Here is a 115,343-nt window from a genome sequence, read left to right on the forward strand (position 1 = left end):
CAAGTTCGTGTCCGGTTTCCTCCGCGCTGCCTGCATAAAGTTCGCACAGACCGCCGACCACCGCGCTCATGTCAAACGGCGCAAGACCCGAACGATCACCGCGGCGGCTCTTGCTCGAGGCAATATCGAGGAGCGATTCAAGTGTTTGCACCAGACGCTTAATCTCGGCGCGCGCTTCGACAAGCCGCTGCGCAACGCGCGGCGCGGGCGCTGCCTCCAGAGCTTTCAGCAAGCGGTTATCAAGATGCGATAGCGGCGTGCGCATTTCATGGGCAAGCTGCTCTGATGTTTCCTTATATGCCTCCATCAGCCCGCGTTGGCGGACAAGAGCGGACGCGCTGTGACCTGCAAGCTCGTCGATCTCGTCGCCGCCTCTACCTTGCGCAAGTTCGCTTTCCTTACCCGGATCGCGAAACGCCAGATTGATCCGTCCAATGCGCTGTTGAAGCCCCAGCGCAGCCATGCGGCCAAGCAATGCGACGAGCGCCACGAATGCGCCGCCTCCAAGGATAAAGGCAATCGCGATATTTGTGAGCACTGCATCATCGGCATCCATCCGGCGCGCCACCAGTAAGCGCAGGTCCGGATCCAATTGCACCGCACGCGCAAATCCGCGCGAGTTTTCACCAATAGAGATATCGCCTGTTTCCGACACCATGGGATCAAGCAAAGGCCACTGAGCAATGTCCCCAGCAATTCGCTCTCCCTCATTATTGGCAAGAAGGTAATGCGGCGTGCTCCCCTCAGACGGGGTCAAGGCGATCCGGTCCGCAATTCGTTGGCGCAGTTCATCAAGGCCGCTTGTCGTATAAATGTCGACCAGCCCTGCGATATCGACATCCACCTCTTTGGCTGCGCCGTCGTTAAGGGTAGAGACAACGGTTTGATGGGTCACAAACCACAGCGCAAAGACGAGCACCAACGACAAACCTATCGCCGCAAGCACAATCTGCGAGAATATTGAACGGCGCGCCTCTTTGGTCATTTACCTTCAAGGATACGATATCCAGAGCCCCAGATGGTTTCTAACGCAGGCGCATCAAAGCCTTCTTCAAGCTTGCGCCGTAAACGGCCAATATTGACGTCGACCACATTGGTTTGCGGGTCAAAATCTATGTTCCAAACATCATGCAAAAGCATCTCGCGCGTGACCGTCTCGCCCGCGTTTTCCATGAAATAGCGGAACAGGTCGAACTCTTTGGGACTGAGCGGGAGGTGTTGGTTATCACGAAACGCTGTGCGCGCCTTTAAGTGGCACTCGAACGCACCGTAGATGATAACCGCCTGATGCTCCTGTCCAGCCGAGCGCCGATGAAGCGCACGCAGACGCGCCATCAATTCATCGGGCTCGTAAGGTTTCGCCATATAATCATCGGCGCCTGCATCAAGGCCATCTGCCCGGTCCGAACTTCTGCCCAGTGCGCTGAGCATCAAAATGGGCGTGCCAATCCCGCTTTCACGAAGGCGTTTTGTGATCGTAAGACCGTCAATATCGCCCAGCATCCTATCGAGGATGATAACGTCAAACGCTTCCATCCCGGCTCTGAGGAGAGCGGCGCTGCCATGCTCTTCCCAGACGAGAACATCCCCGCTTGCGGATGCCAATTCGCTGACCGCAGCGGCGGTGCGCTGGTCGTCTTCGACGTACAAAATCCTAAGAGGCGCTTTTGCCATTGCGGTGTCCCGGCCCCCATTCCGGTCCAAGTCGGCCCCCATCAGGCCAGAAGCTGGAATTGAAAATGCCATTGCCGGGCCTTTGCTGCAAGCGATAGGTGGAAGTTGCGCGGGATGAGGCGGGCCAAGGTAGGCGATACATAGACAAAACCCTGTCCTGCACCGCCCACCCCTCGGGTCGCCTCTTAAGCTGGATCAATCGAGCGCTTCGACGCTTACCCAGCCTTTGGTTCCAAAATTGTCTTCAACCTCGACGAAAAGGCCCTCGCGTTTGCCCGTCGGGGTAAGCGTCGTGCCTGGCTCTAGGCCGCGAAGCGCTTCGGCCTCACCCATGGGCATCGCCATCATGGACGTGGCAGTGTTCACCGTTGCGATACTGCTTGCACTGGCCGCTGGCGCTGCTGCGCGCGGGACCGATGCGATTACGGACTCTTGATCCACCACCTCGTTGAACGCGAGGACGAAGGCTTCGACCAATTGCTTGCCCTTGCGGCTGTGACGGTAACCAACTTGCTCAGCGCGCACGCTCCACGGGGAAGCGTTCCGGAAGCTCAAAGAGCTGCGTTTGACAGTTGCCGATCCGGTCACAATCGTTTGCCCTGTGGCAGGTGAAAGCAGCTTGATCCCTGCTGCCACACGCTTTTTCTTGCCGCCAAACATGTTGAACATGCCCATGACTGCGCCTGCACCCGGCACCCGTCCCAGAACCTGTCCTGCCGCGCCTGAGCGCACCAGCCCTTCGACCGCTGCTGTTTTCGCGATTTCGATGGATTGATCGACTTCTTCGCTGGAGCCAGCGATCACATTCATCAGAAAGTCTGCTGGCTGTCCGCTAGCTGAGGAATGAGGCGTAAAGCAGCCCGAATCGATTGCCAGCGTGTTGATCAACTCGCGCGGTGAACCAAGGTCAAATTCGGCCCAGCCTTGCGTGTCTCCGTCAACAATCGCGATGGTGCCGATGCTTTCTTCGCAAGTGACAAGCTGAACATCGTCGTCTGCCTTTGCGGGAGTGGGCAGGCTGAGTGCAGTTATTGCGGCGATACTGGCCATTGCTGGAAGTAGGTTTTTCATTGCATTTTCCCCTTGCTTTGATGCTTTGAGGTTGTGCCGATGTTACGCAGAGCGGACCACACACAGCTCCTGTCAGACGTGTGACAATCGCTGTTAGGATTGTGCGTCCGCCCGCCCCGAGCGCTAGGCCCCAGTCTATGTGCCGGTCTATGTACCGGTCTATGTCCCGCTCAGCGCCTTGCTTCATCGCTCCAGCTAATCATGCCGCCCATCATGGCTTGCGCCTCGGCGATGGCCTGCGTTCGCGGGGCCGATTGGACGGCGCCCGCAGAACGCTTGGTGCCCGGCGCCAGAAGTTCGACTCCAAGACCGGCTCCAAGATCGGCTCCAAGATCGGCAGGGGCCGCCGTGGACGTTGCCGAACTGGTCCAGCGCGACCAATCGGTGGACGCAGCATTCTTCACAATCGAAGAAGCAGCGCCCTCCTGCCCGAATATCGCGAGGCCTGATGCCGTCACAACGCCTGCGGTGTTGGTGTCGGTCACATTCATCGCCAGAGCCGCATAGGCTGCATTGTCACCATAAAGCGTGCCGCTGATATTGACGAAACAGCTCGGCGTGCAGGTATCGCCTGTCGACGTGACCGTGCCCGATGTGTTGGTGAACGCGCCGCCAAAAGTGAAACCTGCGCTGCCAGAGACGAGGTTTATTTCGCTGCTCCCCGGATTGGCCGCTCCCCCATTGGTGGACACTGCCCAGCTTCGCCCGCCTACTTCCATGGCGAGGTCGTAGCCAACGCGGTTGACCGAACCAAAGGCGATGGCAAGATCCCCCGTTAGGCTTCCAGTGGCCGAGCCAGCATTGTCTGTCGCGGATGTGCCGCCGATGAGTTCGTAAGCAATCGTTCCGCCTGGAAGGCTTGTTGTCACTTCGCCCGTCATCACATGATAGCCGCCATTAGGGCCAATCACGCTGTCAATATTGCCGAGCAATCCCCGCGCCTCGACGGTCCCGTTGGTCCAGCGCGCCCATGCGACTTGTTCAAGATCGGTTGCCTCGACAACATCGGTATCGTTGCTTGAAACTGTGCCCAGTACGGATGAGAGCCCTGTGACCTCGCCATCGACGAAATCTGCCGACCCACCAAATCCTGCGGCGAGCGAACCGTTTAGGTAAGTGTAATAGACTTGACCGTCGCGCGTCCCAGTAAAGCCGGTTCCGGTGCCGCCTCCAGAACTGCCGTCATCGCCGCCGGTATCACCGATTGCATCGAAAATGGCTGCCCCGCGGATCGACGTAAAATCAACGCCGCCGTCCCTGAAAATCGAGCCGCTATAGGTCACGCCAAATTGGCTAAAGTCCTCTTTCGAGAAGTTGCCCCTAAGAAGGAAGCTACCCGCGCGGTCGTCACTTGACGAGCCGTTCAGCGAGAAGGCAAAGTCTCCACCTGATCCGATATCAAAATCAACACCGGCGCCATCAATGCCCCCCGGCGTGGCCAAACTGACATCGAAATCGCTAAAGCCAATCGTCGCATCGACAGCGGCTTGGTAATCGAAGTTCGCAAAATCAAAGAGGATTGCGATTTGCCCGTCAAATGAGCCGGGTGCGATCAGTCCGCCCGCCACTGTTGGCGACGTCGCCGCGGTCACATCGAACACCACTCGCCCGTCTGGTAAGGTCGAAGCCTCGGTAAAGCGTTCGGTTATGAAATAGTGGAAGCCTTCATTCGCACCGACGGTGAATTCAACGGGCACGCCTGTGATGAAGCTGGTGTAAGTGCCTTCGGTCCAACGGCCGATCAGGACGTTCTCATCTCCGCTTACTTCAACATTCGATGCGGTTCCGCGCACTATGTAAGGGTCGCCGGCAAGGTTAATTGCATCAAGACCGCCAGCCTCGGTGATATCTGCGCTGAAGAGCACTTGGCTTCGCTGCACGAAAAGGCCCAAACCCGTGCCTGCGAGATTGATGGCCGCCCCATCGAAACCGCCCGTATAGACAAGCGCCGGGCTCCCGCCCTGCCCCGGCTCGCCGCCAGAGCCGCCGCCCATTCCGGGCAATCCATCAAACAGATCAGGGTCGTTGCCCGCGAGGAGGAAGTTGAAATACTCCGCGAAAAACGCGTTGAGATCGCCAAACCCAGCAAGCCCGCCTTGAGCAGCGGTTAGCGCTGCCAGATACGCCTCAATCGTTGCTTGATCCAGAACGGTGTATTCGCTCGGCAAATTGCCCGCCTCAAGGAATGCGAAGTACTCGTTCAAGGCCGCAACATAATCGAGGTAGATCGGAAGCCCCGCAAATGCGTCTGCATCACCCCCGCCATTGAGAAACGCGAAATAGGCCGACAAAAGCGGCGCATTGTCACCCAGCAGATCGCTCACCTGACCTGATTGTTCGACCGCGTTAAAAAACTCTCGCAGCTCAGCAAGCTCGGTCTCGGTAAAATCTGATGGCAGGCCATTTGCTGCTAGAAACGCCGCATAGGCGTTTAGCGATGCTGCGAATGCCGGGAAATCAGGCGGCACCGGAAGCCCCGCAAAATTGTCCGGGTTTCCGCCGCCCGATAGAAACGCGAAATAATCCTGATAGAACATTGCCTGATCGCCGAGGAACCCTTGCGTGGCGCCAGCCGCTTCAAGCTCTGCAATATAGCGTGCGATCACCTCTTGCGAGAGAGGCTGATAGGCCGATGGAATGCCGCCATTTTCAAGAAACTCGAAATAGGCAGCCAGGTCCGTTTGATAGCCTGCAAAAATATTGGAAGGCAGGCCAGCGAAAGCATCCACTTCGCCGCCAGATCTCAGAAAAGCGAGATAGTCAGAATAAAATTGAGCCTGATCGCCGAGCAGCGCCGTCAAAAGGCCGGTGTTGGAGAGCGTCTCCAAATAGGCGCGCACAGTCGCCTGATCGAGCTGCGTGAAATCGCTTGGCCGCTGGCCGCTTGCAAGGAAGGCGAAGTAATCAGACAGAGCCAATTGGAATTGGCTTGCAAAGTCGATCCCGCCATTGGCGAGGAAGGCCGTAACCAAGGCCTGATCCGCATCGCTCAGCTGGACCAAAAGACCGCTCTGCTGAAGAAACGCGATGGATTGCGCTAGCGCCTCTTGGCTTGCTCCGGTGAAATCGGCCGGAATGCCGCCGCTTCGAAGAAATGCGAAATAGGCGCTGGTCAAGTCCTTGAAGGACGAGGCGAACAGATCGCGGTTCTGTCCGCTCGCAAGGAAAGCGAGATAGGCATCAGCGAGCGCACGGTCGTGCGTGCTAAGCGCTGAAATCGCGCCTGTGCGGGAGGCAAACGCAAGATATGCGTCAATATCGGCCGCCCCGGCAACACCGCTATCAAAGCCGCTTGGCACGCCTCCTGCGCGGATCAGCTCAAGGTATCCCAAAGTGAAACCAGCATATTGGGTGAGGAATTCTGCCCCTGATGCACCGCTGGCAAGGAAAGCCAGATAAGTCCGAATAATATCCGCTTGTGCAGCGTTAAACGGGGTCCCGCCAAAACTGCTCTCAAGTTCGGCAGCGCTGGCAATCAGAAGCGCAAGATCGCCGCTTGGGAAACGGTCGATGGTGGGATTTGCAACCGCTGCCTCGACCCGGCGGCCCGCCTCGACAATATCGGAAGACGCGCCTGCGACGGCCAAGCCATCACCGAGCGTCACGGGAATGCCGTTGAGCGCCGCATTCACCGGCCCTGCATCACCGCCGATAGCGACAACGCCGCCCGGTGCTGGCGAAGCACCTGGCTGCTTAATAGCGGCATTTGCAATAGTGCGCTCAGGCGCTTCGCCCGCCTTCGCCTCCCACATCTGTCCCTCGCGGTATGGTTTTCGGCGCTTGCCATCGGTGCTGACCCGCACGACGCCTGTGAGCGTGTGGCCCGAAGAAGTGCCATCGCTGGCCACCGAAAAACTGGCAGATGAGCCGGTGCCCACGATCTGTCCTGCAACCCCGCCCGGCATACGAATATCAACCCGCGCGCGCGGTGCCCCGGTGACTGTGATCGACCCTTTGTGAAGATCAATCGAGCCGTCTTCATTGATGGTGTATTCAGCGCCCTCGCTGATCGAGATAACCGCGCCCGATGTGAGTTTTATCTGAGTAATACCAGAGGTTTGGGCTGCGCGCTGGCCGGGCTGAACGTCAACGCCTGAGCTTGGGAAGATGACCGTGTTTGCAAACACTGGCGAGCTGAGCGCCAGGCTTGAGGCACCGATCAAAAGAACCCGCAAAGAGCGCGATGAAGTTGAGTGAATGGAAGTCATTGCAAATACTCCAGAAGATAAGCGGATCAAAACTCGAAGCGCGCGCCAAGCGACACGGTCCAGCGGTCAAAATCAAACAGAGCGATGTTGCTCCAATTGCGGGTGTAAGCGGCGGTGGGCTGGAGAAAGAGCTTGTCCAGAACGGCCACCTTCAGGCCAGCGCGAACATCAAAGCGTTCGTCGCTTCGCTTTGTCAGGAACAGCGGGTCCGCGTCACCATAACGGCGCAGATCAAACGCTGCCCCACCAATGATCGCGACACGCTTTGCAACGGGCACTTCGGCGCCCGCGTTCACGCTGGCAAAACCGAAACTTTGGGCATCGCCTGCTTCTCGGCGTGTTTCTTCTTTGCCCCCGCTCACGTTGACAACGAAGTTCTTGCCGACATAGCCAACGCCTGCGGCAAAACGGTCCGCATCGCGCAGAGGATCGTTGTCGAAGTCGAGCCGGTTGTACTGCGCTGAAATGGTCAGCGCGCGGCCATTTGAAAGCGGCTTTGTGTATTGGGCGATCGCACCATAACTGGTACGAAACCCATCGTTATCGAGCCAGAATCTCTGCACCTGCCCCGAGAGCGAAATCACATCGCGATTGGCAAAAGTGTGCGCGTAACCCGCTGTAGCTGTGAGTAAGGCTTGATCGAAGGCGCTGTTGTCAAAATTATCGCGCCAATTGCCCAAAGCCGATGCAAACAAACGATCCTGCCGCCCAATTGCTGTGACGCCGGATATGCCTGCGCTGACCTCGTAAAACCCGTCTTCCTGGGCAATAGCATTTTCACCAAGCTGCCCTGCACCAAGGAAGCTGAAAAGCGGGATGACGATTGTATCGAGCGCGGTCGCAGAATTGATGTTGCTATCATATCCGGCGCGCGCTTCGGCAAAGCCGCTGATATCCGAACCGCCGCCTGCGATCTGTTTATCAAACTGACGCACGAACCCTGTGAAACGTTGGCGCACAGGATCAGGCAGTGTGGGATCATCAACCACCGTTGCAAATTGCTCGCGCGCGGTGTCGATATCGCCTGCCAGTGCGTAGGCCCGCGCAAGCTCGGCCCGCGCCGCTGCATTGTTTGGTTGGACGCTCAGCACGCGCTGAAACGCGATGATCGCATCTCCAATTCGGCCAGCGTCAAGCGCCGCTATTCCCAATTGATAATCGAACTGCGGATCGCCGGCGCGATCTTCAATCTGCGCGTTGAGCGCCTCGAACGGACTGCCTTCAGTTTGAGCTGGGCCTTGGGCCTGCGCAGCAATTGATATGGATGCAGCAAGCGCACCTACGCCAAGCAGAGCCGCATTTACGCAGCTTCGAAAAATCGATTTCATGATATTTGCCCCTAATCACCCTTGTGCGGTCCTGAGTAAGAACCTTGCAGGTGCCGTGATGGAGCGGGCGCGTTGGCAAGTCCGCTGACAAGCCATGTTAGCCTTGTGACAATTGCTGTTAGCCGGGTCTACCCAGGCCTCTTGCATGGCAAAATTGAGCTATTCTGTCCGCAGCGCTTCGATGGGTGAAAGGCGCGAGGCGCGGATGGCTGGATAGCTGCCAAAGACCAATCCCAAGGCAGCCGAGAAGATTAGCGCCCCGAGCGCCACCCCGAAACCAATGGGCACAGGAAAATCTGCGTAGGCGGTCAATGCCGTGCCCGCCAGCCAAGCCAGCACAAGCCCCACCGCACCGCCAAGCACGCACAGCACAGCGGCTTCGACGAGGAACTGGTTGCGAATATCGCTGCCCCTTGCGCCCAATGCCATGCGAAGCCCGATCTCGCGGGTTCTCTCAGTGACGCTCACCAACATAATGTTCATGATGCCAATGCCTCCCACCAAAAGTGAGATTGAGGCAATCGCCACCAATACCGCTTGAAGAATGCCTGTGATGAACTGGCTTTCTTCCATAAATTCCTGCGTCGTACGCACCCGGAACGGGTTAATCTCTCCATCGCGCACCCGGTAGCGGTCGCGCATGAGATTGGTGATATCGGCCTTGCCTTGGACGAGAGATGCGCCTTCCTCAAACCCGGCAAAGGCAAGGTTCAGATCGTCAGGTCCGGGCAACATATCGCCGACAAATCGCTGGCGCATGGTAGAGATCGGCAACACCACTGTGTCGTCATTGTCCGTGCCAAAGGTCGATCCCTTCTCTTCTAAAAGACCAATGACCTGAAACGGAACGCCGTCCACCCGGACGGTCTCTCCAACAGGGTCAAAACCGCCAAACAATGTCTCTGCAGTGGTCCGCCCCAAAACGAGCACACGCGCTGCTGAACGCACGTCAGCATCGCTGATATAGCGCCCCCTGTTGGCGGGGTGATTGGTGATGACACCGTAGCCGGGCGTAGTCCCCAAAGCGCTAGTGGTGGCGCTCGCACCTGAGGTTACCAAATCGAGCGAGGTGCGCAGCTGCGGCGCTGTTGCGATGACGCCGGGAACCTCGCGTTCAATGGCTCGCAAATCGCGGCTGGTCAGACGTCCTCTGTCGAATGAGCGCCTGCCTCCCTCATTATCCGGCTCCGGCACAATAATAGCCATATTGGAACCAAAGCTGTTGATGGACTGCATCACTGATTCCTGCGCGCCATTGCCCACTGCCACGGCCAAAGTGACCGCGAAAACGCCAATCAGCACGCCTAGCATGGTCAGGATCGAACGCATCAAATTGGTGCGAAGCGCAGTCAAGGCAATCGCGACGTTGACGCTCCAGCTTGCAAAGAAATTGGCGCGTCTTGATGTACCGGGTGCGCTCATGATGCGGCGCCTGCTGCAACAAGGCGGTTTTGAACCTGCCTGTCTTCGATCACCTTTCCATCGCGAAATTCGATCCGGCGCTTTGCATGGTCGGCAATTTCATCCTCGTGAGTGACAACAATGACCGTGATACCACTGGCATTGAGGCCTTCAAAGATAGCCATGATCTCTTCGCTGGTGCGCGTATCAAGCGCGCCTGTCGGTTCATCTGCAAGAAGCACAAGAGGCTCTGTGACTAGCGCGCGCGCAATCGCAACGCGTTGCTGTTGGCCGCCAGATAGTTTGGCCGGCGTGTTAAGCAGCCGCTCACCCAATCCCATGTCGATTAGCTTGCCGGTGGCGCGCCTGCGCCGTTCCTCTTTGTCGATCCCGGCATAGATCAACGGGACGGCCACATTGTCGATAGACGAAGTGCGAGCGAGCAGGTTGAACTGCTGAAAAACAAACCCGATCTTCTCATTTCGCAATTGCGCCAGATCATCGCTCGACATGCTCGCGGTCGCAGTTCCGTCGATTAAAATTTGGCCCGAAGACGGCACATCGAGGCAGCCGATCATATTCATGAACGTCGACTTGCCTGAGCCGCTCGTACCCATAATCGCAACATATTCGCCGCGTTCGATAGACAGGGAAACGCCGTTCACCGCATGAATAATTTCGCCGCCAAGGTTGTAGGATTTGACCAGTTCGCGCGTTTCGATGAGCGGACGATCATTGCGGGCCGGGGGAGTTGCAGGAGCAGCCATAACTTGCTTTACGAACCCTCGCCTGCGTCTTCGCCTCTCAATGATCGAGACCGCACAAGCACCGCCTCGCCCGCCTCAAGGCCGCCTGTGACTTCTACATAGTCCTCGCCTTCAAGGCCGGTTTGGACCGGGTGCTTGGTTGGAGCGTACGGATCTTCCCCGGGCTTCCAGACAAAGGTCTGCTTTGAGGCGGGATCTTCGCCTTCCTCTGCCTCCTGCCCTTCATTTCCGCTGCCTCTATCCTCCTCGCGCGGCAGAAACCGTGTCGCTGCCACGGGCACGCGCAAAACGTCTTTTTTGAGCCTGTGATAATCTCGACATTGGCCGTCATCCCGGTGAGCAGGCGGCCATCCGAATTGTCGACATCAAGGATCACCAGATAGCTGACCGCATTCCCGTTTTGCGTCGCGGACTGGCGGATCTGCTGTACTTTGGCTTCAAACTCGGCCTCTGGGTAGGAATCCACCGTAAAGCGCACTTTCTGATCCTCGCCCACTTGCCCAATATCTGCCTCATCAACCGATGCCTCGACTTGCATGCGGCTCGTGTCTGCGGCGATGGTGAAGAGGTTCGGCGTTTGGAAGTTTGCAGCCACAGTGGTCCCGGGATCCACAAGCTTGTCAATCACTACGCCGCCTGTAGGCGCAATGATGCGGGTGCGCGAAAGATCAAGCCTAGCCGATTCGAGCTCGGCGATACTCTGAGCAATCTGTGCGCGAGCTGACTGGGCCTGAGCCTGCGCAGTGCTCAAGTTCGCTTTGGCAGCGACAAGAGCATTCTCCGCCTGATCAAGCCCAGCAGCTGAGACGAAACCTTTCTCGGCCAGCTCCTTGCGCCTTGCAAATTCGCGGGTCTGCACTTCAACATCTGTGCGCGAGCGCACCATTGACGCCTCGGCTTGCGCAAGGCTTGCACGGGCAAGATCAACTTGGGCGCGGGCCTGTGTCACCCTGGCCCGCGGGCGGGTTGCGTCGATCTCGGCTAGCAATTGCCCTGCGGCAACGGGCGAATTGAAGTCCACGTAAACAGCGGTTATCTGGCCGGAGACTTCTGCGCCGACGTTGATCGTGTTTAGAGCGCGCAAAGTGCCGCTCGCAGATACAACGCGGGCGACTTCGCCCGTTGTCACATCTTGCGAGACATATTCATAGGATCGTCCGCCAGATGAAAGGATGCCCCACAAAATCAGGATAGCGACAAGCGCAACCACCCCGGAGATAACAGGATGCCGTTTAATCCAATCAATCAATCGCTTCACGTTTTCCCGCCCCGTTTGATCCCTCGCGCCCGCCATACAAGAATTGGCGGGGCAAGCGAGATCAAATCAAGTCGTTTGCCGAACCCTGTCGTTCGGCTGCCGAAATTTGCGCAAGAAATACTGCCAATTGCCCGTCTTACTCACGGTGATTTGGCCAATCGGTCAAATGCAATCAACCGCTTTAGTAAGACGGGCATCTGCTTTAAGGGGATCATGTTGGGTCCATCGCTTGGCGCTGCATCAGGGTCCTGATGGGTTTCCACGAAGAGCCCCGCCACCCCCACCGCCAGCGCAGCGCGCGCAAGATGGGGCACGAACTCGCGCTGACCGCCCGAGCTTGAACCTAGCCCGCCTGGCTGCTGCACCGAATGGGTTGCGTCAAAAATCACGGGATATCCGGTCTGTGCCATGATCGGAAGAGAGCGCATGTCGTTCACAAGCGTGTTGTAGCCAAAGCTGCTTCCCCTCTCACACAGCATGATATTTTCATTCCCAGTGCTCGCGATTTTTGCTGCGACATTTTTCATGTCCCATGGCGCCAAAAACTGGCCCTTCTTTACATTGACCGCGCGGCCCGTTCTGCCAGCCGCAACAAGCAAATCCGTTTGGCGGCAAAGGAAAGCAGGGATTTGCAGCACATCGACAACTTGCGCCGCCGCTTCGCATTGCGCCGCCTCATGCACATCTGTGATAAGCGCGCAGCCAAACTTGGAACGCACCTCGGCAAACACATCAAGAGCCTTAGCCATGCCAATTCCGCGCGGTGCATCCCAAGACGTTCGGTTGCCTTTGTCAAAAGAGGCCTTGAAGACAAGGCCGATGCCGAGGCTTTGGCACATCTCGCTTAGGGCGCTGGCCATTTCCATAGTGTGATCGCGGCTCTCCATCGCACACGGCCCAGCGATAAGGATCACGGGCTTGTCATTGGCGACTTTCAATGGCCCGATATGAAGCTCTTTCGCCTGCGTCATTTCAAAAAGCTCCAAACCGGTTGAGCAGCTGAGATGCGCTGACACCGCGCGCTGCGTTCAGCCGAATATGCGCCTCGTTTGAAAGCACCTCCCAAGCTCGCTCTTCGACAGCGCTCCAATGCTTACGCGGAACCACGACAACACCGTCTTCATCGGCAAAAACCACATCATCGTTGCAGATTGCAACATCGCCCATGGTGATGGGTTTGTTCATGGCTTTAACGGTGCCTTCAAACTTTATATCATTGCAGTGGCTCGCGTGCGCATAGACCGGGAAACCTAAGCGCCGGACGTCCTGTGTATCCCGCGTCACACCGTCGATTACAGCGCCCACCGCGCCCGCGCGCACCGCAAGATTGGCATTCAAGTCACCGAAATAGGCTCTTTCAGGCACCCCATTTGCAACCATGATCACATCGCCCTGCCGAACAAAGTCGTAGGACTTTAGTGCGCTGTAAATGCCTTTCCACGCGTCCCCATCACTGGGCCCTACCGGCTCAAGCTCAAGGGTTTTAGCGCGCCCCATGAAATTTCCGCCGGTTGTGGGTTTCAGATGCGCTGGGAGAACGGCTGATATTTCCATTTCCTTGCAGATATCGGCAAGGACGGTGGAAGTTAGATGCCCCTGTACGGCGCGAAACCGATTGGCTTCCTCGGCCCTTTGTCCTGCCGCGATAGCCTCTGCCAAAGCAAAATCGCTGGGTGTGTTGATGTCCACTTGCTCAGCCGGATCAAGCTCGAACAGGATCGGCGCCTTGCCAAACCTGCGCTTTGGAAGCGAACCATCAGCGGGCCGTTTCACAATATAGAGGCTCATCGCTTCTACAGTCGTCTCGGGCAGATTGACGCTGTTGGGTATGCGCCCAGCACCGTCCGCATACAAGGGCGTATGCCCCTCCCAGCAATATTGCTTTACCCGCGAGACCCCGACAAGACTGTCTGCGTCAGGGCTCGCGAAAAGAGCGTTGATCGCCCGCGTCACCGTGTCGGCAGTGATGAAGGGCGCGGTGCAAAGCAGCTGGACCCAAGCATCGGCACCGGGCCGCTGAGCGCATTGCCAAGCGAACATTTCGTGACCGTCGGCGGCATTGCTGGCAAGGCGTTGCGGGCGAGGCAGCCACGTCACGGCGAGATCATCGGCGAGGGCTGCAAGACCCTCATCTTCGCTATCAAGACAAACCTCGCCAATCGCTGGGCAGTCGAGAGCCTGCCGCAGCTTCCGTTTAAACAGATGCTCCCCATCAAGAATTGCCCGGTTCTTGCCCGGCATTCTTTCGCTGTCTCCCTTGGCGGGAATGAAGGCTACGATGTTCATCAGCTAGCCCAGCATATCTTGAATATGGAGCATGCCTTCAAGATAACCATCATCGTCTATGACCGGCATCACCAACCAGGCAGAAGCCGACTTTCTGCGGCCCTCAAGCACTTCACCCAGCCTTGCGCCAACACTGACTGTGCGGGGATTGCTGTGCATTACTGCCCCGGCGCTTACGCCCGCAATATCACCGTTCTTTTGGATCGCTCTGCGAACATCGCCGTCAACAACGAGCCCTAGCAAGCGGTCCCTTTCATCTATGACACAGGCTGCGCCCATGCGTTTGGCCGACATCACCGTGAGCAACTCCAACAAAGGTGCATCGGCGTGCACTTTAGGCAGATCGTCCCCTTGCCGCATCAAGCTTGCGATCGGGATCATCTGGCGCCCCAGAAGACCAGCGGGATGGTGGCTGAGGAAATGTTCGCGGGTGAAGCCTCGCGATTGGCTGACGGCAATTGCCAGCGCGTCACCTATTGCCAGTTGAAGCGTTGTGGTCGCGGTGGGCGCAAGGCCCATTGTCCCCGCTTCAGCAGCGACTTCGGCAAGGATCAGGTGATCGGCGGCGCGGGCAAGAGGCGATGCGCTGTTTCCGACAATCGCGATCAATGTGCACCGCCGCGCCCGCAATGATGGCAAGAGGCGGTTGATCTCTTGAGTGGTGCCGCTATTTGAAAAAGCCAGAACGACGCAACCGGCTTGAATTGCTCCCAAATCGCCATGCGCGGCTTCGGCTGCGTTGAGGAAGAAGGCGGCGGTATCAAGGCTTGAAAAAGTAGCAGCAACCTTGGCGGCGATATGGCCGGACTTTCCAATTCCGGTGAGGATAATTGGCCGGTTTTGCCGCGCCAAAACTGCAATGACCTCAGCGATTTCTGCGTGAGAGGTGTTGCACAAGAAATGCGACAAGGCATCGCGCTCGCCTGCGATTGCGGCGTAGAAATCGCCTGTCCCATTGTCCTGCTGCGACGTTGATATGGCGGCCAAAGCGGTCATGCAGCCAACTCCTCGCACCCGCCCCACCTTGAGGCAAACACCGCAATATTTTGCTCCCAGCGCACAGGGTCCACCGGATTGGTAATCCGCTTGATGAGCTGCGCGCTATCGAGATCGGGATCTTCCAGCCAAATGAGGTTGTTGGCCGCATGAAATGCAAGCCATACAAGTGCAGTATTTGTGTCTGGCGGCGACGCGCAGCCCGCTACGACATCAGTTATCAAGGCCTCCCAATCGCCATACGCATTGAGCCATGAGCCCGTTTGGAAACGTGTCCTTCTGACAATCGGTGTCCCGTAAAAGGCAGCAAGAGAGAAACATTTGGAATCGCCCAGGAACACACCATCAGCCGCCTTAATCAGCTGAGCCGTGGCCGAATGCCCGGACGGTGTCTTGCTTGGCAGCAGCCGAACCTGTTCACCTGCCCCTCGCACAACATCCTTTAGCGCCGTGTTGTCGGCATAAAGTTCATTCAGGGGATGGTTGGTCAATGCCAATGCGGCGCGGCCGTCAATCGCCCTTATCGCCTCTTCGACTAAGCTCGCATTCGCGGCAGCGCCAACACGGTGCTGGATGAAGAAGTTTTCCGGATGCTCATATTCAAGTGGGAGGCAGAGGGTGGGCCGATCATTAGGCAGGCCAGACCAATCGCGAAACGCCGCTTGCTCATCGGGCGCGGGCACAACCGAGCGCGAAAATGCTTCCCAATACGGGTCCATCAATTGAAGCAGCGCTGCCTCTTCTTCATCTGTGATTGATGGCAAGAGCCCATGATCAAAGGGAGATTTCGTAAAGTGAATTGCGCTCACTGGTAAGGGTATCGGGTCCGCCCCGCCTTCGGTGATATGTCGCACCGTTCCCCGAAACGCAGAAACGGTCGCCAAATCAGCGGAGCGGCAGAGGATCAGGTCAGGGTCCAGCTCGTTCACGAATTCGGCGATTTGATCGCGCTGCAAAGCCTGGGTGCGCATGGAGGGATGATCTTTGTCCGTGACAATATGCCAAATGAGCTGCGGCAAATGCGCACAAACGTCACATTCGCGCTGGCTAACGCCTGTCCCCTGCCAAGACACAGGAGCCAGAATACGCAGCTCATTGCCGCTCGACAGTTTTTCCAAAAGTGGCACGATAATGCGCTCAAACCACCATGGGGTGACGTTTGGGAGATAGAGTAAAATGCGCATGTGACGCCCCAGCGTTTTGCATGAGCTTGCGAAGAGAAGAGCGCTCATGATTTACATGCGTGTTAAGCGGGCCGGGTAAGAATGGGTTAACCATGACACCTGTGATTACTGCTTAGATCGCTCGCGCATTGGACTGCTTACAGCCAGCATTTGCAGCGCGGCGGCCGAACCTACCGCAAGTGCGCGATAAAACGGGCGATCAAGGATGGACCTGACGCGGGATTTGGTGATCAAAGGTCGAGCAAATTGCGGCGATAGCGAAAGCCGCAATAGGCGGCGGCACAATTCACCGGCCACGAACCGGGACGCCTCCCAGTCCTGGTTCAAAGTTATGCCCGCGATGGCTCACCCATTTAAGGTCACTCAGTCACGGAGTACCACTTGGGCCGCTCAACTGGCCCCTCAACTGATAGCGACAAGATTGTCGTCTGAATTGCGATCAACATATTTGTTGTACGGATCAACACCAACCCAAGCCGGCTTGACCTTTGTGACAACCTTGATCTCTTGAGTTCCAGATTTGATCGCACGCCGCTTCATGAACAAGACGTTCGCCTTGTCGAATTCGCCCGCTCCGGGGCGCTCGGTGAACAGGCCAACCTCAATCTGGTCGCTTAGTTCAGCCTCGGACTCATTGCCCTCCCCATCGGCATAAGCTTTGGAAGCGGCAATCGTGATTGTCGTCTCGAACGTGCCATCGCCAAGCTTTCTCACCTCGGCTCCTTCAGCCTTAAGGTCGTAAATGGTGATCCTTTGAAGCAAATCGCGGACCAACCCGCGCTCTTCCTCATTGCGGGCGAGCGAGAAGAAACCGCCAACCAGATCTTCCGAATTGGCATATGGTTCGCTCTTGAACCGGAACTTGTCGAGAAGCCCCGCCAGCATGGCATTGACGCGGTCCTCACCAAGCCGGTCTTGCAAGAGATACATGACCACCGAACCTTTGCGGTAATGGATATACCCCTGATTTTCGACGCGCTCCATCGGCAGTTCTTCAAGAGCTTCAGAACCGCGAGCCGACAGGTATGTATCAAGCTCAAACTTCAGAAACCGGCGCATATCATCTTCGCCGTACAGGTCCTTCATCACCATCAGCGCTGAATATTGCGCCAAAGTCTCGACCAACATGGTGCCGCCTTGCTGGTCAGCGGAAATAAGCTGGTGCGCCCAATATTGGTGCGCTGCTTCGTGCGCTGTGATGTAGGTGACATAGTCGATCTCACCCGGATCCGCGAGATTCGCAAGGAACCCGATATCTTCTGAATAAGGCATTGTGCCTGCAAACGCCTGAGCAAAGCTGGCGTAACCGGGAAATTCGATGATTCGGGCGTAGTCGAACTGATAGGGCCCGAAATTGGCGCGGTAATATTTGAACGATGCATCCATCGCATCAATCATGCGCTCTGCATTATAGGGGTGCTTTGGGTCGTAGTAGACTTGGAGATTCACCCCATCTGCATCGCGCTCCATGATATCATATCGTGCCGATTGGATTGAGAGAAAGCTCAATATGGGAGCTGTCGATTGAAAGCGCGCAATCCGGCGATCGCCCTCCACCACATCGGACACCCGCTTGCCCGGTGCTATAGGCACTTGGTCAGCGGAGGTGGAAAGAGTGATCTCAGAATTCACCCAATCTGCGCCCACGTAATTGTCCAGATGCTCATGCTTATCTTCGAGCTTTGCAGGACGCAGTTCAGGTTCAAGATCATACTTGCGGCGGGTTGCACGGTCGGTGAGCAAGCCTTGCTCATTCATACCGATTTGAGGGGCAAATTCCGCATTGTTGAGGAATGTGCCGTTTTTAACGAGCCTCGTATCGTAGCCCCTAGCGCTCATCGCTTTGTGCCAGCGCTGCGTTTTGAAGGTCAGAGTGGTGGTCTCATCGGGCGCCAAGGGCGTGTCGAAACGATAAATGCGGTGCTGATAGGTTTCATCGTTTTTATCTAACGTCGCTCCCGTCACTTTGGCATCGACCAATTTCGTTTCTGCGTCGAACAGCCTTACATGCAGTGTCTCAACCGGTTCGCCTGTGTTGTTGACCAAGGTGTATGCGCCTGATGCTTCCATTCGGCGTTCGGACGGGAAGAGATCAATTGCCATTTTGATGTCGGTCAAAGTAGGCTGTTTGAGATCAGCGTATTGGAGATACTCTTTTTCGTAATCGGCAAGGAGCTCCTCTTGCTGGTCGTTGGTCCGATATGTGTTCTCAACATTCATCTGATTGTAGAGGAACGCGCCGGTTCCAATGGAAGTGAGAATGCCGGCTAGGCCAAGCGCGCCAGCAACCGACACTGCGCGGCGCGGCAAAGCTTTGATCCGCGGCAAGAGGCGGGTCTCAGTCCCGCGCCGCCACAAGAGGTGGGCAAGAACCGCCATGACCAAGGCTATGCCGCCAAAATAAAGCCGCATCCACCAACTGAGCACGCCCCCTTGAGAATTGCCATTCATATCAGAAAGCGCGGTGAACTGGGGTTCGCCATAAAGAATGAGCGGGTGACCAAGTCCAATGCCATTAAAGGTCGCAGTCGCTACAAAATAGAGCAGCATCAGCCCCCAACCGATGTATTTGTTGGGGCTCAAAGCCTGAACAAAGACCGAGAGTATGGCGATCATAAGAAGATCAACCGTCACCGGAAGCACATACCAGCCAAGGTATTTCTCGATCTCAAAATTGAAGTAACCTCTGCTTGCCTGAACAGCGATGGCTGCGAACATTGAAACCAGCAAGGTTGCAAAAAGGACGAAAGTCACCGCGATCGTCTTAGGCACCATATAGGCCCACCCGGGCAATGAAGTGCTGTCGATGATCTCGTGGAACTTGCGGTCGCGGTCGCGCCAGACCAACTCTCCGCCATAGTAGATTGCGATGATCAATGGGATGATGACAAAGGAGCCCTGAACCACCTCAATGATCGAGAATGTCGCGGGAATGCGCGGGGTGCCATATGTTTCTGTTCCAAAGATCAAAGAGGCCAGGCAATTCACTAGGCCAAGCGCCAAGAGCACCGGGAACGCCGGACTACGCACAACCTGAGAGATCTCAAACCGCGTCGTTTTGAGCAAACGTGCAAAGCCCGCTTTTTCGGGATGCGTTTGAGGGAGAACCGCAACCGTTTGAGGTTGGGCTTTCGCCAGCTTAGCAGCCTGCTTTTCAAGCTTGCGCGCTTTACGCGAGGTAATGCCGCGCTCTGCAAAGCTGAACCGCGACAAAGCAAAGACCAGCGCAATCGCCCCAAAGCCAATCGCGCCTGCCCGGTTTGCCAGCATCGTGCCGGTCATTTCAGGCAATCGGCTATTGAGTTCTGCGGCTGTCCAATAGCGTGTCTCAACTCCAACCGCAGCGCGCCCTAGGGGTTCAAAGAGGGCGGCGATTTCGCGGTATTCCGGCTCTCCGCCGACAACGCCAAGGAACACAAAATAAAGCACCAAAAAGCCGACGACAGCCACATAGGTGTACATCATCGAACGCGTGACAGTAGCCACCGCGAAGAAGACGGCGCTCAGCAAAAATACATTGGGGACAGAGAAGAAGGTGAAGCTACCCAGATAATCTGCCCACCTGTTTGGCCCCAGCGTTTCCGGGTCAAGCCACGGCATCAAGGAACCCAAAAAGATCGCAAGCGGAATGGCCGCAAAGGCTATCAAAGCCACGCCAAATGCCCCTGTAAACCGTCCGATCAAGTACGAGAATTTCGTTACCTGCGTGGAACGGACCATGGGCCCAAAACCGCTATCATCATCGCGCACAACCACATTGGCGACAAAAGCCGTGGTCACAAACATGAAGAACAGGCTCATGATCTGCTGAACCTCTAGGATTGCAGAGGGGCTGTTCACATTAACATTGCCCCCGCCGCCGATCTGCACCTGCTCAATCACAACTGACGCAAAAGTCAGCAGGAAGAATATGGCAGTCGACGCCCAGAAAACGGGATTGCGTAGCTGATAACGCAGCTCAAAAAGCGCGATTGATCCGAACATGGGTATCCTCCCGGCTTTAAGCTGCTTGCGCGGCGTCAGAGGCCCCGCGGCGTGAGGCAGCTAGGGTTGAGAAATACACATCCTCAAGCCCGCCATCGACACTTGCAAAACCATCGCCCGGATCATGGTCGCATAGAATATGAATGATCGTCTCGCCCGCAAACAACCGGGTCGAGATGACCTCATACATATTGCGATAACCCTCAAGCTCACCGCGCTCGATAGTCTTAGCCCAGATCGTGCCTTGAGCCCTCGTCATGAGTTCTCTGGGCGCGCCTTCGAGTTTGATCGAACCATTCACCAAAACCGCCATCGCAGGGCAAAGGTCGGCCACATCCTCAACAATGTGAGTGGATAGGATCACAACCGCATTCTCACCAATCTCAGCAAGCAGGTTGAGGAAGCGATTACGTTCTTCTGGATCAAGGCCTGCGGTTGGCTCATCGACAATGATCAAGTCCGGGTTGCCAATCAAAGCCTGCGCGATGCCGAAGCGCTGACGCATACCGCCTGAAAAACCCGCAATCGCTTTCTTGCGCACATCCCACAGGTTCACCTGATTGAGCAGAGTTTCGACCGTATCCTTACGAGCGCCGCGTGCGCTGATGCCTTTGAGCACCGCCATATGATCGAGCATGTCATAAGCGGACACGCGCGGGTAAACGCCAAAATCCTGAGGCAAATAGCCCAGCCGCTTACGAAGGTCTTCTGGCTCAGCCAGAATGTCGAGCCCGTCAAAAGTGATCTCGCCCGAACTTGGCGTCTGCAAGGTCGCAACTGTGCGCATCAGCGTCGATTTACCCGCGCCGTTGGGACCAAGGAGCCCAAACATGCCCTTGGGGATCGTCAAAGTCACATCATCAAGCGCCCGTACACCGTTGCCATAGACGTGGCTGACATTCTTCAAATCGAGCATGATTTTAGACCCCTCATCACATCCGAGCAGGCTAAAGGGGTGTATTGTAGGTGTAAAGCACCAGTTGTTACTGCTCCACCAAGAGCCGATTTTCATCGACCAAGGGTCATCAAGCTAGCGAATGCGTGATGGTGCAATCAGAACCGCATTCGCGATCAGCAAATCGAGCCCGTCAAGATAGGCCCGCGTCGATGGATCGTGGGCAAATCCGATCGTCAAACCGCGCCCTGACCTTTGCGCCATCATGTAAGGTTTAAACGCAAGCTGGCGGCGGTTTTCATCCCAGACATAGCCGCTTTCGATGAGCGCATCTGGCGCAGCAAACCGCATGACATTGGTGCCATTGGCCCGGTCGAGCGGAGTGAAGACGGTCGAACCACTGGCAAGCACCACCGCGCCAGTGTCGTAGCCTGCTGAGAGGAAATGCTCGGTATCGGCAACTGTGTTGAGCAACGCGCCCGGCAGCGTGTCAGGCAATGCCTCTTGATTGGCAATCGCCTCGCGGTATTCTTCCTCGCTGGCGATTGCGCTACCTGGGGCGAGTGACTCTGCATCGCCGCTCTCGTCGCTCGCTGAAAGGCCAAGAGCCGCCTCGCGCTGGACCGACAAAAGCGGATCATCGCCGGACGCGAAAGAGCCGATGGAATTGCCAATGGCGACAAGAACACCGCCATTAGCTACAAAACTGCGAAGGTTTCTGATGCCGCCTGAACCCATCGCAGAACGCGGTGATCCATTGGGGACCAGAACCACGTCGTAATTGGACAGGTCTGCACGGCCAAAGCGATTGGTGCGGATTGGGACAACGGGCAAGCCAAGACGCTGCTCAAGAACGAAACGCAGGGCCCCTGCGCTCAATTGAGAAACACCGTCATCCCAAGCAATTGCCACTTTGGGAAGCGTCAGACGAACAAACGCCGAGCTACCCAGGTTAGGACCGTCTTCGACCCAGCTGTCAGCGATACCCACTGTTTCAGCGCCAATATCGCCCGCGAGGGTAAGAAGCCGCTCCATCTTCTCAGGCGTGTTCATTGCGACCGGAAACAGGACCGTGCCTCTCGGGAAAGTGCGGCCATCTTTGGTGAAGGCTTCATCGCTTGAGCGGGCCTCAATTCCCTCACGCAGGGCCGATGTCACAAGCTGGGCCTGGCCGCTGTCGCTCCACGGGACGGCGACGGCATAATTGGCTGAGCCGCTTGTTACAGGTGCGATTGGCTGCGTGCCAGTGATCGGCTGGCCAGAAATCGCTCGGTTGCAAACATCCACTTTCACGCCGGACATTGCGCCAACGGACCACGCCGTCACATCGTACAATTCATGCGCCAAATCCTGGCTGCGGCGTTTCTCCTGCTCGAGAATAAACTCACGGGGGAGCGCTGTGTCTTTGTCGAGAAGGCTGCGAACAAGCTTTCCGGCAGGCTGTGCCTGCGCCACCGCGAGATAGCCGCTGGGATACGGGCGCCCGCAAACGCTAACCGGACCATCGCGGCGCACTACCTCAATGCCTTGTGCGGCCAATCTGCGCCCTAGGCTTTCTGCGTTCCACCGCTGGCCTGCTAGGTCGATCACATACGATCCGCTGCCCGTTGCACCATTCGCGTTAGAGCGCCGATATTGCGCGTAATCACCAAGAAACCGGTCAGCGTTTAAGGCCACGGCTTCGGCGGTTGAAAGGCTTGCGATAAAGTGATTGCGCACTGTCGTTGCATAGGGAAGCACCGTTCCATCGCGCCGGTCCCAGATAAGACCGCGCGCTGATCCCTGTTCGTAGGTCATGCCAATCGCGCCCTGATGCGCGTTCCAGGTGTCGCCATAACCGGGATAGAACAGGTCGAAGATTTCGCGGGTGAAATACGGTTCGCCGATCCGGTCAAAATGGCGCGCATTGTTGCGCCCAATCAGCTCGTAAAGCGATAATTGCTCGGGGGTGATATTGGGGTTCACCGGGTCAGCGGCGGGCGCAAAGAAGTAAGTCTCATCCCCGCCCATCTCATGGATATCAGCGACGACCACCGGGTTCCATTCTTGCAGCGCGGCAACCTTTCCGCGCGTCTCAGGCTGGCTGAGCGTGAACCAATCCCGGTTGAGGTCGAACATGTAGTGATTGACCCGCCCGCTCGGCCAAGTTTCATCATGCTCGGCTGCTTGCCTGTCACCGATCGGCGTCATTCCCAGAGCGCCCCGGAAATGGCTCACAAAGCGCGCGCGGCCATCGGGGTTCTGGATAGGATCGAGGACCACCACGCTTTGCGACATAATCTGCTGAACACGCGGATCATCCGTGGCCGCGAGCAGGTGATAGGCCATCATGATCGCTGCATCGGTCGAGGCGATTTCATTACCGTGCACCGAATAGGCAAGCCACGTCACAGGCAGCGCATTGCCATCGCTCGCGCGGCCCGCCGCGATATTCGCCATGTCAGCTTGCACCGTGTCGATGCGCGCCATGTTTTCCGGCGCAGTGAGCACAAGATAGTGCAGCGGCCGCCCTTGCCAGCTGGTCGCATACTCAATCATGCGCACGCGGTCTGGCGCTGCTTGTGCGAGCGCTTTGAGATAGCGCACGGTTTCTTCGGGATTGGTAATCCGTTTACCCGGAGGGTGGCCAATAACCTGCTCTAGTGTCGGGATGGCTGGGTCGAATTGCGCCTCGACATATGACTGCGCGAGAGCAGCACTATGCGCCCCAGCAAGAGCGGTCAAAGCAGCTAGAGCGGCGAACCAGCGCCCAAAGGTCTTGATCATCATCTCTGCCGTCTTACCCGTAACATCGGCAAGCGCAAGGGGACGCTAGGGTTAAGCCTTTGTGTGCTCTTCGCGCGCAATTTCATGGAGCCAATCAGCGTGGCGCGGCGCTGTTTTGGTCTCGCTCCACTCGTCCAGCATCATCGGCGCAACCCGCTTGAGTTCGGCGTATTGCTCGTCAGTGCCAATATCTGCGGCGAGTTCCACGCGGTGACCATTGGGGTCGAAGAAGTAGATCGACTTGAAGATGCCGTGGTGCGTGGGCCCGAGCACGTCGATGCCCTCGCCTTCGATATGCGCCTTGGCGGCGAGCAGTTCTTTCTCAGAACCCACGCGGAAAGCGAAGTGCTGTACCCATGCGGGCGTGTTTTCATCGCGGCCCATTTCGGGCTGATTGGGAAGCTCGAAGAAGGCGAGGATGTTGCCATTTCCTGCGTCGAGAAAAACGTGCATGTACGGGTCATACGCGCCGGTTGAGGGCACATGATCCTCGGCAAAGGCGTTGGTGTATTCCATACCGAGCACACGGGAATACCACTCGACGGTTTCCTTGGCGTCTTTGCAGCGCAGCGCTGTGTGATGGACGCCGCCTAGTTTGACGGGATGGGTCCCAGAAGCACTCACTGCGCAGGTTCCTCTGCCACGTTCAGCACGCCGCGCGCGACTTGGTCACGTTCGATGCTCTCAAACAGGGCTTTGAAGTTGCCCTCGCCAAAGCCGTCCTTGTAATCGCCCACACGCTGGATGAACTCGAAGAATACAGGCCCAATGCGCGGTTCTGCGAAGATTTGGAGGAGGAGACGAGGGCTCCCGCCTTCTGTGGTGCCATCAAGTAGGATGCCGCGTGATTTCAGTTCGGCCTCATCGCGGCCATGGCCGGGAAGGCGCTCCGACAGCATTGCGTAATACGTCTCAGGCGGGGCGGTCATGAACGGCACGTCGAGCTTCTTGAGGCGGTCCCATGCCTCCACAATATCGTCGCAGATGAGCGCGATGTGCTGGATGCCTTCACCATTGTATTCGCGAAGGTACTCCTCGATCTGACCCTTACCGTTCTCGCCCTCTTCATTCAGCGGAATGCGGATCTTGCCGTCGGGGGCAGTGAGCGCTTTGGAGGTGAGGCCGGTGTATTCGCCTTTGATGTCGAAATAGCGGATCTCTTGGAAGTTGAAGAGCTTCTCATAAAAGTCCGCCCAATAGGCCATGCGCCCGCCATAGACGTTGTGAGTGAGGTGGTCGATCAGCTGAAAGCCGCAGCCCTCTGGGTGCTTGTCGGCGCCGGGCAGATACTCAAAATCGATGTCATAGATCGACAGGCCCTCGCCCTCTTCGCTCGCATAGCGATCAACGAAGTAGAGGATCGAGCCGCCGATCCCGCGAATGGCCGGAATGCTGAGCTCCATCGGGCCGGGCGCGTTGGCAACAGGCTCTGCGCCTTGTTCGAGGACGTGGGCATAAGCCTTGGCCGCATCGCGCACGCGGAAGGCCATGCCGCAGGCACCGGGGCCGTGTTCGCGCGCGAAATACCACGCAGCAGACTTCGGCTCATAGTTCACCACCAGGTTGATCCCGCCTTGACGCCACAGCGCCACATCCTTTGAGCGGTGGTTGGCGATGTGGGTAAAGCCCATGCTTTCGAAAACCGGCTCCAGCATGCCTTTCTCAGGCGCGGAAAACTCGACGAACTCAAAGCCGTCGAGGCCAGCGGGGTTTTCGAACAAATCGCCGGGGTGGATGGTCATGGCTCTTACCTTTAGTTGATGAAACACTGCCGCAGCGGGGAATCAATGAAATATAGTTTCGTTTGAAACTATCTAGTCCAACATGGCCCGTTTGTCAAAGGACACCTGCTCCACAACCGCATTGAACGCCTCGCCCTTTGCGTGCAGGATCGCGCCCGAGAGGTGAGAGACATGATCAAGACCAAGGGGATCAACCACATCGCGCTTGTCTGCCGCGATATGGCGGAGACGGCGGCGTTCTATGAGAAGGTGCTGCAAATGCCGCTGTTCAAGACGGTGGAGCTGCCGGATGGAGGCCAGCACTTCTTCTTCGATTGCGGCGGCGGCAATGCGGTGGCGTTCTTCTGGTGGGCCGATGGACCGCCCTCAGCCCCCGGCATTGCCTCGGTAAAATCCTTCCCACTCGATTCAAAAACCGCCGTTGGCTCGATGAACCACCTCGCCTTCGATATGGAAGAAAGCGAGCTTGAGGCAGCGCTTGACCGGCTGCAAGAAGCAGGGGTTAAGCACACCCATGCCGTCATCAATCACGATGATAGCAAAATGGGCATGAGCGCAGATTTGCACGAAGGCGTCTTTGTGCGCAGCGTCTATTTCACCGATCCCAATGGTATCATGCTGGAGTTTGCTGCGACCACCAAGGCGTTCGGACCCGAAGATATCGCGCACAAGCCCGCGACCGCCGCCGACCGATTGGAGGCCTAAACAATGCCCAGACTAAGAGAGATTCCAAAAGCAGAAGCAGACCCCTCAATCCTTCCGCTTTACCACTTGCTATTTGGCGATAAAGACCCGGTTGCAGAGCCCGGCACAGCCACCGGCACGCCGGGTGATTGGTGGACGGTCTTTGCCAATTCGCCTGAAACGCTGGCGGATGCGGCTAAAAGTTTCGCTTACTACCGCTCGCCAAGCCGCAAACTTGATCCCACTTTGCGCGAGCTGGGGCAAACCTGGGCAGGCTGGGCGACCGGAAGCCAGTTCGTTTTCTCACAGCATTGCAAATCGCTTCGCGGGCTTGCCTATCCCGAAGAGAAGATCGAGGCCATCCCCACTTGGCAAACCGCCACTTGCTACACCGCGAAAGAGCGGCTTGTGCTGGCCTATGCTGACAGGCTTGTCGTGCACCAAGGGCGCGTACCCGACGCGCTGTTCGGCGCACTCAAAGCCGAGTTTACGGACGAAGAGATCTTGGAACTTACCTACGTCACAAGCCTCTATCTGATGCACGCCGTAATGAGCCGCGCTTTGCGCACAGAATTTGACGACCGCGATGATCCCATCGTGGAAGTGGCAGCGCCCGAGGGCTTTGATGCACTCGATTTCCTAGGCGGTAATCGGGGGCGTTAGCCCCTCACCCCTTCAGGGGGAGGTTGGGAGGGGGGCAGCGAGAGAAGTGAGCTCCGAGCCCCCTCACCCAGCCCTTCCCCGCCGGGGAGGTGAGAGTCGTTAATTGACCCGCCCGATATTGCGGCCCTTATCGTCGCGCGTCACCGAAAGCTTCGCGCCAAATGGCAGGCCGCCTTCGAACAGCGCTGCGGTTGCCTCATGGCTTAGATCCGCATTGCCCGCGACCCGCTCTCCATCAGGATTGCGCCCGATAAAGACAGCCACGTCGCCCTTTTTGTTGCGGTTGATCGTGTAGGTTTCGACCACTGCCTCGGCATAGTCGCCCTTGCACACGGGAACTCCATTGGCGGCCTTTTCAAGCTGTGCCACGCGCGCAGATACGTCTGACCAATCGGCAGGCTCGGCCGAGTAAATTCCGGTTGAAAATTTGCTCATCCATCCGCCATTGGCACCGACCAAAGCGGTTTTGCCGGGCGCTGCACGCACACGCGCCACCGCTTCGGCAATCGCGTGGGCTGAATAATTATTTCCAGCACCGCCAAAGAACGGCAATCCGCCTGTCAGCGTCAGCCCTCGGCTGTCATCCACGGCTAGGCCAAAATGGTCGCATTGGTTGAAGACGGGGATCGCAAAGCAGGAATAGAAATCAATGATATCGACATCATCAAAGCTCTTACCTGCCATCGAAAGCGCCGCCTCGACACTGGCAATAGAGGCAGGATTGCTCTCAAGCTCAGGCCGTTTGATAAGCTTTAGCTCGCTTGCCGAAGTGATGGAGTGGATGTGCACCCATTTGTCTTGCGGAACGCCAAGCTCGCGCGCCTTCGCAGCGCTCGCCACGATGATCGCAGCGGCTTGGTTTACTTGGTCGCGCGCCACGGTCATGCGGGTGTAGGGTTCGGCCACAATCCGGTTGCGTGCCGTGACCGTCGCCAGTTCCTCAGCGCTGCGTTCAACAGGCGCTGCGGAGTGCGGATTGCTTGCCGCGACCCGCGTAAAGGGTTCAAACAGCTCGCCGATTTTAAGACGGTATTCCTCAAGCGAAAGGCCAAGTTTTGCCCGCCGCGCATTTTCCGCCAGCGCATAAAGCGGGATGGCCCCGGTCGCGCCGTGGGCGAACAGTTCCATCTCCATCAGATCTTCAACGCCAAGCCCGCGATCTTCAAAAGCCCCGCCGTGAGTTTCCGACCAATCGGGCGCTTCGCCCTTGGCCGCTAGCGCAAGCGCGGTGGAGATCGCCTCTGCCCCGACAATCGCAGCGCAGTGGCTGCGCCCTTCGGCAATATCGGCGGCAAATTCGCCCAGCATCTGCTGATTGGTTTGCCCGCCCGTGGGGGAGAGGATCAGCCGTTCAGGCGATGCCCCCACCCGCGAGGCGAAGGCCGCCGGGATATTGTCAGGTGCACCAAAAGGCGGCTTTCGATCTGCACGAGACATTTCGAACGCGCGGATGACAGCAAGAGTGTCGATGGCGCTCGCAACCTCTTCATCCCTGCTATCAGCGCCGCTATCAGCAATCGCGTCAGCCAGCGCCCGGCCGCCCAAATCCGCATAAGAAAGGGGCGTGTAATCCGGGTCAGTGACTTTGTGCGAAAACTGGCCGACGCCGATAATGACCGGCGTGTTGTCAGCGATCATTGAAATGCGCCTCTAGTCTACGAAGTCTTCGACACGCTCAACGATGATCGCGGGCGCCATACCGCCCGCTGCACACATGGTGACAAGGCCATAGCGACCCTCTCGGCGCTCAAGCTCATCAACGATGGTGCCGATTAGGATCGAACCGGTAGCACCGATCGGGTGACCCAAAGCGATAGAACCGCCGTTCACATTCACCTTGTCCCAGCCAAGATCCAAATCTTTCATGAACTTGGCAGTGACGACTGCGAAGGCCTCGTTGATTTCGAACAGGTCGATATCATCGGTGGTAAGACCCGCCTTTTCGAGCACTTTCTTGGCTGCCGGAACCGGCGCGTTCAGCATGAGTGTTGGGCAATCGCCTTGGTTGGCGGTTGCAACAATGCGGGCGCGTGGTTTTAGGCCATTGGCTTCGCAATATTCCTTGGAACAAACCAGCACAGCAGCAGCGCCGTCAACAACGCCTGATGAGTTGCCCGGACCGTGGAAGTGCTTGACCTCTACATCGGGGTATTTCTGATTGATCATGCCAACAAAGGTTGGCTTGCCTTCGCCCATCGACATGCCGGCCATTTTTTCAAATGACGCAGGCAATCCGCCAAGGATTTCCATGGTCGTGCCGGGCTTTGGAAACTCTTCCTTGTCGAGAATGACATTGCCGTCATCATCGAGCACCGGGACGATGGACTTATCAAAGCGACCTTCTTCGATTGCGCGCGCGGCATTCTCTTGGCTTTTGAACGCGACCATATCGAGCTCTTCGCGGGTGAAGCCTTCGATAGTGGCAATCGCATCGCCGCAAATGCCTTGCTGCGTTTGAGGATGAGTTTTGGCGAGGCGTTCATTGCCGCTGCCCATGCCAAGCGGCATGATGCCCGCTTGCATCTTTTCCTGCATCATCGAGGAGGTCAGGCTCATCATTTCGGTGCCGCCTGCAACAACGCAGTCTTCCATACCGCTCATGATAAGCGCGGCTGCGAGGTTGACGCTGGTGATGCCGCCGCCGCAGAAACGGTCAAGCGTCATGCCAGAAGAGGTCACATCATAGCCCGCATCAAGCGCCGCCATGCGGCCCATGTCGCCGCCTTGCTTGCCTTCTTGTGAAGAGGTTGACCAAATCACATCGCCAACCGTTGCGGTGTCGAGGCTATTGCGTTCTGCAATCGCTTTGAGACAGGTCGCGGCGAGATGCTGTGGGTGTTCGCCTGCGAGCGCGCCTTTGCCAACTTTGCCAATTCCGCGCGGGGTGCGCACTGCGTCGACGATGTATGCTTCGGCCATGGTATCTCTCTTCCCTAGAATTCGTTTTTATTGAAAATGCGGTTGACGGGTGCGTAAAGCGTCTGCACTTCAGACACAAGAATTGAGTTTTAATTTGAAATCTCAAAAGTGATAGGGAGAGCTCACGATGAGCGAGGAAGTTCTGACACAGGTTGAAGACGGCGTGTTGATCGTCACGATCAACCGTCCAGAGGCGAAAAACGCCATGACCAAGGCAGCGGCTGAAGGGATTGCGGCAGCCATGGACCGCCTCGATGCTGAAGACGATCTGCGCGTTGGCATTCTGACGGGCGCTGGCGGAACTTTCTGCTCGGGCATGGACCTTAAAGGCTTCCTTCGCGGCGAAACACCCAGCGTTGAAGGACGCGGATTTGGCGGCGTTGTCCAGGCTCCCCCTTCCAAGCCTTTGATCGCAGCGGTTGAAGGTTACGCGCTTGCTGGCGGGCTAGAGCTGATGATTGCGTGCGATCTTGTGGTCGCCAATTCAGGCTCGAAATTCGGCATTCCCGAAGTGAAGCGCGGACTTGTCGCAGCAGCCGGCGGGGTGATGATGCTGCCTGACCAAATCCCAGAGCGGATTGCGATGGAACTATCGCTCACCGGCGATTTCATTGATGCGTCCCGCGCTTATGAGCTTGGCCTTATCAACACGGTAACCGAGGGTTCTGCACTCGAAGGCGCAAAAGCGCTCGCAGCCAAGATTGCCGCCAATGGTCCGCTCGCTGTGCGTGTGTCAAAGCAGATCATCAAAGAATCGCGCGCATGGGCGATGGAAGATCGCTACACCAATCAAGGCAAGCTTATCGCGCCTGTGTTTGTGTCAGAAGACGCCCGCGAAGGCGCAGCCGCATTTGCAGAGAAGCGCGCTCCCAATTGGAAGGGCAAGTGATTTGACGTCGGGGACCGTACTTGATGGACGCCCCTTCGTAACTCGCTTTACGATTTTAGGAGAGAGACATGCCCGTCATCGACGTGCCCCAGCCTGAGTTTATGGAAGACGAAGAGATTTCGATCTTCGCAGACGCGGTAGGCAAATTTTATCAGCAACACGCCCCGCAAAAGCGCGTTCAGACATGGCGCGACAATGGCCAGGTTGAGCGCGAGTTCTGGAACGAAGCAGGCGCCGCCGGGCTCCTCGGCGTTTCGGTTCCCGAAGCATATGGCGGCCACGGCGGCGACTTTCGCCACGATATGGTCGTGATTGACCAACAGGCGAAACACGATGTCGATGGCTTTGCGGCAAGCCTGCACAATACCATCATCCTGCCCTATCTGGTGCGGCACGGCACCGAAGAGCAAAAGCAGAAATACCTGCCAAAGCTCGTCACCGGCGAGCTGGTCAGCGCGATTGCCATGACTGAGCCGGGCGTAGGCTCTGACCTTCAATCGATCACCACTACGGCGCTGAAAGACGGCAATGGCTACCGGATCAATGGGTCCAAAACCTATATCTCTAACGGTCAGACCGCTGACTTCATCGTGGTTGTCGCAAAGACCGACCCGAACGAGCGCGCCAAGGGTATCTCCTTGATGCTGCTTGAAACGGAAGGGGCCGAAGGGTTCGAACGCGGCAAGAAACTCGACAAAATCGGGCTTGATGCAGCCGACACCTCTGAATTGTTCTTCGACAATGTGTTTGTGCCTGCTGAAAACGTCCTTGGCGGGGTGGAAGGCAAAGGTTTCTACCAGCTGATGGGCGAGCTTCCGCAGGAACGCCTCGTGATCGCCATGGGCGCGTGCACCGGCATCGAAAAAGCGCTCGACACAACAGTCGAGTATGTGAAATCGCGCAAGGCCTTTGGTCAGACCATCTGGGACTTCCAGAACACCCAGTTCGTTCTGGCCGATCTAAAAGCGCGCGGGACAGCGGCGCGGGTGTTCGTCAATGATTGCATCGCAAGGCTGCTGAAAGGCGAGCTTGATGTGGCAACCGCCTCGATGGCCAAATATTGGTGCACTGAGCTGCAAGGCGAGGTCGTCGACAAATGTCTGCAACTGCACGGCGGTGCTGGCTACATCAACGAATACCCCATCGCCAAAATGTACCGCGATAGCCGCATCACGCGCATCTTTGGCGGGTCTAATGAAGTGATGAAGATGTTGATCGCGCGCAGTATGTAGGCTGACCCATCGCAGACATTAAAAAAGGCCGCTCGGGAAACCGGGCGGCCTTTTTGTTTAACGTCAAAAAAAGGGTGACCCGGCTGCCCGGATCACCCTCTTCGTAATTGGTATGGAACGCTTAGAACTTCGTCCGGATCGTCGCGCCATAGGTGCGAGGCTCAAGCGTGAAGCTGGAGCGTGCATTGATCGCGCCGGTCCCGCGAAGAACATTGTTAAACGTCACGCCCCGTGTGACCTCATCGGTCAAGTTTAGGACGTAAAATTCAAGCGAAATGCGTTCATCAAAGGTGCGAATACCAGCGCGCAGATTGATCTTGATGTTCGAATCCTGAACATCGGCCACAATCAGCGGCGCCGCATCTATCGCAGCCTGCGTTTCAGCGACGGTTGCCCCTTGTGCTGGCGGGACGATTGCCTGTGTCGATGTCCGCTCATCTGACACGAACCGGACTTGCCCTCCGGCGAAGAACTCAAGTGTGTCGCTGAGTTCGGTTTCATACAGAGCCCCGGCAATCGCCGTAATTTCTGCCGCATTGGTGAGGTCATTGCCGCACAGCGACAGAACCGTCACGCTGGTCTGGTCGCCTGCGCAATCATCAGGATAACGCGCATCGAGGATCGTTGCGCCAAGGTTGAAGGTCCAATTGTCGCTCGGGCGAACGACGCTTTCAATTTCCACACCCGTTGTGAGCGCTTCGGGCACGTTAAACGATTGGAACGCTGCCCCGGTGAATTCCAGAACCTGGAAGTTTGTAAACTCCTGATGGAAACCAGCGAGGTTCAAAGTCACCGCGTCATCAAGCAAACGCGCTTTGAGACCGATTTCATATGCATCGACTTCCTCAGAAAGGAAGGTGGGATCTGCGCCCAGAACACCTGCGGTTGTATCAAGGTTGATACCGCCCGCCTTAATACCGTGCGTAAAGCTTGCATAAGAGCTGATATCGGGCGTGATTTCGTAACCCAATTTAAGGGTGTAGATAAGCTCGTCATCATCGAAATCGGCCTGGAATGTCTGAGGCAGGGGCAGAACCGCTGACGCTGGAACATCGGCCGGGGCAGTGAAGCCAAAACACCCGGTTCCCAATGCGAGCGGTGCAAGCGGACCCAAAGCTCCTGGAATAGACCCATCGAGGAAGCCAGGAATAAGGGCGTTGCAAACGTTATTGGTGTTCGCGACCTGATTAAACCCGCCCGATTTGCTTTCATCGGTGTAACGAAGGCCAGCTGTAAATTCGAGGCCATCGGTTATCTCGAAAGTGTTATGCGTAAAGATCGACCAGCTCTCCGCTTCCTGCGTGAACTGATTTGTGCTGAACGATCCATTCGGGTCAAAGCCGGTAAGCGCGGTAAGAGGATTGGCCCCCAGTGTTCCGAGCGTTGCACCGCCTGAAAGCCCTGCAAACAATGCGCCGATATACTCGCCGTAGTCTTCTGCGAGGATAAACGAGTTGTTCGCCTCGATTTGTTCGTCCGAATAATAGCCGCCAACGAGCCAGTTCAAACGGCCATCAAGCGCTTCACCTTGAAAACGCAGTTCGGCGGTGAAGGTCTCGATCTCGGTCAGCAGTTCGACGTTGAATACATCGGCCGCAGAAAAGTCCGAATCGTAAAACTCTTCCGCATCAAATTCGCGGTAGGACGCAATGAAGATCGCCTCCGCGTTGTCACCAATCGGGTGTTCGAACTCTCCAAGAATGCCCCAGTTATCGACGTCTGCCCTTGGGGCGAAATTTGCGGCCACGGCACGGTCTTGGGCCGCTTCATCAAATCCTTCCTGGTCGAATGGTGTGGTCGCAAAGTTGCCCAAAGGCTGACCACCGTTCCCCGGAAGGCCGACTGCCGCGTAAAACGGAGCGATTGGCGTTTCAAAAACCTGCGTGGCGACGCCTGCGCTCGATTGGTTGTTCGAGTAGTCACCGATGATCCGGCCTCTAAAGCCGCTATCGGTTTCCCAACCGACCTGACCACGAACAAGATAGCGGTCAATGTCATTGGTATCGTCGAACTCAGTGCCGGTTGCATCGACGACGGCAATTGCGCCATCACGCTCACGGTAAGCTCCGGTGAGGCGCACCGCGAGCGTATCCTCCACCAGCGGCAAGTTGACTGCCCCTTGAAGGGCAATCTCGTCAAACCGGCCATATGTGGCATTTGCAAACCCGCTGAATTCCCCCAGGTCGGGGCGAACAGTCGTAATATTCAACGCGCCTGCCGAGGTGTTGCGTCCAAACAAAGTGCCCTGCGGCCCGCGCAAAACCTCAACCCGTTCGATATCGACAAACTCGCCAAGGGCAACGCCGGGACGCGATTGATACGCGCCATCAATGAAAATGCCGACGGCAGACTCAAACCCGATGTTGTTAGAGGTCGTGCCGACACCGCGCACACGAAGCACCACAGAACCCGCCGCGGTTTGTGCAGTCGTACTGGAGAAGCTTGGCGCAACCGCGGTGACGTCGCGGATCTCGTTCACACCTTGGCGTTCAAGCTGGGCCGGGCCCACCGCGGTCACCGCCAGCGGAATGTCTTGCACATCTTGTGCACGGCGCGTTGCCGTCACAATGATTACATTATCTTCGGGTGTTTGAAGTTCCTCAGCCGCTTGCTCTGCATCTTGCGCCAGTGCTGGGGCGGTGAATGCGCTGCATGCCATAAGGCCTGCAGCGTAAGTTGCGAACTTACGCGTCATATTCTCTCTCCACATCCGTCCGAACTGGTGCTCGCACGGTTCTGTTGGAGAGACTATCAGGGCTTTCGCCAGTGCCAAGCCTTTTGAGCCAGTTACTGCGGCAGTGGTGTAATTATGCCACAAATTTCATCGCATCGCAGTATGTGCCCTGCCTTGTGCAAAGGTAGCCAGTAGTGCTTCGAAGAAGAGGCGGCTTTAAAGCCCAACTCGCACTCCGAGCCACACGGTTCTTGGCACGCCCAAGTCAATTGCACCGCCAGAATTGCGGGTCACGATTTTTTCGTCGAACACGTTTTCGGCCCTTGCAACTACCGATATTCTATCGCTGAGCGGGACGCTTGCAAAAAGATCCAGCGTAGTTGCCGCAGGCAGACTGTCGGTCTCCTGGTCGTCTTCAAACTGCGCGCTCACATGGCGCAGTGTGCCCGCAAGACGAGCGCCCCGCGAAGGCTCCCACGCGAGCGTCGCGGAGGCCGAAAACTCTGGGGTTTGCGGCGGGCGATTGCCATCGAGCGCGACCGAGGCATCCTGACCGTCAATGGTCGCATCGGTATAAGCAAGCGAGGCATCAAGGCTCAACATTCCCATTTCGGCGGCAAATGCGCCTTCGATCCCCTGCGCATCAATCGCTGGCAAGTTCTGGCGTTGCCGCAGATTGGGCTCGAGTGTGACGTTGGCAATTGCGTTCTTCACTCGGTTGTCGAATGCAGTAATCGAGAATGACGCATTGCTGGATGGCCGCCAGTCGGCGCCAACCTCAAACCCTACGAGCCGTTCGTTCTCGAGCGCTGGGTTCGCTTGTGTGACAACCGGAAAGACAACAAATGGGCGGTAAAGCTCATTCAATGTCGGCAAGCGAAGTCCGGTGTAGGCTGCTGCCCTGATGTTTATCCCGCGCGCTGCGTTGATTGTCCCTCCAGCCCGCCAGCTGACCGCCCAGTCGGAGCGGTCGGGCGCAATGGTTTCGCTCACCAATACACCGTTGGCATCCACCGCTTTGAAAAAGCCATCTTCTATGCGGGTGTGGTCAGCGCGAAGACCGCCGGTAAGGACAATTGGACCAATCGACCAATCATCTTCCAGAAAGAAACCGAGGTTTGAATTCACACCGCCAGCACGGCGGCTTTCGCGCAAATTTCCAGTGAAGGCGCTAAACGCGTCTTCTTGAAGTTCGCCATCGCTGCGGCGGTAGTCGGCGCCGATCCGCACATCATGGCCCTCGGCCACTGGTGGGCGCAGTTCGATCTTGCCGCCGAGCCCGGTGGAAGGGGTGTTGCGCTGATCGAGCACTTTCACAAAGCGGGTCGAGCTGATGATGATATTGTCGAAGTTGCGCGCCTGCACATAGCCAAGCGCATCAAACTGCCACTCACCGCGGCCCACTATACGCAAGCTTGCATCCTGTCCGCGGTGGTTCGAATTCGCCCCCTCAAGCCTAAGCGTGCGTCCATCATCAAATGCGCTTACCCGCGCCTGAAGCTCAACATCGGGAGAAATCGGAGCAACCGCGCGAAGCCCCACTTGCCAGCTGTCGAAAGCGGCACGAACGCTGGCTGGCACTCGTTGATCATCAGGCGTGGTGAAGAACCCCTGCCCCCTGTCCCAGCGCCCGCTGACAACCGCAAACCCTCCGCCCAATGCTTGTGCCAAAGCGCCGGTAAGCTCGGTTTCTTCGCGGTCATTGATAAGGAGGCTCGCCGTGCCTTGACCCAAAGTTTGCGGCCCTGCGCTTTCCAGTTCAATTGTGCCTGCTAACGCACCGGCGCCGAAAGGCCCCGATCCGCCACCGCGCGTCACGCGAATATTGGATAGCGCATCAGGCGAGATCGAGGAAAACGGAATATAGCCAAAGAACGGATCGGCAACCGGCACCCCGTCCAGCAGAACCAGCGCCCGGCTCGTAGCATTGCCGCCCAATGCGCGCAATGTGACACCTTGCGCGGTTGGATTGGAAGAACGGCTGTCGGACCTTCGAAATTGCTGAAAACCTGCTACATTTGAAAGCACATCTTCCAGCCGCCCGGAGCCAGTCGAAACAATCGCCTCGCGCTCAATTTCGCTAACAGAGTAGATGGAATTTGATAGCGAGGGCTCTAGCCCCTCGCCTGTTACGACGATTTCGGATTCATCGCTATCGTCCTGCGCGAACGCAGAGGAAGGAACACACAACGCAAAGATTGACGTGGCTGTAAGCCTCAAGGGGGTCTTCATGGCGCCAGCGCCTAGCGCCTTCCTCATCCAATAAGCAAGCCCTGCTGGAGGCGCAGAACTCAGTTGCTAATTGCAATCATGACTCGCTTTTGCAGCGCCTATGTGCTTACCTTTGCGGCAACTAGAGAGAGACAAACCATGTTAGCGACACCACCGGATTTCGACGTACTCATCGTCGGTGCAGGCATTTCGGGCATCGGTATGGCAGCCCACATGCAAATGAAGACACCGAACCACACCTTTGCGATTGTGGAACAGCGCGAAAATCTGGGCGGCACATGGGACCTGTTTCGGTATCCCGGTATCCGCTCGGACAGCGATATGCATACGCTGGGCTTTGAGTTTGAACCCTGGCGCCACGAAAAAAGTATAGCGGATGCGCCTGCTATCCTCGAGTATCTCAACAAGATTGTCGACGACCGCAAAATCCGTGAGCGCATTCGTTTCGGCCATAAAGTCATCAGCGCCAATTTCCGCGAAGACGAAGCGCGCTGGCATGTCGAGATGGAGCTTTCTGATGGCTCGCGCACGCTTTTGACGGCGAACTTCTTGTATCTGGGTAGCGGCTATTACGACTATGACGAGCCGCATGATGCAGGCTTTGAGCTGGGCGAGTTCGAGGGCCAGGTGATCCACCCGCAGTTCTGGCCAGAAGACCTCGATTACACTGGCAAGAAAGTCGTTGTGATTGGTTCGGGCGCGACGGCGGTGACAATTGTCCCGTCGATGTCAGACAAGGCCGAAAAGGTGACCATGCTTCAGCGCACGCCGACTTGGATGTTTGCGCGCCCTGCAAAGGATGGCTTTGCAAACTTCCTTCGCAAAGTGCTCCCTGACCGCGCGGCCTATGCGATCACACGGTTTAAGAATATCCGGATGCAGGATTTCGCGTTTAAGCGCGCACGCAACCAACCGGAAAAGCTCAAAAAGACGCTCTACAAAGGCATCGAAAAAGCGCTCGGGTCCGGGTATGACAAAGCCGCTTTCACGCCGCCCTACAACCCTTGGGAACAGCGCCTTTGCCTTGTGCCTGACGATGATTTGTTCGAGGCGATGAAAGCAGGCAAGGCGCAAGTGGTCACAGGCCATATCGAAGCGTTCGAGAAAGACGGCATCCGCCTGAAATCAGGCGAGCTTCTCGAAGCGGACATCATCGTTACCGCAACCGGTCTTAAGCTCGCCATCGCGGGCAAGATCGCGGTGAGCGTCAATAATGAGCCCGTCGATTTCTCGCAGCGCTATTATTACAAGGGCTGCATGTATTCAAACCTGCCCAACTTGGCAGTGGTGTTCGGCTACATCAACGCAAGCTGGACCCTTAGGGTTGATATCAATGCCGATTACGTGTGCCGGGTGCTGCGCAAAATGCGCGCAAAGGGTGCTGATATAGCCAATCCGGTTATGACACCTGCGATGGAAGCCAATATCGAGGAAGAAGACATCTTCGGCGATTATTCGAGCGGCTATCTCGAACGCGGCAAGGGCATCAACCCCAAGAATGCGGCCGCCTACCCTTGGCGTCTCAATCAGGAATATGTGCTCGACCGCAAGCTGCTGGCCAACGACCCGGTCGATGACGGTATTTTGACCCTCAGCAATGCGGGCACAAATGTGCGAGGCGCTGACGAACAGCTTGAGGCGGCGGAATAGCGCTCCTTTTTGCGCGCGCTAACTGCGGGCCGCCCGCGACATATACTCTTACGCAAGGGGCAGTTTTGCTTACCTCAGACCTATGACCTCTTCGGAAAAAATCTGGACCGCAGGTCTAGTCATTATCGGCGACGAAATCCTGTCGGGCCGCACGCACGACAAGAACATCGGCCAAATCGCAACTTGGCTCCAAGTGCAGGGTATCCGCCTCGCCGAGGTGCGCGTGGTGGCCGATGATGAGGACACAATTGTCGAGGCTGTGAATGCTCTGCGTAGCGAGAACGACTACCTCTTCACCACCGGCGGGATCGGTCCGACCCATGATGACATCACCGTTGATGCTATCGCCAAGGCGCTCGGCGTCGAAGTCGTCATCCACCCCGAAGCGCGTTCCATGTTGGAGGGGTATTACTCTGGTAAAGGCGGCCTCAATGAAGGGCGGCTTCGCATGGCGCGCGTGCCCGACGGCGCAGAGCTGATCCGCAACAAGAAATCGGGCGCACCCGGCATTCGCCATGGCAATATCTTTGTGATGGCGGGCGTTCCGCACATCACCGCTGGAATGCTCGATTCTCTCACTGGCGAGCTTGAAGGCGGTGCGCCTTTGCTTTCGGAAACCGTGGGATGCTGGACCGCGGAAAGCGAAGTGGCAGGCCTTCTTCGCGAGGTGGAAGAAGCGCATGAAAACTGCCAGATCGGCTCCTACCCCTTCTTTCGCGAGGGCCGTGTGGGCGCGAACTTTGTGATCCGTTCGACCGATGCGGAAACCGTGAGGAGCGCGGTTGATACGCTCACTGATGGGCTGGCGACCAATGGTTTGGACTTCACGCCGGGCGGGATTTAGGCGCTGGATTTAGGTGCGGGTTTTAGAGCGTCCGCTTCCAAAACCCCAACATATCCTCCCGGAATTGATCGGCGAGCGTCCCGCTTGAGCCAAGGCTTGCACCCGTCACCATAAAGCCTGCTTTGGCGGCATAGACCATGAAGTCGTGGTCAGTGCCTTGTGGATTTGCCTCGCCGCTGATCGGGTCAATAAAGCTTCCCGAATCATCAATATAGATCGTGGGTGCATGGGGCGCGACGGTGGCGGTGGGGAAGTCTTCCATGCCCTGCCTGCGGTCATAGGAATGGTGCGCGCCTGCGTACATCTTGAAGGTAACTTCTCCCGAACTCGCCAGCCGGATTGCCTGCGCATAGCCTTGTGCTTGCTGGGGCGAACACCAGTTGTCTTGCTCTCCGATCACCAGCCGCATGGTCACATCGCCAATATCGGGATTGAGGAATTGCTGACCCGCCCATGGATAGACGCCGTAGACCGCTTTGATGGCCTGCGGCTGACCAAGCGCGGCATTTTGCATCGCTTTCATGGCCGCTTGCACCGCAGCGGCTCCGCCCCGGCTGTGCCCCTGAACACCAATGCGCGATGCATCCACTTCGGGCCGCGCAGCCATAGCCTTCACGGCGGCGAGCACATCATAAGCGCTCGCCGCAAAGGAAAATTGCGTCTGATCGTCATAAGTCACATCGACCGAGCGCGCGCCAAACGGATCGACGATAAACGCCGCGTACCCTGCCGCGCACAAGGCTTCGGTGTGCATCAAATGGCTTTCCGCAACGCCGACACTTCCCGGCACGACGATCACGCATGGTAGCGGCGTGCCGTCATGATCAGGCGGCAAAAACAGCTTCCCATCAATCGTGATCTGGGGAACATTGGCCCCATTTAAAATGTCATGAAAGTTCGCAGGGTTTGCGCTTTCAAACTCTATCGCTTCACCAACGGCTCCGCTGGCAAACACGATTTGTCTCTCCAGAAATCTCTCCATGGCGTGCACATTAGCTTGTCTCGCCTTCTCGTCGATAGGCTTCATGCAACAGCCGCTTGTCAGCCACCTCAGCTGTGTTAGACGCGCCCCAATTGGAGCGATCATATGACAGCATTCGCAAACTTGCCCAGAATCCTACTCACGTACCGCATTTGGGTTGGAATATTCGCCATTCTCATCTCGGCAGGCACATGGACGGTGGACCTGCTCGATCTGGTCTACAACTGCCCCTATTGCAGGGTCCAGCGCACTGTGATCGGTCTTCTGGGACTGCTTCTCCTCGCCCCGGATTTGCGCTTTTGGCTGGTCCGCTATCTTTCCGCCGTGATCGCCGCGTTCGGCCTCGTCGTGGGGGGCACCCAGCATTTTGGCGGCTATGCGCGCATGAACAAGGGCGAATTCGAGTGGGGCGACCAGTGGTTCATCAACCCGTGGCTGTTGTCGGGCTGCGCAATCCTGATCATCACCGGCCTGGTGATGCTGATTTGGTCGGAGCGTAGCCGAAATTATCGGTGAGTAGGCGCCTTGCCCCATCGGCGTCCTGCAAGAATGCCAAACGCTGCAAGTCCAAACAACATTATCATCGGCGGCGCAGGAACCGGCGTCCCATCGCCTGAACCAGAACCCGTGGCTTCTGAGACAAACAGGTCAAAGACGCCGTCAAACAAAAGATCAAAGAACCCGCGTTCGTCCGGCTCACGGACGCTTTGCACCTCAATTCCTCCGGGAACGCGCGCCTGAACTGTGCTGAAAGCACCTTCGCCAATCCGGCTGCTCGCGATATCAGTCAAGGGCACCACACCGCTCGCGCAGGCCGGAGCCGCGCTTCCGCCACAAACGCGATAAGTATCAGAGGCTGCATCATACTCATAGGTCGGGATTTCGATGCCACGAACCTGAGCGAAACTCGGCGCATCCGTGTTTAAAAACCCGCCGCTATGGGTGCCGGTTTGGGGATTGTATTCGACCTCGAAACTCACATTCGCCGCCGCAATGTCAGCGCGGAACGGCTCGCTCACTTCGATGGAACCGATTGATCCCGCTTGGAGGCCAGCGCCAATCTCATTTCCGGTGCTTACTCGAAAACGGTAAATACCATCAGGGTCCGGCGTCGCACCGCTTTGCTCAAGCGCAGTGAGCGTTGGCAATTGGCCCCTTATCGTAAGCTTGAATGCGTCGCCCGCCTGGATCGGATAGGCGGGCAAATCGTCTGCAAGCGGGCGCGATACCATTCCCGAAGTTGAAGTGTTCGCCCCAAATATTGCGCCTCCAGAAACCCGGCGCGAGTTTGCCTCGACGCTTTCGCTCAATTGGCCAGTGTATTCGAGCGTTACCTCGCGCGTCAGGGGCGCCTCTTGAGCGTGCAACCCAGCAGGCATTTGAGCCGCAATCAACAGCCCGCCTAATACCAATCCAAAACGCGCCATCGTGCGATCCTCGTAATTTCACTCGTTGATCAATCGAGAGTACACGAGAGACGGTCTGCAAACGATGTAAAGGCTTGCGCGTCCTGCTCTGGCACAAAAGAAGGGGCCGGAAGCGATACGCTTCCAGCCCCTTCCACAAATTTCATTTAAGTCAAAGTTGCTTACGCGCCTTCGACCTCAGCTGCGTCGATCTTGAGGCCTGGCCCCATGGTCGAGGTCAGCGAGATTTTCTTCACATATTTGCCTTTGGCGCCCGTTGGCTTGGCTTTCACAACCGCTTGAGTAAGCGCCTCGAAGTTTGCCTTCAGAGCCGCATCGTCAAATGACAGCTTGCCGATGCCGGTGTGGATGATGCCCATTTTCTCAACGCGGAACTCAACCTGGCCGCCTTTGGCATCCTTTACGGCTTGCTCCACGTTAGGAGTGACCGTGCCGAGCTTCGGGTTAGGCATAAGGCCTTTAGGGCCAAGCACTTTACCCAAACGGCCAACCACACCCATCATGTCAGGGGTTGCGATTACACGGTCATAATCAAGGTTGCCTGCCTGCATGTCTTCCATGAGGTCTTCTGCGCCAACTTTGTCAGCGCCCGCAGCGGTTGCTTTCTCAGCATTGTCGCCGCGCGCAAACACAGCAACTTTCACGTCTTTACCCGTGCCCGATGGCAGCGAGACCATGCCGCGAACCATCTGGTCAGCGTGACGCGGATCAACGCCGAGGTTCATTGCCAGCTCAACGGTTTCGTCAAACTTCGCCTTGTGCGCGCGCAGTGTCGCAATGGCTTCGTCCACGGTGTAGAGCTTGTCATTGTCGAGCTCAGCAACGGTTTTTTGCTTTTTCGTCAGTTTCGCCATGATCTTAGCCCTCCACCTCGAGGCCCATCGCGCGAGCGGAGCCTTCAATGATCTTCATCGCGGCTTCGATATCGTTCGCGTTGAGATCTTTCATTTTCGTCTCAGCAATCTCTTTGACCTGAGCTGAGGTGATCTTGCCGACCTTGTTCTTGTTCGGCTCGCCAGAACCCGATTTGATCTTAGCGGCTTTCTTAAGCAGGTAAGATGCAGGCGGGGTTTTGGTGGTGAAGGTGAACGAGCGGTCAGCATAAACCGTGATCGTGGTGGGGATCGGGGCGTTCTTCTCAAGATCCTGCGTGGCAGCATTAAACGCCTTACAGAATTCCATGATGTTGACGCCGCGCTGACCCAGAGCCGGGCCGATGGGCGGGCTGGGGTTAGCAGTACCAGCTGGCACTTGCAGCTTGATAAAGCCTTCGATTTTCTTGGCCATGGATGGCCTCCTTTCGCACTGTCTCCGCCCCCTGTCTCCAGCGAGGGATCATGTTAAGCGGTCAAACAGCCGGCAAATCGCCAACCTCCCGCACGGGCTCCCTTCCGGGAATCGCGCAAATTGCACGAGCGCGCTCCTTTAGCGCCCTGTGTTGTTCGCGCAAGGAAAATCGGGCCAGCAAGCATCCGTTCGGGGCAAGACCGAAGCGCTCAACGATTTGCGGAAACGGCGATCGGATTACACCGAGCGACACGAAACACCGCTTTCATATTGTAAATTCCTGTTTCAGTCGCTGTGATTGCGCGAATTGTAGACGAAGTATTAACCAAGCCTATCGTATCAGCAGGCATGGCTTTGTTCCGCTTTATCAACGCCCTGCACTTAATGCGACTGGCAAGAGCGCTTTGCGCTGGCTTTGCCATGCTCGCTGCGCATTTGGCCTTGGCTGAAACACCGGGCAAAGACGGCGACGTTACCATAGTGGGCACACAGGTCGTCAACGAATACGCCGCATTGTCAGGTTCAGCCAGCGCTGGCTCGACACAGCTTAGTGTAAACAGCGTAGCTGGCAACCTGCCTTCGCTTTCACCCGGCGATGTCGTGATGATTTACCAAGCGCAAGGGGCAACAATCTCGGGCGCAGACAGCGCATCTTACGGCGCAATCACCAATATTGGGTCCGCTGGCAGATACGAATTTCACACAGTGCGCTCGATTAGCGGCAACACTATTGAACTTCATACCTTTGGCGGCGCATGCAATGGCTTAGAGTTCAGCTACTCAGCCGACGGCAAAGCGCAGGTTATCCGCGTGCCGCAATTTCGCAATCTTACCGTGAGCGGCCAAATCACAGCACCAACATGGAACGGCACAACAGGCGGCGTCGTTGCGATGACCGTGTCGGAAACGTTGACCGTGAGCGGTTCGATTAACGTCTCGGGCAGAGGGTTTCGCGGCGGCGGCGTCGATAACCTGACCACGCCCAGCGGCAATAGCTTTATGGGCTATCGCAGCAACGCGGCGATGAATGGTGCAGAAAAAGGCGAGGGCATTGCAGGGTTTCGCACTGAGCTTCCCGGCGGCAATTTCTATGGACGCGGCGCGCCTGCCAATGGCGGTGGTGGCGGCAATGGTCACAATGCAGGCGGCGGCGGCGGAGCCAATGGTGACAATGGAAATGGCTGGGGTGGGCAAGGTGTGCCAGACAACTCCAATGCAACTTGGGCGCAAGCTTGGAACATTGATCCCACATTGAACGCCAACACGAACCAATCGGGCGGCGGGCGCGGCGGCTACACATTCTCTTTCCAAAACCAAGACGCGTTAACTGTTCCTCCGGGCGATGCACGATGGGCCAATGATTTCCGGCGCGAACTGGGCGGACTTGGTGGTCGCCCTTTGACATTTGATCCAACCGGGCGGCTCTTTTTGGGCGGCGGCGGCGGCGCAGGTGATGGCAATAACAACGCAGCAGGCGCAGGCGGCGATGGCGGAGGGATGATCTTTATCTCTGCTGGATCCATCACCGGCGGCGGGACAATCGAGGCCAATGGCACAGCTGGCGAAAACACCTCCTCGGGCCACAATGATGCACCTGGCGGAGGCGGGGCAGGAGGCACCATTGTGGTGCAGTCGGGCGGCCTAATCGGTGCCTCGCTTTCGGCCAATGGCGGCGATGGCGGCAATCAAAATATCCGAAGCACTGAACACGAAGGCCCCGGCGGCGGCGGCGGCGGCGGCGTTATCGCAACCAGTGGGGGAGTAAGTGCCAGTTTTGCAAGAGGCGGAGCGAACGGAATTACCACATCGTTCTCTTTACCAGAATTTCGACCGAATGGCGCGACACAAGGAGCAATCGGTCAACCATCAGCCAGCGCCCCGAGCCTCGCCGATACGCCATTCTGCCGCGCGCCTGACGTACCGGCCACCCTTTCAAAGACGAGCGCAATTACGGACCCGAGCGTATTTGGCGGGAAGCGCATACCGGGCACCGATCAGACCTACACTATCCGATTTGCCAATCCCGGAGGGGAGATCACCGCCGGTACAATTGTGATCATCGACACCCTGCCAACCGAGCTTGAACTTTGGACTGGCGCGTTTGACGGGTCGACCTCTGTCCCTGTTGCCTTTGTCGATGGAACGGGAGCCGCTGCGACCGGAATTGCCTGCTGCACGGCTGGCCAGATCACCTATTCGGAACAAACCACTGGCACTGATTTCAGCTACAGCCCCAACGGTGATTACGATCCAGCCGTCCGGCGTCTGAGGATCAATCCCGGAGGGGCAATGCCCGAAGGCTTTGATGACGAACGCAGCTTCGAAGTTCTGTTAAGGGCTCGGGTCAAGTAACCGGTCTGACCGTGCGCGCGGGCAGGCTTTTCATGCCCTTCGTCCGGCTCGTCAGATGGTATTTGCGGCACAATCCGCATTTGTAGACGCGCAACGTCACATTAGCGCACGCAGCCACCTCTTCGGCTGCAACGCGGGTGGCAAAGCGCTTCTTGCGATTACAGATGCGGGGTGTGGTTTTCATGCTTGAACTGAATAAGTAAAAAAGCGATTCTTCCTTACAAGTAAAACTATGCGTTAACGCTTGCCCTATAAGTCATTGTCCACCGATTTTTTTGGGAGGGACGAATGCTAAGGGTCGCGATACATGTGCAAGAATTGATTTCGAGTAACGTAACAAGCACGATTGATACGTCATCCAATCCTGCAAGAATGCTTCGTCGTCTTCAGCGCGAAATCGAGAATGCAATTATCTCTCTCGAAGGGGAACGCACTCTCATCAGCCAGCGCAAAACCCGCCTTGAAACGCAAATCCGCCAAGTGGAATTGCGCCAATCCAGCTGGAGCGAAAAAGCCCGAATCGCGATGGATCATGATCGCGAAGATTTGGCACGCCAAGCGCTTCTCGCACGCGAAGAATGCAGCGCGAACCTGATCTCTCTGCAAGAGGATTTGGACAGTGCAGGCAATGATTTGGACGAAGCCAACAGCGCAATCAGCGACCTAGAGGCAAAGCGCGCTGAAGTGGTGGCAAAGGCTAAACAGCAGCGAGAAGCCGACGGGGCATCCGTTGGTACGAGCGGCCCTAGCGGCCAATCGAAGGCGGAACGCTACCGCAGTCACATTTCACAAATGGAAAAGCGCGCCGACTTTGCCACCGAAGATAGCGCAAACGGACGCCGCGATGCCGCAGTCGATAAAGAAATCGAAGAAATGCGCCGGGCAAGCGTCGTCGACGCAGAGATTGCAGCAATGAAGAGTGAATCGACGCAAAAACCAGCGCGCAGGAAAAGCCCTGCCAAAAAAAGCCCGGCAAAAAGGCCGCTTAATGCGTCAGAAAGACCAAATGGCGAGGCACAGACCTCGCCACCGAACCAATCCTACTTAACCAGTTCAACCTGTTCAAAGTCGAGTTCAACCGGCGTTGCGCGGCCAAAGATTGAGACGCTGACCTTGACCTTCGCTTTGTCGAAGTCGAGTTCTTCAACCACGCCGTTGAAGCTCGCAAATGGTCCGTCGAGCACTTTGACCTGATCGCCGATTTCATAATCAACGCTAATGTCTTGCTTAGGCGCAGCTTTCGCCTCTTCGACGCCGCCAAAGTAACGCGCCGCTTCACGCTCGCTGATCGGTTGCGGTTTGTTGTTGTTGCCAAGAAAGCCCGTCACCTTGGGCGTGTTCTTCACAAGGTGATAAATGTCATCGTTCATCCGCAGTTTCGCGAGCACATAGCCCGGCATAAACTTACGCTCGACCTGAACCTTCTTGCCGCGCTTTACCTCGGTCACGGTTTCGGTCGGGACCTCGATTTCTTCGACGCCCTCAGTCAGGCCCAGGCGATCCGCTTCTGCGATGATCGCTTCTTTGACCTTGTTTTCAAAACCGGAATAGGCGTGGATGATGTACCAACGAGACATGGAAGATTGTCCTTGAGAATGGAGCGCAAAAGAGCGCTTAAGCTAGCGTCAGAAGGAAATTGACGACGGCATTGAAAAGACTGTCGACGCCAAAGAAGAACAGCGCGAGCACCACCATAAAGATGAAGACGAAGATCGCGGTGCGGATCGTCTCATCACGGGTAGGCCAAACCACCTTGCTGGTCTCTGTGCGCACCTGATTGACGAACTCAGGGATCGAAGTCTTGCGCTTCTTCGCGTCTGGTGCCTTTTGTGCGTCAGCCATGTGTTTCGTCTCTCGCGTGCTTAGCGTGAATGTGTCGGTATCCGGCTTTCAGGTAGGGCTCATCGCCGCCGGGAACAAGGTCCAGAGGGGCTAAGAAACTTACCAATGTCGGATTTAAGCGCTGAGTACTGCGATTCCCGCCAATTGGCAAGAGCGTCCGTCTGAGACGGAGAATTTCGCAAAGACGTAACATTATTCCCTAGCCAGCCGTGCCCGGCGGCGATAGCGTAGCTGCCATTGAGCTGCGACAAAGGGCCGATGGAAGCGGACCGGCGCAGCATTATGGGAAGCAATCGGGGAATTTTGTAAAAATGGCGACAACGGAACCTAGTCCGGCGTTAGAACTGGTCACAAACATTGCGGACTTCATTTGGGGCGGCACCTGGGGGGATGAGGCCGTTTTGACGATTGGTGGCCAACCTTTCCCACCGATGGCGCTCATTTTGCTTGGCGGTGGCTTATTCATGATGGCCAAGCTTCGCTTTTACCCCATCGTCAACCTGCCCGCGGCGATTGCGGGACTTTTCAAAAGCCGACGCAAAGAAGGTGCGGGCGAAATTTCGCCTTTTGCTGCTCTTTCTACCGCGCTGTCTGGACAGGTAGGAACCGGCAACTTGGCCGGCGTCGCCTCAGCGATTGCACTTGGCGGGCCGGGCGCGATTTTTTGGATGTGGATCACAGCTCTCATCGGGATGGCACTAGCTTTTGCTGAAGGCTCGTTGGCAATTCGTTACCGGGAGAAGACATCAGAGGGCGCATATAGAGGCGGGCCGATGACCTATATTATGATGGGTCTTGGTCCCAAATGGTCTTGGCTCGCGATCGTCTTTTGTATCATGTTGCTGTTTTCCGCACTGGTGACAGGAAACGCCATTCAAGCGAACGCGGTGGCTGATGGCCTCAAGGGGCTCTTTGGTATTACCGAGATTGTCGGCGGCGTGATTGTTGCCGTGGCTGTCTTCGTTGTGATTATCGGCGGGATCAAATCCATCGGAAGCGTGGCTGAGAAAGTCATTCCGTTCATGGCTGGGCTGTACATTGTACTTGCGGTTGTGGTGTTGACCATGAACGCGTCGCTCATTCCGGCAACATTTAGCTCAATCTTCTACTACGCCTTCAACCCCAGCGCTGCTGCGGGCGGGTTTGCAGGAGCATTGATGATCCTAGCAATTCGTGCGGGTGTGGCTCGCGGTCTGTTCTCCAATGAAGCTGGTCAAGGTTCGACCCCAATCGCCCACGCAGTGGCGCAGACCGATGACCCCCAGCAACAAGGCCGGATGGCGATGTTGGGCACTTTCATCGACACGATTGTAGTGTGCACCATGACGGCACTTGTTATCCTGACGGTGCAAGGAAGCTTTGCTGTCGATCCCGAAGCTGCGAATTCTGCGATGGTGACCTATTCATGGCAAACCGGGATGGAACCCTTTGCAATGACGGCTAGCTCGTTCGGGACAGCGCTCCCGCTTGAAGTGGTTGGATTGCCCATCGGAACTGTCATCGTGAGCCTAGTCCTCATCCTGTTCGTTTTCACCACGCTTCTAACTTGGAGCTATTACGGTGAACGCGCGATCACATTTATCTATTCTCGTATTCCGGGAACCAGCGAGGGCGGTGAGAAGGTTCTGCACCTTGTCTGGCGAGTGGTCTGGTGCTTGGTGATCGTCGCGGGCGCTAGCCAGCAATCGGACTTCGTGTGGCGTCTAGGCGATATCGCGAACGCGGCTATGACGTTACCAAACCTTTTGGCACTGCTGTTGCTCTCGGGTGTCGTGCTGAAACTTGCTCAAGGGGTCAAAGACGCAGGCGAGACCCACAACACCACCGAAACCGACACGGCCGAAGATGCTTAAAGTCTGGCCTTCTTGGACCAGATGAAAAAGACCAAAAAAGGGGAGCGTTCTACTCGCGAGAACGCTCCCCTTCTTATTGCCCCCAAATAAATGGCAGCCCTAAAAGCTGCTTCCAAATACTGGAAATAGCAGCTCCTACGATCCCTTTCGGGGAGGGTTCGCCCGCACCTTTGCTCCGCTGAAAACCTGAGCCATTGCCCCCAAGATCAAAGCCTCAAAAGCGGGACGCATTGAAATCGCTTTCGCCGCGTCGGGCCGCGAGCAACGATACGAAGAAAAAGGATGTCGCAATCGTACCCCCCAGTAAGATCGCAGTCAGGTCTATCGAGAGAGCTTTAGCCCCGTTCCCTTTTCTTCGAATCGCTGAACTCTGAGACGATATTGCCGAGAGGCAATGGCGGGCGATGTGCAAATTGGCACATCTGTGATTTTACCTAGATTTGAGGCACCTGCCATGCCTCAAGCGGTTTTTGGAGCGCCAAGCACACGCGCAAAAATCCATCCGCCAATCCCGCCTGCAATAACCTGCGAGGCAAAGCCCAGTCCGGAGCGTGCACCGCTGATGGGAATGGTTTGGAACTGCATATACATCAGCCCCAGAACCATGCCGAGCGCCGCAGCACCAGCAATGGGATAGGCGACTGATGAGAGCTTGGGGAGGAAGCGCTTGACCAGGGCCGCAATTGCAAAGCCAAGGAGCAGCGCAGCCAGGATGATCACCAAATAGAGAACCATATTGGAGATGTCGAAAGCGGTCATATTGATGCGATCACCAAAGCTTACGGGCACATTGTGCGCACCGATTACGAACTGCGCATTCGCGATCACGGCCACCACATAAGTGCCGAGGCTTGCGATAATCAATGCTGCGATCCAGCGAACTACACGCATCATTCTTTCTCCAAATTTGAAAGCGCAAACTAGATGCATCGACCGCGCGATCAAGCCCAATGCGCAGGCTGGTGGACAAATCGGCTCCTGCGCCTGATAAGCGCGGGGGGAACCCAGAACCATCTTAAGAGACACCGAAATGCGCGCAATCACCACCACCCTTGCTTTGGCTGCGGCTACAATGGCCCTTGCGGCTTGCTCTAATCAGGGCGCATCGCAAACGGGCGACAAAACCAGCGTAGCGTCAGGCCGTGTGGATGCTGCCCCCGTAAATTATGAGATTGAGACAGTCGCTGGGGGGCTTGATCACCCGTGGTCGCTCGCTTTCCTTCCTGATGGCAATATGCTGGTGACTGAGCGCACCGGATCACTCCTTTTGGTGAAACCAGACGGATCGCAAGAGACCGTTCAAGACTTCACAGCAAGCTGGGAATTTCCGCCTGTCCATTTCGGGAGCGGAATCCAGGCGGGCCTTTTCGACGTGGTTCTTCACCCTGAGTTTGAAGAGAACAGCCAAATATATATCTCCTATACCGGGCTTCTTGAGACCGGTGAGAACACGCTTTTATTGACCCGCTTCTCTTATGCAGATGGCGCGCTCACCAACGGCGAAGAGCTCTTCCGCGCCTCGCCCAGCCGCATTCAAGGCAATCACTACGGTGCACGTATCGCATTCTTGCCGGATGGCACCTTGCTCATGCCAGTGGGCGATGCCTTCCACTTCCGCGAGGAAGCGCAAACGCTGGACAATCACTTTGGCAAGATCGTGCGTCTTAACGCCGATGGTTCGGTTCCATCTGACAATCCCTTTGTGGGCCAAGAAGGCGCGCTTCCCGAAATATGGTCCTACGGCCACCGCAATCCGCAAGGCATTCTTGTGGCCGCCGACGGACGCGTGCTTGAAAACGAGCACGGCCCTGCTGGCGGCGATGAGGTCAACGACATCAAGAAAGGCGCAAATTACGGCTGGCCCGCAGTCACTTATGCGCTTGATTATTCGGGCGGGCGCGTATCGCCTTTTGAGGCATTAGAAGGCACCGAGCAATCGCTCGTGCACTTCACGCCTTCCATCGCGCCGTCTGGCTTTGCGCAATATTCAGGCCCAGCTTCTTCCGACACGCCCTTCCCCGATTGGGAGGGCGATCTGTTTCTTTCAGCCCTTGCGCTGCGCCATGTGCGCCATATCAACATGAATGCAGATGGATCGCTTGGCGCGCAAGCAGAGCTTTTCGGAGAGCTCGATGTGCGTTTCCGCGATGTTCGCACCGGCCCCGATGGCATGCTCTATCTGCTGACCGAGGAAGAAGGCGAGACCAGCCGGATCTTGCGTGTGGTGCCCCAATAGGCGTCTCTCCAGCGCAGGCAGGCACTTGCAAGCACTCGCACAACACTTGCCCTTCAGTCTCACAGTTTCTAGCGTAAAACCTGTGAGAGCCCCGTGAGAGGGCCTTATGTAGGGGAGAGCGTATTTGGCGGGCCGGCTCGATACAAAACTAGCCGGGCTATGGATGCGCTGGGGGACGAAGCTTCTTCCCTTCGCTGATGCGGCCAGTAAGGATTTGCCGCTCTCCCGGCTCCTGCGATTGTCACTTGTTCAGTTCTCAGTTGGGATCTCGCTTACGCTTCTGGTGGGGACCCTCAACCGGGTGATGATTGTTGAACTTGGCGTTGCTGCCACCATCGTCGGCGTGATGCTCGCTCTCCCGCTTTTGATCGCTCCGTTTCGCGCGCTAATAGGGCATCAATCCGATACCCATGTGTCAGCGCTGGGTTGGCGGCGTGTGCCGTTTATCTTTCGCGGGTCGATGCTCCAATTCGGGGGGCTGGCGATCATGCCGTTTGCTCTGCTTGTGCTGGGCGGAGAGATGCAGGCGGTGACGCTTCCAGCTTGGATCGGCCAAGTCAGCGCCGCTGTCGCAATCCTGTTGGTCGGCGCGGGCGTCCACATGACCCAGACAGTCGGACTGGCGCTTGCAACCGATCTTGCACGAGAGGATCAACAGGCCAATGTCGTAGGGCTCATGTATGTGGGCCTTCTTTTGGGCTCAATCGCCGCAGCGCTTGGCTTTGGGTGGTTTCTTTCAGAGTTCACACCTGGCCGCCTGATCCAGGTCATTCAGGCCTGCGCTGTGATCACCGTGTCTTTGAACTTCATTGCTGTGTGGAAACAAGAGCCGATGAAGCCGCCGCATTTGATGAAAGAGACACCAGCGACCGCGCCTTCTTTCAAGCAAAGCTGGGACCTTTTCGCAGGCCAAGCGGGTGCGATCAGGCGGCTGGTAGTGATCGCTATCGGGACACTGGCCTTCACCATGTCGGATGTCGTCCTCGAACCGTATGGCGGTCAGGTGCTGGGCATGGATGTGGGCGCTACCACCACGCTGACCGCGATCCTTGCTGGCGGGACGTTGGCGGGCTTTGCCATTGCCTCACATATCCTAACGCGCGGGGGAGACCCATCGAGAATGTCAGCGATAGGCGCGGTGGTCGGACTCCCCGGCTTTGCGCTGGTGATTGGAGCCGCGCCCCTTCATTCGTCCTCGCTGTTTTGCCTCGGCATTTTGCTGATTGGTTGCGGGGCAGGTCTGTTTGGGCATGGGACGCTGACCGCCACTATGCGCAGCGCACCCAAGGGCCAGATAGGCATGGCACTCGGCGCATGGGGCGCGGTGCAAGCGACCGCTGCTGGCGTTGGTGCGGCGATGGGCGGAGCGCTGCGTGATACCGGGCAGGCCCTGCAATTGGAGACCGCACTGCCAGCGGTCACCAATGGCTATCTCATGGTCTATTCGCTTGAAATTGTGCTGCTGATCATCGCGCTATGCATCATGGTCCCGATGATGCGGCGCGCGGGCTAGAGCTGCGCAGAATGAAACGGAAAAGAGCCCCAAAAGCAAAAGGGCCCGGCAACGCATGCCGGGCCTTTTTAGAATGTCGCTGCAAAGCCAGAGAGCTTATTCAGCTGGAGCTGGAGCTGCTTCTGCTGCTGGGGCTGCTTCGGCCGCTGGGGCTGCTTCAGCCACTGCAGGTGCTTCGGCGGTCGCTGGAGCCGCAGGAGCCGCTGGCTCCGCGACAGCCACTTCCATCACGTCAGAGGCCGCGCTGCCTTGCAAGAAGTCAGCAAACCAAGTGGTGTTGTTGAGCACTGAGAAGTGGATCAAAAGCGAACCGGTGACCAGCACCAGGAACATAATCGGAATGAACACGCTCGGGTTCACATAGAGGAAAAGGCGTCCTTCTTTCATCATTTCGAACTCCCCCTTACCCGAACCATGGCGACAAAGTGTACGCCAGAACGTGAGCGGCCGCTGAGATCACGAAAAAGAGACGCGTTCCCCACTTTAGACCATCATTGATTTCAAGAGCCTGTGCCTCGGTGAGGCCGGTCGGATAGACCGTAATATCATCTGTCATAAACGATTCCTTATCCGCGGATTTTCACCCGCAAACCAATTGAAAGGAACTCGGTAATGACCCCAGCCTTGTCCCCGACAGCACCCACAAGCGCGAATGCTGATGTTCTGATGAACGCTGAACCCTCTATCTCTTAAGATAGAGAGCGAACGCCCATGTGCGCCGAACTTTTGACAAGTCAAACACGGGCCAGCGTATTGCATTTTTTGCCACAGTCGTCAAGTTTGTTGTACGCTTCGCAATGTCAATCTATTCAGGCATTTGTTAAGCCCTGAATACCGATTTCAACATTCTTCAGGCAGGCGCGGCAAAGGCTCAGTCTAAGCGGCCTCATCAAAGCCTCATGTTCGAGTCGAAGAGCGGCATCTTGCAAACGCGCGGCAATCCGTACCCGAAAACGGGCACAATAAGTCAAAATGGAAAGGAAAATGGCAGGGGCACAGAGACTCGAACTCTGGACCTTCGGTTTTGGAGACCGACGCTCTACCAACTGAGCTACGCCCCTACGCGGAAGCAGCGCCTTTAAAGCGCCCGTTGGCAATAGGCAAGCGTACACTGACCTCTTTTGCGCTCGGCTGGTCAATTGCGTACTGACGCGGGCGCCGCAGACTGATATGCATACGCAAATTATGCATGCACCAATGCGCGCCCCGATCCCGATAGAGACCCTTCTGCTCGCCTATCGCAGCGGCATCTTTCCGATGGCGGACAACCGCGAGGATCAGGAGATTTTCTGGGTCGAGCCGCGTGACCGTGCGATCATCCCCTTGGAAGGCCTGTATATCTCCAAATCCCTGAGAAAAGTCCTTCGTTCCGACCGCTTCACAGTAAAGATAAATACCGATTTCGAAGGGGTTATGCGGGCCTGCGCCGCGCCGCGTCCGGGCCACCCAGAAAGCTGGATCAGCGGGCGGATAGTGGAGAGCTACAAAGGCCTCCATGGGGAAGGCCATGCCCATTCAATCGAATGCTGGGAAAACACCGAAGAAGGGCAAAAGCGGCTTGTTGGTGGTCTTTACGGCGTCTCATTCGACTCGGTCTTCTGCGGAGAAAGCATGTTCAGCAATGCCAACAATGCCAGCAAAGTGGCCCTATGCTGGCTGGTGGCCTGTCTGCGCGAGGCCGGGTTCAAACTGCTCGATTGCCAATTCATGACCGATCATCTGGCATCCATGGGCGCAGTTGAGATTCCTCAAAAAGCTTACCTCAAATTGGTAGAGCTCGCTCGCGCCGCGCCTGAGATGGATTTGCCTGAGGCTTTTGCTCGCTTCGCAGGGAAATCGGAAAACGAGAATGGTCAGCCGCCGGCTTACTCTTCTCCAGGGAAACTCATCGCGCAGTCTTTGACCCAAACATCATAGATTGGGTGCTCGACCACATTAAGGCTGGGGTTTTCTTTAAACAGCCAACCTGAGAAAACGCGAGTGCGCTGCTCCTGACCGCGTTCAAGCACATCAAGCTGAACGAAGGCGCCCGTTTCCTGCGGAAATTCGTAAGGCGCGGTGCGTTCGCACGCTTCTAGCTTTACGACAACGGGGCCCTCCTCGACGCTTTCGCCGGGGCGAAGTTCGAAATCCTTGCTCACGTTGTTGCGCTTGTTGAGAAGACCGATTGTAGCGACGCGCTCTGCTGGCGGAGTGGCACCGTCTGCCTCCTCGCTCGGTATCAAGTCAGCATCAGCCGGGGTCGAAGCTGGGTCCAACTCGCCGTCCGCAGCCTGCTGATCACCCTCACCCGCCTCATCATCCATGAGCGAGCTCACCGCATCACACCCCGCCAGCGCGAAGGCGGCGAGACACGGGAGTGCTAGAGTGAATATACGGCTCACGAGGCTGCTTCTGGTCAGCCCTCAGGCGCCCACGCTTCATAGTCGCCATCCGCTTTGGCGCGTTTGCCGCCGCGCTCAATCATGCCCTGGGGCAGATAGGCGCCGGGCGTTCCGGTCGCATTGGGCGTGTAATCCGCCTCCCACACTTCCGCAGGCGGCAGATTGCTTTCAGGCACATCATCAAACGCCCCGTGCAACCACCCATGCCATTCAGACGGCACGCGGCTTGCGTCATTTGCCCCGTTATAGATCACCCAGCGGCGCTCTTTTTGGGTGTAAGAGCCGGTGTTAGGCCCGTCTCTCCCTTTAGAGCGGTAATATTTGTTGCCCTCAGCGTCGCTGCCAACATGTTCGCCGCCAGCGCGTTTGGCCCACCAATGTGTGCCGAGTGTTGCACCGTCCCACCAAGTGAAGATTTTGCCAAAGATTCCCATAGACGATGCCGTTAGCGGATTACGATAGAGACGCCAAGTCAGAGCTTTTGCGTGAGGGGCGAAAAACTAGAGGCTAGTATCTTCTGGAAGCGCAAACTCCACCAGATCGCCCTCGCCTATGCCCAATTCCTCAGACAATCCGCCCCGAATTTCGAAGACCGCAATCGACATGCCGCGCGACGTTACGCTGTCGAGCGAATAGGGCACGCCTGCCTCGATATTGCTGATCCGCTTGTTCGGCCCGATAAAGATAATATCGAGCGGAAGCGGGGTGTTCTTCATCCAAAAGCTGCGAAATTGCGGTGAGTAGGAGGGGAAAAGCATGCCCTCATTATCGCCCATTTCGGTGCGGAACATCATGCCTTTGGCTTGCTCCTCCTGACTTGCGGCAAGTTCGGTCGTGAATGTGTGCCGGGTCTCGCCGCTAACGATGGTCACGTCGATAAGGCGAAGACCCGCCTCCGAAACACCCGAATTTTCAGCGGCCGGCGCAGGTGCCTGTGCCTGTGCCTGTGCCTGTGCCTGTGCGGCCTCTGGTGCCGAGGAACCATTGGGGGAACACGCAGCAAGCGCCATGCCTGCCAACACCAGTGCAATTCTCACCATGAGCTTTTTACCATCCTTGGGGACCCTCTTCCTCTTCGGCCTCGATCAGCCATTCTTCTATCTCGTTTGGTCCTTGTGCATCAAGGATGAACGTGATGTGTTCAAACGTGTGTCCTGCACGCAGCATTGCAGCGACCTGCTTATCGCGGCGTTTACGCGATTGATCAGCGGGTTCATTGTGCTTCAGCGGCAAACTAAAGGGACCAAACCGGCGCTTCTTTGCAAGCAAAATAGCCGCGCGCCTTGTATCGGCCTCACCGGGAGCAGTTTCCTCTCGCACATTTTCGTCAACGCCTGCCGCCCATAAAGCTTGTTCGACGCGCCGCGCACCGTACCCACGCGCGGTCAAATCACGGGTTTTTGAGCGCGCATATGCCTCGTCATCGACATACCCCAGCTCAATCAGACGGGTGACCAGAGCCGCCACATCAGGCGTCTGAACCCGGCCATCTTCGTCTTCAGCGACACCGCGCTCCCGCAGCTTTCGTGAAAGGTATTGCTCAAGCTTTGCGCCTGTTGTGGCGAAGCGTGCGGCGTAGGACAGGGCGAGGTCTCGAAGCGAATTTCCGTCGAGCGGGCGCACTTTCTTAGGCTTACGCACAGCTTTCTGGCGGCTCTTTCCAAAGCCCCCGCGACCGCGATAATCACCGCCCTCATCCACGGAAAAAGCCGTTTTCTGGTGCCGAAATGATGACCTTTTGCTTCCCTCTGAACGCTTTTCGCCTTATTCGTGCCACACTCGTTGGGAAATGGAAAAGACAAAACCCGTGCGTGGGGGAGATTTACCACTGTGCGGGGCGGGATTAATAGGTGCGCGTGGACACGCACAAAAGACGACAGGTACGATCACAGACTATGACCGACGCCGCATTGACGCCGACGCCGACTGATTGTGAGTTGCCAAGGATCCGCGCTCAGTTCGCGACCTTTAACGACGCCATCGACTACGCAGCGAAGAGCCGTAAGGGGCTCAACTTTCATGATATGCGCGGGGCCTTGGAGCGGGTTTATCCTTATTCCGAAATGCGCGAGGACGCCTTGAAGGGGGCTTACCGCCTCGTGGCTGCTGGGATCAAGCCGCAGGACCGTGTCGCTCTGATTGCTGAAACCGGCGCTGATTTTGCGGCCATGTTTTGTGCCTGCATGTACATGGGCGCTTGGCCTGTGCCTTTGCCTTTGCCGACCTCCTTTGGCGGCAAAGAAAGTTATATCGACCAGCTTGCCCTTCAATTGAGCAGCTCGGACCCGGCGGTCCTCATCTATCCCGAAGAAATCAGCAATATGGCGAGCGCAGCTGCGGAGCGTCAGGGATGTTCGGGTGTCAGCTACGAAGAACTGGCAACATATGACGCTCCTGAGGTGGAGCTGCACCAGGCCAGCTCGCAAGACATCTGCTATTTGCAATATTCCAGCGGCTCGACCCGTTTTCCCACCGGTGTCGCGGTGACACACCAAGCGCTTCTGCATAATCTCTACGGCCACGCCGAGTCGATGCAGCTTCGCGAGAATGACCGCTGCATCAGCTGGCTGCCGTGGTATCATGACATGGGGCTCGTGGGATGCTTTCTTTCCCTCGTCGCCAATCAGTTTTCCGTTGATTTTCTCAAGCCTGACGCTTTTGCGCGCCGCCCGCTGGCATGGCTCGACATGATAAGCCGCAATCCGGGCAATACCTGCTCTTATTCACCGACTTTTGGCTATGACATTTGCGCGCGCCGCATCTCCAGCCAAACCAATGTGGCTGAGCGTTTCGACCTCTCCCGCTGGCGGATTGCCGGGAACGGCGCAGATATGATCCGGCCCGATGTGATGCAAAACTTCGTCAACGCCTTTGCCGATGCAGGGTTCAAGGCCAGCGCCTTCACCCCTTCCTATGGTCTTGCCGAAGCGGTCCTTGCCGTCACGGTCATGCCGCCGGGCGAAGGGATCAAGGTCGAGCTGGTGGAAGAAGAGCGCCTGTCCGGCACACCGCGCGATCTCAGCCGCCCGGCCCGCTACCGCGCTATCGTCAATTGCGGCAAGCCGATGCCTGATATGGAAGTCTTCATCTCAGGCGAGAATGGCGAGCGGCGAGAAGATCACCAGATCGGCAAAGTCTGGTGCCGGGGCCCAAGCGTTATGCACTCCTACTTCCGCAACAAGGAAGCGACCGAGGATTGCCTTGTGGATGGCTGGCTCGACACAGGCGACATGGGATACACGGCGGATGGCTATCTGTTCATCGTCGGCCGCGCGAAAGACATGATCATTATCAATGGCAAGAACCATTGGCCGCAGGATATTGAATGGGCTGTCGAGCAGCTTCCCGGCTTCAACCACGGCGACATTGCGGCATTCTCGCTCGAGACCGAAAATGGCGAAGAAGCGCCTGCTGTGCTGGTCCATTGCCGTGTTTCCGACCCAGACGAGCGGGTCAAGCTGCGTGAACAGATCGCTGACAAGGTGCGTTCGATCACTGGGATGAGCTGCGTCGTGGAGCTTGTACCACCGCGCACTTTGCCTCGCACCAGTTCAGGTAAACTTAGCCGCGCAAAGGCGAAGAAGCTCTATCTTACTGGCGAAATTGTGCCGTTGGAGATTGCCGCGTAGGCGCGCAGTTCCAAACCGCTTTGTTTGAGCACCAGAGATGGATTGTCGAACACCAGCAAGTGCCTGATCGCAGCATGCGGGTCTGCTGAATTTTTGACATAGCCTTCTGCGATTTGCATCCCCACCCAATAGCCGAGCTCCGAAGGCCAACCCTCGGGCGGGGATCCAGCGTTAGCGAACCAGCGAAGATAGGCGGCGTTCCGGGTTTCTTTAGTAAGGTCTTGATCGCGCACCTTCGCAAGGTCACTGGCGAACTGTTCCAGCACGACCTCTCTGTTCGCCATCGCCCACTCATGACGCGCTTGGTCAGGCACTTCTCCGGTTACGAGGGAAGCGATAAAGTCAGCTGTGCCTTCGGCAATAGCAGCTGCAAGCAGAGGATCAGCATCGACTTCAGGCCCGCCAATTCGCTGATAGGTGTGCACCGTCTCATGCGCATAGAAGGACCGCATGAGCGCGCGAAATGACCGTTCATCAGGGGCTATTCTGCACAGCACTTCAAGTCCGAGAACTTGCATATCCGGGCCAGCCGTACCGCCGCTATTGCCAGCGCCAAAAACCACAGCAATGCGAGGCAATGGCTTTTCAGGAAGCAATCCGCGAAAGGCAAGATAAATCGCTCTCAAGTCAGCGCTTGTGTCTTTAACCAGGGGCAGGCAGCGTTCAATCGCATCGCGGTACGAACCTGGGTCGTCAGCAATACGCGCTGCTAAGTTGTCGGCGTCAACAATCCTGCTCGGCGTAAAAATCTCAATCGCGCGCGCACCTTTGTTCAAGTAGCGCTCTTGGATTTGCTCAGCGCTCGGCGATCCGCCCGTTGCAATGAAAAGCTCAGCAAACCGCTCGGCATCTTCCAGTTCGACCATGGCTGACAAAGCGTCCTGCGATCGCGCCGCTAGCGCATTCGGCAAGATGGCGATCAAGAAACCCAAAAGAAGTTTTTCAGATGCCGCCGTAAGCATAGACTAACCCCCGCCCCATTTGGCTTTCAGTGGACCAAGCCCGGTAGAAGTTGTCACGTCCACCCCGCGCTGCGCCAACAATTCGGCTGCTTGCGATGCCTCCGCTTCGCTTCCTTCGAGTACGATCGGCAGGCTTGTCCGCTTTGCCGCCCACTCAACAACCGCTAGGGCCTGCGCGCCTTGGGGTGTGATACCCTCTTCGCCAAACGCGATCTCGCCGGGCAAATCGCCAACCGGGGGAAGCAGTTCAATCGTCCACTCAGGTTCGGTCTCAGCTATGCGCAATTCGAGCGCGCGATATGCTGCCAAAGTTGCGCCCTCAAGCTCCTTTGCCCGCACGGTCGCACGCCTTCGGCCAGCATCAATCGTGACATCGCTTTCTGGCACACCAGCCACAAGCGACAAACGGTTCGCAAGCGCTGAGACACGCGCAGATGCCGCCTGCTCCTCGCGCGCTCTCACAGCGGCAAGTTCAGCTTCCTCCGCTTCTCCAGCGCCTGTCCCTGTCTGGAAAGGGGAGAGGTCGAGCTCGATCTTGCGCCCCAAACGGGTGGCTAAAGCTTGCTCAATCTCGGTTTCCGCATTGGGACGAACATTAGGGCTATACATGGTTGCAAAGATACTGACCGCCTCTTCGCTAAAGGCGATTTCAAGTTGGGAAAGCCGCCCTTCACCCTTATATTCCTGCACAATCTGTTCGCGGATAATTCGCTGCGCATTGGCCTCCCAGGCGATTGTGCGAAGCGAAAGCCCAAGCGGGATTGCAAGGGCGAAGAACACGAAAATGATCATTGTGTTTTGAAATTGCGATTGGCGCTGGCTCAAACTGCCGCGAAAGCCATAAATTTTGGACAGCGCCCAAGCGGTGAGCGCGATGGTCACAAGGTTGGTCACAAACAGGAGCAGCGCGCCTGAAAAGACAGTCCAATTGAGCGTCGCAAAGCCAAAGCCGACAACAGCCAGAGGCGGCATCAAAGCGGTCGCAATCGCCACGCCGACAATCGCGTTCGCTCGCCCTCTGATCATGGCATAGGCGCCTGCAAGGCCGGAAAACAACGCGACCAGCAAGTCAAACAAATTGGGCTGGGTGCGTGCGGCGATCTCTGGTGTGATTGTGGTGATGGGGGAGAGAAACACGATGATTGAGCACAGGATTACCGCCCCAAGACTGCCCCAGAACAGCGCCATGGTGGATTGCTTAAGCCACTGATAATCGGTGATGCCAAGCGCAAATCCGAGGCCCATGATGGGTCCCATAAGGGGTGACAAAAGCATCGCGCCGATCACAACCGCGGTCGAAGACTGAAGCAGGCCGATGACCGCGATCCCAGCGCTCATCGCTGTCATAAACAGATAGTGCTCTGACATGGCGCATTCATCGCGGCGCATGTCAATTACACCTTCGTGGTCAATCGCGCCGATAACCTCATCGCGCCACCAACCCCGAAAAGTTGCGATCACCCGCATAAAGCCATAACGGCTTTGGGTGGCCGCTCTTACCGCCTCTCCCGCGCTATCGACTTTCCCAAATACGGCCGCAGGCTCGCGCTCTCCGGGCTTGGCAGCGATCGGCGACGAATCCCTCTGTTTTTTGGTTGAGTTGGGCACATTGTTTTCCTTTGTTAGCGCGCTTTAAAGCCAATCCGGATCAAACAAAAGCAGCAAAAGAAACGCGCTAGAATGCAAAACCGTGGACGAAACGCCGCGAAAAGGGCACTCTTGTGCGCAACCTTGAACAACGTGTTTTAGATACCTAATACAGTATAGACAGCAGGGCCCTATCGTCCAGGGCTCCATGAGGGAGCTAAGATTTTTTCGCTATGAGCACTGAAACTTCGCCAGATCTGAACCTTTCCGCGCCTACCAAAACGGCAACCGATTTTGAGCTGACACCCCCGGCGCCTGTGCCACATGTGGCGCCGGAGAAGGCCGCGGGCCTTGTGCCGGTCTCAACGGAACAGAAATCCAAGCTTGAGATCAAGGCAGACGCTTTTGTTGATGATCTGATCTCGGTTGATGCGAACTCACCGGAATTTGGTGCAAAAGTCGATCAAATCACCCGGATGGGTCAGGAACAAATCCGCGCGGCTGCTGGGCATTCCAATCGCTTCCTTGACCGCCCCGTTCGCGCCATGGACGCAGACAGCGGTGTCGGCAGCGATTTGGCCGAGCTGCGCCGCACAGTTGAAGATCTTGATCCGGGTAAGAAGAGCAAGCTGCTCGAACCGCGCCGCCTGTTCGGGATCATCCCATTTGGTAACAAGCTTAAGAATTACTTCGACAGCTACACCAGCTCACAAGGGCATATTCAGGCGATCCTCGAACGCCTCGAAAACGGCAAAAAAGAGCTCCACATGGACAATGCCGCGATTGATACAGAGCGCGCAAAGCTGTGGGATGCGATGGGCGAGTTGGAACAGATGATCCACATCGCCAAGACGCTCGATGCCAAGCTTGAGGCTAAGGCGCTAGAGCTGGACGCAAGTGATCCTGAGAAGGCAAAAGCCCTTCGTGAAAGCGCGCTTTTCTACGTTCGCCAACGCACGCAAGACCTGCTCACCCAAATGGCGGTGAGCGTACAAGGCTATCTTGCGCTGGACCTTGTGAAGAAGAACAACGTTGAGCTTGTTAAAGGCGTCGACCGCGCTGGCACCACCACGGTTGGCGCGCTGCGCACCGCTGTAACCGTTGCGCAGGCAATGACCAATCAGCGGCTTGTTTTAGGCCAGATTACAGCGCTCAATCAGACAACAAGTGATATCATCGATTCCACCAGCACTTTGCTGCGCGAACAAACGGGGCAAATCCACGAGCAGGCGGCAGCTAGCACCATTCCTCTCGAAACCCTGCAACGGGCATTTCAAAACATTTATGACACTATGGATGAGGTGGACGACTTTAAAGCACGCGCGCTTGATAGCATGAAGCAGACGGTCAATGTGCTGAGCGATGAGGTCGAGAAGTCCAAAGGCTATATTGCACGCTCCGAAGGGCAAGCGCAGGCACAGGCGAAAGTCGCCACTGAACCTTCGCTTCTGGCGCTGGATAGCTAATGGCAGACACCACCGGCCAATCTGATCAGATTTTGGCGGCAGCACGCCAATCGCGCGACACCAATCGTAGCGGCGGAGTGCACCGGCGCGCGGCCTCGATTGGCAAGGGATCAGCCAATGCCAAGCTCAAGACCTGGATCAAACGCGGCGGCTATTTCGCGCTCGCAGTGTTTGCGATCGTGACAGCAGCCTCCATCATTGGCGTTATTCTGAACGGCATTGGTTTTGTCGGCGTTATGGCCGCCGCGATGGCGATCATGTGCGCTGCAATTTTCTTCTCGCAGTTTCCCAAAGTCAAAATCCCCAAACGCTCTGAATTAAAGCTTGGGAACCCCAAACAGATGGTGACGCGGGTTGAGCTATGGCTCGAAAGCCAGCGTGAGGGTTTGCCCCCGGCGGCAGCTGCTCTGGTCGAGAAAATGGGCGGGCAGTTGGATGCGCTTGCCGCCCAGCTCGAAACCATAGACGAAGCCCACCCCTCCATGTCGGAAGTGCGCGAGCTTGTGGGCGACTACATCCCCGAGACCATCGACAACTATCGCAAGATACCGCAGCACTTGCGTCAAGAAGAGCATGCAGGCGGCACCGCTGATCAGCGCCTGGCGGAAAGCCTCACCAAGCTTTCAAGCGAAGTGGACCGCGTGACCCGGCGCCTCGCCGAAGGTGCGATGGACGATCTTGCGGTCAAATCACGCTATCTCGACTACCGCTTTGGCGGCGACGATTTGCTTGAAAACGCATCCGGCGCGCCCGATACTGGTCTACCCGACACGGGCGTGCCCCTTCCAGATATGACGCCTGCCGCCAAAGCGAAGGGTTAAACGTGCGAATAGCCCTACCCCACACTCTTGGCGCTGAGGAAGTGCGCAGACGCATGCACGCCCACGCCCATGAGATCGGCAATTACTTCCCCCCGGGTATGGCGACAGTCGAAACCGAGTGGCCTCATGAAGACCGCATGGATCTGTTCATCACCGCCGCAGGACAGCGGATCGAAGGCGGGATTGATGTGAGCGAAGATACCGTCGTGATTGAGCTCGACCTGCCCGCTATTCTTGGTTTTCTGCGCGGCACTCTGGAGCGCGCGGTGCGCAAGCACGGCGGAAAAATGCTCGAAGAAAAATAGCTGGTTTACTTCGGATACTTTCTGTCAGGTAAAAAGGCGCGCTCCGTTACGCCGATCCGCTGACAGCAAGATAAGTGTTATGTTGCATTGACACCAAATCCGGCTACTTTATCTGACACCAACGGACGGTAGACGGGCAACAGTCATGAGATCAAATAGCGCGGAGAATAAGTCCGCCACTTTGCGGCAGCATCTGCGCATCGCGACGTCTTCTTCGCATGACCGGCTGGATGCTTCTATGCGTCCTGCATCAGACTGGAAATCGCGCGAAGATTACGTCCGCTTCCTCGCCTCGCAATATGCAGCCCGCTTTTCGGTAGAAGGGTGGCTCGACAGATTTGCGCCTGCCGAGCTCACGCCGCCCCGCCAAACGCCGCTGTTAGCGCGTGATCTTGCAGATTTGGGGCACACCCCTGGTAAACCACAAGATCAATTCGGCATCGAATATCGTGGGCAAGCGACCGCTTTGGGGGTTGCTTGGGTTCTTGCTGGATCATCATTGGGCAACCGGGCAATGCTTAATGACATGCAGCGCGCCCTTTCAGGAGGGAACGCTTGGCCGCATGAATTCCTCAGCAGCCGGGCGATGACCGAATTTTGGAAGAGCCTGCGGCCTCTGGTTGAGGCTCCCGCTATGGCTGACGACATGAATGAGGCCTCGCGCGCGGCAACGAGCGTCTTTGATCATTTCCTGCGTTCGGCAGGTTTGGAATTAGCACACAGCACGAGTGAGAGCGGGCTATGAATTTTCCTTCCCTGCCTCCAGAGGCCACCGAATGCGACCGCGAGGCCATCCATCAGATTGCCGCCGTCCAAGGTTTCGGTGCGCTCATCGCTGTAAATGCCGATTGGAAAATCACCCATCAATCAGCAAATTGCCAGACCATTTTGAAAAGCTCTTCCGCTCCCAAGTTTGGCGATAAGCTTGAAGCTCACATCACCAGCAACGCGCTTACCAAACTAAAGACGGCTCTAGAGCGCGTAACCGAGGATGATACGGTTGAGCGAATTTTCGGCATTCAGCTCACTGCAGATGCTGAACTGTTCGACTGCGCTATTCACCCGTCCGGCGAGCGGATCATCATTGAGTTTGAACCGCATGATGATGCGCATTTTCGTGATCATCTGGCTGCGATCACCCCGATTATGGGTAAGCTGTCCGGCGCGAAAAACGACGCAGAGCTTTGCAACTTGGCAGCAGGTCTTGTGCGCGAAATGCTCGGTTATGACAGGGTCATGATTTACCGTTTCCACCGCGATGATAGCGGTGAGGTGGTGGCAGAGGACAAGCGCGAGGATCTGGCCCCGTATCTCGGTCTGCGGTATCCCAGTTCGGATATTCCATCGCAGGCGCGCGCTTTATTTGTGCGAAACCGGTTCCGCATCATCGCAGACATGAATGCGGCGCCCGTGCTGATTGAGGATGATGAAGGAGACCGCGCCCAGCCGCTTGATCTTTCGATGAGTGTCCTTCGCTCTCACTCCTTGGTCCATGTTCAATATATGAAGAATATGGGGGTGGATGCCTCTGCTTCGATTGCAATTGTCCGGCACGGCAAATTGTGGGGGCTGATCTCATGCCACCACTGTTCGCCTAAGATCATGCCTTATTCGCTGCGCAGCGTCGCAGAGATGCTGAGCCAGATGTTTTCGCTCACGCTGGACCGTTTGCTGATTGAACGCTCTGAGACCTTACGCATTCGCTCTCAAAATCTGCACGATACGCTGATGCGGCGGCTTGCCGATGGGGCGTCATTTATTGATGACCTTGACACATTCCGCACAGCATTGAGCGAACTGATTGCACATGATGGGACGTCGGTTCTGATAGAGGATGACTACCGTTCAACAGGCCATAGTCCCACGCGCGAGCAGTTCCTTGAGCTTCTGCCCAATTTCAGCGCCGCGCCTGATAGCCCCGTTTTGGCGGCGAGCGCTCTTGCAGAGCATATGAGCGAGGCGGCCGCATTTGCCGGCACAGCAGCCGGCGCGCTGATCTTGCCCATTTCACGCTCGGCCAACGATTATCTGGTGCTGTGGCGAAAGCCCCTCACAAAGACAGTGCACTGGGCCGGGAATCCAGCAAAGGCTATGGCTCCAGGCAAACACCGCCTTGAGCCGCGCAGCAGCTTTGCTGCATGGGCTCAAACGGTCGAGGGACATAGCGAGGATTGGAGCGATGATGAGCTGACAATCGCCAACAATTTACGCACCACCTTGCTTGAGGTGATTTTGCGCGTAACTGATGAAGTAGCGAGTGAACGCAAGCGTGCGCGCGAACAGCAAGACCTCCTGATCGCCGAGCTCAATCACCGGGTCCGCAATATTTTGAACCTGATCCGCTCGCTTGTGTCACAATCCGGCAAGGGCGCGGCAAGCATCGGCGAGTTCACTGCCAATATTGATGGCCGGATTGCCGCTCTTGCGACCGCTCACGACAATATCACACGCCAGAATTGGAGCCCTGCCCCGCTCGCATCCTTGTTCGAAAGCGAGATGGAGGCCTATCTCAGCGGCAAAAAAGACCGGCTGCGCATCACTGGTGAGCCTATATTGATCCGGCCAGAGGCCTACACTGTGCTTGCCTTAGTCGTGCACGAACTTGTTACCAATTCGGCCAAATATGGCAGCCTGTGCGACAGCAAGGGCATGATAGATGTCGACGTTGGGCGCGCGGTCAATGGAGACCTTTTGATCGCTTGGCGCGAGCGCGGGGGCCCGCCGGTCCAGCCTCCCACACGCCGCGGATTTGGCTCCACGATCATCACCCGCATCATCCCCCATGACCTACGGGGGACGGCAGATCTCAACTTTAAGCTCTCCGGCCTGGAAGCCGAATTTCGAGTGCCAGCGCGCTATGTCGCGGTGCCGGGTGAACTTGATCAGCCGCTGGGTGAAGGCGCGGATGAAGCGCCCGTTTCAGATGACGGCGAGCCCAAACAATCTGTTCCTCAACATGTGCTTTTGGTGGAGGACAATATGATCATCGCGCTGGATACCGAGGATGGCCTTCATGAGGCTGGGGTCAAATCGGTGCGGACTGAAAGCTCGGTAGCAGGCGCGCTTGCAGCGATCGAAGAACGCGAGCCTGATTTTGCGATTGTCGACTTTAATCTTGGCACTGAATCAAGTTCACAGATCGCAGAGGAGCTTGCCCGGCGCGGTGTGCGGTTTGTGCTGGCGACCGGATATTCCGAACTGGGCGGCGATCTTGAGGGATTGGGCGCGGAAGGACTTATGCGCAAACCTTACGGCATGGACGAGATCGAGCTTGCCCTTCACGGGAAGCTGACCGCTTAAGCGCCTCGAGTGAGAAGCGTGGTTTTGGCCTCACTAAAATCAAGCGCATTGAGACTGGAGGCGATGAGGCATTCGCCCTCTTTCGCAACTGTATCGCCCGGCAGGCTGCTTACGGTCCCCTCAAGCGGCAAAACCAAGAGCGCACCTGGATAAGCGGCTCGCACTTTTGTGCAAGGCGCACCTTCCACCCGGTCCAGCCGGAAAGGTTTGGCCTCTACCAAAGCATGCGACCGATGTGCCAGAGTGCTTTTGAGATCGCGCGGATAGGGCTCCCCGCTTGCAACCGCCAGCGCCCTATCAAGGTGCAGTTCGCGCGGGCGGCCATAGTCATAAAGCCGAAATGTGGTGTCGCTGTTTTGCTGAACCTCCAACAAGGACAGGCCCGGACCTATGGCGTGCACAATACCTGGAAGAAGGTGATAAATATCGCCTGCCTTCGCATCATGCCATGTAAGCAGCTTTTCAATTGAGCCATCCTTGGCTGCCTGTCCCATCATCTCAGCGCTGACCGGTTTGTCAAAGCCGATTGCGAGCTTTGCGCCCGGCTTTGCATCAAGGACAAGCCAGCATTCTTCCTTGCTGTCTTCGCCTTCGAGCGTCTGACCTGTACCGGGATGGACTTGAACGGATAGCTTTTCACTGGTGAACAGATATTTGACCAAAAGGTCACTCATCTCTGGCGGAGGTTCGAACCAGATTTCGCCAATTCGCTTGCCTTTGGGCGCTTCGAAGGGCGCAGGCAAAGTGCTGCAGCCCCACACCTTTTCGACCAAACGCTTGGTCAGTTTGCGCACATAGTGATCGGTGCCCGCTTCCATTATTGCTGCGCTGCCCCGGGAAGCTTGCCCACTTTTTGCGCGCCTTCATGTGTGGTCACAAGGACCTCGCCATTTGCGACGACGATACAAACATTCTCAAGACCAACGGCCGAAACACGCGGCCCGTCGCTTGTCACAAGCACGCCCTCGCAGTCTATAAGATCGGCCTTACCGCGTATCACATTGGCAGATGAGGCGTCTTTTTCATTGGCATCCGGCAACTGAGATTGGAGTGCTTCTTGAAGCGCCGCCCAATTGCCAATGTCTGACCACCCCATACTCACCGGGACCATAGCGGCCGCTGCGGTGTTTTCCATCACCGCATAGTCAACCGACTCTCCGTCAATCGCTTCAAAGCTCGCCGCATCAGGATGAAGGACCGCGCCATCTCGAATCGCGCTCCCCATCGCGTCTCTTACGCCTTGCGCCATCGCAGGTCTAAATTGGTCCAATGCATCCAGAAACGTTCCTGCACGAAACGCAAAAATACCGCCATTCCAGCTGTATTCGCCGCTGTCCAAATAGGCCTTAGCCTGCGCCAAATCGGGTTTCTCTACAAATTGCTGAAGCGCAAAGCCGCCGCTTAAGGCCTCACCTTGCCTAAGATAGCCATAGCCCGTTTCGGGCCGGTCCGGGGTGATACCAAACGCGGTGAGATATTCGCGAGATGCCAAGCCAGCTGCGGCAACAACGGCCTCCCGAAAGCTTTGCGGATCAGCGATGTAATGATCGCTTGGGCACACGAGCATAATGTCGTCAGACGCAAGCAAGGCCGCCGCAAGCCCGATTGCAGGCGCTGTGTTGCGCGCAGCAGGCTCAATAATGAGGCGGTGCGGTGCGTCCGCCAATTGCTCAGTGATCATGTCACGGTGCGCAGCCCCCGCCACAACGATAGGCTCTGCAAAACGCTCATCGGTGGCAAGGCGTCCAATCGCCTGCTGAAACAGGCTGGTCTCGCCAATCAAAGGGAGAAAGGGCTTCGGCGCTGTCTTTAGGCTTAATGGCCACAGGCGCGTGCCGCTTCCGCCGCAAAGAATAACAGGATGGATCACGTCTTACTCTCGTCCTTGCTCAGGCTGCCTTGTCCGTGACCTTGCGCCATGCACCGTTTCATTCTCGATAACAATATCGCGCCTGGCCGTCCGCTTTATCGTTCGCGAAAATCGACGCGGTATCCGTAGCGCGAAGCAACCGCTTTGCCATCGCGGGTTTGCGCTGGATTAAACCGAATTTTCTGCATCACCAGGCCGCAAACCAAAGCGGTCGTCGCACCGTCCGCGCTGGAACGCGCGACAGAGCAATTGGTAGCTTTGCCATCTGGATTGACTGTAAAAACCACTGTGACAGAAGAGCCAAACCGCACCGAACGCCCGCCGTCAGGCACTGGAAAATCGCGTTTTGGATCGAGCGAGCCTGAACGAACGCTAGGTTTAACGGCAATGCCATTGCCCTGACCACCGCCCCGATTGCCGCTGCCTGTCCCCAGACCCTCGCCCCGATTGCCGGTGCCATCGGCTGCATCAGTGGCGCCAGAACGGCTTGCATCTCCGGTTGAAGAGGCGCGCGGGCGCGGCGTAGGGCTTTTTGTGATACGCGCGCTGGGCGCAGTGACAGGCTGGGGCACTGCCTCTTTCCCCGCATCACCTTGGGCCCCTTCGTCGGGCTGTGGGTCCGCATCGGGCTCCTCAGCTTCATCGGGCGCTGTGACCGTGACGGTGAACACGCTGGCCACTTCTTCTTCGATGCTCGCAGTGAATTCAGGCACGAGCAACCGGGACAGGCCGTAAAGCGCCGCCAAATGAAACACAAAGATCGCAAAAAGGGTCAGCCAGCGCGGGGCTTTCGGTTTTCCCTGATAGCGCGGTTTGGTCCTGATCATCTATTCTCTGCCAAGATGAAACTCGAAATGAATGTGAAACTCGAAATGAATGAGCGTGCAAACGCGATAAGCGGCAATCTGGCTAAGATCAAAGGGTTCGGCCGAACAACTGGTCCATTTGCCTTCTACCAAGGGCGCGGGCTCTCACGGGCTGGCGCCAGGGCAAATAAAGTCAGCTGCACATAATGCAAAGCGGGGCGGCGAGAGTGGATGGACCACCTTCGCGGGTCCCATAGCCGAAAAGAGGCACGATTTGATCGAGCAAGCACCTGATTTCCGGCATCCATTCTCGCAGTTCAGCGCTCACACCCTGATCGGGCGCGATGCTGATGTGCGAAGCTGGATTGTTGCTGGCATAACCGGCGTGGCTTATGCCTTGGCCGGAATTTTGTGCCTTGCGCTTTCGCGCTTTGACGCAACTCTTGCGAGCGTGTGGCTCCCCAATGCGATTGCGATTGGGGTGATCTTTATCGCGCGTCTGCGCAACGAGCTGCCCGTCTACTTTGCGATTGCAGCAGCCAGTGCGGCTGCGAACGGTTTAGCAGGCAATACTGCATTTATGGTGCTTGCGTTTACTGCGGGCAATATTGCCTGTGTTTGGGTCGTCACTTGGCTCACCCGCAGGTCCTGTGGTCCAATACCTGATCTATCCGATCTCTCCCATTTGGGAGTGTTTCTGCAATATGGCGGCGTTCTTGGCCCGGTTGCTGGCGCATCGTGTGCAGCGATTTCCATGGGAACTGAACCCAGTAAAATCTGGGCCGGCCTCACAGCATGGGTGCTGGTCGAAAGCATGGGGATTATACTGTTCGTCCCTGCGTTTCTGATCGCGGCTCAGATGTGGGACAAACGATCCTTCACCTGGTCGAGGAACATCGCTGAGGCGGCTCTTCTCTCAACCGCAGGATTATTCGCAGTCTATCTGGTTTTCAGCCAGGCCTCCTACCCACTCCTGTTTCTTATCCCTCCTATTACCCTGCTTGTTGCGCTGCGTTTGGGGGCGCTGGGCACGGCCCTGTTTGTACCGGGCCTTGCCATAGCTGTCGGGGTTATGAGTTTTGCAGGGATGGGCCCGATCGCCAATGCTGGTCTGGGCGACATTGCCCGCGTGAACCTCATTCAGGCTTTTGTCGCTGCGAACTTCTTAACCGGTTTGCCTGTTGCCGCTATCCTCGCAGGCCGAAAGCGCATGACCGATGAGCTTGAGAAAGGGCGGCGCGAGCTGGCCCTGCTCACAGAGGGGATCACCGATGCGGTCGTGATGATCAACACCCAGGGCATTTGCACTTACGCCTCTCCGTCTGTGGCAGATGTCCTTGGACGACCAGCCACAGAATTTCTTGGCTCTAAAGTCGCAGAACGCACTCATGAAGAAGCCCACGAGCAAATCATCGGCGTCATGGGGCGACTGCTGCGCGGTGAAAGCGAGAAAGAGCGTCTCACCTACCGGCGCCTTCGCGACAACGATGAAGGCCGCCCTGTTTTTATCGAGGCCGATTGCGCGGTACTAAAGGAAACGGCTGATTGCGAGATTAGCGGCGTAGTAATGTCGGCCCGCGACGTCACCGAGAGGGTGGAACTTGAACAGCTCCTCACCCGTGCGCGCCGCTCAGCGGAAAAAGCGGCGAGTGCAAAGACCGAATTTCTCGCCAATATGAGCCATGAAATTCGCACCCCAATGAATGGGGTCTTGGGTTTTGCTGAGCTTTTGCGCGAGGGAGAGCTAAGCGAGGAGAACCGGCGCCACGCGGATATGATTGTCCAGTCCGGGCGGTCAATGATGATGCTTTTGAACGACATTCTCGACCTTTCCAAGATTGAGGCTGGCCAGATTGCGATCACAAACGAGCCCGTCGATCTGCTCGGCACTATTTCAGAATGCGCTGCCCTTTACCGGCCAAGTGCTGAGAAAAAGGGCCTCACACTCCAATTTTCACTGAGCGAGGCATGCGATAACCTCCCGCACGATAAGAGCAATAAGAGCCAAAGAAGCCCCTGGATCAAAACCGATGGGCTTCGCCTGCGCCAAATCATCCTCAACCTTGTCGGCAATGCCATTAAATTTACCGAAAATGGCCAGATCGAAATTGCGGTCTCTGGCGATGATGAGGAGCTGTCCATTGCGGTCAGGGATACAGGCATTGGCATTAGCGAAGAGCGGCTCAAAACAATCTTTGCGCCCTTTACGCAAGGCGAGAATGATACCGCTCGCCGTTATGGCGGCACCGGGCTTGGCCTCTCGATCAGCAGCCAACTTGCAGAGCTTTTGGGAGGTACGATAAACGTCGAAAGCACTGCAGGTAAGGGCTCGACTTTCCGCATAACACTACCTGCTAACTACGCCGAGGCTGCTCTTCCAGAGCCGCTAGACGCTGAACCGTTTGAACCCTCCATGCTCACCCGGTCTGCGAGCATTTTGCTGGTGGAGGATCATGATGTGAACCGGCTCTTGGTCTCTGAAATGTTAGAGCGCTGCGGTCAAAGCGTGGCGATCGCTCATGACGGGAATGAGGCTATCGCGATGGTGATTGATTCCATTATGCGGGATAAGCCCTTTGATCTGGTGTTGATGGATATCCAGATGCCGGGGTGCGATGGTTATGCTGCGACCCGGGCCATTCGGATGGAGGGGATCACACCGGACGAGCTGCCCATCATCGCCCTCACCGCTAATGCATTTTCAGAAGACCTTGCCGCAGCGCGGGAAGCGGGAATGCAGGCTCATCTGGCAAAGCCTTTGGTATTTGCCGATCTGGCGCGCGCGCTCCAACGCTGGCTGCCCACCCGGATCGTAGACCATAATGATACAGAAACGCCTGCTGAAACCGCAGGGCCAACCGAAGCAACCGAGGACCAAGCCGCAGAGCCGCAAGTCGTAAAAGAGCGGTTTGACGGCGGACAAACTGAAACATACCGCCATAGTGATAACGGGAATAATAATGTGAATGACGGCAGCAATGACGGCGAAACCGACGACCATCCCCCCGGCCGGTTCGCAGCCAAAATCATTGACATATCGCGTGACCCTGCTGTCCGCCCGCCGAAGATGGGCGAAATTGCTTTGCCAGAGACGCAGATCGAAAATGCGCCGCGTTCAAGCCTTTCTCAATTCCATTCGCCCAGCCTCATCAGCCGCTGGACCGAGCGCCGCAGCGAAGCAGTCGAAGCGGTGCGCAGCGCGCTGGCACAAGGGTCGTTGAGCGAAACCGGCGGATCAACCGAGCACTGTGAACAGGTTGCAACGCTGGTGCACAAGCTGGCGGGCACTGCCGCGATCTTTGGAGAGGCCGAACTGGGCGATCAGGCCGCTGCGCTTGAACATGCGCTTAGGATGCGTCTTCCCGGCGATGTGCGCGAAGCGTTAGCCTTTGAACTTTTGAGCGTGGCCGATGATCCCGCTGACACCGTCGCAAAACTGGGAACCTGATAAGCGCGCTCCCTCCCGATCAGCACGACAAACGAGAACGGCGGAACCCAAAGGCCCCGCCGTTCTTCATTTCTACATCAGTAGGCGGTTACGAATTAGAATTCGTAGCGAGCACCGAATTGGATCCGCCATGCGGTGTTGAACTCATTGGTGTTCGCGAAAGCGGCGTTTGGATTGAAGTTATCAAGGATCAGCAAACCATCCTCGTCGAAGGCTGCCTCCAAAAGATCAACTCGTCCATCAAACCCGCCAACATCGCGGCGTGAATTGCCGTCGCTGCCGAGCAGGTTGAAGAAGTTGTTCACATCCATAAACACCTCAAGCCGGTCCTGTTTGATCCCTGTCAGGCTGCCGATGAAAGGCAATTCCTGACTGAGCCGCAGGTCGAGGTCAAAGAACCACGGGTTCCGGCAGCTGTTGCGCTCAATCACTTCTCCAGCGGTGAAGCTGCAACTCAGGTTGCTGACGATACCATCACCGGTGTTGATCGCATCAATGAACTGCTGAACAGCCACCGGATTGCTCAACGGAGACAGAACCGGATCGTTCACTCCGTTAGGAATGAAGGCGAGGATGTTCGCCTCTGATGAGTCGCTTCCACGGAAACCACCAAGGTCGCTATTAAGATTGTCGAACGTCAAGCTGTAGGGTCGACCTTCCGAAGCACGGAAGAAAATACCGAGGCTTGTTGCATAGTCCTCAAAGAACTCTTCACGGAAATTGACCGTGACCGTGAAGTTGTGACGAGTTTCAAATCCGGATTGCGATACGCCCGGGTTCTGCGGATCAAAGACAGCGGTGCCGTCAAAGTTTGATCCCGCCGTAGATGAACGACTGTTGATCGTCTGTTCTGCATCACTGAAAGCGTAACCAAAGTTCACATTCACACTGCCACCTTGCGTAAACAAGCCCTCGTCAAACCGCTTTGAGAGGATGAGTGAGGCATTGTGGCTGTCAAGGCCCGGGCCGTTTGTGAGTTGCAGAAACTCTTGGAAGTCAGCATTGTCCGAGAGGAAGCATTCAGCGGTAAGGCCTGAGTAACTTGGTGGATTGTTGCCAGTAAAAGTCGCGTTACATCCTGGCAGAAGTGTGTCTACAGGGCGCAAGATCGGACGGCCATCAGCCGCAAAGCCATTGATCCCCAAATCAGGATTTACAGCCTGAACAAGGTCGACAACAGCAAGTGTGTCCCTGAACCGAGTGTAGATGTAGTCGAGGTTCAAATTCCAGTCTGAGAAGAACCCACTTTGCGTTCCAATCCGGGTCGCAAAACCAGCATTGAACCGCACTGCAGTGGGTACATCGAACTCAGGATCCGTAGATTGCACATTGCCGCCGCCTTGAGAGGCGACTGCCACGCCGGCATCAATCACACATTGAGGGATGCCGGTAAACGCGCCGCCGTTTGGCGTGACGTCGATCTGGCCTGTTGCCGGGTCAATGTTGAGCTGTGCTGGATCACACTGGCTCGACGAACCTTCCGCGAACGAAAAACCGTTGTTGGAAAATGCGTTGGAGAAGAACACAACGGGATCACCGCCAGTAAACACACCCACGCCGCCTGTTACGCGAGAATCGCTCAAGAACCCGTCGTTATCAAAATCATAAGTCGCCGAAAGACGCGGCAAAATCACAGGGTCAATGCTTGCGAAAGAGGTTGAGTTGGTGAAGCCAAGACGCTGCAGGAACAGATCATTGGGTGCCGGAGCATCGCCATCGAAGACCTGTGCTCTGATACCTGCGTTGATCGTCAACTGATCGGTTACCTGCCATTCGTCTTGGACGAAGAACGAGTAAATCTGGCGGCTAAACTGCGCGGCTGCGTCGGCTGGGACGCCGGTTGAAGAGGTGTTGATACCAATCCCACCAAAGATCCCGCCGTTGATCAGTGCATCGTTCTGACCGCCAAAGAGCGATTCATCGAACACTTGCCCCGGAGCAACCAGACCTTGAGCAAAATCATCGAGATTGCTGAAGAAAATGGCGCCGGTCGCGTTCGGGATAAAGAGGTTGAAGACCTCAAGATCATTGAGTTCAGCACCAATCTTGAAGAAGTGATCGCCGCCATTGTCATAGTTTAGAATGAAACGCGCCTGCGTAACTTGCGATTCAAGTGCGTTGGCAGAACGGAAGATGCCCGGGCCGGTGTTGAAGGTTCCGTTGTCGCCTGGACCTACATTGCCCACAGCGAGGCGAACGGTTGGACTATCACTTTGCGCTTCGCCAAAGCCCACTGGGCCTTGAACGTCTGAAACTTCCGCACGGCTGATACGGAACTCGGTTGAAATACTGTCACTCCAGTTTGCATACCATTGCAGGGAGTAAGTGTCAGACAAAGTGCCTTCATCTTCGAATGAATTCAAACCGGATGCATCATCGCCGCCGAAGAAGTCTTGCTCAACATTGGTTTCTTCCAGGCGCTGATAGGTTGCAACCAGACGGTGATCTGGACCAAGCTGCGCGTCAAGTCGGCCAAAGTAGCGGATCGAGCTTTCAGGAAGCTGTGTCGGGATGGGACCGACGTCTTGACCGTACACATCATTCGCGATTTGAGCGAATTGGTTGAATTGCTCCTGCGTAAAAAAGTCCACCGCAGGGTTGTCTGGGCCATCGTTGAAGCCGCCGCCAAGATCGGTCTCTTCGTAGCCGAATGAGAAGAACAAAGTGTCTTTGATGATCGGACCAGACAAGGTCGCGCCCCACCGCTCTTCGCGGCCAGCGTTGAAGTCTTGGTCGTCACCGTCAGCCTGTTGAACTGAGTCCGCTTGAAGACCTTCGTCGAAGTAGGTGTAGAACGCTGAGCCGCTGAATTCGTTCGAACCCGCTTTTGTAACAACGTTCACAAGGCAGCCCGTAAAATCAGAGAATTCGACATCAAATGGCGCGAATTCAACCGAAGTCTGCTCGATCACGTCGAACGGAAGCGGGAGAGCGTTGCGCGCTGCAAACGGCGTACCGTTCAGGCCGAAGACGTCAGACTGGATGATGCCATCAACCGTGAAGGTGTTTGAACGGTCGTTTCCGCCAAGACATGAAATACGATCAACGTCACCGCTACGCTCAAGGCTGACACGTGGGTCGATCCGGATGATGTCGCGAATATCGCGTGTGATTGACGGAAACGCTTCAAGCGTTTCGGCGCCAAAGGCTGTACCCGGGCCAACTGCAACCTGGCTCACCCGTGCGCGGGCACCGGTGACGACAATGACATTGCCCGCGTTCTCTGACGACAGTGTAAAATCAAAAGACGTATTGCCGGAGATGTTTGTAAACACACTTTCGACCGTTTGACCCTCAAAGCCTGGGGCTGTCGCGGTGACAGTGTAGGGGCCGCCCGGCGCAAGCGCTTCGACGCGGAAACCGCCGTTTGGCCCGGCTTTGGCCTCGCGAACGCTGTTGGTGCGCGTGTCGGTGACCACTACGGTTGCACCAGAAACTGCATTACCAGCTTCATCGGTGATTGTGCCTTCAACACCGGAAGTGATTTGCTGCGCGTGTGCAGGCGCTGCGATGGTTGCAGCAGCGGTCAAGCTGACGACGCTGGCTGCCAAGAGATATTTTATCTTCATGAGAGGATGCCCTTACCAAGAGGAGATTGGATGCTGGACGCGGCCCTAGGGTCGCTGTGCGGCGCATTGGCGTCGTTTGTGTGACAGGTCCATGACACCGGATTTTGGCGGGCGGGAAAAGTCGGTGCAAACCTTCACGTTGCAGCGCAAAAAAGCCGGAAATCCAAGGGATACCACTGTGTGTTGCACCGATGCCACGCGCTGAAGCTTTTTCGTTTTTGTTCTAACTTCGGCAGCCAAAGGCGCGAATCCATCATCGCCGAAAGACTGAGCGTAAGCCCTAAACGAGATTAATTTCCCGCAGGCGCTGCATCAGGAAGTCATGCGAACTTATCGCTGGCTCAGGCTTGGCACCTTCTCGCGACAAACAGCTTTCGAGCGGCTCAATCATGTAGTCGGGCCGGAAATGCAGGAAGAAAGGCATGGAATAGCGCGAACGCTGAGCGCCTGATCCCTTGGGATTGACGACGCGGTGTGTGGTCGAGCGCAAAACGCCCGCCGTCAATCGCTCCAGCATATCACCCACATTGATGACGATCGAGCCTTCCTCGGCATAAACGGGATGCCATTCGCCGGCTTTGGTGAGCAGCTCAAGGCCCGCTTCTTCCGCGCCCAGGAGCAAAGTGATGGTGTTGATATCTCCGTGAGCAGCGGCGCGGATCGCACCCTCCGGGGCGTCTGGACCAAGCGGCGGGTAATGCAACAGGCGCATCACCGAATTGCCATCCTCGACGGTGGGTGCAAAAAATTCGCGCGGCAATTCAAGATGAAGCGCAATCGCCTCAAGCACGCGCAGGCCAGTTTGTTCAAACGCGCTGTAAAGTTCGCTGAAGGTCTCTTCGAACGCAGCGATTTCCCCGGGCCAGACATTGGGCGCCATATAATGGGCCAAAGCATGCCCTTCTGGCAGCTCGCGCCCGACATGCCAGAACTCTTTAAGATCAAAGATATCTGCATCCTTGGCCTTTTCAGTGCCAAACGGAGTGTATCCGCGCGCGCCGCCGCCACCTTCGATCTGGTACGCACGCTTTACCGCATCAGGTAGGGCAAAGAAGGCTTTTGATGCGTCTTGCGCGCGTTCAATCAAGCCTTGGTCAATCCCGTGATCGCGCACGATTGCAAAACCATATTCGGCAAAGCTGTTACCCAGCGCCTCGGCGATACGTTGTGGGGGCTGAGCAAGCGAGACAGATGCGATATTGACGGCTGATTGGGTCATGAGCGTCCATTTAATATGCGCCGCGCCGCTGTGCCAGAGTGTTTGCGATCAAAACGGCAAAAACAAACTGGCGAGAGCTGCGCTCATCAAGTTGGCCAAGCTGCCCGCAGCTAATGCCTTGAGGCCAAGGCGCGCGATCACTGGCCTTTGATTGGGGGCCAGACCTCCCGCAACCGCCATTTGGATAGCGATGGACGAGAAATTGGCAAAACCGCACAGGGCAAACGTCAGAATAGATCGGCTGCGCTCGGTGAGGCCTTCGACCGCGCCAAGTTCGATAAAGGCCACAAATTCATTGAGCACAATCTTGGTGCCAAAAAGGCCGCCTGCGATTTGCGCCTGTTCCCAATCCGAAATCCCGATGAGAAACATGACAGGCGCAAAGACATAACCAAACAGTTGCTGGAACGTCATATCAGGATAGCCGAACCAGCCGCCAACCCCGCCAAGCAGCCCGTTGGCCAGCGCCACAAGAGCCACAAACACCATCACCATCGCGCCCACAGCAACCGCAAGCTTTACACCCGTTTGAGTGCCCTGTGCAGCCGCTTCGATGATATTGGCAGGCCTCTCGCCTTCTTCGAAGGTCTCCGAAACGGTAACGGTTTCAAGCTGCCTGTCATGTTCTGCTGCCTCTTCAGGGTCGTCTGGCATGATAATCTTTGCCATCAGAATGCCTCCGGGAGCAGACATAAAGGCGGCGGCAAGCAGATAGGGCACCGCTTCTTCGCCAAGAAAAGAGGCGTAAGCGGCGAGGATGGTGCCCGCAACTCCGGCCATGCCCACACACATCAAAGTGAAAAGGCGCGAGGGTGGGAGCGCTGCCAAGTAGGGACGCACAACAAGCGGGCTTTCCGATTGGCCAACGAAGATATTAGCAGCGCTGCCCAAAGCCTCGACCTTGCTGATCCCCGTAACCCAGCCGATTGCCCCGCCCAGCCAGCGCACGAGCCGCTGCATTATTCCAAGGTAATAAAGGATCGAGACAAGCGCGGCGAAGAATACAATCACGGGGAGCGCCGCGATCAGGAAGGTGTTTTGGAAAGGGTTGTCTCCCATTGGCCCGAACAAGGTTTCTATCCCGCTCACTGAATAGCCCAGAAGCGCAATCACACCATCTGACAGGAACTGGATCGTCACAACGCCAAAGTTTGTGCGCAAAACGAGGAGCGCCATGAGAGCCTGCAATGCGAAGGCTGACCCCACTACGCGCAAATTGATGCGCTTTTTGCCCGATGAGAGCAGAAAGGCGATGCCCAAGATGGCAAGGATGCCAAAGACGCTAAACAGCATCGAACTTGCAGTTTCACTCACTAAAGCACTCAGCCGCAGGTGAAGCGCGCGCCGGGTTTGACCACGCGGGCGATCCCTGCCCCCTCTTGTTGGTTTATCCGTGACAAGCGAGGTGACAGTTTGCATCCCGCTTCGCAAGAGGGCTTGCACATGCGGAGGTGTACGGGCGAGCCTCTCAAGGTTTAGGACACCGCCTCTTTTCGTCCCGCCGCTTCCCTTTCCTCAAGCCTTCGCCTAGCCCTTCGCGCATGAATGAAGCCTCGGTCTCCGCCAATCCCTCCGGTCCCTCCAGCATTTCCATGCCATTGGGTCTGTTTGTTTTCACCTTGCTCTATGGCGGGATGACAGTCCTGGCAGGGGTTCTAGCCTTTAAACAGGTGCAATTGTGGCCAACCGATTTGGCCGTAGAATCGGGAATTTTCGCGTTTCTCCTGCTAGTGGTGATCTCAAGCACGCTGTCTCAACTTTACGGGCGAGAGATGGCGACGCGAATTGTGTGGTGGGGCTTTCTTCCGCTCGCGATTGCATCGCTGCTTATGCAATTGGTTTTGAATTTGCCGGCATCCCCTGAAATGCTGGAGAACCGCGCGGATGATTTGGCCGCGTTTGAGCGTGTCCACTCAACCGTCTGGCGTGTATGGGCGGCGGGTCCTGCTGCCTATATTGTCTCGCTATTGCTCAATATCTGGATTTTTGACCGCCTTAAAGGAGCTGGCGAAGCGACCACCGCCAGCCTAATGATCAGAGGCGCAATTGCTTCGGCGCTTAGCCAGGCGCTGGACTCGGTCATTTTCATCACGCTTGCGTTCTATGGGCTATTCCCGATCACGAACCTTTTAATAGGGCAAGTGGTCGCAAAGGTTGCCCTCAGCATTGTGCTTGTGCCTTTCCTGATCACGCTTGGTGTGCAAGCTGCACGTTGGCTTGATGCGAGGAAAAGCTCGGGTTTATAAGACGCCTCGTGAAGCAGGAGCAGAGCCATTCAGGATCATGTCACCGCAGCCCTATTGCGAAATTCTTCGCGGTCCCACTCTGCATTGACGCAGATCATTCGCAAACGGTCGGCCGCTTCGGCAATATCGGAAAAGCGCAAATACAAGGGAGTGATCCCAAAACGCATAATGTTGGGCGCGCGGAAATCGCCGATCACATCGCGTGCTTTGAGCGCCTGCATCATTGCATAGGCTTGCGGGTGGGCAAACGCGACCTGACTGCCGCGCTGCTCACTTTGGGCCGGACAGATAAACTCAAACCCGAACTCGCCGCAGCGCTCTTCCATCAATGTCATGAACAGCTCAGACAGGGCGATGGATTTTTGCCGCAACGCGCCCATATCCGCCTCGAGCATAAGGTCGACGCCTTCTTCTAGCGCGCTCATTCCCAAAACCGGCGGCGTGCCGCACTGGAAACGATCAATGCCTTCCGCAGGCTCGAATTGCCCGTCAAAGTCAAATGGGCGTGCATGGCCAAACCATCCGGAGAGGACGGGGTCAGCATGGTGATGGCGCTGTGCCGCGAAGAGATACGCCGGTGCACCGGGACCACCATTCAAGAACTTGTATCCACAGCCCACCGCAAAATCAGCCTTTGCGCCGTTCAGATCGACCTCAATAGCGCCTGCCGAATGGCTGAGATCCCACACCACCATTGCGCCCTTCGCATGCGCCCGCGCGGTGACCTCGGCCATGTCGCGGATACGCGCGGTCTTGTAGTGAACCTGCGTCAAAAGAAGGACCGCTACGCTTTCATCGAGCGCGTCAAGAACGCTGTCTGGCGCAACCTCGCGGCATTCCAGATCGCCCCCAGAAAAGCGAGCAAGGCCTTGCATCATGTAATTGTCGGTGGGGAAGTTGGTGGTCTCCGTCAGAAGCACTTGGCGCCCCTTTTGCAAAGAAAGTGCCGCCGTCAGGGCTTTGAAAATATTGATCGAAGTGCTTTCGCCCGCGATCACTTCGCCCGGCTCTGCGCCCAGAAGGCGCGCAATCTTATCGCCGATCCGAGTGGGTGAATTGACCCAATCAGCACCCAGCCAGCTGGTGATGAGACCTTGCGCCCATTCCTCTGTGATAGCGCGCTGCATCCGGGCCACGGTGCGTTTGGGCAGGACGCCCAGCGAATTGCCATCAAGATAGACGAGCCCATCGCGGATCACGAATTCATCCCGGAAATGCGCCAGCGGATCAGCGGCGTCCATTTCAGCGATATGCTGAGCATTGATGCTCATGCCACAAGCTCCCGTAGGACCGCGCGCACCGGGCTCGCATCAGCGCCCTCCAGCGGGAGCGGCAATGCGATCAGCTCATATTCGCCGGGCGGCACATCATCGAGCACAAGCCCTTCCAATATCCGCATATCGCCCTTGAGAACCTCGCGGTGTGCGTCCATAGATTTGCTGTCTTGCGGATCGAGCGACGGCGTATCCACTCCCACCAATACGCAGCCATTTTCGCGCAGGCGCGCAACAACTTCGGGCGCGATAGCTTTGAAATTTTCATCCCAGCTTGCATGCGGGAAAGTTTCATAAGTTCTAAAAAGAACCCGTCTAGCGCCCTCAATACCGCCCCAATCGCAGTCAGACAGCTCGACGCGCTCGCCCGCATGGCGCACATTTATGACCAGGCAAGTTCCAATGTAAGGTTCAAGCGAGCAGCCCGCGCTGTCCGCGCCATCATTCGCGTAGTGTAATGGCGCATCGGCATGGGTTCCGGCATGCAAAGGCGCGGTCACTTGGCCGATATTAACCGGGCAATCAGGGCCCATATCCACGTTGCGCTGCACCACCAGATCGGGCTCACCTGGCCATAGAGGAGTCTTCGCTCCCAGTCTTTGCGTGATATCCCAAAGCTTACGAGCCAAGGGGACAGCCCTCTTCATCACTGATATCGTCGGCGTAATTCCCGCCCTGTTTGGGCGCGCTCATTCGCGTGCGCATGGTCCAAAGCTCTGGAAAAAAGGGCAGCTCAAGCGCCTTCACTAGATAAGTCACCCCCGAAGAACCGCCCGTCCCAATCTTATGGCCAATCACGCGGCTGACGGTCTTCATGTGCTTAAAGCGCCATTCTTGAAAATAGTATTCAACCGCTGTGACCTTCTCTGCCAGACTGTAGAGATCCCAGTGGTTTTTTGGGTCGGTGTAGATCGCCAGCCACGCATCCTCGACCTCGCTGCATGGTTCGTATTCTTGCGAATAATCACGCTCCAGCCTGTCAGACGGGATAGCAAATCCGCGCCGCGCAAGGAGCTGTAAAAGCTCATCGTAAAGCGAAGGAGCGTTCAGGACCGCCTCCAATGCCGCGCGTTTTTCCTCATCGTCATTATGGATCAGCACAAGGTCTGCGCGTTTTAGCCCAAGACAAAATTCGAGCGCGCGATATTGGTGCGATTGGAAGCCGGACGCCTTGCGAAGGAACCCGCGAAAGGTGAGAAAATCGTGCGGTGACAAAGTTGCCAGAACTTCCCATGAATGGATCATATGGCGCAGCACCGTCGCAATCCGGTCCAGCGTCTTTTCAGCCTGACCGAGCCGATCAGCCCGAATGTGCTGCATCGCCTGATCGGCCTCGTGCAAGGCAAGCTTGATCCACAGCTCCATCGTTTGATGCATGATGATGAAGAGCATTTCATCGGGCTTGTCAGAGACAGGAACCTGACTGCTCAAAAGTGTTTCGGTTTGCAGGTGCCGGGCATAGGAAAGGCCGCGGTCCCATTGGATCGTCTCGCCATCAATTTTGGCCTCAAAGGTCTCAACACCGTCAATAAACGTCTTCTTGATAGTCATTTGGCGCCGCCTTGTATCTCAAACGGACGATCGCCCGGCGCGGCTTCGCCAATGGGGATGAGGGGCAGAGCAGCGACTTCGCCATAAACCTGTTTGAGGCTGGTTGTCTCCATCTCCTCGAGTAGAGCGTCGAAGCTTTCAATTACGAAATAGGTCGGCTGAAATTCATCAAACGGCCATTGGGTTCGCATCAATCGCGGCAGATTGAAGTGGAGCCTCTTAGGTTTATCGCTGGTAAGTGCATGGAGCGTCTCGGCATAGCTCGACATAAGCCCTGCGCCATAAGCTCGAATGTCGCCACCCTCGCGGATCAGACCAAATTCGACCGTGTGCAGATAGAGCCGCCCGAGCCAGTCTGACATGCCCATCTTTTCAGCCCTTATGCCGGCTCTTCCATACGCGCTCATAAATTCGCCGAAAGTGGGATCGATGAACATCGGCATGTGACCAAAGACATCGTGAAACATATCGGGTTCGTCGCTGTAATCGAACGAGGGACCTTGGCGTAGAAAGTTGGAGACTGGAAACTTGCGCTGGCTAAGCATCTCAAAGAAAGGAGCGTTCGGGATGACGCCGGGAACCGCGACCACTTCCCAGCCTGTCACGTCGCGCAAACGCTCATTCCAGCGCTCAAATTCGGGAACGCCCAAGGTATCGAGTTCGAGCGCGCGAACCCCTTTCAGGAAGGTATCACTTGCCAGTCCCTCAAGCGCCTTGGTCTGGCGGGCTGCAAATTCGCTCCAACGGTCGTGATCGGCCTTGGTGAACTGCTCCCAATTTTGGGGCATACTCCAACCATCGCCTACACCGTTTGGCGGCGTATCAAATACATGGGTCACACCCACCAAAGCACTCCTTTTGATCGCTAGAAGGTCGAAGCCAAGCACGGCTCAACCACGTTTTGCACTATCTGACCAACACAGCAAATATAGGGCTTTGTTGCCTATGCGCCATAGACGACTGTTGGCCGCTTTTGCGCAGGCTGCGCTTTTGCGCAAACTAGAGGTCGAAGTAACTCTCGCCCAGTGCGTCAGAAACCACAGCAGTGCGCAGTTCTTCAATGCCGCCGCCTTTTTCGCTGCTGGTCAGGTGTAGCGTCGGAAAAGCGGCCGGGTGTTTGCGCGATTCGTCAGCGACTTGGTTAGCGACGCGCTCCAATTCGCTCGCTTTCACCTTGTCGGTTTTGGTGAGGACGACGCGGTAGCCTACAGCTGCCTCATCGAGCATTTTCATCATCTCGCGGTCGACATCTTTCAGCCCGTGACGGCTGTCGACCAGCACGAGATTGCGCGCCAGCACTTGGCGACCGCGAAGATAGGTTTTGACGAGGTTTTTCCAGCGCTCAACCACTTTTACAGGCGCTTTGGCAAAGCCATAGCCCGGCATATCGACGAGGCGGAAGAGAGGCGGGCCGCTGGGGTTATTGGGGTCAGCCATGCCCACCTCGAAGAAGTTCAATTCCTGTGTGCGGCCCGGCGTGACCGATGCGCGCGCGATCCTCTTGCGGCCCGTCAGAGCGTTAAGAAGCGAGCTTTTGCCCACATTGCTGCGCCCGCAAAAAGCGATCTCTGGCACGGTGGGTTCTGGCAGGAATTTGAGCTGGGGCGCGGAGAGGAGGAAATCCACCCGGCCTGAGAACAGCTTGGAAGCGCGGCGCTCACGGCGCAGCCTCTCGCGTTCTTCGAGGTCCTGTTCAGTGGGCGCGGTCATAGCCTTACGCCCCGCTCTTCTCGGCCTTCTCGCGCTCTTTGGCCTGAGCCTTCTCTGCCTTTTCCTTCGCCGCTGCCGCTTTCAACTGAGGGTGCTTGGAATAAAGATAGCTCTGCTGAGCGACTGTGAGGATGTTCGAGGTGACCCAGTACAGCAAGAGACCCGCTGCAAACGGCGCCATCACAAACATTAGCACCCAAGGCATGAGGTTGAAAATCTGCTGCTGCATCGGGTCCATGGTCGATGGGTTCAGCTTGAATGTGAGCCACATGGTGAAACCCATCAGGACAGCCAAAATACCAATCCCTAGGAAGCCGGGCACATCGTACGGCAGAAGGCCGAACAGGTTCAGGATTTTTGCCGGATCGGGCGCGGACAGATCGCTGATATAAAGGAACGGCTGATGCCGCATCTCAATCGCGAGATAGAGCACCTTATACAGCGCAAAGAAGATCGGGATCTGGATGATAAGCGGTAAGCATCCGGCAAGCGGATTGACCTTCTCTTCCTTGAAGAGCTCGGCAATTTTTGCTTGCTGCGTCTGCTTGTCGTCTTTGTACCGCTCTTGTAGCGCCTTCATCTTAGGCTGGATCGCTTTCATCGCCGCCATCGAACCGAATTGCTTTTGCGCAATCGGGAACAGCAGCCCGCGAATCAAGCATGTGAGCAGAATGATCGCGATGCCGAAATTGCCAGTGAAGCCATTAAGCACGGTAAGCAGCCACAAAAGGGGCTTTTCAAACCACTCAAACCAACCCCAACTGATTGCTTTTCCGAAATAGGTGATGCCCGTTTCCTCGTAAGCATCGAGGACTGAGCTCTCTTTGGCACCTGCGAAAAATTGCGTTTGTGCAGAAACTGTGCCGCCAGCGGGAACCGTTTCAGCATTGTAGATCACATCTGCACGGAACAGATTGTCACCAAGCGAACGCCACCCCGCAGTATCTGTTTCGCTAGCTCCCGGGACAAGAGCGCTGGCCCAATAATTGTCAGTAAAACCTAACCAAGAAGCAAAGCCCGCAGGATTATCCCGGCCCAGTTCAGCCAGGTCTTCATAAGAATTGGGGTCGTAAAGTGATCCTGCAAAGACGCCTGTTGGGCCCGCGTGCCTGATAAATTCATCGGGCGAGGCGGTCGTGCTGGTCCGTTTGATGAAAGCAAAGGGCTGCACAATGGCGGCACCTTCAGAGGTGTTTTCCACCGTCTGATCGACCGCGATCATGTAGTTTTGGTCGATGGAAAATTTGATTTTGTAGGTGATACCAGCGTCATCTGTGCGTGAGAGTGTGACGGGCGTCTCAGTTGTCAGCTTTGTGCCATCAGCCTCCCACACAGCTGTGCTCGGCATGCGTTTACCCGCAACAACAAAGCCAAACTCAGCAAAATGCTGCACCTCGGTGCGCTCTGGCGCGAGGAAGCGTACAGCGCCGCTGTCTTCCTCAATGGTTGCGTTATAATCTTTGAGGACAAGATCATCGAGACGCGCGCCTACAAGATTGATTGATCCTGCAACGCGCGGTGCATCAATCTCTACACGGGTGGGAGCGCCCAGAGCGCTTTCAAGATCAACCGGACCGAGCGGCACTTCGCTTTGTGCACTGGCGCTGGCTATTGGAGTGCTGCCGCCTGACGTCACCACGGTCGCATCACCCGATGCGTCTTCACCTGCCTCAATGACAGGCTCAGGCGGTGCGGGATAGAAATACCGCATACCGACATCCCAGCCCAGAATGAGCAAGCCTGATAAGACTACGGCGAGCAAGAGATTACGCTGATTGTCCAAGATGAAACCTTAACTTAATACCGACCGATACGTGTGTTATGTAGGTACGACACCGACATATCCAAGCGCCATTAAAACGCTGGCCCAAATGCCATTACGGCACCGGGTCATGACCATGTCCTCCCCAGGGATGGCAGCGCCCTATACGCTTTACGCCCAACCATCCACCCTTGATCGCACCATGTTTTTGGACGGCTTCGATCATATATTGGCTGCAAGACGGCGAATAGCGGCAAGTCGGGGGAATCAACAAAGAGGGCCCAAGCTGCCAGGCGCGCGCAATGCCGATGAGGATGTACTTCATTTTCCGGGCCCTATTTGCCCAGCGCGATGCCGCTTGATACGGGGTCCATCACCCTTGCCCTCTCGAGCTCGTTTGAGGGCGATAGCAAGCTCCGATGCCATTACCGAAAAATCGCGTTCCACCCCGCCGGCCCGGCCGATCAGTACATGATCGTGGTCAGCGATCCCGCGCTGGGGCAATGCCTCGCGCAAAAGCTCACGAAAGCGTCGCTTCATTCGGTTGCGCACCACTGCATTGCCGATTTTTTTGGTAACGGTAATGCCATACCGCGTCCCCTCCCCGCCATTTGGCCGGGTGAGCAGCACAAAACCGGGGCGCGCGTTTCGGAGCCCTTTATTGGCCGCAACAAAATCAGAGCGTTTGGTGAGAACCTTGGGCATATTGATTGTGCGCAATAACGCATGCGGGCCCCCAATGGGAGCCCGTTTGATCAAACCGGATAGGGACGGTCAGCCTGCCGCTTTGAGCAGCGCCCACAAAAGCGCCCACAAAGGCGCTATTGCGGTGTCAGGCCGAAAGGCTCTTACGGCCGCGGCGACGGCGCGAACGGATCACTTTGCGACCACCCGGGGTGGCTTTGCGTGCGAAGAAACCATGCCGGCGGGCACGGACAAGATTGGAAGGCTGGAAGGTCCGCTTCATTGTGTCCTCGAATAATTGCTTGGTGCCTCTGCTGCGCTCGTCAATTGTGATGAGCAAAGACCCCGGTAGGGCTGCCCGTAATCAAGCAGCTCGGTCAAGCGCGCGCAACTATGGAAATGCGCATCATGAGTCAAGCAAAGACGTTTCTGCAAACGCGATTTTGACGGGAATGTAAGGCGTAAAACGAAACCCTGGTTCAGCTGTGTTGAGGGCCAGCGTGCCCAACGACATGGCTGCAATGTGCGCCTGCGTCTCAGCGACGCTTGCATCAATGCGCTCACACAGCGCGCAAATCGCCTCAACCTCGCGGGCTGCGAGACGGTTGGAGGATATCGCTGGTGCTGGAACCCAGCCGCGCATCTCGTCTGCTTTGAGCCACAGGGCGCTTGCATGAGGAACGGAGTTGGTCATCGCATAAAAGCGGCGCGCATGGTCTTCGCTCATGCCCATTTCGACATAATAGTCGAGGTAAAGGCGATTGGCGGGATGGTCGCTTGGAAAGTCGCCTGCCTCGCGACCGTGGTTATCGAGCCACGAGTGAACCGCAAACTCAGCCCCCTGATCCATGGTGCGCGTAGCGCCAGCGAGAAACAACTCCACTGCGCCTGAGCGTACGGACCCGTTGCTTGGCACGTGGGTGGCGATACCCGCTGCGCGAATTTTGCGCCCTACCGCCAGATTGGCGATATCATTGCTGGTCCCGGGTGCCTCAACCAGATTGAGCGTTGTGATCCCGGGAAAATCGCGGAGCATCGTCTCAAAATCCCGCGGTGAGCTTGCGTTTGTTGACCCCACCATCATCGCAGTGTCCGCGCCGGTCACAAGGAACGGGCCATATTGTGCAAGAGCGGCGACAGGACCGCTGGACGGCGTGGGCTGTGCATAGCGCGCCGCGCTGCGGGTTTCGGCGACAACCGCGCCATTTCTGATTGTGGTCACAATCGTGGGGAGAGGTTCGTTTTGCCCATGCGCCTCATCATTGGCCACTTTTACCCAGCGTCCCTGATCCGGGTCCCATTCTTCGACCCAGCTTTGCGTAGTCACCGAGCGGTGACCGGCTCCGGCAAAACTAGAGTCCTGCGCAGAAAGTGGGCTGGAAAGAACAGCGAGTTGAACAAGTGCGATGAGTGCGGTAATCTTTTTCATGCCCACAGTTTTATGGCGGGACACATTCAAAATTTGCGAAAGTTTATACTTACAATCTTATTGCGTAGTCGCACCAAGCCGCTCGACAACAATGCTTTAACGGTTAAGGTCGCCCTAACGGAAGGGAAGCCGGGTGCTAAATACGTAAAGGAGCTGCGGCATGGTCGCACTCATTCGTACTGTCGCGTATCTTGGCCTTGAGGCGCGGGGGGTAGAAGTTCAATGTCAGGTTGCGCCCGGACTACCGCGTTTCTCTATCGTGGGATTACCGGATAAAGCCGTAAGCGAGAGCCGCGAGAGAGTGCAGGCCGCGCTTTCAGCAATGGGCCTCGCGCTCCCGCCTAAACGCATTACCATCAACCTATCGCCAGCAGACCTTCCCAAAGATGGGTCACATTATGATTTGCCAATCGCTCTTGCCCTTCTCGCCGCGATGGGGATCACAGATGCCGAGCAGCTTAATGATTGGGTGGCGGTCGGCGAATTGTCTTTAGATGGGCGCATCGTCGCCTCACCCGGCGTCTTGATCGCAGCGCTTTATGCAAGCGGCGAGGAAACGGGCCTGATCTGCCCTGCAAGTCAAGGATCAGAAGCCAAATGGGCTAGCGGCATTCCTGTCCTTGCGCCGCGTGATTTGGGAAGTTTGCTTGATCATCTCAAAGGTGATGCGGTTCTTGGTGAACCGGCACGCGGAGAAATCGACGACCCGCCGCATGCAACCGACCTCAAGCAGGTAAAGGGCCAAGAGACCGCCAAGCGCGCGTTAGAGATTGCAGCGGCAGGAGGGCACAATTTGCTCATGGCGGGACCGCCGGGGTCGGGCAAAAGCATGCTCGCCTCATGTCTGCCGGGAATATTGCCTGAACTTACACCTACCGAAGCGCTTGAGGTGTCGATGGTGCAATCGGTCGCTGGCACATTGGAGGCTGGCAGGATCAGCCGTGCAAGACCGTTTCGCGCGCCCCACCATTCCGCGAGCATGGCAGCACTCACTGGCGGAGGGTTAAAGGTGAAGCCGGGCGAGATTAGCCTGGCGCATCTGGGCGTGCTTTTCCTCGATGAATTGCCAGAGTTTCAGCGCCCGGTGCTCGATTCATTGCGCCAGCCGCTGGAGACGGGCCAAGTGGATGTCGCGCGGGCCAATGCGCATGTGACCTTCCCTGCAAGAGTGCAGCTCATTGCTGCCATGAACCCATGCCGCTGCGGTTATGCGGGGGATCCCGCGCAGAACTGCAACCGATATCCGCGCTGCATGGGTGACTATCAGGCCCGCCTTTCAGGACCTTTGCTCGACCGGATCGACCTCCACGTTGATGTAGCAGCTGTATCGGCGATGGACCTCACCTTGCCGCCTCCTGCTGAGGGAAGCGGAGAGGTTGCAAGCCGTGTCACAAATGCACGCAAATTAGCAGGCGGCCGAAGCGTGCGCTCAAACGCTGAACTTGAGGGAGATGCTCTGGAAACGCACGCGGCTCCTGACGAAGAGGGGCGGGCTTTACTGATGCGCGCTGCCGAAAAACTACGGCTTTCCGCGCGCGGTTACACCCGCGTGCTTAGGGTCGCCCGAACAATTGCCGATCTGGCGGGCGTAGAGAAAGTGGCCCGCCCGCATATCGCCGAAGCGCTTTCCTACCGCCAGAAAGTGCGCGCACCTTGAAAAGGCTCGGAATTCCGGCATACACGCCCATCTGATGAACGCGCTCAACCCTGAATGGCTGATCTATCCGGCCGCCGCTTTGCTGTTAATGGGCTACGCTATTCGCGATGAGCTGCGTTTGCGTCTGCTTATCGTCATTTCGACCTTTGTTTATATAGCCTACTATTTCGCGGTTCCCGCAGGCCCCTTATGGGGTGCTATTGTAACCAGCGCGATGATGCTGGGCATCAATTTCTGGGTGCTTGGCCAGATCGTTCTGGAGCGAACGACTCTTCGTATGACGGACGATGAAAAACGCCTATTTGAAGCTTTTGATACGCTGACGCCCGGCCAATTCCGGCGCATTGCCTCGATTGCCAAATGGCGCGAGGCGAGTGATTCCTCGGGCACCATCTTGACGCAGGAAGACGAGCCATCCGATGCACTTTTCTATGTCTTCGACGGGGTCATCTCGGTTGAGAAACGGGGCCGACAATTCCGCCTACCGGAAGGGAATTTCGTCGGGGAGGTCGCCTTTGTTCTAAACCGCCGAACCACCGCCACCACCGTTGCGCCCAATGGTGTTCGCTATGTTGAGTGGGATTGCGAGGCTTTGCGAAAACTGGGCAACAAATATGAGCCTTTGCGCATATCGCTCAACGCACTTTTGACCCGCGATCTAGCGAATAAACTGTCGAGCAGTTACCAACCCGGCGGTGCCCTCCCTGCGACGAAAGCTAGTATTGAATTGCTGGAGGAAGCGCAGACTTAGCCCCCGCTAAACTCGCGCAGGACGGTCAAAAATTCGCCGCCCCATGTCTCCAGCTTCTTCTCTCCCACACCGGGCAAATCGCCCATTTGTGACATCGTATGAGGCTGCTCAGAGGCCATCGCGCGCAGAACGCTATCGTGAAAGATGATGTAAGCAGGAACGCCGTGCTCCTTAGCCAGCGCGCTGCGCTTGGCACGAAGCGCATCAAACAGCGGATCGCCAACAGGATTAGGCACCGCACGAGCCGTTTCGCCCGAGCGGCCCGCCCGTTGACGTTTGACCTTTGGCGGTTCGGCGATAATCACAGCGCGCTCGCCTTTCAAAACGCCGCGCGCCTCAGGCCCGAGGGCTAGGCCGCCATGTTCGGTTGTGACGAGCATTTCGTGCGCGGTGCAATACCGCATCACGGGTTTGAGAAGCGGTGCTTCGTTTGCCGCGACGATGCCAAAAACTGTTAGCTTGTCATGCCCGCGCTGAACAATGCGGTCATCATCGCGGCCGGTCAGAACTTTCTCTACATGGCCCATGCCAAAGCTTTGCCCCGTGCGGTACACAGCAGACAGGAGCTTTTGCGCGATTTGGGTTGCATCAACAACCTCAGGGGGTTCCAAACACCGGTCGCAATTGCCGCATGGTCTGGGCAATGCGTCGCCGAAATGGGCGAGCAAGAGCGTGCGGCGGCACTGCGCGGTCTCAACCAGATTGGCCAGAGCATTGAGACGTGCGCGTTCGGCTGGCATGCGATCTTCGCTGACATCGCTTAGCCATTGCCGCGCTTTGGCAAAATCGCCTTGACCCCAAAACATATACGCCTGAGCAGGGTCGCCATCGCGCCCCGCGCGGCCCGTCTCTTGGTAATAAGCCTCAATCGACTTGGGCAATCCTGCGTGGATTACAAAGCGCACATCGGGTTTGTCGATCCCCATGCCAAAGGCGATGGTGGCGACCATGACCATGTCCTCAGACCGGACAAAATCAGCCTGCGTTGCCGCGCGCTTTTCCGGAGGGAGACCGGCATGATACGCGCGCACATCGCGGCCTGCAGCGCCCAGCTTTGCCGCCAAATCTTCGGCGCCTTTGCGGCTGGTGGTGTATACGATGCCAGCTCCGGGTGTGCTCGCAATTACATCTGCGATTTGGCGGGTCATATTGGCACGCGGGCGAATGGTGTAACGAATGTTTGGTCGGTCAAAGCCCGCTTTGATCAACCCTTCTGGCGCAATGCCAAGCTGTTTGAGAATGTCCTCGCGCGTGACCTCATCAGCGGTAGCGGTGAGGGCCAATCGGGGCACGTCGTCAAAACGATCAAGCATAGCGCGAAGAGCACGGTAGTCGGGCCGGAAATCATGCCCCCATTCCGACACACAGTGCGCTTCATCAATCGCAAACAGGCTGATTGCGGCTTCCCGAAGCAGGGCCTGAAAACCCGGTGTGTTTGCTCTTTCCGGGGCCACATACAAAAGGTCAAGTTCGCCTGAGCGCAAGGCCCTAACCGTCTCTGCCTGATCTGTATCTGCCGATGTCAAAGACGCCGCGCGAATACCGACAGAGCGCGCCGCCCGGATCTGATCATGCATTAGCGCGATAAGCGGGGACACAACTATCGCGGTTCCCTGAAGTGTCAGAGCAGGTATTTGATAGCACAGTGATTTGCCCGCGCCTGTCGGCATGAGTGCAAGCGTGTGCTCGCGGGCGAGTATGCGCGCAATGACGCTTTCCTGCATCCCGCGAAAGCCTTCGAACCCAAAGGTCCGGCGCAAAATATCATGCACTTTTTGAGGCAGGCTGTGGTGCGATACCGCAGTCTGTTCAGCAGAGGGGGAGGCGGATTGAGCGGTCAAGAAGACGTCCGATGGGAGGAGCGAGCGCTTTTAGCGAGGAGAGTTCCCCCTCGCTATGACAAGCATCGTAAGTCCGCCATCCCCCGCGTCTACGCCGTCCGCAGATTTATGGGGCAGCTCCCAAGTACATTGGCGCTCGCACCCTCTTAAACGTCCATCAGGATGTCAGCCCGCTGCTCTCTTGGCAGAGGTCAGATCAATCACATCACCCTTGTTGATCGCATCAGACGGCGATGCAGTCGAGCCATCAGCCCGTTTGCCAATATCAGCGCGGCGAATCATATTGAGCCCAAAGTGATCCAGAACCCGCCCGTCATGAGCGACAATTGACACAGGACCGATCGGCAAACGGTCAAGATCATCCACCAAAACAGGGTCTTCATGAAGCGGCTCTACGCTGTATTTCTGACCCCATTGGCGAAGCGCAATCATCGCTGGCAAAAGGTCAAAGCCCTTTTCGGTCAGACGATATTCGATCTTGCGGCGATCATCCGCGCATGGCTCGCGCTTAAGTATCCCGTGCTCAACCAGCTTAGCGAGCCGGTTGGACAGAATATTGCGGGCAATGCCCAGCTCACTTAAAAATTCTTCGAAATGGTGGAGACCATTGAAGCTCGCCCGCAAGATCATAAACGCCCATCTTTCGCCCATGACTTCCAAAGCCGTGGGTAGGCCGCATTCGATCAGCTCGCGTAAGGGTTCTCTAATTTCGCCCATAGTCAGTCCTCTTCTTGCAACCTTTCTAACCGACCTTGGCAAAATCGCCAAATTGGACGCTGCATTGATCCGATTTCCTCCCAAATCTGAGGGAATTTAGCCAACATAAAAAATTTAAGTTTTTAGTTGCAACCTGAAACCTACTTATATAGGTAGTGATTAGCAACTGGTTTCGATTCGAAACTGTGCGTTGCAGCATGATGATAATTTAGGCACCCTCTAAAGGAATATAAGATGACCATCTCTCTCCCCCGCGCCGAACGTATCGCTGTTCTCGCATCAGCCCTGGCTTACACCGCTCTCACCTTTGGTGTGGCCACAGCGCCCGCACCTGCTTTGGCTGATAACGGCCCTTATTACACAGCTCAGCTCGCGCAGCCTGCCGAAGAAAAACGGGCTGTGGCCGGCGGCGTTGCATGGGCATGCCAGGGCACGACCTGCGTCGCGAACAAAGGTTCATCGCGCGCATCACGTATTTGCCGCGGCCTCGCCCGCGAATTTGGTGAGATCAAAGGCTTCGTCGCCGATGGCGAAGCCCTTCCTGAAGACAAGCTTGCAAACTGCAACGGCAAATAGGCCGCGGCAAATTCCCCTCTCCATCAGCGGGCCGCGCCTTTCACCTCAGGTTTAAGGCGCGGTTCGCACCGGAATTGCCCGCCTCTCAACTCGGGCAAGACTTGAGCCCCTGGCAAGCGCACATCCCCAACCGCGCTTGCCAGGGTTTTTTTGAGTAATGCTGGTCAAAGAAGCTCCGACGCTGTGAGCTGTGCTTCGAGCGCGCCTGCATCTGTGAAAAGATGTGCGTCCCAACCGCGCTCTTTTGCAGCCTCAATATTGGCAAGGTTGTCATCGGTGAAAAACAGGTCAGCGCCAGGCCGACCTGCCCGTTCCTCGACAATCTCGTAAATTCGCGCTTCAGGTTTGGCGACTTTTTCGGTGCCTGAGACAATGATGTCTTCGAACAGGTCAAAGATTGGTTGGTGGGGGCGAAACTCCTGCCACAGCTCGTGCCCAAAATTTGTAAGACAAAATAGCGGGACGCCCGCATCGCTTAGCTTGTGGACCAGCTCATGCGTTCCCTCCATAGGCCCCGTGATCGTCTCAGCAAATCGCTCGCGGTAAGCGGTGATCTCGGCTCTATACTGCGGAAACTGCGCGATGCGCTCGGCCACCATTTCATCAATCGCGCGCCCGCGGTCGTGCTGAAAGTGCCACTTTTCAGAGACGACATTGGTTTGAAACCACTCAAGCTGTCTGTCGTCATCAAACAGTTTTTCAAACAACGCGCTTAAACGCCAGCCGAAGAGCACGCGTCCTACATCAAACACTGCCGCTTTTGTCACTTAATCAAATCCCGAAAACGGAGGCGGCCCGCGCTCCTTTCAAGGAGGCGGGCCGCTCAAACTTCACCGCTGCACGAGGCGCCGGACACCCGAGCGCCAGCTAAATTAACCCTGGCGTGCTTTGAACCGGCGATTGGTTTTGTTGATCACATAGGTGCGACCACGGCGCCGAATAACACGGCAATCGCGGTGACGGTTTTTCAGCGATTTAAGGCTGTTGCGGATCTTCATGGGTTTTCTTCCAAATAATAAAGCGCGCCAGAACCAGTCCGGCGCGCGGAAATTTCAAGGGCGCACATATGGGGGCTTCGCAGATTCGTCAACCAATTCCTAGCACCCCTACACTTTGCGCTACTCTCGCAAATCGGTGAGTTTGCGCTCCCAAGCCAAAGCATGAGCGATGATAGTGTCCAGATCATCATGCTGGGGCTGCCAGGGTAGGGTTTTGCGAATCAAAGCGGGGTCTGAAATGAGCTGCGCCGGATCACCTGCACGCCGTCCTTCCAAGCGCCGTTCAATCGGCGCATTGGTCACTCGGTCGACCGCATCGAGCACCTCGAGTACGGAGAACCCGCGCCCATATCCGCAATTCATGGTGAGCGAGCGTTCAGGCTCAGCCATCAGCGCCCTTAGCGCGTGGACATGCGCAGAGGCCAGATCACTAACATGGATGTAATCGCGAACGCCTGTGCCGTCGGGCGTATCGAAATCGGTCCCGAAAACGCCCACGTGGCTCCGTTTGCCAAGCGCTGCTTCCAGGGCGACCTTGATAAGATGCGTAGCGCCAGCAGTGGATTGACCGGTGCGCGCCTTAGGGTCAGCGCCGGCCACATTAAAATACCGCAGCGCGCAGAAATTGATGTCATGCGCCGCTGCAATATCGCCCAGCATTTGCTCGGTCATAAGCTTGGACCAGCCATAAGGATTGATCGGCATCTGCGGCGTATCTTCGCGCACGACCTCCACCTCTGGCACGCCGTAAGTGGCAGCGGTGGAGGAGAAGATGAAGTGCGAAACACCCGCCTTTACCGCGGCCTCTATCAGAACGCGGCTCTTGGCAGTGTTGTTGTGGTAATATTTGAGCGGGTCCTCCACGCTTTCAGGCACCACAATCGACCCTGCAAAGTGCATGATCGCACCAACACTTTGCTCTTCAAAGATGCGTGCGAGAAGCTCGGTGTCCTCAATATCGCCCTCATAAAAGGCGGCCTCTTCAGGGATCGCAAAGCGGAACCCCGTGGTCAGATTGTCGATCACCGCCACCGACCAGCCATTGTCGAGCAGGGCCAGAACCGCGTGACTGCCAATATAGCCTGCACCGCCAGTGACTAAAACGCATGGTTTGGTTATTGATGTTGCATTCATGGTCGCGCCGTTAGCAGCAAGTCTCTAAGGTGTCGTGAAGGAAATAACGAGGGAAGCGGATGATGAAAACGAAATTGTTAAGCTGGAAGGCGATCCCAGCCCTTATTTTTGGCCTTTCTCTGAGCGCCTGTGTGGGCACCGCCTATTCCGGTCCGGTTGAGGTCACCCGCTTTATCAGTGACAACCAAGCGTCTGTTGGCCAGGGGTCAATTGCGATCACTTTCCCCCAAGAGATGAGCAGTGGGCGGGCAAGAGACGCCTTTTATGATGCCGTGGCCAGCGAGCTAGCAACGCTTGGCTACACCATCGCTGGCGAAGTCCAGCCCGGTATTCAGACTGCCAGCGTCAGCACCAAGCGCAGTTCCCTTGCCCCTGCGAGTTCGCGCGGGCCAGTAAGTGTGGGCGTTGGCGGGCAAACCGGGAGTTTTGGCAGCGGTGTCGGGCTCGGCGTCGGCATCAACCTTGGTGGGAATTCAGCCAAGCCCAACGCATTGTCAGAGCTTACTGTTCGGATTTCCGATGAGAACGGCGAAAGCTCGTGGGAGGGACGGGCACAGCAAGCTGTCTCCATCAATTCGCCCTATGCCGATGTGGATGCAAGCGCCAGCGCTTTGGCGGCCGCCTTGTTTCAGGATTTCCCAGGAGGCAACGGTGAAACGGTCGAAATCGCTGTGAAAGAGCTTCAGGACCAAGAATGACCCAAATCGCCGTAGACGCCGCATTTGACAGCGGCAATATCGAAGTCCTGTCAATCGAGGGGGCGAGCGCCAAGCTTGCCATAAACAAGGACCAAAATTCCGAATTCAAGCAGTGGTTCCACTTTCGCGTAAGCGGGGCTGCGGGCGAAGAAATAAGGTTGAAAATCACTGGCCTTAATGAAAGCGCCTATCCCGCCGGATGGCCCGGATATGATGCTGTCGTTTCGGAAGACCGCGAATATTGGGCTCGCACCACCAGCAGCTTTGATAAAAGCGAAGACGGCGGCACTTTGACGATCAGTTACACGCCTGCCTCAAATATCGCCTATTTCGCCTATTTCGCGCCCTATTCGATGGAGCGGCATCACGACCTTTTGGCAGAGGCTGCTGCGTGTGAGGGTGTGGAATTGGTGCGCCTGACCACCACGCTTGATGGTCAGCCTTTAGACATGCTCCAGATGGGCGAGGGCGATAAGCAAGTGTGGCTCTATGCGCGCCAGCACCCAGGCGAAACGCAGGCCGAATGGTGGATGGAAGGGGCATTGGAATGCCTCACCGATCCGGCAGACCCGGCGGCGCGCGGGCTCCTGAAGCGGTGCCGTTTTCACATTGTGCCCAATTGCAACCCCGACGGGTCGCGGCGCGGGCATTTGCGTACCAATGCAGCAGGCACCAATCTCAACCGCGAATGGGAAACACCCAGCGCAGACAAATCACCGGAAGTCCTAGCGATCCGCAATAAGATGGACCAAACCGGGGTCGACTTTGCAATCGACGTGCACGGGGATGAGGCGATCCCAGCGGTTTTCCTCGCAGGTTTTGAGGGTATTCCGTCGTGGACTCATGAACTCGGCGAGCAATTTTACGCCTACGAACGCATCCTCGACCGGCGCACCCCCGATTTCCAGACCGAGCTTGGCTATCCCAAGGCGTGGGCGGGCAAGGCAAACCTTACGATCTCCACTAACCAAGTGGCCGAGCGTTTCGGAGCCTGCGCGATGACGCTGGAGATGCCGTATAAGGACTTGATCGACTTCCCTGAGCCTGAGCAAGGTTGGTCACCAGAACGCTGCAAGATGCTGGGGCGCGAGTGCTTGGCGGCGCTTCTGGAGTGGCTGGAGACGCAATAGTCGCTGCCCGCTGACATAAGTTTACATCCGTGAAAGCAAGTGTTCATGCCGGTTTTGTGATATGCCACGGCCACAATGCACATTCTTGCCGGAGGAATATCATGTCAGTTTCAGCCAATCGCCGTGGGTTTATCGTAGGCGCCAGCGCTCTTGGTGCAGCAACGCTTTTGTCTTCGCCTTTGCACGCGCAAGGTTTGGGTGACATCCTGAGAGGCGGCCGCAGCAGCGGCGGCGGTCTTGGACTTTCCTCCATCCTTGGCAAGGCAACCGACAATGCGCTCGACAAATTGGCCTTGCCCGGTGCCTTTTACGGCGATGAGGATGTGCGCATTGGGCTGCCCCTTATCGGCAATCTTGGAGGCAGCCGCGGCGGACTTTTGGGCACTATCCTGGGCGGCGCGAGCAAGCTCGGGGTGCTTGATGGGATTACCCGCAATATCAACGATGCCGCAGGGGTCGCCGCAGGCGAAGCCAAACCCATTTTTCGCGATGCAATAGACGACCTCTCATTCTCTGACGCGCCTGGGATTATCCGCGAAAATAATGGGGGCACGCAGTATTTGCGAAGTTCTGCCAATGACCGTCTGCACTCGCGCCTAGAACCCTTGATAGACAGCGCTCTGGAAAAGGCGGGCGTTTACAAGACCTTTGATGGCCTCGCCGATCAGCATTCTTTCATCCGCCAAGCAGGGCTGGACAGGGCAAAGATCAACCGCTCGGTCACAGATCAGGGGCTCGACGGTATTTTCTCATATATCGGCGCAGAGGAACGCGGCTTTCGCAAGGACCCTCTGAGTGGTTTGGGCGGCTTGTTAGGAAGCTAGACATACCGCCGAACCGAAGGAGAAAAGAGTTCTCCTTCTCGCAAGGGCGGCGGCAAATACGAATTAGAAAAAATCTCTGCGCTTAACTATTCACATCCTAGAAGAACTGAGGATGCGATAATGAAGACATTTTTTACCTAAATATATTCGCAATATAGCCTGCCAAGCGGATGGGACTTAATTGAGGGCAAATCGTGAAAAGATTTATTCTTGCGGTTGCCACTGGGTTAAGTATTGGGGCGCTTCCCAACTCTGCTCAGGCAATGACGAATGTACCGATTGGTGACGGACTCTGTGCAACGATCGGCGCAATCAATGGCAAGGTAGAGATCCTCGACGTTTATCCGTGTCGGCGGGCGGTATTTGACAAAGACATTTGATATCCGTCCCAAACGAAAAGATAAATTATTCAGTGCCGGATAATGATTGGGCTGGCGGCTATCAATGGGTCCAGCCCGCTTATTGCAAGTGCCCCGGGCCAAAGGCATGAGGCAAAAGCTCTGACAGCGTCATTTCGCGCGAGACTTTTGTACCGACGCAGTAAATTACCGGGTTTGTCCCGCCAAGACTCGCAATCTCATTCAGCATCTGACGGCAGCGCCCGCACGGCGTTATCGGCGAGCCATCACCCTTATCCGCTGGCCCTACCACGGCCACCGCTTGAAGCCCACCGCGCCGCCCTTCTCCCAACGCGCGCGCGACCGCCACGGTCTCCGCGCACAAGGTCAGGCCATAGCTGGCGTTTTCGACATTGCTCCCCGTGATGATCGCGCCGTCGCCGAAGAGAAGCGCAGCGCCCACCTGATAGTCGGAATAGGCCGCATAGGCATTAGTGGCGGCTTCATGCGCAGCCTCAATCAAACGGGCTTTATCAATTGTAGCCTCGTCGCTCATCGTTGCACCACCATCCATTCAATCGGCGACTCAGAGGCCTCGCTCACATAGCGGCTGTTGGCGCTCCACAAAAGCCATGGGCGAGTGGCATAATCGGGCCGCGCGCGATCGCTTGCAAGCCATAGGTCGCGCTCAATCATGCGTGATATATCGTGGCGCAGTTCAAAATCGCGGCCAAGCCTTAGGATCACAGGCTTGCCTGCATGCATCTCGATTTGATTGACGAGAGTCATGAGCTCGCTCTCAACCGCTGCATCGCTCACCGCAGGCGTGCAAGCATTTCCCAAGCGCTCGAGCGCAATGGCAGGCCGCAAAAGTGATCCATCGCGCGGCACCATTCGGGTGAAATGCGCACTTTGTTCATCAGCGCGAAGGCATGGATCAAACGGAGCAGAGACGCCGATCTTGAGGTCGGCGGCTCGCGCATCCTCCAAGCGTTTGCCAAATCCGGGATCAGGCGTCACCCGGGCCTCACCCAGCTCAAGATAGACAAAATCAGCGCCCGTTGCCGCCAAGGTTTCAAACCGTGTTTCAGGCGCGCGCGCGGCGATGACCGCGCCTTGTTCCGGGTAAAGCGCGTCCTCTGGCCGCCAACTGCGCATGTCCCACCAGAACCACGCCGCAAAGCTGACAGCGATAAGCACAACAACAGCCGAGCCCCGAAAAATCCAAAGGCCCCTTCCTGTCTTTTTCCTGCGTCCCCGTGCCAAATTGTCAGCCCTTGATATGAAGCACGCAAATCAGCGTGAAGAGCCGCCGCGCGGTTGCAAAATCGGTTTCCACCTTGCCCTCCAGCCGCTCTACCAGAAGTTCCGCTGCGTTATTGTGAAGACCGCGCCGAGCCATGTCGATAGTCTCGATTTCCGCAGGAGTAGCCTTGCGAATTGCCTGATAATAGCTGTCACATATTGCGAAATACTCGCGGATCGGACGGCGAAACCGGGCAAGACCAATCAACAAGGTCTCAAGAACCGCCTCATCCTTGTCAGCGATTTCCATCGCCAAGCGCCCGTCTTGGACCGCGAGTTTCAACCGGTAAGGCCCCTTGGCCCCGCGCTGCGCACTGCGCACAGGTTTGAACGTGTTTTCCTCGATTAAATCATAAATTGCCACGCGCCGTTCCTGCTCGACATCGGCGTTACGCCACAGGATCGTCTCTTCATCAAGAGCGATGTGGGCGATGCGATATGTGCCCGGGCTATGCGTGCCGGGGGCATGATTCGCTGAATCGGGTGGCGTGCCTGACATAATGAATCGAGCCTTCGCAGATGCAGGGGCCACACTTCAAGCACAAGTCACTCCAATCCCCGCTATTCACAGCCACTGGAGAAAGAAAAAATTTGGGTCTCGCAGAGCTTGCCAGAATCTCAGCGGTTCAGCATTGAGTGTCGCGATGGCCGATCCCACCCCTCTTTCACTTGTCGACAATGAAATCGACAGCGCGCGCAAGCTTCCCTCCAACCTCGAGGCGGAGGCGGCTTTTCTGGGCGCTGTGCTGATCGACAACCGGGTAATTGAGGAGCTGCAAACCCCGATCCGGCCCGAACATTTCTTTGAACCGCTGCATGAACGCATTTATGAGCGCAGCCTCGCTCTGATTGAACGCAATGCAACCGCTTCGCCTGTGACCTTGCGTCCGCATTTTGAAGCCGATGAGGCTTTGAAAGAGCTGGGCGGGCCAAAATATCTGGCGCAGCTTACCGCCAATGGCGCCGGGCTTTTGGCCCCGCGCGAACTGGCACAGCAGATTTACGATCTGGCGCTTTTGCGCGAGCTTGTGAGCGTTGGCCGGGGGCTGGTCGAAGGGGCCCTTGATACCTCCGAAGACACCAGCCCGGTTGACCGTATCGCACAAGCGGAGGCGGATTTGTACCGCGTGGCCGAAGGCGCTGCGACCGGCAAAGAGGCAGAAACGTTCCGCGAAGCAGCGCTGACCGCGATTAAAATGGTCGAAGCGGCTATGAATTCTGGTGGAGGTTTGTCGGGCAAGACGACGGGTCTTGATACGCTCAATCAGAAAACCTCGGGATTGCACGATTCCGATTTGATCATTCTGGCGGGCCGTCCCGGCATGGGCAAAACCGCGCTCGCCACCAATATCGCCTTCAATTGCGCCGAAGAGCACCTCAAATGGCAAACCGACGGGGGCGAGCATAATTATGGTGCACCCGCCGCCTTCTTTAGCCTGGAGATGAGCGCCGACCAGCTTGCCACGCGTATTCTGGCTGAGCAGTCCGAGGTTTCTTCGGAGGCGCTGCGTTCGGGTAAATTGACCCGCGACGATTTCCAAAAGCTTAGTTTTGCAAGCCAGCGGCTTTCCGAATTACCTCTGTTTATTGACGATACACCCGGCCTCACTATCGCCGCTTTGCGCACGCGCGCGCGGCGGTTGAAGCGGCGACACGACATTGGCCTTATCGTGGTCGATTATCTCCAGCTCCTCCAAGGATCGGGACGCGCAAACGACAACCGCGTGAACGAAATTTCTGAGATTAGCCGAGGGCTCAAGACACTCGCGAAAGAACTCAGCGTGCCCGTCATCGCGCTCTCGCAGCTGAGCCGTGCGGTGGAGCAGCGCGAGGATAAGCGGCCGATGCTGTCTGACCTGCGCGAATCCGGTTCGATTGAACAAGACGCGGATATGGTCTGGTTTGTGTACCGCGAGGATTATTATCTTGCCTCCACCGAGCCCGAAGGACGGCGCGGCGATGGCAGTTTTGGCACTCCGGAAGCCGAGGCCGCCTACGCCGAATGGTCACAAAAGTTCGAAGATGTGCGCGGCCGGGCTTCCGTCAATGTCGCCAAACAGCGTCACGGTTCAACCGGAATGGTCCCGCTGCATTTCCAAAGCGAGTTCACCAAATTCACCTCGCCCAATACGCGCGATTATTCGAGCTGGGGTATGGAGGATTGAGCGCTATGTCGGGCGGGAGACAGCGCGCGATAGGCTGTAATCGGCTAAACTTAGCCAATGGAAAAAACGCCAACGGGTTCTTGTCCAGAAACCGGCATTGTGCCTGTACCATTCGCGGTCAATCGGCAGGCTTGCTTCGCCAAGGTGATCTATGACTTCGCGCAGCCGGTCCGCCAGTGCCTTGTCCCTCACCCTGACCATCAACTCAACATTCACCCGGATAGACCGGCGATCAAGGTTCGCGCTGCCAAAATAGGTGACATCATCAACCACCAAAAGCTTCATATGCAGCTTAGTGGGCTGAAATTCGGATATGCTCGCCCCGTTTTTGATGAGGCCTTTGTAATACAGCCGTGCAACGTCGATTGTCCCGTCGAGGTCTGACTTACCCGCAGCAATCAGCCGCACTTTTCCGCGCTTTGCCACGCGTGCTATGGCCCTGCGAAAGCTGCGCGGCGGGCCAAAGTATGCCGTCACCATGTCGAGGCACCGACTTTGCGCGACGTCCTTTTTGAACCGATACGACCAATGCGAGCGGCGTATAAAGGGGCCGCCGATCAGCAGCTCAATATCACCCTCTTGGGGCGCAAACTGGCGGATCATTTCGCGCAAATTTCTGAATTTCGGGGTTTTGCTCTTAGCAAATTGATCGAGACATTCGAACCACTGTGTGAAGCGCTGAGCGATGTCGCCTTCGATTGCGATGCCGAGATCACACCAGCCATTTTCGCTCGGCGCGTTGTAATATTCATCTGAGACATTGGCCCCGCCCGTCATGACGCGGGCGTTGTCGGCAATGGCGAATTTTTGATGATTGCGCACGAGATAGCGCCGGTTAAAACTTCCCGCAAAGATGGAGAATTGCGCTCCTGCTTGTTTGAGAGGTACGAAAAACTCGCGCGGGGCATCGCTTCCAAAGGCGTCGATAATCAAAGACACTCGCACTCCGCGCTGTGCTGCCTTGACCAAGGCATTGAGTACTTTTTGGCCCGCACGATCATCTTGAAATTCATAATAGAAAACAAGAACGCTCTCTTTCGCGCAGTCGATATGGTCGATCAATGCAGCGAGGCGGTCTGACCCGGCGGGATAGAAGGTAAAGGCATGGCCGGCAGCATCCACTCGAAAGCTCGCGCTGTCTTCATAGTCACTTGGACCGGTAAGCGAGGGGGTGGGCGGTTTTTGGTGGGCACAAGAGGCCAATGCACGCGCGCCCGATTGGTTGCAAATTCTTGACTCTTTGATTGTCCAACCCTAACTGCATCGCTCCCATTCAAATCTGATCAAGATGAAGGCTCCATAGATGGCACGCGTTACCGTTGAAGATTGCGTCGATAAGGTTCCAAACCGTTTTGACCTCGTCCTGCTTGCCGCACAACGCGCCCGTGAAATCTCCGGTGGTAGCGAACTGACGCTAGACCGCGACCGCGATAAGAACCCGGTTGTGGCGCTGCGCGAAATCGCTGAGCAAACGGTCAAGCCCAAAGAGCTGAACGAGGCATTGGTCACGGGTCTACAAAAAATCCTGCCTGATGATGAGGATGATGCGGACGAAATCGGTTCGCTCAGCCAATCAGCAGAAGCCCTTCGCATCACGGCATCTGCGCCGACACGCTCCACTTCCATCGGCGCGGATTACGACGGCTAACGCGGTTCACAGCATCAAAATTGACAGAAGAGGCGGCCATTTGAGCGGTCTTTTCGCGGCCTTTGTGTATCAGGGGGAGACAGCCCTTTCAAATCGCATGACACGGGCCTGACAATCCGCCTGTATGCTTGCGTTTACACCTAGGGAACATTCCTAGGCCTCGTCACAAAAGTGCAATAGGTGCGAGCGCAGATCTGATGGCCTCAATAGCGGTTTACAGTGTCAAAGGCGGGGTTGGGAAAACAACCTTTGCGGTGAACCTTGCCTGGTGCGCGGCTGCGATCTCGCGGCGTGAAACTTTGCTCTGGGATCTTGATGCGTCCAATGGGTCGGGGTTTTTGCTCAATATTGACCCCAAGAAAAAGCGCACCGCAGAAAGTGTGTTTGATCTGAACCGCGCTCCGACAAAGCTGATCCGCAAGACCGATTACGCCAATCTTCACTTGCTGCCCGCCGATGAGAGCATCCGAACGCTAGACCGCCAGTTCGACCGGATCGGCAAGAAAAAACGATTGTCCAAGATTGTTGATACCCTGCGCAAGGATTATGACCGGGTTATCTTTGATTGCCCGCCTGTTCTGAACGAGGTGAGCGGGCAAGTCATGCGGGCCGCAGACCTTGTCATCGTGCCCCTGCCCCCCTCACCACTTTCCGCCCGTGCGCTTGAGCAGGTGGTCGAAGAGGTAAAGGGTTCGGGCAAAAAGCACCCACCCATACTGCCGGTGATGTCGATGATCGACATGCGGCGCACGCTTCATAAAGAGGCGCGCGAAGCCAATCCCAAGTGGCCTGTGGTGCCCCTTGCCAGCGCGATTGAACAATGCGCAGTGGAGAGAAAACCGGTCGGTGCCTTTGCCCCGCGCTCCCCGGCTGCACGCGCCTTTGCCCAGCTTTGGACCGCGATTGAACGCAAGCTTGCCATGGGCTGAACCGGCTATAAAATTGCCAATAGGGACGCTCTCCTGATAATACAGTGCAGGACTTGCAGGGGGCTTCGTGTTCAATGAGTGATATTGCCGAGGGTGTGGGCGCAATAGCGGAGGGCGCGCTTGCGGGCCGGGCCGTGGAACCTGCCGCAGGCGAAAGCGCTCTGGAACCCGCGCACAATCCAGAGCAGGAATGCGCCAATTGCGGCGCGGCGGTAACCACCAGTTTCTGTTCCCAATGCGGGCAAAAGCGAACCGTGCACCGCTCTCTTGCCGCTCTTGGCCATGACCTTATTCACGGCGTGCTGCATCTGGACGGCAAGTTCTGGAAGACCCTTCCGTTGCTGCTCTTCAAACCAGGCAAACTTACCCGCCGCTATATCAATGGAGAACGCGCCAAGTTCGTCAGCCCGATGGCGATGTTTCTATTTAGCATCTTCGCGATGTTTGCGGTGTTCCAGATGGTTGGCCTTACAACCCCAACCGACCTTAACGGATCAAGCGTGGGTGATGCTATTGGTTCGGTACAGGAAGAGGCCAATGCCGATCTTGAGGATGCTCAACGCCGCCTTGACGAATTCGAAGAGGGCACTGCGGAATATGACGAGGCCCTGTCTGATCGTTTAGCCGCGCGCGAGGCGCTCAAGGGGCTCGACCGTGCACAAATCATTGATTTTGAGGCCAATCCTGAGATGAACCTCACAGGTATTGCGGCGATAGATGATGGCCTGATCAAGAAATGGCGCGAGAATCCCGGTTTGATGCTCTATAAGCTTCAGGCGAACGGCTACAAATTCAGCTGGCTCTTGATCCCCCTATCGGTTCCCTTCGTGTGGCTGATGTTTGTCTGGAAGCGCAGGTTCAAGGCCTATGACCATGCGATTTTCGTAACCTATTCTTTAAGCTTCATGTCGCTGTTGTTTATTGCAGCTTCGCTACTCGGAGTGGCCGGGGCGGCCCCGCACCTTATTGTCCTTCCGCTACTAATCATCCCGCCGCTGCATCTTTATAAGCAATTGCGTCATACCTATGCGCTCTCCCGTTTTTCCGCGATCTGGCGGCTCTTGGTGCTGAGCGTCTTTATCTGGATTGTGGCCGGTTTGTTTGCACAAGCGCTTTTGCTTTTGGGTGCGTTCTGACACAAAAACGGGCGCCAGATACGCTCTGACGCCCGTTTGAATTTTCGTAAAATGAGGGCCTTAGGCGCCTTGCGGTGCCTCGTCACCCGAACCGCCAAATCGCTTACCGGCCTTGGGAATGGCAGAGCCTTGCGTGGGCTTCGCAATCGCCGGCCCCTTTGGCTCATCGGGACGGTCGATCTTGCCGTCTTTCATCAAGGCGTCGATCTCATCACCCGTCAACGTCTCATACTCGAGCAGCGCCTGTGCGAGAAGATGGAGCTTGTCCTCTTGCTCTTTAAGAATGTCCTCAGCGCGTTTTAGACCGCCTTCGACCAGACCTTTGATCTCGGCGTCGATCAGCTTATTGGTCTCTGCCCCGCCCATGGTGCGCGCGGTTTGCCCCATACCAAGGTAGCCTTCCTGGCTTTGCTCATATTGAAGCGGTCCGAGCTTCTCGCTCATGCCCCATTTCGTGACCATATTGCGAGCAAGATCGGTCGCGTATTGGATATCGCCAGAGGCACCCGAAGACACCTTGTCGTGCCCGAAGATAATATCTTCAGCCACCCGCCCCCCCATGGCAACCGCCAAGTTCGCGTGCATTTTGTCGCGGTGGTAGGAATAGCTGTCCCGCTCTGGCAGACGCATGACCATGCCAAGAGCGCGTCCGCGAGGAATAATCGTCGCCTTATGGATCGGGTCAGATGCAGGCTCATTGATCGAGACGAGCGCGTGGCCTGCCTCGTGGTAAGCGGTCATCTTCTTTTCGTCTTCAGTCATGACCATAGAGCGGCGTTCTGCGCCCATCATGACCTTGTCTTTGGCGTCTTCAAACTCCTGCATCGCGACAAGACGCTTGTTCCGCCGGGCTGCGAGAAGAGCCGCCTCGTTCACAAGATTTGCAAGGTCAGCGCCTGAAAAACCCGGAGTGCCGCGCGCAATAGTGCGCGGGTTCACATCAGGCGCGAGAGGCACTTTCTTCATATGCACGCCAAGGATCTTCTCACGCCCATCAATATCAGGGATCGGCACCACAACCTGACGGTCAAACCGGCCCGGACGCAGCAGCGCAGGGTCAAGCACGTCAGGACGGTTGGTTGCCGCGATAATGATGATGCCTTCATTGGCTTCAAAACCGTCCATCTCAACCAAGAGCTGGTTCAATGTCTGCTCGCGCTCATCGTTGGAGTTGCCAAGCCCGTGACCACGCGAGCGGCCAACCGCGTCAATCTCATCAATAAAGACGATGCAGGGGCTGCTTTTCTTGGCTTGTTCAAACATGTCGCGCACGCGGCTCGCGCCAACGCCCACGAACATCTCGACAAAGTCGGAGCCTGAGATGGTGAAGAACGGCACGCCTGCCTCGCCAGCAATCGCACGCGCAAGAAGCGTTTTACCTGTACCGGGCGAACCAACCAGCAAAGCGCCTTTGGGAATCTGGCCGCCAAGCTTGGAGAAGCGGGTCGGGTCTTTCAGGAACTCAACGATTTCTTCGAGTTCTTCGCGCGCCTCATCAATGCCCGCCACATCGTCGAAGGTGACGCGGCCCTGTCTCTCGGTCAGCATCTTAGCCTTGGACTTGCCAAAGCCCATCGCGCCGCCGCCGCCGCCTTTTTGCACTTGGCGCAGCGCAAAAAATGCAATGCCCAGGATCAAAATAAACGGAAGCGCTTGGATAAGGATGATGAGAAGCAAGCTTTGCTGCTCGCTCGGCTTGGCTGTAAATTCGACCTCATTCTCTTCCAGAAGACTCGTGATCTGCAAATCACTTTTGACCGGGACGGTGCTGAAAACTTCGCCGCTATTGAGCGTACCAGTGATCAGGTCATCCCCGATCTGAACCTCTTTCACGCCGCCTGTCGCAACCTGTTCGCGGAACTCAGAATACGGCATGGCTTCGCCAGCCGGCTGACCGCCACCATTAAACATTGAGACGACGAGCAAAAGCGCCATGAAAATGCCGCCCCAAATCATCAGCTGTTTCACCCACGGGTTCTGGCCTTCAGGTGGCTGTTCGTTCGGATCGTTTTGTTCGGTCATTGGGGTCGATTCCTTGGTTGAACAATCAATGTAGGACGGGCCGCCTGAATCGCAAGCTAATGTGCATTCAGATTTCGCCCAGCAATTGGTGCATACTCCGATGCACCAATTCTGTCATTTGGCCCCATATGCCGAAAGGAACACCTTGACAGCGCCTGCAATGCGGGCCTCATTGGCTTCATCGGCCGGCTCAGCACCAAAGCGGCGCTCCAAATCGCCCATCCCCTTTGCAAGAGCGACGAACTGTTCCGCTGCAAGGTCAGTGTCTTCAATTTGAAGTTCTTCGCGTTCGCGGGCGTGGGCGAGCCAAGCGCTGAACCCGGCCTTCATGCGCCAGGGCCCTGTCTCAAGAAACGCTTGGCCGATTGCCGGTTCGTGCTCGGTCTCTGCCGCGATGCGGCGTTCGAATTGGATCATCTCAGGCCGCGCCAAAAACCCGCACATCGCATGGGCTATAGTCGTGAGGCGCTCCTCAATCGTTTCATTGGGCATTTCTTCTATTGAGAAGTACCCGCGCATTTTCAAACACTCACGTTCTACCGCTGCTGCAAAAAGCCCGCGCTTGTCTCCAAAGTTGTTATAGATCGTAACCTTGGACACGCCCGCATCGGCTGCGACTTGCTCAATTGAGGTGGCGGCGAACCCTTCGTGCATAAAACGGTCAGAGGCCGCCCCGATTATTGCGCTGCGCTTTGCCTCGTCTGAAGGGCGTCCAACCCTTCTCCGCTCGGGTTGTTTTTCTGGCTGAGGGCGCGGGATATTCAACTCTCCGGGAACTTACTGAGTTTTGCTTGGTTGACAAAATGAACGGCTGCGTTCATTTAAACGGTGTCGTTCATTATTGCGAATTCCTTGTCCCTTCGCAACCCCTCATATGGGCTGCACCTCGACGAAAGTGGTTCTTGCCAAATGCTCTGGATTGCGATCCGAATGCTCACAGGTGATCCGCAAAAGTTCTATGGGCTTTTGTTCGGTATCGCCTTTTCGACCCTGCTAATCACCCAGCAGCTCACGATTTTTGTGAACCTGATCGAGCGCGGGGCGAGCGGCGTTTACAGCGCTCCCGAAGCGGAAATCTGGGTGATGGACCCGGTCAGCCGCACGACCGAGGTTAATTTTGCGATGCCCTCAACTGCGCTTGACGAGGTGCGTTCGGTCGAAGGGGTGGAATGGGCCGTTCCCCACCTTCGCGCGCCTGCGTCGGTCCGCTCAAGCACAGGTGATCTGGAAGGCGTCCAGATCGTGGGTGTGGATGATGCAACCCTGATTGGACTGCCAGAAAGGCTTCTTGTGGGAGACAAGTCGATCCTATTGCAGCCCGATACGGTCCTGATCGACGATGTTGGCATTACCAATCTTTTTGAGAACGGCGAAGACCCCATCGGTCAACGGCTCGAGCTCAATGATCAACGCGCTATTATTCGCGGTGTAGCCGACGCTATTCCCAGCTTCACTAGCCAGGTGACGCTCTACACGAAGTATTCCCAGGCCCTCAACTACGTGCCCGGAAGCCGCAACCGCCTCACGTTTGTTTTGGCTGGTGTGGCAGAGGGTGAGACCGCCGAGACCGTTGCGCAAGCAATCGAAGAACAGACGGGACTTAAAGCGGAAACGCGCGAAGAGTTTGCACAAGCCGGTGTCGATTTCATCATCGAGAACACCGGTATCCCGCTGAATTTCGGGATAACTGTGGCGCTTGGTTTTATCGTTGGCGTCGCGATTGTGGGTCTCACCTTCAGCCTCTTCATCCGCGACAACATCAAGCAATTCGGTGCGCTCAAAGCCATTGGCGTCACCAATCGCAAGATCACTGGAATGGTGGTGAGCCAAGCGACCATGGTGGGCTCGATTGGCTATGCCCTGGGTGTGATCGGGACGGTGTGCTTTATCTATGGATTTTCCGGAGTGCCGACCTTCAAAGGCTTCTACATCCCTTGGCAAATCCCGTTTGTGAGCCTGTTTGCGGTTATCATCATCCTATCCCTCACTGGTTGGATTTCCCTTCGCAGCGTCATGAAGACCGAACCAGCGGCGGTATTCCGGTGAGCGATATGGACCAGATGAAAGCTGCACCTATGGATACCACTGCGATCGGCGGATGCGCGCCTGAGGCAGCGATTTGCGCGCGCGGCATCGTGCGCGACTTTCAGGCGGGCCAGTCGACCATCCGCGTGCTGCACGGCATCGACACCGAAATCCGCTCAGGCGAGATGACTTTTGTGGTGGGCGAAAGCGGTTCGGGCAAGACCACCCTGATCTCCATAATGTGCGGCATCCTTTGGCCCACGAACGGCGAGGTGAAGGTCTTTGGGACCGACATTTACAAGCTGTCCGACAATGAGCTCGTGAACTTCCGGCTCGAAAATATCGGATTCATTTTCCAGCAGTACAACCTCATCCCGTCTATCGACGCGGCAGCCAATGCGGCCGTGCCTTTAATCGCGCAGGGCGTGCCCCGCGAAGAAGCGCGCACAAAGGCCAAAGCGCTGCTCGAGAAACTCAATATTGGCGATCAGGCCGAGAAGCTTCCCAATCAGCTTTCCGGTGGCCAGCAACAGCGTGTCGCGATTGCTCGGGCTCTGGTGCATGAACCGCGCCTTGTTGTCTGCGATGAGCCGACAGCAGCTTTGGATGCAAGCTCTGGCCGGCGGGTGATGGATTTGCTGCGCGAGGTGGCGGTCGCTGAGGACCGTGCTTGCATCATCGTCACCCACGACAACCGCATTTTCGACATGGCTGACCGTATCCTGGTTTTGGAAGACGGCCTCGTCACGCACGATGGGGCCGACATGCCGGACGGACACTAAGCCCCCCTCTATCCTTTCTCCTCCTCTCCCACTCCACAAGAGACATATCATGGCCCTTCTCCCTTCAAACATCAGCTTTTCGCGGCAAATTCTGCCGGTTCTGGCGGTTATCGGGATCGCCTGCGCGGTTGTTTACATCGCCTTTGGCCTGCCCGACCGCTCGATTGCTGCGCCCAATAAAGAGCCTCCCAAAGCAACCGGTGAGCTTGCCGATGGGGCACGGGTGGCGGGCTCTGGCATTGTGGAGCCTGCCAGCGAGGTGATTGATATTGGCTCGGCGCTCTCAGGACTTGTGACTGACGTGCGCGTAGCGCCCGGCGACCGGGTTGAGAAAGGCCAGCCATTGTTCCTCGTCGATGCCCGCTCTGCCCGCGCGCAATTGTCTGAGGCCAATGCTTCGATCCAAGAGGCCCGCGCAGCTATTGCCGAGGCGCAAACCGCGCAGAAAACGGCGAGCACCCAATTGGCGCTTTATGGAGAATTATCAGACCCTGCCGCGGTGAGCCGCTCTGAAATCATTCGGGTCGAGGGCGAGGCAAATGCTGCAAAGAGCCGCCTTGCGGTTGCGCGAGCTCGTCTCAACGCGGCGCAAGCCCGGGCAAGCAGTGTTCGCACCGAAATCGAGCGCCTCACCATCCGCGCTCCCATTGCTGGCGAGATCCTTGCCGTGAACGTGCGGCCGGGCGAATTTGTTGCGACACAAGGGGGCAGCAACAGCTCGCCATTTATGCAAATGGGTGAGACCAATCCGCTCCACATCCGCGTAGATATTGATGAAAATGAGGCCGCACGGGTCAAAATCGGTGCGCCCGCTATCGTGTCGCCGCGAGGAGCCGCTGACCTGCGGGTTGAGGCGCAATTTGTGCGGGTGGAGCCTCAGGTGGTGCCCAAACGCTCGCTTACCAACAGCGCGGCTGAGCGTGTGGATGTGCGGGTGCTTCAGGTAATCTATGCCCTGCCCCAAGACAAAGCCAAGGACGGGGGCGGAGACGCTTTCCGCGTGGGCCAGCAGATCGACGCCTTTATCCCCGCCGCGACAAGCGGGGAGTAAGCCGATGCCCGCCTCTCCCCTCCGCCTGCTGACCTTGGGTCTGGCCGCGAGCGTCACCGCTTGTGTCGCTGGCCCGCCGCCTGAGATTGCGACGCCTGCGCCGGTTCTTTCTGAGAGCTTTACCTTTGCCCCCGACGCCTCAAGCGCAGCCTCTTTAGACGCGCTTCTCCCGCAAAGTGATCCTGCATACGCAATGCTCTCTAAGGCTGCATTAGACCGCGCGCCTTCGCTAGGCGAAGCCATTGCGCGAGTTGAGGCAGCACGCGCTGGAGCTCGCCGTTCGGGAGCTGAAAGGCTGCCCAATGTTGGCTTTGATGCCAATGTCACCGAGAACCGGATCAACCCCAACCAATTCGGCTCCGACAACCCGTTTGCGCAGGTCATTGATCCAACTCAGGTTTCCTACGGGGCGAATATCACGGCGCGCTGGGACGCAGATATCTTCGGGCAACTGCGCGCGCGCGAACGTGCCGCCCTTGCCCGTATAGACGCCGCCAGTGCGTCTGCATCGGCAGTGCGCCTCGCCCTCCTTTCAGAAATTGCAGCAAGCGTTGTCGATTGGCGCGCGCTGGACGCCCGCACCAAGGCGATTGAGAGCGATGTTGAGGCCGCCACACGGCTTGCAAGCCTTGCCAAAACCCGCGAGGATGCGGGCATTGCGCCGGGGTTTGACAGGGTGCGCGCTGAGGCACAGGCCAGCGCCTCGCGTTCGCGCCTTGCTGCACTTAAAAGCGAGCGGGCGCGGCTTATTGGACGGTTGGTCACCCTCACCAGCCTCAATGGCGTGGACGTGACTTCGGCACTTTCCGCCCCTAGCGAAGCGCCTAACATCGGCGCCGCTCCTGCAAGCCTGCCATCTGAGCTTCTCGCCAATCGCCCCGATGTCCTTGCCGCAGCTGCTGAGCTTGCAGCCAGCGATGCAGACCTTGCGGCCACCGCTCGATCACGTTTTCCCAAGCTCACTCTTTCGGGCGTGCTGGGCCTTCTCTCGTTCAGTCCCGGGAGCTTTTTCGACGAAGATCTCGCTGGTCCGCACCCTGACCGCTGGTGTTGCGGGGCCCTTGCTCGACTTTGGCCGCATAGAGGCGGAGATTGACGGTGCGGCGGCAAATAAAAGAATCGCTTTTGAGGCCTATCGCGGCGCTGTGTTCCAAGCCTTGGGCGATGCCGAGGCCGCCTATGGCCTGGTTGCAGCAGCCGATGAACAAGCCGCTCTGGCAGCGCAGGAACGCGATGAATTGGAGCGCGCCGCAAGCCTTGCCGATGATCGCTACCGGGCAGGGCTAGCAAGCTTCCTCGAAGTGCTCGAGGCGCGCCGCGCAGCCGACAGCAGCGGTGAACGCGCCGCAGCGGCTCTCGGAGCATCCCAGCGTGCACGGATCGTCTTATGGCAGGCGTTAGGCGGTGATGGCTCTCAAGCAGCAGAGGAAGCTGCCTAAGCATCACTCCGTTTGAGTAGGGCCGAACGCTCACACCGGCACACCACTTCGTCGCGCTGATTGATGAGCTCGTGGGTGAAGGTCACGACACCAGCCTCAGGCCGCGATTTGCTGGGGCGAAGCTCTTTGACTTCGCTTTCTGCCCGTAAGGTGTCGCCGATAAACACCGGCTTTGGCGTCACCACCTTATCGAACCCAAGGTTCGCAACCAAAGTGCCCAATGTGGTGTCGCCCACCGATAGGCCAACAAGCAGCGAGAAGGTGAAAGTCGAGTTCACCAAAATCTGCCCAAACCCGCTCTCCTTGGCCGCCTCCACATCAAGATGCAGCGGCTGGGGATTGTGGGTCATGGTGGAGAAGAGCAGATTGTCCGTCTCCGTCACAGTGCGGCGGATTTCGTGTTGGAGCCGCTCCCCCTCCTCCCACTCATCAAAGAACTTGCCTGCCATAGCCTACCCTTCCGCGCTCCAGCTTTTGACCACGGCCTCGCCATTGTCATCGCTGGACCGAACTTCGCCCGGCGTGCGGCTAAAGCGCGGTGCAGGTGCGGGGTGCATTTCGCCCTCATGCTCAACATAGGCGCCGCGCTCTTTCATATGCGGATGGTTAGGCGCATCATCGAGGCCCACAACCGGGCCATAGCAAACGTCAGTGCCTTCGAGGGTTTCATTCCATTCGGCCTGCGTTTTGGTTTTGAACAAAGCGGTCAGCTTCTCGGCGTAATCCACCCAATTGGCAGGGTTCATCTGCCCCTCGGCAAGCTCGCTCGCCCCGGTGCGCGCGATCAATTCTGCGTAGAATTGCGGTTCGATCGAGCCCAGAGAAATCTCTTTGCCATCAGCACACTCATAGCATTGATAGAAATGCGCGCCCCCACCCAGTAATCCAGTGCCGCGTTCGTTGGTGCGGATCATGCCGTGCTGCTGTCCGAAGAAGAAGCTCATTAGGCTGGTCACACCGTCGACAATCGCTGCATCGACCACTTGGCCTTTGCCCGACTGTCCTCGTTCATAAAGCGCGGCCATAATGCCAAAGGCGCAATACATCGAGCCGCCGCCAAAATCGCCGATCAGATTTTGCGGGGGGATTGGCACATCGCCCTTCTTGCCCACGGCATCAAGCGCGCCGGTAATCGCGATATAATTGATGTCATGGCCAGCCGCCTTGGCAAGCGGGCCTTCCTGACCCCAGCCGGTCATACGCGCATACACAAGACGCGGGTTTGCCTCGTGAAGCTCATCAGGACCAAGGCCTAGCCGCTCCATAACGCCGGGGCGCAGGCCCTCAATCAAAACGTCTGCTTTGCTGGCGGCATC

101 protein-coding genes, 1 tRNA gene and 1 pseudogene (2 of these 103 only partly in view) are annotated in these 115,343 nt (G+C 56.8%); 36 read left to right on the top strand and 67 right to left on the bottom strand.

Translation table 11 applies throughout. From position 1 onward, the window contains the following. The 17 genes from AC0V60_RS11195 to hppD all read right to left on the bottom strand — a co-directional run. Positions 1-985, bottom strand: partial view of a sensor histidine kinase gene (locus AC0V60_RS11195; protein ID WP_486178539.1) — the 5' portion only. 347 nt of this gene lie to the left of the window's left edge; only the first 985 of its 1,332 coding nucleotides appear in the window; the start codon lies at positions 983-985; its stop codon lies beyond the left edge, outside the window. Then, positions 982-1,716, bottom strand: coding sequence for a response regulator transcription factor (locus AC0V60_RS11200; protein WP_486179487.1), 735 nt, complete (start codon positions 1,714-1,716; stop codon positions 982-984). Before AC0V60_RS11200 ends, AC0V60_RS11195 begins: the two co-directional genes overlap by 4 nt. A 153-nt stretch (positions 1,717-1,869) precedes the next feature. Continuing rightward, positions 1,870-2,745 carry an SH3 domain-containing protein gene (locus tag AC0V60_RS11205; RefSeq protein WP_486178540.1) on the bottom strand — a complete coding sequence of 292 codons (876 nt, stop codon included), beginning with the start codon at positions 2,743-2,745 and terminating at the stop codon, positions 1,870-1,872. 170 nt (positions 2,746-2,915) lie between these two features. Next, positions 2,916-6,953 carry a hypothetical protein gene (locus AC0V60_RS11210; RefSeq protein WP_486178541.1) on the bottom strand — a complete coding sequence of 1,346 codons (4,038 nt, stop codon included), beginning with the start codon at positions 6,951-6,953 and terminating at the stop codon, positions 2,916-2,918. 26 nt (positions 6,954-6,979) lie between these two features. Next, positions 6,980-8,281 (bottom strand): tetratricopeptide repeat protein, encoded by a 1,302-nt coding sequence (locus AC0V60_RS11215; protein WP_486178542.1) that lies wholly within the window; start codon positions 8,279-8,281, stop codon positions 6,980-6,982. 159 nt (positions 8,282-8,440) lie between these two features. Continuing rightward, a complete protein-coding gene (locus AC0V60_RS11220) occupies positions 8,441-9,703 on the bottom strand; it encodes an ABC transporter permease (protein WP_486178543.1) in 1,263 nt (420 codons plus the stop codon). Then, entirely contained in the window at positions 9,700-10,449 is a 750-nt protein-coding gene (locus AC0V60_RS11225) for an ABC transporter ATP-binding protein (RefSeq protein ID WP_486178544.1), read from the bottom strand. Before AC0V60_RS11225 ends, AC0V60_RS11220 begins: the two co-directional genes overlap by 4 nt. Positions 10,450-10,543: 94 nt before the next feature. Next, positions 10,544-11,707, bottom strand: a complete 1,164-nt coding sequence (locus AC0V60_RS11230) for an efflux RND transporter periplasmic adaptor subunit (RefSeq protein ID WP_486178545.1) — start codon at positions 11,705-11,707, stop codon at positions 10,544-10,546. A gap of 140 nt (positions 11,708-11,847) precedes the next feature. After that, entirely contained in the window at positions 11,848-12,678 is an 831-nt protein-coding gene (gene kdsA / locus AC0V60_RS11235; protein WP_486178546.1) for a 3-deoxy-8-phosphooctulonate synthase, read from the bottom strand. Position 12,679: 1 nt separating this feature from the next. Then, positions 12,680-13,993, bottom strand: a complete 1,314-nt coding sequence (locus AC0V60_RS11240; protein ID WP_486178547.1) for an RraA family protein — start codon at positions 13,991-13,993, stop codon at positions 12,680-12,682. A 3-nt stretch (positions 13,994-13,996) separates the two neighbouring features. Beyond that, on the bottom strand, positions 13,997-14,989 hold the full coding sequence (locus tag AC0V60_RS11245) for a KpsF/GutQ family sugar-phosphate isomerase (RefSeq protein WP_486178548.1): 993 nt from the start codon (positions 14,987-14,989) through the stop codon (positions 13,997-13,999). After that, complete coding sequence (locus AC0V60_RS11250; protein WP_486178549.1) at positions 14,986-16,221, bottom strand: hypothetical protein; 1,236 nt, start codon at positions 16,219-16,221, stop codon at positions 14,986-14,988. The genes AC0V60_RS11245 and AC0V60_RS11250 overlap by 4 nt, the downstream gene beginning before the upstream one ends. A gap of 354 nt (positions 16,222-16,575) precedes the next feature. Next, positions 16,576-20,157 (bottom strand): ABC transporter permease/M1 family aminopeptidase, encoded by a 3,582-nt coding sequence (locus AC0V60_RS11255; protein WP_486178550.1) that lies wholly within the window; start codon positions 20,155-20,157, stop codon positions 16,576-16,578. 16 nt (positions 20,158-20,173) lie between these two features. Then, a complete protein-coding gene (locus tag AC0V60_RS11260; RefSeq protein WP_486178551.1) occupies positions 20,174-21,073 on the bottom strand; it encodes an ABC transporter ATP-binding protein in 900 nt (299 codons plus the stop codon). A 114-nt stretch (positions 21,074-21,187) separates the two neighbouring features. Next, entirely contained in the window at positions 21,188-23,821 is a 2,634-nt protein-coding gene (locus tag AC0V60_RS11265) for a M14 family metallopeptidase (protein WP_486178552.1), read from the bottom strand. 48 nt (positions 23,822-23,869) lie between these two features. Further along, positions 23,870-24,442, bottom strand: coding sequence for a VOC family protein (locus AC0V60_RS11270; RefSeq protein WP_486178553.1), 573 nt, complete (start codon positions 24,440-24,442; stop codon positions 23,870-23,872). Continuing rightward, the gene (gene hppD, locus AC0V60_RS11275) at positions 24,439-25,560 is read right to left on the bottom strand and encodes a 4-hydroxyphenylpyruvate dioxygenase (protein WP_486178554.1); all 1,122 of its coding nucleotides are present in this window, start codon (positions 25,558-25,560) and stop codon (positions 24,439-24,441) included. Before hppD ends, AC0V60_RS11270 begins: the two co-directional genes overlap by 4 nt. Positions 25,561-25,731: 171 nt before the next feature. Here hppD and AC0V60_RS11280 point away from each other — a divergent pair, with 171 nt between their 5' ends. Then, positions 25,732-26,265 (top strand): VOC family protein, encoded by a 534-nt coding sequence (locus AC0V60_RS11280; protein WP_486178555.1) that lies wholly within the window; start codon positions 25,732-25,734, stop codon positions 26,263-26,265. A 3-nt stretch (positions 26,266-26,268) separates the two neighbouring features. Beyond that, the gene (locus tag AC0V60_RS11285) at positions 26,269-26,907 is read left to right on the top strand and encodes a carboxymuconolactone decarboxylase family protein (RefSeq protein ID WP_486178556.1); all 639 of its coding nucleotides are present in this window, start codon (positions 26,269-26,271) and stop codon (positions 26,905-26,907) included. Between the two features lie 99 nt (positions 26,908-27,006). On the opposite strand, the gene AC0V60_RS11290 is transcribed toward AC0V60_RS11285, so the two are convergent. Then, entirely contained in the window at positions 27,007-28,545 is a 1,539-nt protein-coding gene (locus AC0V60_RS11290) for an acetyl-CoA acetyltransferase (protein WP_486178557.1), read from the bottom strand. 12 nt (positions 28,546-28,557) lie between these two features. Further along, positions 28,558-29,826 (bottom strand): acetyl-CoA C-acetyltransferase, encoded by a 1,269-nt coding sequence (locus tag AC0V60_RS11295; RefSeq protein WP_486178558.1) that lies wholly within the window; start codon positions 29,824-29,826, stop codon positions 28,558-28,560. A 127-nt stretch (positions 29,827-29,953) separates the two neighbouring features. Between AC0V60_RS11295 and AC0V60_RS11300 the strand changes: the two genes are divergently transcribed. Then, positions 29,954-30,715, top strand: a complete 762-nt coding sequence (locus AC0V60_RS11300) for a crotonase/enoyl-CoA hydratase family protein (RefSeq protein WP_486178559.1) — start codon at positions 29,954-29,956, stop codon at positions 30,713-30,715. A gap of 68 nt (positions 30,716-30,783) precedes the next feature. Continuing rightward, the gene (locus AC0V60_RS11305) at positions 30,784-31,947 is read left to right on the top strand and encodes an acyl-CoA dehydrogenase family protein (RefSeq protein ID WP_486178560.1); all 1,164 of its coding nucleotides are present in this window, start codon (positions 30,784-30,786) and stop codon (positions 31,945-31,947) included. Between the two features lie 121 nt (positions 31,948-32,068). Here the strand turns inward: AC0V60_RS11305 and AC0V60_RS11310 are convergent, their stop codons facing one another. Both AC0V60_RS11310 and AC0V60_RS11315 read right to left on the bottom strand, forming a co-directional pair. Further along, positions 32,069-34,642, bottom strand: coding sequence for a TonB-dependent receptor (locus tag AC0V60_RS11310; RefSeq protein WP_486178561.1), 2,574 nt, complete (start codon positions 34,640-34,642; stop codon positions 32,069-32,071). 195 nt (positions 34,643-34,837) lie between these two features. After that, a complete protein-coding gene (locus tag AC0V60_RS11315; protein ID WP_486178562.1) occupies positions 34,838-36,853 on the bottom strand; it encodes a TonB-dependent receptor plug domain-containing protein in 2,016 nt (671 codons plus the stop codon). A gap of 138 nt (positions 36,854-36,991) precedes the next feature. Here AC0V60_RS11315 and AC0V60_RS11320 point away from each other — a divergent pair, with 138 nt between their 5' ends. Further along, positions 36,992-38,503: a flavin-containing monooxygenase gene (locus AC0V60_RS11320; protein WP_486178563.1), complete on the top strand. Its 1,512-nt coding sequence runs from the start codon at positions 36,992-36,994 to the stop codon at positions 38,501-38,503. 82 nt (positions 38,504-38,585) lie between these two features. Beyond that, positions 38,586-39,347, top strand: a complete 762-nt coding sequence (locus AC0V60_RS11325; protein WP_486178564.1) for a competence/damage-inducible protein A — start codon at positions 38,586-38,588, stop codon at positions 39,345-39,347. 22 nt (positions 39,348-39,369) lie between these two features. Here the strand turns inward: AC0V60_RS11325 and AC0V60_RS11330 are convergent, their stop codons facing one another. Beyond that, positions 39,370-40,374: a dienelactone hydrolase family protein gene (locus AC0V60_RS11330; RefSeq protein ID WP_486178565.1), complete on the bottom strand. Its 1,005-nt coding sequence runs from the start codon at positions 40,372-40,374 to the stop codon at positions 39,370-39,372. A gap of 60 nt (positions 40,375-40,434) precedes the next feature. Here AC0V60_RS11330 and AC0V60_RS11335 point away from each other — a divergent pair, with 60 nt between their 5' ends. After that, positions 40,435-40,845, top strand: a complete 411-nt coding sequence (locus tag AC0V60_RS11335; protein WP_486178566.1) for a hypothetical protein — start codon at positions 40,435-40,437, stop codon at positions 40,843-40,845. On the opposite strand, the gene AC0V60_RS11340 is transcribed toward AC0V60_RS11335, so the two are convergent. The 3 genes from AC0V60_RS11340 to rplK all read right to left on the bottom strand — a co-directional run bounded on the left by AC0V60_RS11340 (position 40,836) and on the right by rplK (position 43,043). Continuing rightward, complete coding sequence (locus AC0V60_RS11340) at positions 40,836-41,756, bottom strand: hypothetical protein (protein WP_486178567.1); 921 nt, start codon at positions 41,754-41,756, stop codon at positions 40,836-40,838. The genes AC0V60_RS11335 and AC0V60_RS11340 overlap by 10 nt on opposite strands. Positions 41,757-41,917: 161 nt before the next feature. Beyond that, on the bottom strand, positions 41,918-42,610 hold the full coding sequence (gene rplA / locus AC0V60_RS11345) for a 50S ribosomal protein L1 (protein ID WP_486178568.1): 693 nt from the start codon (positions 42,608-42,610) through the stop codon (positions 41,918-41,920). A gap of 4 nt (positions 42,611-42,614) precedes the next feature. Next, the gene (gene rplK / locus AC0V60_RS11350; RefSeq protein ID WP_486178569.1) at positions 42,615-43,043 is read right to left on the bottom strand and encodes a 50S ribosomal protein L11; all 429 of its coding nucleotides are present in this window, start codon (positions 43,041-43,043) and stop codon (positions 42,615-42,617) included. A gap of 384 nt (positions 43,044-43,427) precedes the next feature. Between rplK and AC0V60_RS11355 the strand changes: the two genes are divergently transcribed. Then, on the top strand, positions 43,428-45,395 hold the full coding sequence (locus tag AC0V60_RS11355) for a hypothetical protein (protein ID WP_486178570.1): 1,968 nt from the start codon (positions 43,428-43,430) through the stop codon (positions 45,393-45,395). On the opposite strand, the gene AC0V60_RS11360 is transcribed toward AC0V60_RS11355, so the two are convergent. After that, on the bottom strand, positions 45,388-45,579 hold the full coding sequence (locus AC0V60_RS11360) for a hypothetical protein (protein ID WP_486178571.1): 192 nt from the start codon (positions 45,577-45,579) through the stop codon (positions 45,388-45,390). The genes AC0V60_RS11355 and AC0V60_RS11360 overlap by 8 nt on opposite strands. 104 nt (positions 45,580-45,683) lie before the next feature. Here AC0V60_RS11360 and AC0V60_RS11365 point away from each other — a divergent pair. Next, positions 45,684-46,313: pseudogene (locus AC0V60_RS11365) on the top strand (PspA/IM30 family protein); the annotation flags it as partial. Positions 46,314-46,435: 122 nt separating this feature from the next. On the opposite strand, the gene nusG reads toward AC0V60_RS11365, so the two are convergent. Both nusG and secE read right to left on the bottom strand, forming a co-directional pair. Further along, complete coding sequence (gene nusG / locus AC0V60_RS11370; RefSeq protein WP_486178572.1) at positions 46,436-46,972, bottom strand: transcription termination/antitermination protein NusG; 537 nt, start codon at positions 46,970-46,972, stop codon at positions 46,436-46,438. 37 nt (positions 46,973-47,009) lie between these two features. Continuing rightward, positions 47,010-47,237, bottom strand: coding sequence for a preprotein translocase subunit SecE (secE, locus tag AC0V60_RS11375; RefSeq protein WP_486178573.1), 228 nt, complete (start codon positions 47,235-47,237; stop codon positions 47,010-47,012). A gap of 311 nt (positions 47,238-47,548) precedes the next feature. On the opposite strand from secE, the gene AC0V60_RS11380 reads away from it, so the two are divergent. Continuing rightward, positions 47,549-49,090, top strand: a complete 1,542-nt coding sequence (locus tag AC0V60_RS11380) for an alanine/glycine:cation symporter family protein (protein ID WP_486178574.1) — start codon at positions 47,549-47,551, stop codon at positions 49,088-49,090. Between the two features lie 459 nt (positions 49,091-49,549). Here the strand turns inward: AC0V60_RS11380 and AC0V60_RS11385 are convergent, their stop codons facing one another. Next, positions 49,550-49,984 (bottom strand): hypothetical protein, encoded by a 435-nt coding sequence (locus AC0V60_RS11385; RefSeq protein WP_486178575.1) that lies wholly within the window; start codon positions 49,982-49,984, stop codon positions 49,550-49,552. Between the two features lie 136 nt (positions 49,985-50,120). On the opposite strand from AC0V60_RS11385, the gene AC0V60_RS11390 reads away from it, so the two are divergent. Beyond that, positions 50,121-51,326 carry a PQQ-dependent sugar dehydrogenase gene (locus AC0V60_RS11390; protein WP_486178576.1) on the top strand — a complete coding sequence of 402 codons (1,206 nt, stop codon included), beginning with the start codon at positions 50,121-50,123 and terminating at the stop codon, positions 51,324-51,326. A gap of 124 nt (positions 51,327-51,450) precedes the next feature. Beyond that, positions 51,451-52,839: a PucC family protein gene (locus AC0V60_RS11395; RefSeq protein WP_486178577.1), complete on the top strand. Its 1,389-nt coding sequence runs from the start codon at positions 51,451-51,453 to the stop codon at positions 52,837-52,839. Between the two features lie 96 nt (positions 52,840-52,935). Here the strand turns inward: AC0V60_RS11395 and AC0V60_RS11400 are convergent, their stop codons facing one another. From AC0V60_RS11400 to AC0V60_RS11410, 3 genes are all read right to left on the bottom strand, one after another. Then, positions 52,936-53,229 carry a light-harvesting protein gene (locus AC0V60_RS11400; RefSeq protein WP_486178578.1) on the bottom strand — a complete coding sequence of 98 codons (294 nt, stop codon included), beginning with the start codon at positions 53,227-53,229 and terminating at the stop codon, positions 52,936-52,938. 13 nt (positions 53,230-53,242) lie between these two features. Beyond that, positions 53,243-53,395 (bottom strand): light-harvesting protein, encoded by a 153-nt coding sequence (locus tag AC0V60_RS11405; protein ID WP_486178579.1) that lies wholly within the window; start codon positions 53,393-53,395, stop codon positions 53,243-53,245. A 429-nt stretch (positions 53,396-53,824) separates the two neighbouring features. Continuing rightward, positions 53,825-53,900 (bottom strand) — tRNA-Trp (locus AC0V60_RS11410). A 109-nt stretch (positions 53,901-54,009) separates the two neighbouring features. Here AC0V60_RS11410 and aat point away from each other — a divergent pair. Further along, positions 54,010-54,756, top strand: a complete 747-nt coding sequence (aat, locus tag AC0V60_RS11415; RefSeq protein WP_486178580.1) for a leucyl/phenylalanyl-tRNA--protein transferase — start codon at positions 54,010-54,012, stop codon at positions 54,754-54,756. Here the strand turns inward: aat and AC0V60_RS11420 are convergent. The 4 genes from AC0V60_RS11420 to AC0V60_RS11435 all read right to left on the bottom strand — a co-directional run bounded on the left by AC0V60_RS11420 (position 54,705) and on the right by AC0V60_RS11435 (position 56,924). Continuing rightward, the gene (locus AC0V60_RS11420) at positions 54,705-55,223 is read right to left on the bottom strand and encodes a DUF2155 domain-containing protein (protein ID WP_486178581.1); all 519 of its coding nucleotides are present in this window, start codon (positions 55,221-55,223) and stop codon (positions 54,705-54,707) included. The genes aat and AC0V60_RS11420 overlap by 52 nt on opposite strands. Positions 55,224-55,237: 14 nt before the next feature. Continuing rightward, a complete protein-coding gene (locus tag AC0V60_RS11425) occupies positions 55,238-55,657 on the bottom strand; it encodes an NADH:ubiquinone oxidoreductase subunit NDUFA12 (RefSeq protein WP_486178582.1) in 420 nt (139 codons plus the stop codon). A 66-nt stretch (positions 55,658-55,723) separates the two neighbouring features. Further along, on the bottom strand, positions 55,724-56,263 hold the full coding sequence (locus tag AC0V60_RS11430) for a DUF192 domain-containing protein (protein WP_486178583.1): 540 nt from the start codon (positions 56,261-56,263) through the stop codon (positions 55,724-55,726). Positions 56,264-56,270: 7 nt separating this feature from the next. Beyond that, complete coding sequence (locus tag AC0V60_RS11435; RefSeq protein ID WP_486178584.1) at positions 56,271-56,924, bottom strand: regulatory protein RecX; 654 nt, start codon at positions 56,922-56,924, stop codon at positions 56,271-56,273. A 194-nt stretch (positions 56,925-57,118) separates the two neighbouring features. Here AC0V60_RS11435 and AC0V60_RS11440 point away from each other — a divergent pair, with 194 nt between their 5' ends. Beyond that, positions 57,119-58,852, top strand: a complete 1,734-nt coding sequence (locus tag AC0V60_RS11440) for a fatty acyl-AMP ligase (protein WP_486178585.1) — start codon at positions 57,119-57,121, stop codon at positions 58,850-58,852. On the opposite strand, the gene AC0V60_RS11445 is transcribed toward AC0V60_RS11440, so the two are convergent. Then, complete coding sequence (locus AC0V60_RS11445; protein ID WP_486178586.1) at positions 58,810-59,814, bottom strand: DUF2268 domain-containing putative Zn-dependent protease; 1,005 nt, start codon at positions 59,812-59,814, stop codon at positions 58,810-58,812. The two genes, AC0V60_RS11440 and AC0V60_RS11445, sit on opposite strands and share 43 nt — an antisense overlap. Before the next feature lie 3 nt (positions 59,815-59,817). Then, positions 59,818-61,422, bottom strand: a complete 1,605-nt coding sequence (locus AC0V60_RS11450; RefSeq protein WP_486178587.1) for a TIGR00341 family protein — start codon at positions 61,420-61,422, stop codon at positions 59,818-59,820. Positions 61,423-61,634: 212 nt separating this feature from the next. Between AC0V60_RS11450 and AC0V60_RS11455 the strand changes: the two genes are divergently transcribed. The 5 genes from AC0V60_RS11455 (at position 61,635) to AC0V60_RS11475 (ending at position 67,293) form a co-directional block, all read left to right on the top strand. Continuing rightward, the gene (locus AC0V60_RS11455) at positions 61,635-62,867 is read left to right on the top strand and encodes a toxic anion resistance protein (protein ID WP_486178588.1); all 1,233 of its coding nucleotides are present in this window, start codon (positions 61,635-61,637) and stop codon (positions 62,865-62,867) included. Continuing rightward, complete coding sequence (locus tag AC0V60_RS11460; RefSeq protein ID WP_486178589.1) at positions 62,867-63,688, top strand: hypothetical protein; 822 nt, start codon at positions 62,867-62,869, stop codon at positions 63,686-63,688. The genes AC0V60_RS11455 and AC0V60_RS11460 overlap by 1 nt, the downstream gene beginning before the upstream one ends. Positions 63,689-63,690: 2 nt before the next feature. Beyond that, positions 63,691-63,993 carry a polyhydroxyalkanoic acid system family protein gene (locus tag AC0V60_RS11465; protein WP_486178590.1) on the top strand — a complete coding sequence of 101 codons (303 nt, stop codon included), beginning with the start codon at positions 63,691-63,693 and terminating at the stop codon, positions 63,991-63,993. A 145-nt stretch (positions 63,994-64,138) separates the two neighbouring features. Continuing rightward, positions 64,139-64,738: a biliverdin-producing heme oxygenase gene (locus tag AC0V60_RS11470; protein WP_486178591.1), complete on the top strand. Its 600-nt coding sequence runs from the start codon at positions 64,139-64,141 to the stop codon at positions 64,736-64,738. Then, positions 64,735-67,293: an HWE histidine kinase domain-containing protein gene (locus AC0V60_RS11475; RefSeq protein ID WP_486178592.1), complete on the top strand. Its 2,559-nt coding sequence runs from the start codon at positions 64,735-64,737 to the stop codon at positions 67,291-67,293. The genes AC0V60_RS11470 and AC0V60_RS11475 overlap by 4 nt, the downstream gene beginning before the upstream one ends. Here the strand turns inward: AC0V60_RS11475 and AC0V60_RS11480 are convergent. The 3 genes from AC0V60_RS11480 to AC0V60_RS11490 form a co-directional block, all read right to left on the bottom strand. Next, positions 67,290-68,111, bottom strand: coding sequence for a class I mannose-6-phosphate isomerase (locus tag AC0V60_RS11480; protein ID WP_486178593.1), 822 nt, complete (start codon positions 68,109-68,111; stop codon positions 67,290-67,292). The two genes, AC0V60_RS11475 and AC0V60_RS11480, sit on opposite strands and share 4 nt — an antisense overlap. Next, a complete protein-coding gene (locus tag AC0V60_RS11485; protein WP_486178594.1) occupies positions 68,111-69,163 on the bottom strand; it encodes a mannose-1-phosphate guanylyltransferase in 1,053 nt (350 codons plus the stop codon). Before AC0V60_RS11485 ends, AC0V60_RS11480 begins: the two co-directional genes overlap by 1 nt. Positions 69,164-69,258: 95 nt before the next feature. Then, entirely contained in the window at positions 69,259-69,990 is a 732-nt protein-coding gene (locus AC0V60_RS11490) for an energy transducer TonB (protein ID WP_486178595.1), read from the bottom strand. A 253-nt stretch (positions 69,991-70,243) separates the two neighbouring features. Here AC0V60_RS11490 and AC0V60_RS11495 point away from each other — a divergent pair, with 253 nt between their 5' ends. After that, on the top strand, positions 70,244-73,417 hold the full coding sequence (locus AC0V60_RS11495) for an ATP-binding protein (protein WP_486178596.1): 3,174 nt from the start codon (positions 70,244-70,246) through the stop codon (positions 73,415-73,417). 95 nt (positions 73,418-73,512) lie between these two features. Here the strand turns inward: AC0V60_RS11495 and AC0V60_RS11500 are convergent, their stop codons facing one another. The 3 genes from AC0V60_RS11500 to AC0V60_RS11510 all read right to left on the bottom strand — a co-directional run bounded on the left by AC0V60_RS11500 (position 73,513) and on the right by AC0V60_RS11510 (position 79,498). Next, the gene (locus AC0V60_RS11500) at positions 73,513-76,986 is read right to left on the bottom strand and encodes a TonB-dependent receptor (protein WP_486178597.1); all 3,474 of its coding nucleotides are present in this window, start codon (positions 76,984-76,986) and stop codon (positions 73,513-73,515) included. A 280-nt stretch (positions 76,987-77,266) separates the two neighbouring features. Next, the gene (locus tag AC0V60_RS11505) at positions 77,267-78,205 is read right to left on the bottom strand and encodes an isopenicillin N synthase family dioxygenase (RefSeq protein WP_486178598.1); all 939 of its coding nucleotides are present in this window, start codon (positions 78,203-78,205) and stop codon (positions 77,267-77,269) included. Between the two features lie 48 nt (positions 78,206-78,253). Further along, on the bottom strand, positions 78,254-79,498 hold the full coding sequence (locus AC0V60_RS11510) for a NupC/NupG family nucleoside CNT transporter (RefSeq protein ID WP_486179488.1): 1,245 nt from the start codon (positions 79,496-79,498) through the stop codon (positions 78,254-78,256). A gap of 248 nt (positions 79,499-79,746) precedes the next feature. Here AC0V60_RS11510 and AC0V60_RS11515 point away from each other — a divergent pair, with 248 nt between their 5' ends. Next, positions 79,747-80,451: a queuosine precursor transporter gene (locus AC0V60_RS11515; protein ID WP_486178599.1), complete on the top strand. Its 705-nt coding sequence runs from the start codon at positions 79,747-79,749 to the stop codon at positions 80,449-80,451. Positions 80,452-80,486: 35 nt separating this feature from the next. On the opposite strand, the gene kynU is transcribed toward AC0V60_RS11515, so the two are convergent. The 10 genes from kynU to AC0V60_RS11565 all read right to left on the bottom strand — a co-directional run bounded on the left by kynU (position 80,487) and on the right by AC0V60_RS11565 (position 88,861). Further along, on the bottom strand, positions 80,487-81,722 hold the full coding sequence (gene kynU / locus AC0V60_RS11520) for a kynureninase (protein WP_486178600.1): 1,236 nt from the start codon (positions 81,720-81,722) through the stop codon (positions 80,487-80,489). Next, the gene (gene kynB / locus AC0V60_RS11525) at positions 81,719-82,354 is read right to left on the bottom strand and encodes an arylformamidase (protein ID WP_486178601.1); all 636 of its coding nucleotides are present in this window, start codon (positions 82,352-82,354) and stop codon (positions 81,719-81,721) included. The genes kynU and kynB overlap by 4 nt, the downstream gene beginning before the upstream one ends. Continuing rightward, a complete protein-coding gene (locus AC0V60_RS11530) occupies positions 82,344-83,276 on the bottom strand; it encodes a tryptophan 2,3-dioxygenase (protein WP_486178602.1) in 933 nt (310 codons plus the stop codon). The genes kynB and AC0V60_RS11530 overlap by 11 nt, the downstream gene beginning before the upstream one ends. Beyond that, a complete protein-coding gene (phhA, locus tag AC0V60_RS11535) occupies positions 83,273-84,115 on the bottom strand; it encodes a phenylalanine 4-monooxygenase (protein ID WP_486178603.1) in 843 nt (280 codons plus the stop codon). Before phhA ends, AC0V60_RS11530 begins: the two co-directional genes overlap by 4 nt. A 160-nt stretch (positions 84,116-84,275) precedes the next feature. Then, positions 84,276-84,986 carry a ribosome biogenesis GTP-binding protein YihA/YsxC gene (gene yihA, locus AC0V60_RS11540; RefSeq protein WP_486178604.1) on the bottom strand — a complete coding sequence of 237 codons (711 nt, stop codon included), beginning with the start codon at positions 84,984-84,986 and terminating at the stop codon, positions 84,276-84,278. 4 nt (positions 84,987-84,990) lie between these two features. Beyond that, entirely contained in the window at positions 84,991-86,769 is a 1,779-nt protein-coding gene (gene yidC, locus AC0V60_RS11545; protein WP_486178605.1) for a membrane protein insertase YidC, read from the bottom strand. Positions 86,770-86,863: 94 nt separating this feature from the next. Further along, positions 86,864-87,073 carry a membrane protein insertion efficiency factor YidD gene (yidD, locus tag AC0V60_RS11550; RefSeq protein WP_486178606.1) on the bottom strand — a complete coding sequence of 70 codons (210 nt, stop codon included), beginning with the start codon at positions 87,071-87,073 and terminating at the stop codon, positions 86,864-86,866. Beyond that, positions 87,070-87,453, bottom strand: a complete 384-nt coding sequence (gene rnpA, locus AC0V60_RS11555; protein ID WP_486178607.1) for a ribonuclease P protein component — start codon at positions 87,451-87,453, stop codon at positions 87,070-87,072. Before rnpA ends, yidD begins: the two co-directional genes overlap by 4 nt. A gap of 127 nt (positions 87,454-87,580) precedes the next feature. Further along, a complete protein-coding gene (rpmH, locus tag AC0V60_RS11560; RefSeq protein WP_486156876.1) occupies positions 87,581-87,715 on the bottom strand; it encodes a 50S ribosomal protein L34 in 135 nt (44 codons plus the stop codon). A 123-nt stretch (positions 87,716-87,838) separates the two neighbouring features. Beyond that, a complete protein-coding gene (locus tag AC0V60_RS11565; RefSeq protein ID WP_486178608.1) occupies positions 87,839-88,861 on the bottom strand; it encodes a hypothetical protein in 1,023 nt (340 codons plus the stop codon). A 160-nt stretch (positions 88,862-89,021) separates the two neighbouring features. On the opposite strand from AC0V60_RS11565, the gene AC0V60_RS11570 reads away from it, so the two are divergent. Continuing rightward, positions 89,022-90,518 carry a YifB family Mg chelatase-like AAA ATPase gene (locus AC0V60_RS11570; protein ID WP_486178609.1) on the top strand — a complete coding sequence of 499 codons (1,497 nt, stop codon included), beginning with the start codon at positions 89,022-89,024 and terminating at the stop codon, positions 90,516-90,518. Positions 90,519-90,552: 34 nt separating this feature from the next. Beyond that, positions 90,553-91,269, top strand: a complete 717-nt coding sequence (locus AC0V60_RS11575; RefSeq protein ID WP_486178610.1) for a cyclic nucleotide-binding domain-containing protein — start codon at positions 90,553-90,555, stop codon at positions 91,267-91,269. Here AC0V60_RS11575 and recQ read toward each other — a convergent pair. Continuing rightward, positions 91,266-93,053 carry a DNA helicase RecQ gene (gene recQ / locus AC0V60_RS11580; protein WP_486179489.1) on the bottom strand — a complete coding sequence of 596 codons (1,788 nt, stop codon included), beginning with the start codon at positions 93,051-93,053 and terminating at the stop codon, positions 91,266-91,268. The two genes, AC0V60_RS11575 and recQ, sit on opposite strands and share 4 nt — an antisense overlap. Positions 93,054-93,275: 222 nt before the next feature. Next, a complete protein-coding gene (locus tag AC0V60_RS11585; protein ID WP_486178611.1) occupies positions 93,276-93,827 on the bottom strand; it encodes a winged helix-turn-helix transcriptional regulator in 552 nt (183 codons plus the stop codon). A 234-nt stretch (positions 93,828-94,061) separates the two neighbouring features. Between AC0V60_RS11585 and AC0V60_RS11590 the strand changes: the two genes are divergently transcribed. Next, a complete protein-coding gene (locus AC0V60_RS11590; protein WP_486178612.1) occupies positions 94,062-94,403 on the top strand; it encodes a DUF8200 family protein in 342 nt (113 codons plus the stop codon). Between the two features lie 164 nt (positions 94,404-94,567). Here AC0V60_RS11590 and AC0V60_RS11595 read toward each other — a convergent pair whose 3' ends face one another. The 3 genes from AC0V60_RS11595 to galE all read right to left on the bottom strand — a co-directional run bounded on the left by AC0V60_RS11595 (position 94,568) and on the right by galE (position 96,535). Next, entirely contained in the window at positions 94,568-95,170 is a 603-nt protein-coding gene (locus AC0V60_RS11595) for an HAD-IA family hydrolase (protein WP_486178613.1), read from the bottom strand. Between the two features lie 105 nt (positions 95,171-95,275). Then, complete coding sequence (gene ykgO, locus AC0V60_RS11600; RefSeq protein WP_007165381.1) at positions 95,276-95,401, bottom strand: type B 50S ribosomal protein L36; 126 nt, start codon at positions 95,399-95,401, stop codon at positions 95,276-95,278. 120 nt (positions 95,402-95,521) lie between these two features. Continuing rightward, complete coding sequence (gene galE / locus AC0V60_RS11605; RefSeq protein WP_486178614.1) at positions 95,522-96,535, bottom strand: UDP-glucose 4-epimerase GalE; 1,014 nt, start codon at positions 96,533-96,535, stop codon at positions 95,522-95,524. A 59-nt stretch (positions 96,536-96,594) separates the two neighbouring features. Here galE and AC0V60_RS11610 point away from each other — a divergent pair, with 59 nt between their 5' ends. From AC0V60_RS11610 to AC0V60_RS11620, 3 genes are all read left to right on the top strand, one after another. Further along, entirely contained in the window at positions 96,595-97,233 is a 639-nt protein-coding gene (locus tag AC0V60_RS11610; RefSeq protein ID WP_486178615.1) for a hypothetical protein, read from the top strand. Beyond that, positions 97,230-98,363 (top strand): M14 family metallopeptidase, encoded by a 1,134-nt coding sequence (locus AC0V60_RS11615; RefSeq protein WP_486178616.1) that lies wholly within the window; start codon positions 97,230-97,232, stop codon positions 98,361-98,363. Before AC0V60_RS11610 ends, AC0V60_RS11615 begins: the two co-directional genes overlap by 4 nt. A 101-nt stretch (positions 98,364-98,464) precedes the next feature. Then, on the top strand, positions 98,465-99,187 hold the full coding sequence (locus tag AC0V60_RS11620) for a DUF4197 domain-containing protein (protein ID WP_486178617.1): 723 nt from the start codon (positions 98,465-98,467) through the stop codon (positions 99,185-99,187). A gap of 459 nt (positions 99,188-99,646) precedes the next feature. Here AC0V60_RS11620 and AC0V60_RS11625 read toward each other — a convergent pair whose 3' ends face one another. The 3 genes from AC0V60_RS11625 to AC0V60_RS11635 all read right to left on the bottom strand — a co-directional run bounded on the left by AC0V60_RS11625 (position 99,647) and on the right by AC0V60_RS11635 (position 101,329). Further along, complete coding sequence (locus AC0V60_RS11625; protein ID WP_486178618.1) at positions 99,647-100,081, bottom strand: cytidine deaminase; 435 nt, start codon at positions 100,079-100,081, stop codon at positions 99,647-99,649. Continuing rightward, positions 100,078-100,725, bottom strand: coding sequence for a glycoside hydrolase family 25 protein (locus AC0V60_RS11630; protein WP_486178619.1), 648 nt, complete (start codon positions 100,723-100,725; stop codon positions 100,078-100,080). Before AC0V60_RS11630 ends, AC0V60_RS11625 begins: the two co-directional genes overlap by 4 nt. A 70-nt stretch (positions 100,726-100,795) precedes the next feature. Next, positions 100,796-101,329: a UPF0262 family protein gene (locus tag AC0V60_RS11635; RefSeq protein WP_486178620.1), complete on the bottom strand. Its 534-nt coding sequence runs from the start codon at positions 101,327-101,329 to the stop codon at positions 100,796-100,798. 145 nt (positions 101,330-101,474) lie between these two features. Here AC0V60_RS11635 and AC0V60_RS11640 point away from each other — a divergent pair, with 145 nt between their 5' ends. Beyond that, the gene (locus AC0V60_RS11640) at positions 101,475-102,995 is read left to right on the top strand and encodes a replicative DNA helicase (protein WP_486178621.1); all 1,521 of its coding nucleotides are present in this window, start codon (positions 101,475-101,477) and stop codon (positions 102,993-102,995) included. Between the two features lie 3 nt (positions 102,996-102,998). Here the strand turns inward: AC0V60_RS11640 and AC0V60_RS11645 are convergent, their stop codons facing one another. Further along, positions 102,999-104,117 (bottom strand): phospholipase D-like domain-containing protein, encoded by a 1,119-nt coding sequence (locus AC0V60_RS11645; protein ID WP_486178622.1) that lies wholly within the window; start codon positions 104,115-104,117, stop codon positions 102,999-103,001. 181 nt (positions 104,118-104,298) lie between these two features. On the opposite strand from AC0V60_RS11645, the gene rpoZ reads away from it, so the two are divergent. The 3 genes from rpoZ to AC0V60_RS11660 all read left to right on the top strand — a co-directional run bounded on the left by rpoZ (position 104,299) and on the right by AC0V60_RS11660 (position 106,708). Further along, entirely contained in the window at positions 104,299-104,643 is a 345-nt protein-coding gene (rpoZ, locus tag AC0V60_RS11650) for a DNA-directed RNA polymerase subunit omega (protein WP_486178623.1), read from the top strand. Positions 104,644-104,840: 197 nt separating this feature from the next. Then, complete coding sequence (locus AC0V60_RS11655; protein WP_486178624.1) at positions 104,841-105,572, top strand: ParA family protein; 732 nt, start codon at positions 104,841-104,843, stop codon at positions 105,570-105,572. A gap of 74 nt (positions 105,573-105,646) precedes the next feature. Further along, positions 105,647-106,708 (top strand): DUF3667 domain-containing protein, encoded by a 1,062-nt coding sequence (locus AC0V60_RS11660; RefSeq protein ID WP_486178625.1) that lies wholly within the window; start codon positions 105,647-105,649, stop codon positions 106,706-106,708. A 60-nt stretch (positions 106,709-106,768) separates the two neighbouring features. Here the strand turns inward: AC0V60_RS11660 and ftsH are convergent, their stop codons facing one another. Continuing rightward, entirely contained in the window at positions 106,769-108,730 is a 1,962-nt protein-coding gene (ftsH, locus tag AC0V60_RS11665) for an ATP-dependent zinc metalloprotease FtsH (protein ID WP_486178626.1), read from the bottom strand. Positions 108,731-108,844: 114 nt separating this feature from the next. Next, positions 108,845-109,495: a TetR/AcrR family transcriptional regulator gene (locus AC0V60_RS11670; protein WP_486178627.1), complete on the bottom strand. Its 651-nt coding sequence runs from the start codon at positions 109,493-109,495 to the stop codon at positions 108,845-108,847. Between the two features lie 144 nt (positions 109,496-109,639). On the opposite strand from AC0V60_RS11670, the gene AC0V60_RS11675 reads away from it, so the two are divergent. The 5 genes from AC0V60_RS11675 to AC0V60_RS11695 are packed head-to-tail and all read left to right on the top strand — an operon-like array spanning position 109,640 to position 114,027. Next, positions 109,640-110,776 (top strand): ABC transporter permease, encoded by a 1,137-nt coding sequence (locus AC0V60_RS11675; RefSeq protein WP_486178628.1) that lies wholly within the window; start codon positions 109,640-109,642, stop codon positions 110,774-110,776. A 29-nt stretch (positions 110,777-110,805) separates the two neighbouring features. Then, positions 110,806-111,537 carry an ABC transporter ATP-binding protein gene (locus AC0V60_RS11680; protein ID WP_486178629.1) on the top strand — a complete coding sequence of 244 codons (732 nt, stop codon included), beginning with the start codon at positions 110,806-110,808 and terminating at the stop codon, positions 111,535-111,537. A gap of 49 nt (positions 111,538-111,586) precedes the next feature. Continuing rightward, complete coding sequence (locus AC0V60_RS11685; RefSeq protein WP_486178630.1) at positions 111,587-112,588, top strand: efflux RND transporter periplasmic adaptor subunit; 1,002 nt, start codon at positions 111,587-111,589, stop codon at positions 112,586-112,588. Positions 112,589-112,592: 4 nt separating this feature from the next. After that, positions 112,593-113,684: a TolC family protein gene (locus AC0V60_RS11690; RefSeq protein ID WP_486178631.1), complete on the top strand. Its 1,092-nt coding sequence runs from the start codon at positions 112,593-112,595 to the stop codon at positions 113,682-113,684. Further along, on the top strand, positions 113,650-114,027 hold the full coding sequence (locus AC0V60_RS11695; RefSeq protein ID WP_486178632.1) for a TolC family protein: 378 nt from the start codon (positions 113,650-113,652) through the stop codon (positions 114,025-114,027). Before AC0V60_RS11690 ends, AC0V60_RS11695 begins: the two co-directional genes overlap by 35 nt. Here AC0V60_RS11695 and AC0V60_RS11700 read toward each other — a convergent pair. Both AC0V60_RS11700 and AC0V60_RS11705 read right to left on the bottom strand, forming a co-directional pair. After that, complete coding sequence (locus tag AC0V60_RS11700) at positions 114,024-114,476, bottom strand: MaoC family dehydratase (protein WP_486178633.1); 453 nt, start codon at positions 114,474-114,476, stop codon at positions 114,024-114,026. The two genes, AC0V60_RS11695 and AC0V60_RS11700, sit on opposite strands and share 4 nt — an antisense overlap. A gap of 3 nt (positions 114,477-114,479) precedes the next feature. Beyond that, positions 114,480-115,343, bottom strand: partial view of a CaiB/BaiF CoA transferase family protein gene (locus AC0V60_RS11705; protein ID WP_486178634.1) — the 3' portion only. 216 nt of this gene lie beyond the right edge of the window; the window shows 864 of its 1,080 coding nt (coding positions 217-1,080); the start codon falls outside the window, past its right edge; its stop codon occupies positions 114,480-114,482.

The organism is Erythrobacter sp. S259 (assembly GCF_057364965.1).

Coding starts and splice junctions, on each gene's coding strand:
- AC0V60_RS11225 (WP_486178544.1), bottom strand. CDS start 10,449: ATGGCTGCTCCTGCAACTCCCCCGGCCCGCAATGATCGTCCGCTCATC.
- hppD (WP_486178554.1), bottom strand. CDS start 25,560: ATGACCATCCACCCCGGCGATTTGTTCGAAAACCCCGCTGGCCTCGAC.
- AC0V60_RS11490 (WP_486178595.1), bottom strand. CDS start 69,990: ATGATCAGGACCAAACCGCGCTATCAGGGAAAACCGAAAGCCCCGCGC.
- AC0V60_RS11470 (WP_486178591.1), top strand. CDS start 64,139: ATGAGATCAAATAGCGCGGAGAATAAGTCCGCCACTTTGCGGCAGCAT.
- AC0V60_RS11475 (WP_486178592.1), top strand. CDS start 64,735: ATGAATTTTCCTTCCCTGCCTCCAGAGGCCACCGAATGCGACCGCGAG.
- AC0V60_RS11455 (WP_486178588.1), top strand. CDS start 61,635: ATGAGCACTGAAACTTCGCCAGATCTGAACCTTTCCGCGCCTACCAAA.
- rpmH (WP_486156876.1), bottom strand. CDS start 87,715: ATGAAGCGGACCTTCCAGCCTTCCAATCTTGTCCGTGCCCGCCGGCAT.
- AC0V60_RS11210 (WP_486178541.1), bottom strand. CDS start 6,953: ATGACTTCCATTCACTCAACTTCATCGCGCTCTTTGCGGGTTCTTTTG.
- AC0V60_RS11430 (WP_486178583.1), bottom strand. CDS start 56,263: ATGGTGAGAATTGCACTGGTGTTGGCAGGCATGGCGCTTGCTGCGTGT.
- AC0V60_RS11680 (WP_486178629.1), top strand. CDS start 110,806: ATGGATACCACTGCGATCGGCGGATGCGCGCCTGAGGCAGCGATTTGC.
- AC0V60_RS11620 (WP_486178617.1), top strand. CDS start 98,465: ATGTCAGTTTCAGCCAATCGCCGTGGGTTTATCGTAGGCGCCAGCGCT.
- AC0V60_RS11700 (WP_486178633.1), bottom strand. CDS start 114,476: ATGGCAGGCAAGTTCTTTGATGAGTGGGAGGAGGGGGAGCGGCTCCAA.
- AC0V60_RS11200 (WP_486179487.1), bottom strand. CDS start 1,716: ATGGGGGCCGACTTGGACCGGAATGGGGGCCGGGACACCGCAATGGCA.
- kynU (WP_486178600.1), bottom strand. CDS start 81,722: ATGAGCATCAATGCTCAGCATATCGCTGAAATGGACGCCGCTGATCCG.
- AC0V60_RS11570 (WP_486178609.1), top strand. CDS start 89,022: ATGGTCGCACTCATTCGTACTGTCGCGTATCTTGGCCTTGAGGCGCGG.
- AC0V60_RS11575 (WP_486178610.1), top strand. CDS start 90,553: ATGAACGCGCTCAACCCTGAATGGCTGATCTATCCGGCCGCCGCTTTG.
- secE (WP_486178573.1), bottom strand. CDS start 47,237: ATGGCTGACGCACAAAAGGCACCAGACGCGAAGAAGCGCAAGACTTCG.
- yidD (WP_486178606.1), bottom strand. CDS start 87,073: ATGAAGTACATCCTCATCGGCATTGCGCGCGCCTGGCAGCTTGGGCCC.
- AC0V60_RS11500 (WP_486178597.1), bottom strand. CDS start 76,986: ATGAAGATAAAATATCTCTTGGCAGCCAGCGTCGTCAGCTTGACCGCT.
- galE (WP_486178614.1), bottom strand. CDS start 96,535: ATGAATGCAACATCAATAACCAAACCATGCGTTTTAGTCACTGGCGGT.
- AC0V60_RS11590 (WP_486178612.1), top strand. CDS start 94,062: ATGACCATCTCTCTCCCCCGCGCCGAACGTATCGCTGTTCTCGCATCA.
- nusG (WP_486178572.1), bottom strand. CDS start 46,972: ATGTCTCGTTGGTACATCATCCACGCCTATTCCGGTTTTGAAAACAAG.
- AC0V60_RS11505 (WP_486178598.1), bottom strand. CDS start 78,205: ATGACCCAATCAGCCGTCAATATCGCATCTGTCTCGCTTGCTCAGCCC.
- AC0V60_RS11340 (WP_486178567.1), bottom strand. CDS start 41,756: ATGGCGCGTTTTGGATTGGTATTAGGCGGGCTGTTGATTGCGGCTCAA.
- AC0V60_RS11425 (WP_486178582.1), bottom strand. CDS start 55,657: ATGGGAATCTTTGGCAAAATCTTCACTTGGTGGGACGGTGCAACACTC.
- AC0V60_RS11260 (WP_486178551.1), bottom strand. CDS start 21,073: ATGCTCGATTTGAAGAATGTCAGCCACGTCTATGGCAACGGTGTACGG.
- AC0V60_RS11405 (WP_486178579.1), bottom strand. CDS start 53,395: ATGACAGATGATATTACGGTCTATCCGACCGGCCTCACCGAGGCACAG.
- AC0V60_RS11305 (WP_486178560.1), top strand. CDS start 30,784: ATGCCCGTCATCGACGTGCCCCAGCCTGAGTTTATGGAAGACGAAGAG.
- AC0V60_RS11690 (WP_486178631.1), top strand. CDS start 112,593: ATGCCCGCCTCTCCCCTCCGCCTGCTGACCTTGGGTCTGGCCGCGAGC.
- rnpA (WP_486178607.1), bottom strand. CDS start 87,453: ATGCCCAAGGTTCTCACCAAACGCTCTGATTTTGTTGCGGCCAATAAA.
- AC0V60_RS11685 (WP_486178630.1), top strand. CDS start 111,587: ATGGCCCTTCTCCCTTCAAACATCAGCTTTTCGCGGCAAATTCTGCCG.
- rplA (WP_486178568.1), bottom strand. CDS start 42,610: ATGGCGAAACTGACGAAAAAGCAAAAAACCGTTGCTGAGCTCGACAAT.
- AC0V60_RS11215 (WP_486178542.1), bottom strand. CDS start 8,281: ATGAAATCGATTTTTCGAAGCTGCGTAAATGCGGCTCTGCTTGGCGTA.
- AC0V60_RS11675 (WP_486178628.1), top strand. CDS start 109,640: ATGCTCTGGATTGCGATCCGAATGCTCACAGGTGATCCGCAAAAGTTC.
- AC0V60_RS11660 (WP_486178625.1), top strand. CDS start 105,647: ATGAGTGATATTGCCGAGGGTGTGGGCGCAATAGCGGAGGGCGCGCTT.
- AC0V60_RS11245 (WP_486178548.1), bottom strand. CDS start 14,989: ATGACCGCTTTGGCCGCCATATCAACGTCGCAGCAGGACAATGGGACA.
- AC0V60_RS11315 (WP_486178562.1), bottom strand. CDS start 36,853: ATGAAGACCCCCTTGAGGCTTACAGCCACGTCAATCTTTGCGTTGTGT.
- yihA (WP_486178604.1), bottom strand. CDS start 84,986: ATGACCGCGCCCACTGAACAGGACCTCGAAGAACGCGAGAGGCTGCGC.
- AC0V60_RS11585 (WP_486178611.1), bottom strand. CDS start 93,827: ATGGGCGAAATTAGAGAACCCTTACGCGAGCTGATCGAATGCGGCCTA.
- AC0V60_RS11510 (WP_486179488.1), bottom strand. CDS start 79,498: ATGCTGTTTAGCGTCTTTGGCATCCTTGCCATCTTGGGCATCGCCTTT.
- AC0V60_RS11515 (WP_486178599.1), top strand. CDS start 79,747: ATGAATGAAGCCTCGGTCTCCGCCAATCCCTCCGGTCCCTCCAGCATT.
- AC0V60_RS11530 (WP_486178602.1), bottom strand. CDS start 83,276: ATGACTATCAAGAAGACGTTTATTGACGGTGTTGAGACCTTTGAGGCC.
- AC0V60_RS11480 (WP_486178593.1), bottom strand. CDS start 68,111: ATGGAAGCGGGCACCGATCACTATGTGCGCAAACTGACCAAGCGTTTG.
- AC0V60_RS11310 (WP_486178561.1), bottom strand. CDS start 34,642: ATGACGCGTAAGTTCGCAACTTACGCTGCAGGCCTTATGGCATGCAGC.
- kdsA (WP_486178546.1), bottom strand. CDS start 12,678: ATGACGCAGGCGAAAGAGCTTCATATCGGGCCATTGAAAGTCGCCAAT.
- AC0V60_RS11280 (WP_486178555.1), top strand. CDS start 25,732: ATGATCAAGACCAAGGGGATCAACCACATCGCGCTTGTCTGCCGCGAT.
- AC0V60_RS11335 (WP_486178566.1), top strand. CDS start 40,435: ATGACAGCATTCGCAAACTTGCCCAGAATCCTACTCACGTACCGCATT.
- AC0V60_RS11385 (WP_486178575.1), bottom strand. CDS start 49,984: ATGATGCGTGTAGTTCGCTGGATCGCAGCATTGATTATCGCAAGCCTC.
- AC0V60_RS11295 (WP_486178558.1), bottom strand. CDS start 29,826: ATGGCCGAAGCATACATCGTCGACGCAGTGCGCACCCCGCGCGGAATT.
- AC0V60_RS11565 (WP_486178608.1), bottom strand. CDS start 88,861: ATGAAAAAGATTACCGCACTCATCGCACTTGTTCAACTCGCTGTTCTT.
- AC0V60_RS11615 (WP_486178616.1), top strand. CDS start 97,230: ATGACCCAAATCGCCGTAGACGCCGCATTTGACAGCGGCAATATCGAA.
- AC0V60_RS11320 (WP_486178563.1), top strand. CDS start 36,992: ATGTTAGCGACACCACCGGATTTCGACGTACTCATCGTCGGTGCAGGC.
- ykgO (WP_007165381.1), bottom strand. CDS start 95,401: ATGAAGATCCGCAACAGCCTTAAATCGCTGAAAAACCGTCACCGCGAT.
- AC0V60_RS11610 (WP_486178615.1), top strand. CDS start 96,595: ATGATGAAAACGAAATTGTTAAGCTGGAAGGCGATCCCAGCCCTTATT.
- AC0V60_RS11445 (WP_486178586.1), bottom strand. CDS start 59,814: ATGCTTACGGCGGCATCTGAAAAACTTCTTTTGGGTTTCTTGATCGCC.
- AC0V60_RS11460 (WP_486178589.1), top strand. CDS start 62,867: ATGGCAGACACCACCGGCCAATCTGATCAGATTTTGGCGGCAGCACGC.
- AC0V60_RS11285 (WP_486178556.1), top strand. CDS start 26,269: ATGCCCAGACTAAGAGAGATTCCAAAAGCAGAAGCAGACCCCTCAATC.
- AC0V60_RS11290 (WP_486178557.1), bottom strand. CDS start 28,545: ATGATCGCTGACAACACGCCGGTCATTATCGGCGTCGGCCAGTTTTCG.
- ftsH (WP_486178626.1), bottom strand. CDS start 108,730: ATGACCGAACAAAACGATCCGAACGAACAGCCACCTGAAGGCCAGAAC.
- AC0V60_RS11400 (WP_486178578.1), bottom strand. CDS start 53,229: ATGATGAAAGAAGGACGCCTTTTCCTCTATGTGAACCCGAGCGTGTTC.
- AC0V60_RS11355 (WP_486178570.1), top strand. CDS start 43,428: ATGCGACTGGCAAGAGCGCTTTGCGCTGGCTTTGCCATGCTCGCTGCG.
- AC0V60_RS11360 (WP_486178571.1), bottom strand. CDS start 45,579: ATGAAAACCACACCCCGCATCTGTAATCGCAAGAAGCGCTTTGCCACC.
- AC0V60_RS11635 (WP_486178620.1), bottom strand. CDS start 101,329: ATGTCAGGCACGCCACCCGATTCAGCGAATCATGCCCCCGGCACGCAT.
- AC0V60_RS11255 (WP_486178550.1), bottom strand. CDS start 20,157: ATGTTCGGATCAATCGCGCTTTTTGAGCTGCGTTATCAGCTACGCAAT.
- AC0V60_RS11300 (WP_486178559.1), top strand. CDS start 29,954: ATGAGCGAGGAAGTTCTGACACAGGTTGAAGACGGCGTGTTGATCGTC.
- AC0V60_RS11220 (WP_486178543.1), bottom strand. CDS start 9,703: ATGAGCGCACCCGGTACATCAAGACGCGCCAATTTCTTTGCAAGCTGG.
- AC0V60_RS11655 (WP_486178624.1), top strand. CDS start 104,841: ATGGCCTCAATAGCGGTTTACAGTGTCAAAGGCGGGGTTGGGAAAACA.
- AC0V60_RS11205 (WP_486178540.1), bottom strand. CDS start 2,745: ATGAAAAACCTACTTCCAGCAATGGCCAGTATCGCCGCAATAACTGCA.
- rplK (WP_486178569.1), bottom strand. CDS start 43,043: ATGGCCAAGAAAATCGAAGGCTTTATCAAGCTGCAAGTGCCAGCTGGT.
- AC0V60_RS11330 (WP_486178565.1), bottom strand. CDS start 40,374: ATGAAGCCTATCGACGAGAAGGCGAGACAAGCTAATGTGCACGCCATG.
- AC0V60_RS11250 (WP_486178549.1), bottom strand. CDS start 16,221: ATGAGCGCTCTTCTCTTCGCAAGCTCATGCAAAACGCTGGGGCGTCAC.
- AC0V60_RS11390 (WP_486178576.1), top strand. CDS start 50,121: ATGCGCGCAATCACCACCACCCTTGCTTTGGCTGCGGCTACAATGGCC.
- aat (WP_486178580.1), top strand. CDS start 54,010: ATGCATACGCAAATTATGCATGCACCAATGCGCGCCCCGATCCCGATA.
- AC0V60_RS11265 (WP_486178552.1), bottom strand. CDS start 23,821: ATGATGATCAAGACCTTTGGGCGCTGGTTCGCCGCTCTAGCTGCTTTG.
- AC0V60_RS11380 (WP_486178574.1), top strand. CDS start 47,549: ATGGCGACAACGGAACCTAGTCCGGCGTTAGAACTGGTCACAAACATT.
- AC0V60_RS11240 (WP_486178547.1), bottom strand. CDS start 13,993: ATGAACATCGTAGCCTTCATTCCCGCCAAGGGAGACAGCGAAAGAATG.
- AC0V60_RS11325 (WP_486178564.1), top strand. CDS start 38,586: ATGACCTCTTCGGAAAAAATCTGGACCGCAGGTCTAGTCATTATCGGC.
- AC0V60_RS11440 (WP_486178585.1), top strand. CDS start 57,119: ATGACCGACGCCGCATTGACGCCGACGCCGACTGATTGTGAGTTGCCA.
- AC0V60_RS11625 (WP_486178618.1), bottom strand. CDS start 100,081: ATGAGCGACGAGGCTACAATTGATAAAGCCCGTTTGATTGAGGCTGCG.
- rpoZ (WP_486178623.1), top strand. CDS start 104,299: ATGGCACGCGTTACCGTTGAAGATTGCGTCGATAAGGTTCCAAACCGT.
- AC0V60_RS11640 (WP_486178621.1), top strand. CDS start 101,475: ATGGCCGATCCCACCCCTCTTTCACTTGTCGACAATGAAATCGACAGC.